General features: G+C 72.6%; 80 protein-coding genes. 42 read left to right on the plus strand and 38 right to left on the minus strand.

Translation table 11 applies throughout. The annotated features are described in order from the left end of the window. Positions 1-363 (plus strand): ATP-binding protein DrrA1-3 family domain-containing protein (locus ACFW3D_RS14915; RefSeq protein WP_500504541.1); only part of this gene is annotated, 363 nt, incomplete at its 5' end. Next, a complete protein-coding gene (locus ACFW3D_RS14920) occupies positions 360-1,154 on the plus strand; it encodes an ABC transporter permease (protein WP_500504542.1) in 795 nt (264 codons plus the stop codon). The genes ACFW3D_RS14915 and ACFW3D_RS14920, both read left to right, overlap by 4 nt. 73 nt (positions 1,155-1,227) lie before the next feature. Here the strand turns inward: ACFW3D_RS14920 and ACFW3D_RS14925 are convergent, their stop codons facing one another. Next, positions 1,228-2,913 carry an alkaline phosphatase D family protein gene (locus tag ACFW3D_RS14925; RefSeq protein ID WP_500504543.1) on the minus strand — a complete coding sequence of 562 codons (1,686 nt, stop codon included), beginning with the start codon at positions 2,911-2,913 and terminating at the stop codon, positions 1,228-1,230. A 114-nt stretch (positions 2,914-3,027) separates the two neighbouring features. Continuing rightward, positions 3,028-3,699, minus strand: coding sequence for an HNH endonuclease family protein (locus tag ACFW3D_RS14930; RefSeq protein WP_500504544.1), 672 nt, complete (start codon positions 3,697-3,699; stop codon positions 3,028-3,030). A 342-nt stretch (positions 3,700-4,041) separates the two neighbouring features. On the opposite strand from ACFW3D_RS14930, the gene ACFW3D_RS14935 reads away from it, so the two are divergent. After that, positions 4,042-4,569: a hypothetical protein gene (locus ACFW3D_RS14935; RefSeq protein ID WP_500504545.1), complete on the plus strand. Its 528-nt coding sequence runs from the start codon at positions 4,042-4,044 to the stop codon at positions 4,567-4,569. Between the two features lie 8 nt (positions 4,570-4,577). Here ACFW3D_RS14935 and ACFW3D_RS14940 read toward each other — a convergent pair whose 3' ends face one another. The 5 genes from ACFW3D_RS14940 to ACFW3D_RS14960 form a co-directional block, all read right to left on the minus strand. Next, the gene (locus ACFW3D_RS14940) at positions 4,578-5,336 is read right to left on the minus strand and encodes a Mut7-C RNAse domain-containing protein (RefSeq protein ID WP_500504669.1); all 759 of its coding nucleotides are present in this window, start codon (positions 5,334-5,336) and stop codon (positions 4,578-4,580) included. 67 nt (positions 5,337-5,403) lie between these two features. Further along, on the minus strand, positions 5,404-5,880 hold the full coding sequence (locus tag ACFW3D_RS14945) for a Rossmann-fold NAD(P)-binding domain-containing protein (protein ID WP_500504546.1): 477 nt from the start codon (positions 5,878-5,880) through the stop codon (positions 5,404-5,406). Positions 5,881-6,608: 728 nt separating this feature from the next. Next, positions 6,609-7,271 (minus strand): HAD-IA family hydrolase, encoded by a 663-nt coding sequence (locus ACFW3D_RS14950; protein ID WP_500504547.1) that lies wholly within the window; start codon positions 7,269-7,271, stop codon positions 6,609-6,611. Positions 7,272-7,416: 145 nt separating this feature from the next. Then, positions 7,417-7,941: a hypothetical protein gene (locus ACFW3D_RS14955; RefSeq protein WP_500504670.1), complete on the minus strand. Its 525-nt coding sequence runs from the start codon at positions 7,939-7,941 to the stop codon at positions 7,417-7,419. Positions 7,942-8,093: 152 nt separating this feature from the next. Further along, the gene (locus ACFW3D_RS14960) at positions 8,094-9,089 is read right to left on the minus strand and encodes a peptidoglycan-binding domain-containing protein (RefSeq protein WP_500504548.1); all 996 of its coding nucleotides are present in this window, start codon (positions 9,087-9,089) and stop codon (positions 8,094-8,096) included. A gap of 188 nt (positions 9,090-9,277) precedes the next feature. On the opposite strand from ACFW3D_RS14960, the gene ACFW3D_RS14965 reads away from it, so the two are divergent. Continuing rightward, on the plus strand, positions 9,278-11,323 hold the full coding sequence (locus tag ACFW3D_RS14965; protein ID WP_500504549.1) for an MDR family MFS transporter: 2,046 nt from the start codon (positions 9,278-9,280) through the stop codon (positions 11,321-11,323). A 42-nt stretch (positions 11,324-11,365) separates the two neighbouring features. Here ACFW3D_RS14965 and ACFW3D_RS14970 read toward each other — a convergent pair whose 3' ends face one another. The 3 genes from ACFW3D_RS14970 to ACFW3D_RS14980 all read right to left on the minus strand — a co-directional run bounded on the left by ACFW3D_RS14970 (position 11,366) and on the right by ACFW3D_RS14980 (position 13,814). Beyond that, entirely contained in the window at positions 11,366-12,739 is a 1,374-nt protein-coding gene (locus ACFW3D_RS14970) for an MFS transporter (RefSeq protein ID WP_500504550.1), read from the minus strand. Continuing rightward, positions 12,736-13,380, minus strand: a complete 645-nt coding sequence (locus tag ACFW3D_RS14975; protein ID WP_500504551.1) for an ArsR/SmtB family transcription factor — start codon at positions 13,378-13,380, stop codon at positions 12,736-12,738. Before ACFW3D_RS14975 ends, ACFW3D_RS14970 begins: the two co-directional genes overlap by 4 nt. A gap of 107 nt (positions 13,381-13,487) precedes the next feature. Continuing rightward, entirely contained in the window at positions 13,488-13,814 is a 327-nt protein-coding gene (locus ACFW3D_RS14980) for an antibiotic biosynthesis monooxygenase family protein (protein WP_500504552.1), read from the minus strand. 97 nt (positions 13,815-13,911) lie between these two features. Between ACFW3D_RS14980 and ACFW3D_RS14985 the strand changes: the two genes are divergently transcribed. Then, positions 13,912-14,178 (plus strand): DUF2087 domain-containing protein, encoded by a 267-nt coding sequence (locus ACFW3D_RS14985; RefSeq protein ID WP_500504553.1) that lies wholly within the window; start codon positions 13,912-13,914, stop codon positions 14,176-14,178. A 48-nt stretch (positions 14,179-14,226) separates the two neighbouring features. On the opposite strand, the gene ACFW3D_RS14990 is transcribed toward ACFW3D_RS14985, so the two are convergent. Further along, entirely contained in the window at positions 14,227-14,904 is a 678-nt protein-coding gene (locus ACFW3D_RS14990; protein ID WP_500504554.1) for a hypothetical protein, read from the minus strand. Between the two features lie 118 nt (positions 14,905-15,022). Beyond that, on the minus strand, positions 15,023-15,697 hold the full coding sequence (locus ACFW3D_RS14995; protein WP_500504555.1) for a DedA family protein: 675 nt from the start codon (positions 15,695-15,697) through the stop codon (positions 15,023-15,025). A 489-nt stretch (positions 15,698-16,186) separates the two neighbouring features. Between ACFW3D_RS14995 and ACFW3D_RS15000 the strand changes: the two genes are divergently transcribed. The 3 genes from ACFW3D_RS15000 (at position 16,187) to ACFW3D_RS15010 (ending at position 20,146) form a co-directional block, all read left to right on the plus strand. Next, a complete protein-coding gene (locus tag ACFW3D_RS15000; RefSeq protein WP_500504556.1) occupies positions 16,187-17,608 on the plus strand; it encodes a family 2B encapsulin nanocompartment shell protein in 1,422 nt (473 codons plus the stop codon). Positions 17,609-18,043: 435 nt separating this feature from the next. After that, the gene (locus ACFW3D_RS15005; protein ID WP_500504557.1) at positions 18,044-18,811 is read left to right on the plus strand and encodes a DUF4097 family beta strand repeat-containing protein; all 768 of its coding nucleotides are present in this window, start codon (positions 18,044-18,046) and stop codon (positions 18,809-18,811) included. 90 nt (positions 18,812-18,901) lie between these two features. Continuing rightward, complete coding sequence (locus tag ACFW3D_RS15010) at positions 18,902-20,146, plus strand: hypothetical protein (RefSeq protein WP_500504558.1); 1,245 nt, start codon at positions 18,902-18,904, stop codon at positions 20,144-20,146. Between the two features lie 677 nt (positions 20,147-20,823). On the opposite strand, the gene ACFW3D_RS15015 is transcribed toward ACFW3D_RS15010, so the two are convergent. Both ACFW3D_RS15015 and ACFW3D_RS15020 read right to left on the minus strand, forming a co-directional pair. Beyond that, positions 20,824-21,048, minus strand: coding sequence for an FmdB family zinc ribbon protein (locus tag ACFW3D_RS15015; protein WP_500504559.1), 225 nt, complete (start codon positions 21,046-21,048; stop codon positions 20,824-20,826). Positions 21,049-21,068: 20 nt separating this feature from the next. Next, positions 21,069-21,728 carry an O-methyltransferase gene (locus ACFW3D_RS15020; protein WP_500504560.1) on the minus strand — a complete coding sequence of 220 codons (660 nt, stop codon included), beginning with the start codon at positions 21,726-21,728 and terminating at the stop codon, positions 21,069-21,071. 22 nt (positions 21,729-21,750) lie between these two features. On the opposite strand from ACFW3D_RS15020, the gene ACFW3D_RS15025 reads away from it, so the two are divergent. Beyond that, positions 21,751-22,395 (plus strand): nucleoside/nucleotide kinase family protein, encoded by a 645-nt coding sequence (locus tag ACFW3D_RS15025; protein ID WP_500504561.1) that lies wholly within the window; start codon positions 21,751-21,753, stop codon positions 22,393-22,395. On the opposite strand, the gene ACFW3D_RS15030 is transcribed toward ACFW3D_RS15025, so the two are convergent. The 3 genes from ACFW3D_RS15030 to ACFW3D_RS15040 are packed head-to-tail and all read right to left on the minus strand — an operon-like array spanning position 22,376 to position 26,819. Further along, positions 22,376-23,203, minus strand: a complete 828-nt coding sequence (locus ACFW3D_RS15030) for an HAD family hydrolase (protein WP_500504562.1) — start codon at positions 23,201-23,203, stop codon at positions 22,376-22,378. The genes ACFW3D_RS15025 and ACFW3D_RS15030 overlap by 20 nt on opposite strands. Then, on the minus strand, positions 23,200-25,620 hold the full coding sequence (locus ACFW3D_RS15035; RefSeq protein WP_500504563.1) for a phosphoribosyltransferase: 2,421 nt from the start codon (positions 25,618-25,620) through the stop codon (positions 23,200-23,202). Before ACFW3D_RS15035 ends, ACFW3D_RS15030 begins: the two co-directional genes overlap by 4 nt. Before the next feature lie 32 nt (positions 25,621-25,652). Beyond that, positions 25,653-26,819: an HpcH/HpaI aldolase/citrate lyase family protein gene (locus tag ACFW3D_RS15040; RefSeq protein WP_500504564.1), complete on the minus strand. Its 1,167-nt coding sequence runs from the start codon at positions 26,817-26,819 to the stop codon at positions 25,653-25,655. Between the two features lie 226 nt (positions 26,820-27,045). Between ACFW3D_RS15040 and ACFW3D_RS15045 the strand changes: the two genes are divergently transcribed. Next, a complete protein-coding gene (locus ACFW3D_RS15045) occupies positions 27,046-27,966 on the plus strand; it encodes a TerD family protein (RefSeq protein ID WP_500504565.1) in 921 nt (306 codons plus the stop codon). A 25-nt stretch (positions 27,967-27,991) separates the two neighbouring features. Here the strand turns inward: ACFW3D_RS15045 and ACFW3D_RS15050 are convergent, their stop codons facing one another. The 6 genes from ACFW3D_RS15050 to ACFW3D_RS15075 all read right to left on the minus strand — a co-directional run bounded on the left by ACFW3D_RS15050 (position 27,992) and on the right by ACFW3D_RS15075 (position 32,290). Continuing rightward, positions 27,992-28,723: a TerD family protein gene (locus ACFW3D_RS15050; RefSeq protein WP_500504566.1), complete on the minus strand. Its 732-nt coding sequence runs from the start codon at positions 28,721-28,723 to the stop codon at positions 27,992-27,994. 83 nt (positions 28,724-28,806) lie between these two features. Then, positions 28,807-29,949: a DUF475 domain-containing protein gene (locus tag ACFW3D_RS15055; protein WP_500504567.1), complete on the minus strand. Its 1,143-nt coding sequence runs from the start codon at positions 29,947-29,949 to the stop codon at positions 28,807-28,809. Between the two features lie 16 nt (positions 29,950-29,965). Continuing rightward, positions 29,966-30,541 (minus strand): TerD family protein, encoded by a 576-nt coding sequence (locus tag ACFW3D_RS15060; RefSeq protein WP_500504568.1) that lies wholly within the window; start codon positions 30,539-30,541, stop codon positions 29,966-29,968. Positions 30,542-30,604: 63 nt separating this feature from the next. Then, a complete protein-coding gene (locus ACFW3D_RS15065) occupies positions 30,605-31,180 on the minus strand; it encodes a TerD family protein (RefSeq protein WP_499598660.1) in 576 nt (191 codons plus the stop codon). Between the two features lie 73 nt (positions 31,181-31,253). Next, positions 31,254-31,712, minus strand: a complete 459-nt coding sequence (locus ACFW3D_RS15070; RefSeq protein WP_500504569.1) for a peroxiredoxin — start codon at positions 31,710-31,712, stop codon at positions 31,254-31,256. A 137-nt stretch (positions 31,713-31,849) separates the two neighbouring features. After that, on the minus strand, positions 31,850-32,290 hold the full coding sequence (locus ACFW3D_RS15075; protein ID WP_026250565.1) for a DUF3052 domain-containing protein: 441 nt from the start codon (positions 32,288-32,290) through the stop codon (positions 31,850-31,852). Positions 32,291-32,696: 406 nt separating this feature from the next. Here ACFW3D_RS15075 and aceE point away from each other — a divergent pair, with 406 nt between their 5' ends. Then, positions 32,697-35,429: a pyruvate dehydrogenase (acetyl-transferring), homodimeric type gene (gene aceE, locus ACFW3D_RS15080; RefSeq protein WP_500504570.1), complete on the plus strand. Its 2,733-nt coding sequence runs from the start codon at positions 32,697-32,699 to the stop codon at positions 35,427-35,429. Positions 35,430-35,509: 80 nt separating this feature from the next. Here the strand turns inward: aceE and ACFW3D_RS15085 are convergent, their stop codons facing one another. Together ACFW3D_RS15085 and ACFW3D_RS15090 are read right to left on the minus strand one after the other, a co-directional pair. Next, on the minus strand, positions 35,510-35,902 hold the full coding sequence (locus tag ACFW3D_RS15085; RefSeq protein WP_500504571.1) for a peptidase inhibitor family I36 protein: 393 nt from the start codon (positions 35,900-35,902) through the stop codon (positions 35,510-35,512). A gap of 104 nt (positions 35,903-36,006) precedes the next feature. Next, positions 36,007-37,608 (minus strand): MFS transporter, encoded by a 1,602-nt coding sequence (locus ACFW3D_RS15090; RefSeq protein ID WP_500504572.1) that lies wholly within the window; start codon positions 37,606-37,608, stop codon positions 36,007-36,009. A gap of 103 nt (positions 37,609-37,711) precedes the next feature. Between ACFW3D_RS15090 and ACFW3D_RS15095 the strand changes: the two genes are divergently transcribed. The 3 genes from ACFW3D_RS15095 to ACFW3D_RS15105 are packed head-to-tail and all read left to right on the plus strand — an operon-like array spanning position 37,712 to position 40,488. Next, positions 37,712-38,395: a TetR/AcrR family transcriptional regulator gene (locus ACFW3D_RS15095; RefSeq protein ID WP_500504573.1), complete on the plus strand. Its 684-nt coding sequence runs from the start codon at positions 37,712-37,714 to the stop codon at positions 38,393-38,395. A 53-nt stretch (positions 38,396-38,448) separates the two neighbouring features. Further along, positions 38,449-39,645 (plus strand): alpha/beta hydrolase, encoded by a 1,197-nt coding sequence (locus ACFW3D_RS15100; RefSeq protein WP_500504574.1) that lies wholly within the window; start codon positions 38,449-38,451, stop codon positions 39,643-39,645. A gap of 54 nt (positions 39,646-39,699) precedes the next feature. Next, positions 39,700-40,488 carry a DUF4429 domain-containing protein gene (locus tag ACFW3D_RS15105; protein WP_500504575.1) on the plus strand — a complete coding sequence of 263 codons (789 nt, stop codon included), beginning with the start codon at positions 39,700-39,702 and terminating at the stop codon, positions 40,486-40,488. Here ACFW3D_RS15105 and ACFW3D_RS15110 read toward each other — a convergent pair. Together ACFW3D_RS15110 and ACFW3D_RS15115 are read right to left on the minus strand one after the other, a co-directional pair. Continuing rightward, complete coding sequence (locus ACFW3D_RS15110; RefSeq protein ID WP_500504576.1) at positions 40,449-41,468, minus strand: aldo/keto reductase; 1,020 nt, start codon at positions 41,466-41,468, stop codon at positions 40,449-40,451. The two genes, ACFW3D_RS15105 and ACFW3D_RS15110, sit on opposite strands and share 40 nt — an antisense overlap. Before the next feature lie 4 nt (positions 41,469-41,472). After that, on the minus strand, positions 41,473-41,934 hold the full coding sequence (locus ACFW3D_RS15115; RefSeq protein WP_500504577.1) for a MerR family transcriptional regulator: 462 nt from the start codon (positions 41,932-41,934) through the stop codon (positions 41,473-41,475). Between the two features lie 61 nt (positions 41,935-41,995). On the opposite strand from ACFW3D_RS15115, the gene ACFW3D_RS15120 reads away from it, so the two are divergent. After that, positions 41,996-42,814 (plus strand): serine hydrolase domain-containing protein, encoded by an 819-nt coding sequence (locus ACFW3D_RS15120; RefSeq protein WP_500504578.1) that lies wholly within the window; start codon positions 41,996-41,998, stop codon positions 42,812-42,814. On the opposite strand, the gene ACFW3D_RS15125 is transcribed toward ACFW3D_RS15120, so the two are convergent. Next, positions 42,786-43,508 carry a cache domain-containing protein gene (locus ACFW3D_RS15125; protein ID WP_500504579.1) on the minus strand — a complete coding sequence of 241 codons (723 nt, stop codon included), beginning with the start codon at positions 43,506-43,508 and terminating at the stop codon, positions 42,786-42,788. The two genes, ACFW3D_RS15120 and ACFW3D_RS15125, sit on opposite strands and share 29 nt — an antisense overlap. A gap of 46 nt (positions 43,509-43,554) precedes the next feature. Beyond that, positions 43,555-44,295, minus strand: coding sequence for a FadR/GntR family transcriptional regulator (locus ACFW3D_RS15130; protein ID WP_500504580.1), 741 nt, complete (start codon positions 44,293-44,295; stop codon positions 43,555-43,557). A gap of 112 nt (positions 44,296-44,407) precedes the next feature. On the opposite strand from ACFW3D_RS15130, the gene ACFW3D_RS15135 reads away from it, so the two are divergent. The 9 genes from ACFW3D_RS15135 to fabF all read left to right on the plus strand — a co-directional run bounded on the left by ACFW3D_RS15135 (position 44,408) and on the right by fabF (position 53,403). Continuing rightward, positions 44,408-45,496 (plus strand): ABC transporter ATP-binding protein, encoded by a 1,089-nt coding sequence (locus tag ACFW3D_RS15135; RefSeq protein WP_500504581.1) that lies wholly within the window; start codon positions 44,408-44,410, stop codon positions 45,494-45,496. Further along, positions 45,487-46,686, plus strand: coding sequence for an ABC transporter substrate-binding protein (locus ACFW3D_RS15140; protein ID WP_500504582.1), 1,200 nt, complete (start codon positions 45,487-45,489; stop codon positions 46,684-46,686). The genes ACFW3D_RS15135 and ACFW3D_RS15140 overlap by 10 nt, the downstream gene beginning before the upstream one ends. A gap of 7 nt (positions 46,687-46,693) precedes the next feature. Beyond that, entirely contained in the window at positions 46,694-47,584 is an 891-nt protein-coding gene (locus tag ACFW3D_RS15145) for an ABC transporter permease (protein WP_500504583.1), read from the plus strand. A gap of 11 nt (positions 47,585-47,595) precedes the next feature. Then, entirely contained in the window at positions 47,596-48,411 is an 816-nt protein-coding gene (locus ACFW3D_RS15150) for an ABC transporter permease (RefSeq protein WP_500504584.1), read from the plus strand. A gap of 66 nt (positions 48,412-48,477) precedes the next feature. Next, positions 48,478-49,677: a PucR family transcriptional regulator gene (locus tag ACFW3D_RS15155; protein WP_500504585.1), complete on the plus strand. Its 1,200-nt coding sequence runs from the start codon at positions 48,478-48,480 to the stop codon at positions 49,675-49,677. A gap of 101 nt (positions 49,678-49,778) precedes the next feature. Continuing rightward, entirely contained in the window at positions 49,779-50,714 is a 936-nt protein-coding gene (locus ACFW3D_RS15160) for an ACP S-malonyltransferase (RefSeq protein ID WP_500504586.1), read from the plus strand. Positions 50,715-50,728: 14 nt separating this feature from the next. Further along, complete coding sequence (locus tag ACFW3D_RS15165; RefSeq protein ID WP_500504587.1) at positions 50,729-51,760, plus strand: ketoacyl-ACP synthase III; 1,032 nt, start codon at positions 50,729-50,731, stop codon at positions 51,758-51,760. Between the two features lie 73 nt (positions 51,761-51,833). Next, on the plus strand, positions 51,834-52,079 hold the full coding sequence (locus tag ACFW3D_RS15170) for an acyl carrier protein (protein ID WP_018556746.1): 246 nt from the start codon (positions 51,834-51,836) through the stop codon (positions 52,077-52,079). A 64-nt stretch (positions 52,080-52,143) separates the two neighbouring features. After that, positions 52,144-53,403 carry a beta-ketoacyl-ACP synthase II gene (fabF, locus tag ACFW3D_RS15175; protein WP_500504588.1) on the plus strand — a complete coding sequence of 420 codons (1,260 nt, stop codon included), beginning with the start codon at positions 52,144-52,146 and terminating at the stop codon, positions 53,401-53,403. Between the two features lie 67 nt (positions 53,404-53,470). On the opposite strand, the gene ACFW3D_RS15180 is transcribed toward fabF, so the two are convergent. Further along, complete coding sequence (locus ACFW3D_RS15180; protein WP_500504589.1) at positions 53,471-54,427, minus strand: beta-ketoacyl-ACP synthase 3; 957 nt, start codon at positions 54,425-54,427, stop codon at positions 53,471-53,473. Positions 54,428-54,489: 62 nt separating this feature from the next. On the opposite strand from ACFW3D_RS15180, the gene ACFW3D_RS15185 reads away from it, so the two are divergent. From ACFW3D_RS15185 to ACFW3D_RS15195, 3 genes are all read left to right on the plus strand, one after another. Further along, positions 54,490-55,092, plus strand: a complete 603-nt coding sequence (locus ACFW3D_RS15185; RefSeq protein ID WP_500504590.1) for a TetR/AcrR family transcriptional regulator — start codon at positions 54,490-54,492, stop codon at positions 55,090-55,092. A 72-nt stretch (positions 55,093-55,164) separates the two neighbouring features. Further along, positions 55,165-55,827, plus strand: a complete 663-nt coding sequence (locus ACFW3D_RS15190) for a hypothetical protein (RefSeq protein WP_500504591.1) — start codon at positions 55,165-55,167, stop codon at positions 55,825-55,827. A gap of 3 nt (positions 55,828-55,830) precedes the next feature. Further along, positions 55,831-56,592, plus strand: coding sequence for a bestrophin-like domain (locus ACFW3D_RS15195; protein WP_500504592.1), 762 nt, complete (start codon positions 55,831-55,833; stop codon positions 56,590-56,592). Here the strand turns inward: ACFW3D_RS15195 and ACFW3D_RS15200 are convergent, their stop codons facing one another. Next, positions 56,593-57,468: an NAD(P)-dependent oxidoreductase gene (locus ACFW3D_RS15200; RefSeq protein ID WP_500504593.1), complete on the minus strand. Its 876-nt coding sequence runs from the start codon at positions 57,466-57,468 to the stop codon at positions 56,593-56,595. 99 nt (positions 57,469-57,567) lie between these two features. Here ACFW3D_RS15200 and ACFW3D_RS15205 point away from each other — a divergent pair, with 99 nt between their 5' ends. The 3 genes from ACFW3D_RS15205 to ACFW3D_RS15215 all read left to right on the plus strand — a co-directional run bounded on the left by ACFW3D_RS15205 (position 57,568) and on the right by ACFW3D_RS15215 (position 60,855). Beyond that, entirely contained in the window at positions 57,568-58,152 is a 585-nt protein-coding gene (locus ACFW3D_RS15205; protein ID WP_500504671.1) for a sigma-70 family RNA polymerase sigma factor, read from the plus strand. After that, complete coding sequence (locus ACFW3D_RS15210; RefSeq protein ID WP_500504594.1) at positions 58,149-58,931, plus strand: anti-sigma factor; 783 nt, start codon at positions 58,149-58,151, stop codon at positions 58,929-58,931. The genes ACFW3D_RS15205 and ACFW3D_RS15210 overlap by 4 nt, the downstream gene beginning before the upstream one ends. A 565-nt stretch (positions 58,932-59,496) precedes the next feature. Beyond that, on the plus strand, positions 59,497-60,855 hold the full coding sequence (locus ACFW3D_RS15215; protein ID WP_500504595.1) for a cryptochrome/photolyase family protein: 1,359 nt from the start codon (positions 59,497-59,499) through the stop codon (positions 60,853-60,855). Positions 60,856-61,332: 477 nt separating this feature from the next. Here the strand turns inward: ACFW3D_RS15215 and ACFW3D_RS15220 are convergent, their stop codons facing one another. The 5 genes from ACFW3D_RS15220 to ACFW3D_RS15240 are packed head-to-tail and all read right to left on the minus strand — an operon-like array spanning position 61,333 to position 66,734. Beyond that, positions 61,333-62,154, minus strand: coding sequence for a DUF1295 domain-containing protein (locus tag ACFW3D_RS15220; protein WP_500504596.1), 822 nt, complete (start codon positions 62,152-62,154; stop codon positions 61,333-61,335). A 5-nt stretch (positions 62,155-62,159) separates the two neighbouring features. Next, positions 62,160-63,446: a class I SAM-dependent methyltransferase gene (locus ACFW3D_RS15225; protein ID WP_500504597.1), complete on the minus strand. Its 1,287-nt coding sequence runs from the start codon at positions 63,444-63,446 to the stop codon at positions 62,160-62,162. Beyond that, positions 63,443-64,717, minus strand: a complete 1,275-nt coding sequence (locus ACFW3D_RS15230) for a class I SAM-dependent methyltransferase (RefSeq protein WP_500504598.1) — start codon at positions 64,715-64,717, stop codon at positions 63,443-63,445. The genes ACFW3D_RS15225 and ACFW3D_RS15230 overlap by 4 nt, the downstream gene beginning before the upstream one ends. Next, positions 64,714-65,469, minus strand: coding sequence for a DUF1365 domain-containing protein (locus ACFW3D_RS15235; RefSeq protein ID WP_500504672.1), 756 nt, complete (start codon positions 65,467-65,469; stop codon positions 64,714-64,716). Before ACFW3D_RS15235 ends, ACFW3D_RS15230 begins: the two co-directional genes overlap by 4 nt. Beyond that, on the minus strand, positions 65,463-66,734 hold the full coding sequence (locus tag ACFW3D_RS15240) for an NAD(P)/FAD-dependent oxidoreductase (RefSeq protein ID WP_500504599.1): 1,272 nt from the start codon (positions 66,732-66,734) through the stop codon (positions 65,463-65,465). Before ACFW3D_RS15240 ends, ACFW3D_RS15235 begins: the two co-directional genes overlap by 7 nt. Positions 66,735-66,897: 163 nt before the next feature. Here ACFW3D_RS15240 and ACFW3D_RS15245 point away from each other — a divergent pair, with 163 nt between their 5' ends. The 3 genes from ACFW3D_RS15245 to ACFW3D_RS15255 are packed head-to-tail and all read left to right on the plus strand — an operon-like array spanning position 66,898 to position 69,331. After that, a complete protein-coding gene (locus tag ACFW3D_RS15245) occupies positions 66,898-67,626 on the plus strand; it encodes a dienelactone hydrolase family protein (protein ID WP_500504600.1) in 729 nt (242 codons plus the stop codon). Beyond that, a complete protein-coding gene (locus tag ACFW3D_RS15250) occupies positions 67,623-67,850 on the plus strand; it encodes a hypothetical protein (protein WP_500504601.1) in 228 nt (75 codons plus the stop codon). Before ACFW3D_RS15245 ends, ACFW3D_RS15250 begins: the two co-directional genes overlap by 4 nt. Beyond that, the gene (locus tag ACFW3D_RS15255; protein WP_500504602.1) at positions 67,847-69,331 is read left to right on the plus strand and encodes an SDR family oxidoreductase; all 1,485 of its coding nucleotides are present in this window, start codon (positions 67,847-67,849) and stop codon (positions 69,329-69,331) included. Before ACFW3D_RS15250 ends, ACFW3D_RS15255 begins: the two co-directional genes overlap by 4 nt. Positions 69,332-69,344: 13 nt before the next feature. Here ACFW3D_RS15255 and ACFW3D_RS15260 read toward each other — a convergent pair whose 3' ends face one another. Further along, positions 69,345-69,761, minus strand: a complete 417-nt coding sequence (locus tag ACFW3D_RS15260; RefSeq protein ID WP_500504673.1) for a MarR family winged helix-turn-helix transcriptional regulator — start codon at positions 69,759-69,761, stop codon at positions 69,345-69,347. 168 nt (positions 69,762-69,929) lie between these two features. Between ACFW3D_RS15260 and ACFW3D_RS15265 the strand changes: the two genes are divergently transcribed. Beyond that, positions 69,930-72,065 (plus strand): MMPL family transporter, encoded by a 2,136-nt coding sequence (locus tag ACFW3D_RS15265; protein WP_500504603.1) that lies wholly within the window; start codon positions 69,930-69,932, stop codon positions 72,063-72,065. Here ACFW3D_RS15265 and ACFW3D_RS15270 read toward each other — a convergent pair. Continuing rightward, positions 72,053-72,547, minus strand: a complete 495-nt coding sequence (locus tag ACFW3D_RS15270) for a DUF3145 domain-containing protein (RefSeq protein WP_500504604.1) — start codon at positions 72,545-72,547, stop codon at positions 72,053-72,055. The genes ACFW3D_RS15265 and ACFW3D_RS15270 overlap by 13 nt on opposite strands. Positions 72,548-72,783: 236 nt before the next feature. Between ACFW3D_RS15270 and ACFW3D_RS15275 the strand changes: the two genes are divergently transcribed. The 8 genes from ACFW3D_RS15275 (at position 72,784) to ACFW3D_RS15310 (ending at position 82,452) form a co-directional block, all read left to right on the plus strand. After that, entirely contained in the window at positions 72,784-73,692 is a 909-nt protein-coding gene (locus ACFW3D_RS15275; protein WP_500504605.1) for an SGNH/GDSL hydrolase family protein, read from the plus strand. Positions 73,693-73,893: 201 nt separating this feature from the next. Beyond that, positions 73,894-75,054, plus strand: a complete 1,161-nt coding sequence (locus ACFW3D_RS15280) for a mandelate racemase/muconate lactonizing enzyme family protein (RefSeq protein ID WP_500504606.1) — start codon at positions 73,894-73,896, stop codon at positions 75,052-75,054. Beyond that, positions 75,051-76,073 (plus strand): zinc-dependent alcohol dehydrogenase, encoded by a 1,023-nt coding sequence (locus ACFW3D_RS15285; protein ID WP_500504607.1) that lies wholly within the window; start codon positions 75,051-75,053, stop codon positions 76,071-76,073. Before ACFW3D_RS15280 ends, ACFW3D_RS15285 begins: the two co-directional genes overlap by 4 nt. A gap of 103 nt (positions 76,074-76,176) precedes the next feature. Further along, positions 76,177-77,223 carry a hypothetical protein gene (locus ACFW3D_RS15290; protein WP_500504608.1) on the plus strand — a complete coding sequence of 349 codons (1,047 nt, stop codon included), beginning with the start codon at positions 76,177-76,179 and terminating at the stop codon, positions 77,221-77,223. Between the two features lie 6 nt (positions 77,224-77,229). Continuing rightward, positions 77,230-78,351 carry a multiple monosaccharide ABC transporter substrate-binding protein gene (chvE, locus tag ACFW3D_RS15295; RefSeq protein WP_500504609.1) on the plus strand — a complete coding sequence of 374 codons (1,122 nt, stop codon included), beginning with the start codon at positions 77,230-77,232 and terminating at the stop codon, positions 78,349-78,351. A 65-nt stretch (positions 78,352-78,416) separates the two neighbouring features. Beyond that, complete coding sequence (gene mmsA, locus ACFW3D_RS15300; protein ID WP_500504610.1) at positions 78,417-79,967, plus strand: multiple monosaccharide ABC transporter ATP-binding protein; 1,551 nt, start codon at positions 78,417-78,419, stop codon at positions 79,965-79,967. Position 79,968: 1 nt separating this feature from the next. After that, positions 79,969-81,228: a multiple monosaccharide ABC transporter permease gene (mmsB, locus tag ACFW3D_RS15305; RefSeq protein ID WP_500504611.1), complete on the plus strand. Its 1,260-nt coding sequence runs from the start codon at positions 79,969-79,971 to the stop codon at positions 81,226-81,228. 42 nt (positions 81,229-81,270) lie between these two features. Beyond that, entirely contained in the window at positions 81,271-82,452 is a 1,182-nt protein-coding gene (locus tag ACFW3D_RS15310; RefSeq protein WP_500504674.1) for an aldose epimerase family protein, read from the plus strand. Positions 82,453-82,575: the final 123 nt, after the last annotated feature.

The following is an 82,575-nucleotide window of genomic DNA, read 5'->3' on the forward strand; positions in this document are numbered from 1 at the left end:
GCCGACGAACTCGCCGACCGCATCGCCGTCCTCGACAACGGCACCATCGCCGCCGAGGGCACCGCGGAGGAACTGAAGCGGCTCATCCCGGGCGGGCACGTGCGGCTCCGCTTCACCGACCCCGCCGCCTACCGGCACGCCGCCGCCGAACTGCGCGAGGTGACCCGGGACGACGAGGCACTGACCCTGCAGATCCCCAGCGACGGCAGCCAGCACGCCCTGCGCACCCTCCTGGACCGGCTCGACGAAGCCGCCGTCCACGCCGACGAACTGACCGTCCACACCCCCGACCTCGACGACGTCTTCTTCGCCCTCACCGGCGACAGCGTCATCCCCCACCAGCCCACGGAGGCCCTGCGATGAGCACCCCCGCCCTCGCCCTGCGCGACTGCGCCACCATGCTGCGCCGCAACCTCCTGCACGCGCGCCGCTACCCCTCCCTGACCCTCAACCTGCTCCTCACCCCGATCATGCTGCTCCTGCTGTTCGTCTACGTCTTCGGCGACACCATGAGCGCCGGCATCGGCGACGGCTCCCCCGACCGCTCCGCCTACATCGCCTACCTCGTCCCGGGCCTGCTCCTGATGACCATCGGCAGCACCACCGTCGGCACCGCCGTCTCCGTCTCCAACGACATGACCGAGGGCATCATCGCCCGCTTCCGCACCATGGCCATCCACCGCGGCTCCGTCATCGTCGGACACGTCATCGGCAGCGTCCTGCAGTCCGTCGTCAGCGTCGTCCTCGTCGGCGCCGTCGCCGTCGCCATCGGCTTCCGCTCCACCGACGCCACGCCCCTGGAATGGCTCGCCGCCCTCGCCCTGCTCGTCATGTTCGCCACCGCACTGACCTGGATCGCCGTCGGCATGGGCCTGGTCAGCCCCAACGCGGAGGCCGCCAGCAACAACGCCACGCCCCTGATCCTCCTGCCGCTCCTGTCGAGCGCCTTCGTCCCCCTCGACGCCATCCCCGGCTGGTTCCGGCCCGTCGCCGAATACCAGCCCTTCACCCCCGCCATCGAAACCCTCCGCGGCCTCCTGCTCGGCACCGGGATCGGCAACAACGCCTGGATCGCCATCGCCTGGTGCGCCGGTCTCACCGTCCTCGGCTACCTCTGGTCGACCGCCAGGTTCAACAGCACCACCAGGTTCTGATCCCGTACGCGCACCACGCAGGAGGGCCCGCGCCGGACGCGGGCCCTCCTGCCGTTGGCCGGTCCGTTGTGGGTCAGTCCGTCGTGAGGTGCGTGTCCATCACCGTCACCAGCGCCGCCCGCCGTGACGTCCCCTTCGGCGCGCGGGTCTGGTCGAGGCGGAGCTCCGCCGCACGGCCGCGCAGGGTCAGGGTCATCAGCTGGTTGCCGAACCAGGGGCCGTCCAGCTTGCGCCAGTTCAGCGCGGGTCCGGCGGCGCGGCCGTGGCGGATCAGGGCGCGGCCGAGGAAGCGGGCGGGGCCGGTCCAGGCGAAGCGGAAGGCGAGCTGCATGTAGCCGGGGATCGTGTTGTGGACCGGGGAGCAGGTGAGCTGCAGCACCCGGGAGCGCAGGGGCCTGCCGGGGCGGTGGGCCTCGGCGGTGTAGGCGTGGTGGACGTCGCCGGACAGCACGCAGATCGTGGCGGGGGCCTGGGGGTCGTCGGCGGCGGCGGTGAGGAGACCGGCGAGGTCGTCGAAGGAGTCCGGGAAGGCCGACCAGTGTTCGAGGTCGCCGGCCTGGCGCAGGCGTTCGCCGCGGTGGGTCCAGCGGTGGCCGCGGCTGCCGCCGCAGAGGGCGGAGCTCCACGCCTCGATGGCGTGGATGGCGTGCGGGAGGAGCCAGGGGAGGGAAGTGCCGATGAGCAGGTGGTCGAAGCTGCCGTCGGGGCGGGTGTTCCGGCGCAGCCAGTCGAGTTCCTCGGGATCGAGCATGGCGCGTTCGTGCTCGTCCAGCACGCGGGCGGCGCGTGAGTCGACCATGAGCAGGCGGGTGCGGCCGAGGTCGCGGCGGTAGCTCCAGCGGGTGTGCGCCGGGTCGGCCTCCACGCGGACGGCGAAGGCGCGCAGGGTCTCGGTGCCGTCGTCGGCGGCGCGTACCGCCGCGAGCAGTTTGTCCGCGGCGAGTTCGGCGGGCGTGAGGTTGCCGAGGTGCTGGTGGACCCAGTACGAGGTGAGGCCGCTGGTGACGCGTTCGTGCCACCAGGCCGTCTCGCGCATGGTGTTGCGCCAGGTGTGGGAGGTGTTCCAGTCGTCTATGACGTCGTGGTCGTCGAAGATCATGCAGCTGGGCACGGTGGACAGCAGCCAGCGGATGTCCGGGTCGAGCCAGGACTCGTAGTAGAGGTGGGTGTATTCCTCGTAGTCGGCGACCTGGTCCCAGGGCGGCTCGTCCAGGTCGCGGCGCCGGGCCAGCCAGCGGCGGGTGGCCGCGGACGTCTCGTCGGCGTAGATCTGATCGCCGAGCAGCAGCAGGAGGTCGGGGCGGGGCGCGTCGCCGGAGGCGATGTGGTGGGCGAGGGTGTCCAGCGCGTCGGGGCCGATGGGGTCGGGTTCGTCCGGGGGCGGCGCGGCCCAGCGGCAGGAGCCGAACGCGACGCGCAGCGGCCGTCCGTCCTCCTCGAGGTCCCCTCCCCCGGCCGCGGACCCGTCGCCCGCGCGCACGGCGGTGCGGATGGTGCTCGGCGGGTACGGGGAGCCGGGCAGCGGCCAGACCTGCTGCCCGTCGAGAACCACGCGGTACGCCGTGGTGGTGCCGGGGCGCAGCCCGTCGACGGTGACGATCGCGTAGTGGTGGCCGGAGATCTGCCAGGTGCGCTCGGTGCCGCCGGCCCCGTCGTCGCAGGCGACGGTCACGGTGGCGGGACGGTCGGCCTCGACCCACACGGTGGCCGTGTCCTCGTCCACGTATCTCAGCAACGGGCCCAGGCGCAGTTCTGCCATGGCGGTCGGCCTTCCCTCCGTCGTCGTGAGTTGTGGACGTCGGAGGGAAGGCGTGAGTTCCCGGCCGCGCCCCGGCCGTGGTCCCGGCGGCCGGGGCGGGGCCGGGACCCGGGGTCAGCAGCCGCTGAGCACGCTGCTGAGCTTGCTCTTCTCGGCGGAGTCGACCGACAGGCCGTAGTAGTACTTCACCTGGACCCAGGCGCGCACGTAGGTGCAGGCGTAGGCGGAGCGCGACGGCATCCAGGTGGCCGGGTCCTGGTCGCCCTTCGCCTGGTTCACGTTGTCGGTGACGGCGATGAGCTGCGGGCGGGTGAGGTCGTTGGCGAAGGACTGGCGCTTGGCGGTGGTCCAGGCGGAGGCGCCGGAGTCCCAGGCCTCCGCGAGCGGCACGAGGTGGTCGATGTCGAGGTCGGAGGCGGCGGTCCAGGTGGCGCCGTCGTAGACGGAGTACCAGCTGCCGCTGGTGGCGGCACAGGAGGAGTCGGTGACCACGCCGCTGCCGTCGCGCTTGAGCACGGTCTCACGGGTGTTGCAGGCACCGCTAATGGTGATCCAGTGGGGGAAGAGGTCGCGGTCGTAGCCGGTGCGGTTCTCGGTGGCGACGTTGAGCGAGGCCAGGTAGGTGCGGGCCGTGGCGGCGCTGACCGGGGTGGGGAGCGCCGCCTGGGCGGCGGGGCCGTTCAGGGTCGCGAAGCCGGCGAACAGGCTGGTGAGAGCCATGAGGAGACCCAGGCGTCGACGCGCGTAGACACTGCGCCGCGCGAAAGCACTGCGTATCCGGGACATAGGGAACTCCCTTTGGTGTGGGGGTGTTTGGCCGCTGAAACCGCTGGCCATCCTTCTGCTGGGACGTTTCTGCGGGACAAGCGGCAGGTAACAGGTTGGCGACATGGACACGTCATGTCTAGGGGTCGGACGGCACCGGATCCACGTCATGGCGTCCCCTCGCGCCGGCCGACTCCCCCGCAGGCCGGGCGCGGTGGGCGTATCCGCCGGAGCGTCGGAAGATCGGCGGCGACGGCGGGGATTCACCGCCGCGGGCGCTCGCCGCCGTCACCCACAGCCGCCGCGCCCCCGCCGTGCCCCGGGATACACTGCTCCGCTCCGCCCCGACTGGAGGTCGCCCGAGTGCTGCCCGCACGGCTGCGTACCGGAGTTCCGACGGCTCTGGTGATTCTCGCCCTGTCCGGCTGCTCCTTCCCCTGGGGCTGCACCGACACGACTGCGGAGCGCGGTGAGGCCGGAGTCAGGGTGCAGGTGGAGGACACGTACGGGCAGCCTCTCGGCGTCACCGCCGAGGTCGTCGACTGGCGCCTCGAGCCCCACCCGCAGGTGCCCGCCGAAGGTGACCGGGTCCACTTCCGCTTCCGCTTCGACGGCGCCGACGGGGCAGCCGGCCCCGTGGTCGACGCATGCGCGGTCGACAAGGAGCGCGTGGCGCTGGGGTGTCAGTCGATCTCCGCGTCCCAGGCGTTCGGGCCGAACGGCGACCCCACGGGAGACGACTGGCTCGCCGTCGAGCACCCCGAGCGGGTTGCCGGAGTGCTGGTGATACCCAACGACCAGTCCTACGACAGACGGACCTGCGACCAGGACATCAAGGACGGTGGCGGGCCGCACCCCCCGGAGCCGCCCCGCATCGGGGACCGCCTGTAAGCCGTCGTTCAGTCGGCGAGCCGGCCAGGCGGAACGGCCTGGGCGGCGCCGAACTCGGTCACCGCGTCACGGACGATGGCCTCCAGGCGGGCGTGGTGCGCGCCACGCCAGTAGGGGCGCTCGCAGTGGGCGCACTGCGCGAACACGTCGTAGCTACGGCGGGTGCCGTGCTCCAGCTTCTCCCAGACCGCGTCCTTGTCGGCCTCCCGCAGCGGCCCGTTGCACGCCGTGCAGCGCGTCCAGGGCTCCAGCACGGGGGCGAACCGGCCCAGCACGTCACGCAGTTGCTCGTCGGGCTGGTCGCTGTAGACGTACGCGCCCGCCCACAGCTCCCGGCGGCGCAGCAGGCCGCGGTCACGTGAGAGCATCACCCGCCGCTCGGCGGCCGACCGTGCGGCCAGCGCGGGGTCGCCGATGTCCTCGCTCTCGTACGCGGCGTCGACCCCCAGCAGGCGCAACCGCCGGGCGAGCGTGCCCAGATGGACGTCCAGCAGGAAGCGCAGCGGCGCGCCCGGCACCGGCTGCGGCCGGGTGACGGGCTCGACCTCCACGTGCTCGCCGGCGGCCGGCACGTACGAGACGGAGACCACCCGGCCGTCGGCCAGCAGCCGGCCGACCTCGGTCAGCGGGACCCCGAGCGACTCCACGACGTGTCCCAGGGTGGACACCCCGTCGGTGACGACGGTCGTCCGTCCCTCCCGTCGCGCGGCCGCGGCGAAGAGCCGCAGCGCGGAGTCGAAGCTGATGCCGATCTCGGGTCCGTTCAGGCCGCTCACCCCGCCAGGATGTCACCCCGGCGGCGCGGCGCACACGCGGTTTTCCCCCCGGGGCGGATCACACCGCGCCGTGCTCGATGAGGCTGCGGGCGCAGTCCAGCACCGCCTGCCGGGCCGGCCGGGGTTCCCAGCCCAGGACGCGGCGCGCCTTCTCGGTGCTGTGGCGGTTGCGGCGGCCGAGCGCAGGGGTGATCTCCCGCAGGGAGGGGTCGGTGAACCGGGCCGCGAACCGGACGGCGAGATCCGGCACCTGCCGGGTGGGCACCTTGCGTCCGTCCGCGCCCAGCCCCTCGCGCAGGGCACGGGCCATGTCCGCCATCCAGATGAACTCACCGGTGGCCAGAAAGCGTTCGCCGGCGGCCTGCGGCGAGGTCATCGCCCTGATGTGGACGTCCACGAGGTCGCGCACGTCCACCACCTCCAGTCCGATCCTGGGGACGCCGCGCATCCCCCCGGTCAGCATGCGCGCGACGATGCCGACGGAGCCGGTGGTGTCGCGCGTGAGGACGGGCCCGAAGACCGCGCCGGGCAGCACGGTGGTCAGTCCGGGTGCGGGTGCGTTGTGGTTGCGGTTTGGTTTTTTCCCCGCCCGCCCTCCCGTTGCCCCGGTGCGGTCAGTGCGGGTCTGCGCTCTGTTCGTCTGTGAGTCGGTGGCGCGCCGGCGCACGTCCTCAGCGCTCGCGGATTTGCCGGGTCATTGCGTCACCGGCATCACCGCTCGTCGCTTCCGGGCGCACCCCGCCACACCCCCTCCCGTCGTATGGGCGACTGACGCCGGTGGAGGGTGAGTAAGGCACTCGTGGCAACCCCGGACCGCCTCCTCGCCCACCCTCCGGCCGTCTCCCGCCCGCCTGCCCCCCGCCCTTGGGCCGGATCGGCCAGTGCGGGTAAGAAGGGCACTCGCGGCAACCCCGAACCGCTTCATCACCCACCACCGGCCGTTGGTCGCGCAACTCGCGGAGGGGGTGGGGTCGGAGGGGTGGGCGTTCTGGACGCTGACGTGTATTTGTTGTGCGGCAGAGCGGTACCGAACCCGGACCGCCCGCCATGCACATAAATATGCGGTACAGAATGCCCACCCCGGAGGCCCCGCCCCCGGCCCACCCACCGAACCGGGCGCAGACCCGCACCAACCGTCCCCGGGATGGGGGTCCCCCCGGCCGAAGGCTGGGGGAGGGCGGGCGGCGGGGAAAACCCCCAACCGCAACCACAAACGACCCGCACACACCGACGGGCCGCAAGGGGCACCCCGGGCCGCAGGCGTTAGCCGATGTGGAGCAGGAGCGTGCCGTCGGCGGCGGCCTCGACGCGGACCTGGGCGAGGGTGTCGACGTGGACCGTGGGCTCGTGGGCCGCCGCGCGGGGGCCGACGCCGACCACGCGCATGCCGGCGGCCTTGGCGGCCGCGATGCCGACCTCGGAGTCCTCGAAGACCACGCAGTCCTCCGGGCCGAAGCCCAGTTCGGCGGCGCCCTTGAGGAAGCCCTCCGGGTCCGGCTTGCTGGCGCTGACGCTCTCCGCGGTGACCATGACGGCGGGCATCGGGAGGCCGGCGGCGCCCATGCGGGCCCGGGCGAGGGCCTCGTCCGCGGAGGTCACCAGGGCGTGCGGGCGGCCCTGCAGCGCGGCCATGAAGGCCGGGGCCCCCTCGACCGGGACGACGCCGTCGACGTCGGCGGTCTCCTCGGCGAGCATGCGGGCGTTGTCGGCGTGGTTCTCCGCCATCGGGCGGTCCGGAAGCAGCACGGCCATCGTGGCGTAGCCCTGGCGGCCGTGGACGACCTTCATCACGGCGTCGCCGTCGAGCCCGTGCGTCGCGGCCCACCGGCGCCAGCAGCGCTCGACCACGGCGTCGGAGTTGACCAGCGTGCCGTCCATGTCCAGCAGCAGAGCGCGGGCGGGAACGACGGTGGACGGCGACAGCATGGAACTCCCTCGGACGTACAAGCAAGTGGCCCGCCCGCCGGTCAGGGGAAACGGGCGGAACCACTTTGTTCCTACACGATACAAAATCGTGCGGCGGTTCCGCCAGTGGGGGTGCCGGGGCGCGGGCGCCGGAGCCCCGCCGGCCTCACGGCGCCCCGTCCACGTACTGCAGCAGTCCGTAGGTGAAGCCCGCGGTACGGCGGCCGGCCCCGGGCGGCGCCTGCGGGTCGGTGAACTCGAGCCGCCAGCGGGTGGGGGCGTCGCCCTCCAGGGGCCGGGCGGGCGGGAAGGCCCGGGCCACCTCGTCGACGGTGCAGGACCAGGGGGCGAGGTCTTCGAGGCCCGACAGTCTCGGCCCCCGCTCCCCCGGGGCGCGCACCAGCCACTCGTTCCAGACCGTTCCGCCGCCCGGTGCGCACAGCACCTCGAACCGCAGGGTCGGCCACAGCGGGACCGGCCACAGCAGCGCCGGGCAGGTCAGGTCGCCCACCTTGCGCCGGAGCACCGTCTCGGGCCGCCCGAGCACCGTCCGGTAGCGGCGCTCGCCGCGCGGGAAGCCCTTGGCGTGCCCCCAGGCCTGCCAGCGGCGGTTCGCCTCCCGCATCTCGGTACGGCTCGCCCCGAGCGTGCGCAGCGCCTCCTCCACCAGTTCCGGCCGGTGGTCGGCCATGCGCCGCAGCAGTACCAGCTGGAAGCCCACGGGGCCGAAGTCGTCGATCGCCACGCCCCCATCCTGCCGGAGCGTCCCGGGGCCGGACACGACGGCGCCCGCCGCGGGGCCGGGTCCCCGGGCGGGCGCCGTGCGCAGGACGCGGCGGCCGGTCAGCCCCAGCCGTTGCCGTCGTCGTCGCCGGAGTCCGGGTCCGGCGTGGCCCCGGTCTTCGCCTCCAGGGCGGCCCGGGTGTTGGGCCCGTAGACGCCCTGCGGGTCGCCCTTGACCCCGTAGAAGAACTGGAAGCGGGCCACGGCGTCACCGACCTTGCGGCTGTAGTCGCCGTCGGCGGGGCCGTAGTAGAGCCGCACCGACTTGAGGCGGTTCTGGAGGTCCACGACGGCCGGACCGGTGTCGCCGCGCTGCAGCGTCGCGGGCGCGGCCGGCGGTGGCGGCGCCGAGCTGGGCGTCTGGGAGACCTGGCCGCCGGCGGAGGCCGTCGGTCCGGAAGCGGTGGCGCTGGGCGTCGGCGCGCCGGTCGTGGCCGTGGCCGAGGCCGAGGCCGAGGCGCTCGCGGACGCGAGCGTGGAAGGGGTGACGCTGGGCGAGGCCGAGCGCGAGGCGGAGGCCGAAGCCCTTGCGGAGGAGGGAAGTTCGACCGCCGGCTCGGAGGCGCCCTGGTCGGGGGCCGCCTCGGTACGGTCCGGTATGCCGGTCAGCTGTGCGCTGACGAAGACCGCGCCGACGGCGAGGCCGACGGCCGCGATGCCCGCGCCGGCGATGAGCGCGCCGCGGCGGCGCCGGTGGGCCCCGGCGCGGCGCCGGCCCTCCGCGCGCGAGGGGTAGGGCACGAGTTCCCGCGACGTGGCGGCCACCGGCACCGGCAGCCGGTCCGAGGAGACCGTGCCGAGGTCGATGAGGTCGGTTTCCTCCTCCTGCCCCGGCGTCCCGGCGGCCCCCTCCGGCGGCACGGGCGGCAGGGGCGCCGTCGGCGGGCCGCCGTCCCCCGGCGGGAAGGCCTCGGCGGCCCCCGCCGCCACGGCGGCCGGGACCGGCTCCTCCGCGTCCGCGTAGTCCTCGGGTCCCGGCACGTACGGCCGCACCCGGAGGGACTCGTATTCCTGCTCCTCCTGCGAAGCCGGTGAGCCCGGCTTGTCAGACGCCACCGGCGCCCCCTCCCCATCCCCTGACAGTCGCAGTGATTATGCAGACCGCGCGGGCCCGGTGCCCAGGCGCCTCCGGCCCCGACGGTCGTACAAACGGAGCCAATCTTGTGGAAACGGTGTGAATATTTATGAGGAAGTGACGTGAACGCGGTACCGGAGCTCCCGGTACCCGAGCGGAACGAGTCCCTATGGCGCAGGACGACACCGCTGCCCCAGGGGGGCGGGCCGCGGCGGACGGCCCGGCGGAGGTGACCGACAAGCGGTCGGTGTACGTCGCGATCGGCGCCCTCGCGCTCGGCCTGCTGCTCGCCGCCCTCGACCAGACGATCGTCTCCACCGCGCTGCCGACGATCGTCAGCGACCTGGGCGGCCTCAAGCACCTCTCCTGGGTGGTCACCGCCTACCTGCTGGCCTCCACCGCCGCCACCCCGCTGTGGGGCAAGCTCGGCGACATGTACGGACGGAAGAAGCTCTTCCAGTCCGTCATCGTGATCTTCCTGATCGGCTCCGCGCTGTGCGGCCTCTCCCGGAGCATGGGCGAGCTCATCGCCTTCCGCGCGCTCCAGGGCCTGGGCGGCGGCGGGCTGATCGTGCTGTCGATGGCGATCGTGGGCGACATCGTGCCGCCCCGCGACCGGGGGCGCTACCAGGGCGTGTTCGGGGCGGTGTTCGGCGCGAGCAGCGTGCTCGGGCCGCTGCTGGGCGGGCTGTTCGTGGACACCCTCAGCTGGCGCTGGGTGTTCTACGTCAACCTGCCGCTGGGCATCGTCGCGCTCGCCGTCATCGCCGCCGTGCTCCACATCCCGGTCCGGCGGACGACGCACCGCATCGACTACTGGGGCATGCTGCTGGTGGCGGCCGCGGCGACCTGCCTGGTGCTGATGACCTCACTGGGCGGTACGACCTGGGCCTGGGGCTCCTGGCAGGTCGTCGGGCTCGCGGTGCTGGGCGTACTGCTGGTCGGGGTCTTCGTCCTCGTCGAGCGGCGGGCGGAGGAAGCGGTGCTGCCGCTGCGGCTGTTCCGCATCCGCACCTTCTGGCTGTGCTCGGTGATCTCGTTCGTCATCGGCTTCGCCATGTTCGGCTCGCTGACCTTCCTGCCCACCTTCCTCCAGGTCGTGCACGGCTACTCGCCGACCTGGTCGGGCGTGCACATGATCCCGATGGTGGTGGGCATGCTGGTGGCCTCCACCGCCTCCGGTCAGATCGTCTCCCGTACCGGCCACTACAAGGTCTTCCCGATCGCCGGGACCGCGGTCACGATCCTCGGGCTGTTCCTGCTGCACCGGCTCGACGAGACCACCGAGGTCTGGGTGCTGAGCTCGTACCTGCTCGTCTTCGGCCTGGGGCTCGGCCTGGTGATGCAGGTGCTGATCCTGGCCGTGCAGAACGCCGTGGGCTACGCCGACCTGGGCGCCGCCACCTCCGGCGCCACGTTCTTCCGCTCCATCGGGGCGGCCTTCGGCGTCTCCATCTTCGGCGCGATCTTCTCGACCAACCTCGCCCGCGGGATCACCTCCGCCCTCGCCGGGCTCACCCTGCCGCCGGGCTTCGACCCTGCCATGGTCCAGTCCGATCCGCGCGGCGTGCGCCAACTTCCGCCGTCCCTGCGCGACCCGGTGCTGCACGCGTACTCCACCGCCATCACCAGCGTCTTCCTGTGGGCGGTGCCGGTCTGCGCGCTCGCCTTCGTCCTGGCCTGGTTCCTGAAGGAGCAGCCGCTGCGGCGCACCGTCACCGTGCCCGACGCGAGCGAGACGATCGGCACCAACCCCGTCGACCGCTCCTCCCTCGACGAGATCGCCCGCGGCCTGAGCGTGCTCGGCAGCCGCGAGGCCCGCCGCGACCTGTACGTACGGATCACCGCGCTGACCGGCCTCGGCCTCCGGCCCGCCTCGAGCTGGCTGCTGCTGTACATCGCCCGCACCGGCTCCGCCGACCCCGTCGACCTCGCCGTGCAGACCACGGTGCCGTACAACGTCATCGAGGGCGCCGCCTTCGAGGTCGAGGAACGCCGCTACGCCGTCCGCCGCGGCAACCCGCTCTACCTCACCGAACGCGGCCAGGAGGTCGTGGCCCTGCTCACCGAGGCCCGCCGCAAGGTGCTGGCCGAACTGCTCGGCGACTGGAACCCGGAACGCCACGCCGACCTGGCGGCCCTGCTGACCCGGCTGACCACCGAGCTCTGCGGCCAGGACCAGGACCGCCCCGGCCCCCACCGCCCGGCGGCGTGAGCCGGGACGGCCGGCGCGCGGCCTCCCCGCTTCACCTTCGTCCTACCGTCCTGCGTCCGACCGATCGGGATCGGGGCCGGCAGCGCTCGGGGAGCGCGACTGGGCGTGCGGCCGTGACGTTGCCGCCGGGGTCCGGGCCGCGATCCCGCGGTGGCGAATCCACACGAGAGCCCCGGCCAGCAGCGCGGCGCCCCCCAACAGCCAGGGCAGTCGGCCCGGCGGAAGGACGCCGATGATCAAGCCGGTGAGCGCTCCCACCAGTTGCAGGCCCAGAGACTGGACGGACAGCGCCGTGGCCCGGGCGGAGCTGGAGACACGGCGGTGCAGAAGGTCGTTCTCGCTCGGCCCCGCCGCACCGAGCCCGAGATAGACCAGGCCGTAGCCGACGGCCCCGAGGAGCATGGAGCCCACTCCCGAGGACGCTGCCGTGGCGGCGAGGAGAAGCAGGCCGCCGGCACCGGCGCCGAGGCTCACCAGGACCGCGCGCTCCCCGCTTCCCGCACGCCGGGCGACCAGCGGCGCGAAGTGACTGCCGACACCGGAGCAGACGAATCCGGCGCAGGCGAGCGCGGCGAAGAGCACCGCCCCCGACTCCGGTGTGCCCGTCAGAGCAGCGGCACGGCCCGGCGTGAGCAGTTCGATCGTGACCAGCGCGCTGCCGGAGGCACCCGCGCTGAGGAGCACCCGGCGGACGACGATGTCGCGTCCCCCCAGCCGCAGTCCGCCCGCGACGGTGACCGGGATGCCTCGGATGACCTCGCGCAGCGCGGCCGCGGGCCGCGACGGCTCGGGCAGCGAGGTCAGGACGTACACCACGAAGATGATCTCGACGGCCGCGCCCAACAGCAGCGGGACGGACAGGGGCAGCACCGACTCCGAGGTCGCCTCGCTCAGTCGGGCGCCGAGATCGGGGCCGAGTCCGAGCAGCCAGGGGAGGGCGCCGCCGAACAGGGTGCCCGTGGCGAGCGCGGCGGAGGTCGCGGAGGAACCTCGGGCCAGGCCGGTGCGCAGCTCGGCGCCGGGCCCGGAGTGGGCATGGACCGTGTCGACGTACCAGGCTTCGGCCGGTCCGCTGGACAGTGCACGGCCCGCGCCCATCAGGACCATGCCCAGACCGAGGATCCAGGGAGCGGAACCCAGGCCCACAAGGGTCAGCGCAGCCAGGTTCAGCAGGCCGGCGGCCGCCAGGACGGTTCGGCGTCCCAGGACGTCGGACAGTCCTCCGGTGGGCAGTTCCAGGACGGCGGCGGTCAGGGAGTGCGCGGCGAACAGGCCCGTGATGGCCACCAGCGGGATGCCGCGTTCGGTGAACAGAAGGATGAGGGGGGCGATGCTCAGCCCCAGCGGCAGCCAGAAGAGAGCGCAGGCCGTGACGTAGCGTCGCCGCGCGGTGCGCGCGCCGGGCCGCCCGGTCACGCCGAGCCCGCACCATCGGTTGTCGCGGCCGAGGAGGCGTCCGGCTCCCCGTCGGGGTCGCCCGGCGCCAGGGGCAGTCCGGCGGTGAGGAGCACAACCCGCGTGGCACGGGGATCCGCCGCGTCGCGGGTGGTCAGTTCCTCCAGTTTCCGGCCGAACACCTCCCAGAGTTCGGTGAGCGACTCGGGGGTCAGGCGGGGCAGCAGGTCGTTGATCCCGGACGGTTCCACCCACTCCGGGCCCAGCCTCCCGTCGGCCATGTCCGTCTCGTACCGGGCGACGGATGCCTCCAGGTGCTCGATCTGGGCCCTGCGTGACAAGCGGACGTAGGCGCGGCTGCCCGGTGCGGCCTCCATCGCCTTGTTGCTCCAGGAGGTCACCGAGTGCACCGCCTGCCAGCGGCGCTCGCGCCCATCGCGGTGCTCGGCCTCGGTGACGAAGGCGTACTTCGCCAGCACCCGCAGGTGGTAGCTGGTGGAGGCAGACGATTCACCGGTCCTGACCGCGAGTTCACTTGCGGTGGCCGGACCGTCCTGGCGCAGTACGCCGAGCAGCCGGATGCGCAGGGGGTGCGTGAGGGCCTTCAGCGCCGCGGCGTCCTGCTCGGGATCGAGTACACGTTCCTGCTCGTCGTCGGCCATGACGGGAGGGTAGGGCGATCCGCGCACTTTCCAAAAGTATTTTTGCAGAATTTATTTGGGAATCGGCCCGCGTGGGCGGCGCCCCGGGAACGGGGCGCCGCGTGGGATCAGGCCTGCTTCGGCGCGGCCTGCTGGACGACCTCGAAGGACCACACGGTGGAGCCGGTGGCGGCCGGCCTGGGGCGCTCGCCGCCCTCGCCGCCCTCGCGGTGCGCGGCCTGCATCGGGCCGGACATCCAGTTGCGGAAGTCCTCCTCGCTGCGCCACCGCGTGTACACGAGGTACTGGTCGGTGCCCTCGACCGGACGCAGCAGCTCGAACCACTCGAAGCCGTCGGAGCTCTCGACGGCGCCCGCCCGCGAGGCGAACCGCTGCTCCAGGACCTCGCGCTGCTCGGCCGGGACGGTGAGTACGTTGATCTTGACGACGCTCATGTCCCCATCGTGCCAGCTGAAAATCGCGTGCCGCGGTCAGCCCCGCGTGTCACGCTGCCCGGCGGAGTGTCCCGTCCCCAACGTGAAGGAGTGCGCTGTGTCCGAGAGCGGTGCGCATGCGGTGTCGGCCCTGTTCTCGCAGGGGAGGCTCACGGTCATCCCGCGCCGGGCGGCGCGGCGCGAGCAGTTGCTGCGGCACCTGACCGGGACCCTCTTCCGGCCGGGGCGGGACTACGACGAGCGTGAGGTCAACGAGGCGCTGCGGACGGTGCACGACGACTGCGCGGCCCTGCGCCGCTACCTGGTCGTGGGCGGCTGGCTCGAGCGGTCCGCGGACGGCTCCGTGTACCGCAGGAAGCGCTGAACCGCGCTCCGCGGGGGCGCCGGAGGACGCCGCAAGCGCGTCGGCGCCTCAGCGGGTGGCGCCGTTCCGCGACCGACCGGGGCCGTCGGGACCGTCGGCGCCGGGACCGTCCGGGGCGGGCTGCCGCTGCCCCGGTGCGAGCAGCAGCACGCACACGGCGATGACCCAGAGCCCGGCGAGCCCGAGGCCGATGAAGCCCGCGAACGGGATGAACATCAGCACGCCCAGGACGAAGCCCACCCAGCCCAGCCAGTGCGGCAGCGGCCCGCCTTCACTGCGGGAGACGGCCAGTCCCGCCCCGAGGAGCATGACGCCGATCCCGGCCAGGATGGGCATGAACAGGTCGCTGCCGAGTGCGTTGAGGGCCTGCAGGGCGCCGCCGCCGACCAGGGCCCGGTCGCTGGCCTCGACGAGGCTGAGGGTGAGCCCGGCGCTGATCCAGAAGCCGAGGGCGGCCAGGATGCCGCCGGCGAAGGCGACCTGGGGCAGCCAGCCGGTGCGGTCGGATCCGGCCAGGACGTGCCGCAGGTAGCCGGCGAAGAAGGCCAGGAAGAGTCCGGCGACGAGCAGCAGGTACAGGCCGACGCCCTGCCTGGTGTCGTGGGTGAGGTAGAACGCCCTGACCGCGACCCCGGAACTGCCGATCCCCGGGGTGTCCCCCTGGAGGGCGTAGGAGACGGCGGCCAGGATCACGGCCGCCAGGCCGGTGAGCGGTCCGAGTCGCATCGGGGGTCTCCGATCCGTCCGTTGGCCCCCCAGACCGGTGGATGTCCGTACCGATGCTGTCACGGCTGGTGGCGGGCCGCCCATCGGCGGCACCCGGCCGGGGCGGGTCCGGTACGGCTCAGCGGGCCTCGGCGACGGCGGCCCGCTCGGGCGAGGCCGCGGCCTGCGCCGGCAGCGTCACCGGGACGACCGTCTGGGCGCGGCGCTCCCGGCGGAAGACGTACGCGGCGAGGGAGCCGGAGCCGAGCAGCGCGACGGCGGAGGTGGCGGTACCGAGCCAGCCGGCGCCGAGCCACTGGCCGCCCGCGTAGCCCAGGCCGACGCTGTACGCGGCCCAGGCCAGGCCGGCCAGCGCCGACCAGGGCAGGAACTCTCGGATGCGGCGGTGCGCGGCGCCCGCGCTGATGCTGACGACGGAGCGGCCGGCCGGGGCGAAGCGGGCGAGCACGACGAGTGCGCCGCCGCCGCGGGCCAGGACCGCGCCGAGGATCTCCTGGGCGGTGGAGAGCCGGCGGGAGTGCGCCACGTGCTGGTCGATCCAGTCGCCGCCGCGCCAGGCCAGGCGGTACGCGGCGAGGTCGCCGAGGGTGGAGGCGACGGCCGCGCAGAGCAGCAGGGCGAGGACGTCGATGAGGTCGTTGCCGCTGCCGCCGGCGGCGGTGCCCGCCGTGGCGGCCGAGATCAGCAGGACGCCGCTCGGCATCACCGGCAGGAAGACGTCGAGCACGATGGAGGCGGCTACCAGGGCGTAGATCCACGGTGAATCGAACAGGGAACCTGCTCCGATGAACACCGCGTCCTCCTCTCCTGGCGAGTGCGCGGCGCCTCCGGGGTGTGAAGCGGTGTCGCGCAGAAGCGGTTCTTCTGCGATCCGCTCACAGCCGTACAGCGTACGCCAGCCATGCTCCTGCGATCCCCTCGGGGACGCGTGACGTTTTCCTCATCTTCGACGGCGGCCATCGGGAATAGCACGCGATTAACCGGTTGGGACGACAGAACGTCCCCGGAACGAGATGTTCCGCTCGGGTTCCGGTGCGCATCATGGACATGCCACGCATTCGGCACTCCGCCACCCGGCGCCGGAGGTCGCACATGCGTACGCCAGGGCGCCCTCACCCGAATGAGTGAGTGCAGGGTGCTCCACCCGGTGGGTAGCTTCCGAGAGGAAAGCGGCCGAAGGCAGGGGGACCACCGCACAACAAACCTCGTTTCACCGTGAATTGTTTGCCTTAACCACGCCTTTGTGCGCGTGGGCCATCAGGCCGCAAGGGAAGGACCATCCATGACGGTTGAGCCGGGTGTCGCGTCGGAGGCGGCGACGGGGAACGGCCAGTCTCAGCGGAGTCTGAGCACCGCTGCGGCGCGGAATTTGGCGACGACCACCAAATCCACGCCGCAGATGCAGGGAATCACGTCACGGTGGCTGCTGCGGGTGCTGCCGTGGGTCGAGGCCGCCGGCGGCGCCTACCGGGTCAACCGCAGGCTCAGCTACTCGGTGGGCGACGGGAGGGTGGACTTCGTCCAGACCGGTTCCGAGGTCCGGGTGATCCCGGCGGAGCTCGGCGAGCTGCCGCTGCTGCGCGGCTTCACCGAAGAGGGCGTGCTTGCCGCGCTCGCCGGGCAGTTCGAGCAACGGGAGTACGCGCCCGGCGAGACGATCGTGGCCGCCGGGCAGCCGGCCGACCACGTCTTCCTCGTCGCCCACGGCAGGATCGACAAACTGGCCCCGGCCAAGTGGGACGGCCAGGGCGTGATCGGCAGCATCGCCGACGGCGACCACTTCGGCTCGGAGGGCCTGGCCGGCCCCGACAGCACCTGGGAGTACACCGCCAGGGCGGCCACCCCGGTCACCACGCTCGCCCTGCCGCGCCAGGCCTTCCAGTCCGTCATGCAGCAGGCCGACGGGCTGCGCGAGCACGTCGCGGGCTTCGTCACCGGCACCCAGCAGGCGCAGAACAAGTACGGCGAGAAGGCCATCGAACTGGCCGCCGGCCACATCGGCGAACCGGACCTGCCCGGCACCTTCGTGGACTACGACCTCTCCCCGCGCGAGTACGAGCTGAGCGTCGCCCAGACCGTGCTGAAGGTGCACACCCGCGTCGCCGACCTCTACAACCAGCCCTACAACCAAGTCGAGCAGCAGGTGAAGCTCACCATCGAGGCATTGCGCGAACGGCAGGAGCACGAACTCGTCAACAACCGGGAGTTCGGGCTGCTGCACAACGCGGACTACCGGCAGCGCATCACCACGCACTCCGGCCCGCCCACCCCGGACGACCTCGACGAGCTGATCAGCCGGCGCCGCAACGCCCAGTACCTGCTGGCCCATCCGCGGGCCATCGCGGCCATCGGAAGGGAATTCAACAGCCGCGGCCTGGTGCCGCACAGCATCGATTTCCACGGCCACCACATTCCGTCGTGGCGCGGAATCCCGATCCTCCCGTGCAACAAGATCCCGATTTCCCGCGAGAACACCACCTCGATCCTGGTGATGCGCACCGGCGAGGACAACCAGGGTGTGATCGGCCTGCACCAGACGGGAATTCCGGACGAGTTCGAGCCCGGACTCTCCGTGCGTTTCATGGGGATCGACGAGAAGGCGATCATCTCCTACCTCGTCAGCACCTACTATTCGGCGGCCGTCCTCGTGCCCGACGCCCTCGGCGTCCTGGAGAACGTGGAGATCGCGCGTCCCGGAGCCTAGGCCGTGTCGTCAAAGTAGCTCCGGCCGCCCGGAGGGCGGGCCCCGCGGCTCCCCCGGCTTGCGCTGGGAGGTGCCCCCAGTGCGGTGCATCGCAAGGCGGAGAGTCGTCCTCGTAGTGGGCTACTCGGACGATTCGACAACGCAGCGTGGGGGCACCTCCCAGCGGAGCTGGGGGAGCGGCGCGGGGCAGGAGGGACTTTGACGACAGGGCCCAGGGCGACACGGCCTGCGGCCGGTCGGCCCGGACGCTCACGCGGACTCGGGGAGCGGCGGCGCGTGCTCGTGGCGTGGCGGACGGTGCGGCCGGCCGCACCGTCCGCCACGAGCACGGCCGTCGGCCCGCGGAACCCCCGGACGGGGCGGGGGTTTTCCCCACCCCGCTTCCGGTGGGCGCCCTGATTCCGGGCACAACGGGCGCTCCGTAGCGTCCTGGGTATGACGAAGAGCACCCGCACGTTGAGGACGATCACCGCCGCCGCGGGCCTCGTGGCGCTGATCGGTACGGCGTCCGCCTGCGCGAACGCCTCCGACGACACCGAGCCGGAGCGCAAGAGCTTCGCGCTCGACGGCAACGAACTGACCATCGAATCCTCCGACAGCAAGGTCGTGGTGAAGCCGGCCGACGTGGACGAGGTCCAGGTCACCCGGTGGTTCGACGGCTGGGCCGTGCTCGGCGACACGCCGAAGGCCACCTGGTCGATGCACGGGCACACCCTGACCTTCGGCGCCAAGTGCCAGGGCGTGGTGCAGGACTGCTCGGTGCGCCACGAGGTCCTGGTGCCCCGCGAGGTCCGCCTGACGGTGGTCAACGGCGACGGCAGCGTGGAGGCCAGCGGCTTCAGCACCCCGCTGAAGCTCACCACCCGCGACGGCTCGGTCGTCGTCCGGGACGTGACCGGCCCGCTCCGGCTCTCCAGCGGCGACGGCCGGATCGACGCCGGCGGCATCGGCTCCCGCGAGGTCAGCGCCCACACCTCGGACGGATCGGTGAAGCTGGCCTTCGACGAGGTGCCCGACCTCGTCGAGGCGACGAGCGGCGACGGCCGGGTCAGCGTCGCGCTGCCGCACCAGAGCTACAAGGTCTCCGCGCGCTCCGGCGACGGGCACGTCAGCGTCGACGTGCCCCGCGACGAGGCCAGCGGCCACGTCGTGACGGTCCGTACGGGCGACGGCTCGGTGAGCGTCACGGAAGCCGGCCGCTGACCGCAACCGCCCGGCCCGTGTATTCGTCCCAGCCAGGTGGGAGACTGGAGCGGACAACCACCGGCGGCGGACCTGCGGGAGAGGGCGACTGTGACGACGGCACGCTCGTGGTGGCGGCGCGGGGACAATCTGCGCGCCGACGCCCAGGCCGCGAAGGACGCCGCCGCCGAGGCGTTCTACGAGCTGGACACGGCGCAGCGCGACCTGGTGATCTCGATAGAGACCATCACCGCGGTCGACAGTTCCCCCGCCGCGCGACGCGCGAGCGAGGACTTCCGGGCGCTGGGCGAGCGCATCGACCAGGTCAGCGCCGCCTACATCGCGGCGGTGGACGCCTACGACCTGGACCGCGACGAGTTGGAGGCCGCCACCGCGGCCCGCGCCCGCACCGAGCTCACCAAGGCGAAGGACGACCTGGTCCGCGCGAAGAAGGACCTGGACGCCTTCGCCCGGGGACTCGGCCCGCTGCTGGACAAGGCCGAGACCCAGCTCGCCCGTCTCGCCCCCGCCGTCGAACGGGCCCGGCAGGCCCTGCTCGCCGCGTCCAACGCGCTGGACGCCGTACGGGCCTCGGGCCTTCGCGCGGACGACCTCGCGGCCCGGCTGGCCGCCCTCGGCCCGGAACTGACCAAGCTCAACCAGGGCGCCGGAACGCACGGCGTCCAGGAGACCATCCGACGCGGCGACGAGGTGCTGCGCACGGCCGAGGCCATCCGCGCGGAGGCCGAACGGCTGCCCGAGCGGGCCCGTGAGATCGACAGGCGGATCGTCTCGCTGCGCACCCGCACCCAGGCCCTGGCCACTCGCACGGAGGGTGTCGACCCGGTCCTCAGCGAGCTGCGCCGCCGCTTCAGCATGGCGTGCTGGCAGGACCTGCAGCACGTGCCGGAGCGGGCGACGGAGGCCGTGGGCCGCGCGGAGCAGAAGCTCTCGGATGCGGCGAAGGCCCGGGACGAACAGCGCTGGCCGGACGCGACGGCCCTGCTCGGCACCGTGCGGGCGCTGCTCGACGACGCCGACGCGGCGGTGTCCGCGGCCGGCGACCGGCTGCGGCGGCTCAACGAGGTCAGCAAGGACCCGCAGGGCGAGATCGAACGCACCAGGTTCGCCGTCCGGGACGCCCAGCGGCTCGCCATGCAGGGCCGCACGACACCGGAACAGCGGCACGCCCGCCCCCTCGACGAGGCCGTCGCCCGCCTCGACCGCGCCGTCGATGGGCTCCAGGGCCGGCACCCCGACTGGTGGCACTTCCTCACGGAGACGGCGGCGGTGCGCGACGCGGCGGCCCGGGTCGTCACCGCGATCCGCGAGGACCGCGCCTCGGGGCGGGCCTAGGCATACCCGGCCGTGCGTAGCCGGCCGTGCGGCTTTCCCGCCGTCTCGCGCCCTTCGGGCGCAAAGCGGCGGGCTGCGGATGGGAAGTGGGGGCCTGGAGCGGGTCGACGGTGTGCGGGTGGGTTCCTGGTGAGGGTTCAGGCTCCTAAGCGGGGCCGGTTGTTCGCGGGGTGCCGGTCTCGTCGCCGTCCGCGGGTACAGATGGCCGGTGGCCACGCCCACCCTTCGCGGGTGGCGCGCCCGCCGTAACCTGCGTCTGCGGGTGATTCCCGGGCAGGCGGCGGGCTCAGCGGATGGTCTGCCGAGATCGGGCTCTGTTCCGCCGAGTATGTCGGCGAAAGCGGGCCCGGTCTCCCGCACACCCCCGCCGGCACCCCGAAGCACCCGCAGACGCCGGTCACGGCAGGCGCGCCCACCACCGGCAGCAGGCGTGGAAGCAGCCATCTGCACCCGCGGACGGCAACGAGACCCAAGGCAGCGGAAGGCCCACCCGCTCCGGAGCCCGAACCCCAGCCGGCCACCGGCCCGCACAGCGGCGACGGCCCGACGCCGCCCGCCCTCCCGTCCGCAGCCCGCCGCTTTGCGCCCGAAGGGCGTGAGACGGCGGGACAGCAGAACCACCACCGGCACCACCACCCGCGCCGCCCAGCGGCGTCATCCGGTACCGCCGCGGCCCGTCAGCCGCAGCAACCCCCGCCGCAGCAACCCCCGCCGCCCGCGGACGGGCGCGGGGCGGCCGCCGCGGAGGCGGCGGCGGTGCCGCCGACCGCGACCGTCGACAGGAGCTTGACGGTGTCGTCGTGCCCGGCGGGGCACTCGGCCGGCGCGGAGGACTCGGCCATCGGCCGGCTCAGCTCGAACGTGGTGCCGCAGGAGCGGCAGCGGTACTCGTAACGGGGCATGGGCACAGATTAACCACGGCTCACAGCTTGCGCGCCAGGGTCAGTCCGTCCGCCACCGTCAGCAGCAGCGCCTCGACGCGCCCGTCGGACGTGACGCGGTCGTTGAAGGCCCGGATCCCCGCCGTGTCCCCGGTGGCGCGCGGGTCCGCGACCCGCCCGTGGAAGAGCGTGTTGTCGGCGGCGATGATCCCGCCGGGCCGCATCCGCGGCACCAGTTCCTCCCAGTAGTTGACGTAGTTGCCCTTGTCGGCGTCGAGGTAGACGAGGTCGATCCACGGATCGCGCGGCAGCGCCCGCAGCGTGTCCAGCGCGGGAGCGATCCGCAGGTCCACACGGTCGGCCACACCGGCCTTGGCCCAGGCCTCGCGGGCGACCGCGGTCCACTCCTCGGAGACGTCGCAGGCGATGAGCCGTCCGTCCGCGGACAGCGCCTGCGCCATGGACAGCGCGGAGAAGCCGGTGAAGGTGCCGACCTCCACGACCTGCCGCGCGCCGGTCAGCCGCACCAGGAAGGCCAGCAGCGGGCCCTGCTCGCGCGCCGACTGCATGGCCGCCGCGTCACCGAAGCGGGCGCGCGTGATCTCCACCAGCTCCTCCTGGACCGGGTCCAGGGGCGGGTTGTGCTCGAGGACATACGCGTACAGTTCGGGCGTGAGCTGCGGGTTCTTGGTCTCGTGCACGGCTGCTCCTTAAGGTGGCGGCATGTACGTGGATGACGTCCTCGCCCTGGTGCCCAGCATGCCAGGCAGGCGGGTGCTGCTGGGGCTGGCGGGCGCGCCCGCGGCCGGCAAGTCGACCCTGGCCCGTTCGCTGGTGGAGGGGGTCGACGCCCGGCTCGGCGCGGGCACCGCGGCGTACGTGCCGATGGACGGCTTCCACCTCTCCAACGCCCAGCTGGACCGGCTCGGGCTGCGCGGCCGCAAGGGCGCGCCGGAGACCTTCGACGTGGACGGCTACGTCCAGCTGCTGCAGCGGCTGCGCTCGTGGCGGGGCCGCACCGTCTACGCACCGGACTTCGACCGGGCCCTGGACGAGCCGGTCGCGGCCGGGATCGCCGTGCCGCCGGAGGCCCGGCTGGTGGTGACGGAGGGGAACTACCTGGCCGACGACGCCGCCGGCTGGCACGAGGTCAGGGACCTGCTGGACGAACTGTGGTTCGTCGAGGCCGATCCCGCGGTCCGCGAGGAGCGGCTGCTGGCACGGCACCTGACGGGCGGTCGTACGGACGCGGAGGCCCGGGCCTTCATCGAGGCCAGCGAGCGGCCGAACGCGCTGCGCGTCGAGGCGACGCGCAGCGCGTGCACGCGGGTGGTGCGGCCGGACGGGGTCAGCGGCGCGCCACGCTGAGCATCCGGCGCAGGATCTCCTCCCCCGCCGCGATGCCGGGCAGGGTCAGCGCGTCGACGTGCGGCGCGCCCCAGCCGGTGTCGGCGAGTTCGCCGTGGCCGGGACGCCAGGCGGTGTGCGCGGCGAGCAGCAGTTCGGCGTCCAGGAGGGAGTCGCCCGCGGCGAGCACGTGGTCGGCGCCGGTGCGGCGGACGACCTCGGCGAGGGCCGCTGACTTGGTGAGCGGCTTGGGCACGGCGTAGATCTTGCGGCCCTGCAGCGAGACCGTCCAGCCGCGCTCGTCCGCCCATTCGGCGAGGTCCTTCACCCAGCGCTCGGGCAGCAGCGACCGCTCCACGACCAGGTAGACGAACAGCTCCTCGGCGACGCGCTCCTTGCGCAGCCAGGACTCGTCCGCGGTGCGGGCCATGTACGCGCGGACCTCGGCCAGCGGCGCGCAGCCCTCGGCGAGGCGGCGGCGCATCTCGGCGTTCCAGTCGTGGTCGGTGTGGCCCTTGACCAGGATGTGCCCGCCGTTGGCGCAGATCGCGTACCGCGGCACCGGGCCGGGCAGGTTGATGCGCCGGTACTGCTTGCGGGTGCGGGTCGTCGCCGGGACGAACTCGGCTGCGGCCGCGAGCCGCTGGAGCAGCGCCGCGGCGTTCTCCGTCATGAAGGACAGCGGCCGGCCCTCGTGCACCTCCACGCACAGCAGCCGCGGCGCCTCCTCGTCCGCCATGGACAGCGCCAGGGCCGACGGCGAGTAGATGAGGGTGCGGTCCAGGTCGCTGGCGACGAGGGACTTCACGATCTCCGGGCGCTGCTTCACTTGGCCTCCACCGCCTTGCCGTCCGTTCCGGTCGCGCCCCGGGTGAAGCGCGGGTGGATCAGCCCGACGCAGGAGTACGGCAGGTCGTCCACCTCCTCCACCGGGACGCCGCGCTGCTCGGCGAGCAGCCGGATGTGCGCCAGGTCGCCTCCCGCGCCGCGCCGGGCGAGGACCCGCCAGGGCACGCGGCGCAGCAGCACCCGGGTGGTCTCGCCGACGCCGGGCTTGACCAGGTTGACGTCCCCGATCCCGTACTCCTCGCTGATCCGCTCGACCGCGGCCCAGCCCTCCCAGGTGGGCGTGCGGTCGCCGGACCGGAGCTCCTTGACGTCCCGGGCGACCTCGTCGGCGACGGCGGCGAAGCGGGCCGAGACCTCGTCGAGGAAGAGGCCGGAGACGTCCGAACCCGCCAGCTCCCGGTAGAACTTGGCGCCGTGGAACTCGTCGGGACCGATCAGGTCGGCGCGCAGCACGGTGCGCGAGACCAGGCCGGAGACGGTGGAGTTCAGGCACGCGGACGGGATGAGGAAGTCGTCGCGGGTGCCGAAGGTGCGGACGCACGACCCGGGGTCGGCGAGCACCGCGATCTCCGGGTCGAAGCCCCCGAACGGGGCCACGGCGTCGGCCAGTTCGCGGGTGATGGCGCCCTTGCCGGTCCAGCCGTCGACGAACACCGCCCGTGCGGGGTCGTGGTGTTCGGCCAGCCAGCGCAGGGCGGTGGTGTCGATGCCCCGGCCGCGGACGATGGACACGGCGTAGTGCGGCAGGTCCAGGCCGTGCGCGTGCCGGGCCCAGCGGCGCATCAGCACGCCGACCGGGGTGCCCGCGCGGGCCAGCGACACCAGGACGGCGTCCGGGCCGCGTTCGGCGAGCACCAGCTCGGTCACGGCGCCGACGGCACGGGCGATCCGGCCGGCGGAGTCCGCCAGCGCGGACCGGAACAGCTCCTGGTACTCCGCGCTGGGCTGGTACTCCACGGGCAGCGACTCCGCGTAGTGTGCCCCGCCGCTCTGGATGGCCTCCTCGCGCTCCTCGGTGGGCGCCTCCAGCTCGACGTCGGAGAGGTCCTTGAGCAGCCAGCCGACCTCGTCGGGGGCGTACGAGGAGAACGCGGGCCCGCGCAGCGGCTCCGGGAGCGTCGGGGCGGGCGGGCGGGGGTCGTACGAGGGCACCACGGCCAGCAGGAGCCTTTCGGTGTGGGCGGCGAGCTGCGCGAGCAGCCCTCCGGGGGCGTGCAGGGCGGGCGTGTCGCCCGCGCTGTCCACTACGGCGACGACGGCGTCGAAGCCCGCGCCCGCCACGTTGTACGCGTAGCGCTCGCCGGGGCCGTCGGCCGGGTCGTCGTGGTCGGGGAAGGCGATCCGGGTGCGTATCGCGTACCCCGGGTCGTCCACGGCCAGGACCGGCGAGCGGGTGGTCGTGGAGAACCGCACCTCCGCGGCGGGCACGGCGTCCTGCAGGGCCCGCGCCAGCCGCAGCGGGGCGTACATCAGTTCCTCGTTGCCGAGGACGAGGACCCGGGGTGCCGGGCCGCCGCCGAGGACGCGCAGGCCCTCCGCCAGGCGCGCCGCCATCGCGGGCAGCGCGGCCTCCAGTCGCGTGCGGTGCGCGGGCGTGAAGCCGTGCCGGCCGCCGTCGGGCAGCCCGGCGGGCCAGTCCAGGTGCACCCGGTGGGGTGCCGCGGCCGCGGCCGGACGGGCGGGCCCCGCGGCGCCGTGCGCGGCGACCAGCGCCTGGCCCCGCTCCAGCACCCCGTCCGGGAGGACGACGGTGCCCGAGGCCAGGGCGAGGACGTCGACGCCCGCGCCCAGGTCGGCCGCGAACCGGGCGAGCAGCCCGCGGTCGGCCTCCGAGCGCATGTCGACCAGGGCGACCACCACGTACCGGCGGCGCGGGTAGCGGGCGTGCAGCGCCCGCACCGTGTTGAGCACCGTCCGGCCGGTGGAGAACTCGTCGTCGACCAGTACCAGCGGCCCGTCCCCGGCCAGCAGGCCGGCGTCCTCGGGCAGCAGCAGGTGCGAGGTCGCGTGGCTGTGCTCCTCCTCGAAGCCGCCGACCGGCTCGACCCCGGCGACCGGGCGCCGCGTGGAGTGCAGGTACGGGGCCGTGCCGACGCCGTCGGCCACGGCGTGCCCGAGGCCGGTCGCGGTCTCGGCGTAGCCGAGCACCACGGCCCGGGCCGCCTCCTCCTCGCCCAGCAGCTCCCGCACGCGCACGCCGAGCCCGTACCCGGCGTCGTAGACGACCTGCGGGCGCTGCGGCACGTGCTTGCCCAGCACGTTGGAGACGAGCAGGTGCGCCCGCTTGGGGTTGCGGCGCAGGGCGAGGCCGAGCAGACCGCTCAGGCCGTCTCCCCGCAGGGTGACCCCGAGCCGGTCGGCGACCCACTGCCCGGACCAGACGTGCTCGACTGCCATGCGCTGGGCACTCTCCTTCTCGCTGCGGGTGGTCACGACGGCACGCACGCGGAGAGCAGCTCGACGAAGCCGATCTCCTCCCGCGCCACGCCGAAGACCTCGGCGCGCCGCACGGTGCGCTCGGCCCAGGCGCGGTGCGGCTTCACCTCGTTCATCTTGTTCGTGTAGGCCGACCGCAGCACGCCCCCGCCGCTGCGGTCCTCGTGGAGTATGTCGACGGCGTCGCTCCACTCCTCGTGGGAGACGACGCTGAGCGCGTGCACGGGCTGGACGTGCGAGGGGTGAATGCAGGTCTTGCCCTGCAGGCCGTTCGTCCGGTCCAGTTCGATCTCGCGCAGCAGCCCGTCCATGTCCCGCTGGATGAGGGCATCGCGCAGGTCGACGGCCTCGGGGACGAAGGGGCTCTGCCGCAGCAGTGGCTTGAACATGCGCTCGGAGTGCTTGAAGTACTCCCAGACCGGTCCGGTGATGGTGAAGCCGGTGCCGTCGGCGCGCCCGAGGACGTTGACCACGTCGGCGATGATCGAGGCGACGATGCGGACGTCGTAGGCGGTCATGTCGGGCGAGCGGCGCAGCCCGTAGGCGGAGCAGAAGTCGGTGACGCCGAGCCGCAGCGCCAGGACCCGGTCCCGGTACTTGTCGACGGTGCGGGAGATGCCGTACAGCGTCTCGGTGCGGGTCTCCAGGTGGAGCAGCTGCGGGGACTCCAGGACCGGCATCGCGAACAGCCGCCGCCCGCAGTCCGCCTCGGCGGCGGCGAGGGCCTCCAGGAAGGGGACCCCGGACTCCTCGGTGAACTTGGGGAGCACGAACCCGGAGAGCAGGGACACGTCGTCGCCGAGCCGGCCAACGAGGTCGGTGATCTGGCCGGGGGTGCGGACGCGTATGAAGAGCAGCGGGGGGTCGCCGTTCCCGATCCGGGCGGCCAGCTCGCCGAACTGGCGGATCAGGTTCTCCTCCGCGGCCTCGACCTCCCGGTCGTCGATGGAGTCCTCCAGGCACAGCACCATCGAGACGACCCCGCGCGCGGCCTGCTTGAGCACGTCGTCGGCGAGCCGTGACCGGGTGGCCGGGCAGTAGAGGGTGGCGCCGAGGGCGACGGCGAGCGTGGCGGCCGGTGAGGCCGCGGTGAACTCGGCGGGCTCCCGGTGGAAGAGCTCGTTCCGTACGTCCGGTGCGAGGTGCCCGAAGTGGCGCATGCGTTCCCCCGTGGCAGGTGGTGGTTGAAAAGGTGGGAAGCGTCCCCCGACGCCGTGGCCGATTATCGTACGTGCGAGCCCCCAGCGGACGTTCCCGGCGTACGTGAAAATCAGGTAACCCCCTCGGGTCCGGTACATGTCGTCCTGTCCGCATCTCTCCCCCGCGGCGCACCCGTCACACGCCCCGCGTTGTGGGCACGGCCCCCGGGAGGGCAGGATTACGCGCATGACGCAGGCGATGGTGAAGGGCTCCAACATCCCGGTGACGGCCTCGGGGGTGCGGGCGGTGCTCCGCTGGAGCCCGGGGGCGGGTGTGCCGGACGTCGACGCCTCGGCACTGCTGCTGGGGGCGGACGGCAAGGTACGCTCGGACGAGGACTTCATCTTCTACAACCAGCCACGGCATCCGGGGGGCGCCGCCCGGCACCTGCCCAAGCGCAGCGAGCCGGCCGGGCTGACGGACGCCGTCGAGGTGGACCTGACGGCCCTCGACGAGGCCGTGGACCGCGTGGTCGTCGCGGCCTCCTCGGACGGCGGCCCCTTCGCCCTGGTCTCCGACCTGACGGTGCTGCTCTACGACACGGCCGGGGGTGCCGACGCCGAGCCGCTGGCGCTGTTCGACGTCGTCCCGGACACCGGCGACGAGTCGGCGCTGATCTGCGGCGAGCTGTACCGCAGGGCGGGCGGCTGGAAGTTCCGCGCGCTGGGGCAGGGCTACGCCTCGGGGCTGGAGGCGCTGGCCACCGAGTTCGGCATCACCGTGGAGGAGGGCGACCTCGACGAGGCGCCGCCGCCGCGGCCGGAGGGCGAGGTCTCGGTGCCGCAGCCCGTGCCGCCGACCGTCGCGGTGACCGGCGAGCCGGACGCGTACACCCTGCAGGCCCCGGCCCCGGCGGTGGTGCCGCCGCAGCCCACCGCGCCTCCCGCCTACGGCTACCCGCAGGAGCCGCAGCCGACGGTGGCCGCCCCGGCCTACGGCTACCCCCAGGAGCCCCAGCCGACCGTGGCCGCCGCCCCCGGCTACGGCTACCCGCCGCAGCAGCCCGCCCCGACCGCGGCGGCCCCCGGTCCCGCGTACGGCTATCCGCAGCCGGTCCAGGGGTTCCGGCTGCCGCCGATGGGCCCGCAGTTCCAGGAACGCCGCTGAGCGCGCCCGGCACGGGGCCGCGCGCTCAGACCTTGGTCTTGTAGCCGCGGCCCCACTGCAGGCCCCAGCCGTAGAGCCGGTCGAGCTCGGCCTGGAAGCCGTAGACGTACTTCACCTCGCGGCGCACGGTCAGGTCGCCCTTCCGGTTCTCGATGAGCACCACGGCGCAGGAGCGGGCCTGCGGCTCGCGCTCGTCCAGCAGGATCTCGATCCGCGGGCCCGAACTGGGGAAGATCTCCACCTTGGCGTGGGTGCGGTCGAAGGCCGGCGTGCCGTCGTAGATGTAGACGAAGACGAGCATGCGCTTGAACTCGTCGTGCTTGTCGAGGTTGATGTAGAGCGTCTCGCCGGACGAACCGCCGAAGCGGTCGTCACCGGTCATCTGGATGTACGGCGGGGCGTCGAGGTCGCCGAGGAAGTTGCCGAGCGGCTGGACGACGCCCTTGGTGCCGTCGGCCAGTTCGTACATGCACGCCAGGTCGAGGTCGACGTTGACCATCGCGGGGCCCGCGGCCTGCACGGGCTCCGGCTTGAACAGGTGCATCTGGCGGCTCAGCCAGGAGCCGCTGCGCTGGTTCCAGCCGCCGGTGTCCGAGGTACGCATCTGCCAGGACAGGTTGATGCGCAGGTTGCCGACAGCCGCGCCCTGCTTGGACAGCGAGACGACCTGGTGTCGCTTGGTGAGCTCGATGGTGTGCGCGTTCGCCATGTCGAACTGCGCGTTGAATCCGCCGCTCGGCCGCAGGAAGTTCCACATGTCCGTCCGTCCCCTGCACGCAGGCCGCCCCCCGCCTGGTCGGCGGGGGGCGGCGTGACCCGATTGTCGTGACGAGACGGGGGTCAGACCCCGCTCGTCACCTCCGCTTTGTCGTCCCGCTGCTCGGAGCTTTCCCCGAGACGGCGGTTCCGCACCACCGACGACCAGTACGAGGCGCCGATCAGGACGACGCCGATGAGGCCGGTGATGACCTCGTTGATCTCGAACTTGATGGTGACCAGGAGGATGACCGCCAGCGCGCCGATCGCGTAGTGCGCGCCGTGCTCCAGGTACACGTAGTCGTCCAGCGTGCCCTTGCGGACCAGGAAGACGGTGAGCGACCGGATGTACATCGCACCGATGCCGAGACCGAGGGCGATGATGAAGATGTCGTTGGAGATCGCGAACGCGCCGATGACGCCGTCGAAGGAGAACGACGCGTCGATGACCTCGAGGTAGAGGAAGAGGAAGAACGCCGCCTTGCCCGCCAGGCCCACGGCCGAGGCACCGCTGCCGGCCGGCTTGCCGCCCGAGCTCATCTCCTCCAGCTCCTCGTCGGCCTCCTCGGCCTCGTCCTCCAGCCTGTCCTCGAAGTAGCTCGAGATGCCGCCGACGACGAGGTAGGTGATGAGGCCGCCGATGCCGGAGAGCAGCACCGTGGAGGACTTGTCGCCGCCGCCGTGCGAGACGTCGGTGGCGAGGGTGGTGGCGGTGATCAGCAGCGCGACCAGGGCGACGACCACGGAGAGCGTGTCCAGCTTGCCGAGCTTGGAGAGCGGCTTCTCCAGCCAGGCGAGCCACTTGTGCTCACGCTCCTCGAAGATGAAGTCGAGGAAGATCATCAGCAGGAACATCCCGCCGAACGCGGCGATCGCCGGGTGCGCGGAGGTGACCAGGTGCTCGTACTGTTCCTTGTTGTTGATCGCCAGGTCGATGGCCTCGATGGGACCGAGCTTCGCCGTGATCGACACGATGATGATCGGGAAGACGAGACGCATGCCGAAGACGGCGATCAGAATGCCGATGGTGAGGAAGATCTTCTGCCAGAAGGCATTCATCTTCCGCAGGATGCCGGCGTTGATCACCGCGTTGTCGAAGGAGAGCGAGATCTCCAGCACCGACAGGATGGCGACGAGGGCAAGCCCCTCCGCACCCCACAGATAACCGGCGAGGGCGAGGCCGGCGGCGGTGACACCGAACGACCAGCCGAAAGTTCGGAGGAGCACTGGATATCCAATCCCTTTACGAAACGTTGACCCCAAAGTCTAGGGCGATGCCCCGGAGGCCTGATGCATACCCCTGGCCAACGGCTCGGAACTTCCATTCGCCGCCGTACCGGTACAGCTCTCCGAAGATCATCGCCGTTTCGCTGGAGGCGTCCTCGGAGAGGTCGTAGCGCGCCAGTTCGCTCTGGTCGGTCTGGTTGACCACCCGGATGAAGGCATTGCTGACCTGGCCGAAGGTCTGGCCGCGGGTGTCGGCGTCGTAGATGGAGACCGGGAAGACGATCTTGTCGACCCGCTCGGGCACGGCGGACAGGTCCACCAGCAGGACCTCGTCGTCGCCGTCGCCGTCACCGGTCAGGTTGTCGCCGGTGTGCTCGACCGAGCCCTCCGGGCTCTTGAGGTTGTTGTAGAAGACGAAGTACTCGTCGCCGAGCACCCGGCCCGAGGCGCACAGCAGCGCGCTGGCGTCCAGGTCGAAGGGCGCCCCGGTGGTGGAGCGCGCGTCCCAGCCGAGCCCGATCAGCACGTTGGTCAGATTGGGTGCGGCCTTGGTGAGGGAGACATTGCCCCCCTTGGCGAGCGTCACGCCCATGCTGTTCTCCTCCCCCGCGGGGGCTCGCGGCCCGCCGGACGCGGACCGCGAGACCCCGGCGAATCAGACGTTGACGCCGAAGTCCTGCGCGATGCCGCGCAGGCCGGACGCGTAACCCTGGCCGATGGCCCGGAACTTCCACTCCGCACCGTGCCGGTACAGCTCGCCGAAGACCATCGCCGTCTCGGTCGAGGCGTCCTCGGTGAGGTCGTAACGGGCCAGTTCCTTGTCGTCGGCCTGGTTCACGACGCGGATGAACGCGTTGCGGACCTGGCCGAACGACTGCTGACGGGTCTCGGCGTCGTAGATCGACACCGGGAAGACGATCTTGGCGACCTCGGCCGGCACCCCGGCCAGGTTCACCTTGATCTGCTCGTCGTCCCCTTCTCCCTCGCCGGTGATGTTGTCACCGGTGTGCTCCACGGAGCCGTCGGGGCTCCTGAGGTTGTTGAAGAAGACGAAGTGCTGGTCGGAGAGGACCTTCCCCTCGGTGCCCGTGAGCAGGGCGCTGGCGTCGAGGTCGAAGTCCGCGCCCGTGGTGGTGCGGGCGTCCCAGCCGAGGCCGACGATGACGGCCGTGAGGTTGGGGGCCTCCTTCGTCAGCGATACGTTGCCACCCTTGCTGAGGCTGACTCCCACGAGTCCTCCCATGTCATCGCGTGCTGCTCGTATCAGGATCAACGCCCTGAGGTTAGTACCCGGTTCCCCAGGACTACAGGGCTTCGAGCGCCTTGACGTACTCGTTCAGGTCACGGGCGTCCGGCAGACCGTTGACGACGGTCCAGCGGATCACGCCCTGCTTGTCGATGACGAAGGTGCCGCGCACCGCGCACCCTTTGTCCTCGGCGAAGACGCCGTAGGCCCGGGAGACCTCGCCGTGCGGCCAGAAGTCGGAGAGCAGCGGGTACTCCAGGCCCTCCTGGTCGGAGAAGACGCGCTGGGTGTGCATCGAGTCGTTGGAGACCGCGAGCAGCTGGACCTCGTCGTTCTGGAAGGCCGGCAGCTCGTCGCGGAGCGCGCACAGCTCGCCCGTGCAGACCCCGGTGAAGGCGAAGGGGAAGAAGAGCAGCACGACGTTCCTGGAACCCTTGAAGTCGGACAGCCGCACGGTCCGGCCGTGCTGGTCCCGCAGCTCGAAGTCGGGGGCCTGGTCGCCTACGGCGAGCGCCATGGTGGACACACCTCTCCGGTGGACGGTGACGGGCCCCGCGGCCGGGACCCGCCGTCAGTCTCGCACCGCCCCGGGCCCGCAATGCGAGGCGCCCCCGCGACGCTCGGTCACGGGGGCGCGGTTGCCGGTCGCAGCGCTCAGCGCTTGCCGGCCTTCGCCGTCTTGGGGGTCACCAGTCGACTGGCGGTCCAGTCCTTGGAGACGTTGACACTGCTGGTCTGAGCCAGGCCGGCGGTCTGTGCGGCTTCTCCGATGTCACTCGGCTCGACGTGCCCGTCACGGCCGGTCTTCGGGGTCATGAGCCAGATCTGGGCGCCCTCGTCGATGGCGGACGTGGCGTCGACCAGGGCGTCGGTCAGATCGCCGTCATCATCACGGAACCAGAGGATGACGCCGTCGGCGACGTCGTCGTACTCCTCGTCCGCGAGCTCTTCGCCCGTGATCCCCTCAATACCCTCACGGAGCTCGTGGTCGACGTCGTCGTCGTAGCCGAGCTCCTGGACCACCTGTCCGGGCTCAAAACCAAGCCGGCTCGCCGGGTTGGTCTGCTCCTCCGCGTGGCCCGCGGTCGCGCTCACGCTCTGCCTCCTGTCATGGGGGTTGTCTTCCCGCTCCTGTGCGGGGTTATGGGCGGTAGTCCACACGGGCGCGGCGGATCGCGCAAGTACCCAGCCGCCCATCCCGCCCAAACGTTGACGTGTCACCGCAACCCGAACCGTGAGGGGTGACGTGGCTCACTCCACTATGCCAGGGTTTCTCCCGAATCGGGTCTGCGGTCGGTCGTACGTCCGAGTGGGCGTAGAGTTGCGGTTTGGTCGAACGGCCACCGGACAGCCATGCGAGAGCCTCAAGAGGGTCTGTAAGAGGGGTCTGTCTCACTTAGTGATGGTTACCACTCAGTAGAGATGACGTATCCCGAACGCGCGGTACACGATGGAGGCGGCGCGACCCAGCAGAGCAAGACCCTAGAAGCGAAGGAATAGCGTGGCTTCCGGATCAGATCGCAACCCGATCATCATTGGCGGCCTTCCCAGCCAGGTCCCGGATTTCGATCCCGAGGAGACGGCGGAATGGCTCGACTCGCTTGACGCCGCCATCGACGAGCGCGGACGCGAGCGCGCCCGCTACCTCATGCTCCGCCTGATCGAGCGAGCCCGCGAGCGGCGGGTTGCCGTGCCCGAGATGCGCAGCACGGATTACGTCAACACCATCGCGACCAAGGACGAGCCGTTCTTCCCCGGCAACGAGGACATCGAGCGGCGCATCCTGAACGCGACCCGCTGGAACGCGGCGGTCATGGTGTCCCGGGCGCAGCGGCCGGGTATCGGCGTCGGCGGGCACATCGCCACCTTCGCGTCCTCCGCCTCCCTGTACGACGTGGGCTTCAACCACTTCTTCCGGGGCAAGGACGACGGCAAGGGGGGCGACCAGATCTTCTTCCAGGGCCACGCCTCCCCCGGCGTGTACGCCCGCGCCTTCCTGCTGGACCGGCTCTCCGAGACCCAGCTCGACGCGTTCCGCCAGGAGAAGTCCAAGGCGCCGTACGGCCTTTCGAGCTACCCGCACCCGCGGCTCATGCCGGACTTCTGGGAGTTCCCGACCGTCTCCATGGGCCTCGGCCCGCTGGGCGCGATCTACCAGGCCCGGATGAACCGCTACCTGCAGGCGCGCGGCATCGCCGACACCGAGCAGTCGCACGTGTGGGCGTTCCTCGGCGACGGCGAGATGGACGAGCCCGAGTCGCTCGGCCAGCTCTCCCTGGCCGCCCGCGAGGGTCTGGACAACCTCACCTTCGTCGTCAACTGCAACCTGCAGCGGCTCGACGGCCCGGTGCGCGGCAACGGCAAGATCATCCAGGAGCTGGAGTCGCAGTTCCGCGGCGCCGGCTGGAACGTCATCAAGCTGATCTGGGACCGCACCTGGGACCCGCTGCTCGCCCAGGACCGCGACGGCGTGCTGGTGAACAAGCTCAACACCACGCCCGACGGCCAGTTCCAGACCTACGCCACCGAGACCGGCTCGTACATCCGCGACCACTTCTTCGGCGACGACCACCGGCTGCGCAAGATGGTCGACGGCCTCAGCGACGACCAGATCCTGCACCTGGGCCGCGGCGGTCACGACCACCGCAAGATCTACGCGGCGTACAAGGCGGCCCGCGAGCACAAGGGCCAGCCGACGGTGATCCTGGCCCAGACCGTCAAGGGCTGGACGCTCGGCCCGAACTTCGAGGGCCGCAACGCGACCCACCAGATGAAGAAGCTGACGGTCGACGACCTCAAGCGCTTCCGCGACCGGCTGCACCTGCCGATCGCCGACAAGGAGCTGGAGTCCGGCGCCCCGCCGTACTTCCACCCGGGCCGGAACTCCGAGGAGATCCAGTACATGCACGACCGGCGCAAGGGCCTGGGCGGTTACGTCCCGACCCGCGTCGTGCGCGCGAAGCCGCTGGCGCTGCCGGACGACAAGGCCTACGCCGGCACCCGCAAGGGCTCCGGCCAGCAGACGATCGCCACCACGATGGCCTTCGTCCGGCTGCTGAAGGACCTCATGCGGGACAAGGAGATCGGCAAGCGCTTCGTGCCGATCGCCCCGGACGAGTACCGCACCTTCGGCATGGACTCGCTCTTCCCGTCGGCCAAGATCTACAACCCGCTGGGCCAGACGTACGAGTCGGTCGACCGCGAGCTGCTGCTGGCGTACAAGGAGTCCCCGACCGGCCAGATGCTGCACGACGGCATCTCGGAGGCGGGCTGCACCGCGTCGCTGATCGCCGCCGGGTCGTCCTACGCGACCCACGGCGAGCCGCTGATCCCGGTCTACGTGTTCTACTCGATGTTCGGCTTCCAGCGGACCGGCGACCAGTTCTGGCAGATGGCCGACCAGCTGGCGCGCGGCTTCGTGCTGGGCGCCACGGCGGGCCGCACCACCCTCACCGGTGAGGGCCTGCAGCACGCCGACGGCCACTCGCACCTGCTGGCCTCGACCAACCCGGCCGTCGTCGCGTACGACCCCGCGTTCGGCTTCGAGATCGCCCACATCGTCAGGGACGGTCTGCGCCGTATGTACGGCGAGGCGAACGAGGACGTCTTCTACTACCTCACCGTCTACAACGAGCCGATCGTCCAGCCGGCCGAGCCGCAGGACGTGGACGTCGAGGGCATCCTCAGGGGCCTGTACAAGTACCGGGCCGGCGAGACGGGCGCGATCCCGGCGCAGATCCTGGCCTCCGGCGTGGGTGTGCCGTGGGCGCTGGAGGCGCAGCGGATCCTGGCCGAGGAGTGGAACGTTCGGGCCGACGTGTGGTCCGCGACCTCCTGGAACGAGCTGCGGCGCGACGCCGTGGAGGCCGAGGAGCACAATCTGCTCCACCCGGAGGAGGAGCAGCGCGTCCCCTACGTGACGCGGAAGCTCAGCGGCTCCGAGGGCCCGTTCGTGGCCGTCTCGGACTGGATGCGGGCCGTCCCGGACCAGATCTCCCGCTGGGTGCCGGGCACCTGGCAGTCGCTCGGTGCCGACGGCTTCGGCTTCGCCGACACCCGTGGCGCGGCGCGCCGGTTCTTCCACATCGACGCCCAGTCGGTGGTCCTCGGCGTGCTCACCGAGCTCGCCAGGGAGGGGAAGATCGACCGCTCCGTGCTGAAGCAGGCGATCGACCGCTACCAGCTGCTCGACGTCGCCGCGGCCGACCCCGGCGCCGCGGGCGGCGACGCGTAACACCGCTGTTCCGACCGGGCCCCCGTCGCGCATCCGCGCGGCGGGGGCCCCGGCCTTTCCCGGCTCCCCGCGGGCTCGTGTCACTGGTCGACGATCTGGAAGGCGCGGACCGTGTGCCGGGACTCCGGGACCCACGTACCGGACGGGAACGTGACGAAGTCGCCCTCGGTGGAGCACTCGGCGCTCTGGTAGGTCGTCACGAGCTTGCGGGTCCGGTTGACGAACGACTTCGCGGACGTCCCCGGCGGCAGCGGCACACAGGAGTCGACGTCGGTGTCGGCGAGCTCGTGCACCAGGCGTGAGCCGTGGAATCCCGGCTTGCTCCACAGGCACAGCTCCCCGGGGTCGCAGCGGCCGGCGGGACCGGCTGCCGCAGGACCGGCTGCCGCGGGCGCGGCCGCCACGGGCGGGGCCGGGACGGCCAGGGCCGCGGCTGCCGCGGTGAGGGCAAGGGTCAGGGCCGCACTGCGCATGTGGATCACTCCCCCGTGATGGTCGGAGCTCCACGGTGAACGGCGAGGCCCGGGGCCGCCAAGGGCCCCGGGCCTCGTTCACCCGGATAGGGAATCCTCCGGCGTCAGATGTGCACCCCGCCGCCCGCGGCGTCGGCGTTGACGCCGCGCTTGGTCAGGAACGCGATGCCCGCCGCGAAGGCGGCCACGACGCCGGCCACGGTGAAGGCCAGGCCCATCCCCGAGAGGAAGGTCTCGTTGCTGACCTTCGTGATCAGCGCGACGACCTGGGCCGGGGTGTCCTTGGCCACCGGCGGCACGCCGACCACGACCGCGTCGGCCGCCTGCGCCGCCTGCTCGCCCTTCAGCGGAGGCAGCCCGGCGGCGGCCCACTTCTCGGGCAGCACGCTGTCCACCCGCGAAGCCATGATCGTGCCCAGGACCGCGGTGCCGAGGCTGCCGCCGACCTGCATCGCGGAGCCCTGGAGGCCGCCGGCCACACCGGACAGCTCCAGCGGGGCGTTGCCGACGATGACGTCGGTGGCGCCGACCATCACGGGGGCGAGGCCGAGGCCCAGCAGCGCGAACCAGAGGGACATGACGGCGGTGCCGGAGTCGGCCTCCAGCCCGGTCATGCCGAACATGGCGACCGCCGTGCACACCATGCCGCCGACCAGCGGCACCCGGGGACCGAACTTGGTGATCAGCGCGCCGGCGACGGGCGAGCTGACGATCATCATCGCGGTGAGCGGCAGCAGGTGGACGCCGCACTCCACCGCCGACATGCCGTGGACGTTCTGCAGGTAGAAGGTGACGAAGAACAGACCGCCCAGGAAGGCGAAGGCCATCAGCACCATCAGCGCGGTGCCCGCGGACAGCGGCACCGAACGGAACATCCGCAGCGGGATCAGCGGCTCGGAGGCCTTGGTCTCCCAGAACGCGAACAGGACGAAGAGCACCACCGAGCCGACCAGGAAGCCCAGGGTCAGCGGGTCGCCCCAGCCCCACTCCGGAGCCTTGATCAGGCCCCACACCAGGCCGAACATCGCGCCGGACAGCAGCACGATGCCGGGGACGTCGAAGGACCGCGGGGCGTTCTCGGCGCGCACGTCCTTGAGGATGACCAGGCCCATCACCAGCGCGACCAGACCCACGGGCACATTGATGAAGAAGACCGACTCCCAGTTGACGTGCTCGACGAGCAGACCGCCCGCGATCGGCCCGGCAGCGGTCGAGGCACCGATGACCATGCCCCAGATGCCGATGGCCATGTTGAGCTTCTCGGCCGGGAAGGTGGCGCGCAGCAGGCCGAGCGCGGCCGGCTGCAGCAGCGCGCCGAACACGCCCTGCAGGACGCGGAGCGCGATCACCATGCCGACGCCGCTGGACACGCCGATCAGGCCGGAGGTGAGGGCGAAGCCCGCGAGGCCGACGAGGAAGGTCTGGCGGTGCCCGAACCGGTCGCCGAGCTTGCCCGCGGTGATCAGCGAGACCGCCAGGGCCAGCATGTAGCCGGTGGTGATCCACTGGATCTGCTCGCGGGAGGCACCCAGGTCGGCCTGGATGGCCGGGTTGGCGACGGCGACGATCGTGCCGTCCAGGGCCACCACCATGACGCCGATGGCGACCGAGAACAGCGTCAGCCAGGGGTGGCCGCGGAGGGGTTTCTTGGAAGGCGCCGGTATCGAGTCCGGGGCCTTGTCGGTGACGACGGAGCCTTGGGTCATGGGCAAGAGATTATGTCAGTGCCTGACATTTGACCAAAGCAGTCATCCGTCGGTAACTGTCAAGCACGGAAGTATCGTGGGGGCCCCTGGAGGTGGACGGCAGATGAAGCACGCGATGCGCGCGACGCCCGTGTGCGGACTGCGCGAGCGGAAGAAGCGGCGCACACGGGACGCGCTCATACGGGCCGCGATCGAGTTGTTCGTCGTCAAGGGCTACGAGCGCACGACCGTCGACGAGATCGCCGCCGAGGTGGAGGTCTCGCAGCGCACCTTCTTCCGCTACTTCGCGGGGAAGGAGGAGGTCGCGCTCGCGCTGGAGGACAGCGTCGAGGAGGCCTTCGTCACCGCGGTGGCCGAGCGCCCGGCCGGCGAACCGCCCTTCGAGGCGTTGCGCGCGGCGCTGGACGAGTCCTGGCACAGCATCAGCGCCGTCATCGCCGCCGTCGTGCCGCTGTCCACGTACATGGCGATGTACCGGGTGATCGAGTCCACGCCGACGCTGCTCGCCGCCCAGATGCGCCACTCGGCACTCGTCGAGGAACGGCTCGCCTCGGTCATCGCCGCCCGTGAGGGCCTGGACCCGGCCGACCCGCGGCCACGGGTGCTCGTGGCGGCCGTCGGCGGGGTCATCCGGGTGGCCCAGCGTCTGTGGGGCGACGGCGACGAGACCAGTGTGGAGTCGATCCGCCGGATCACCGAGGAACACCTGGACCTGCTGGTCCCGGTCCTCGCACAACCGTGGGACGAACACCAGGGTGTGTCCGGAATCTCCTTGTTCCAAACGTGACTTGGCTCACGGCGCGCCCAGGCGATCTCCGGCGTCTCCTAGGGTGTCCCCCAGTGAACCTCGTCGACGAGCGCTTCAGCTCCCCCTCCCTGCGCGCCCTCCTGGCCCTCGCCGTGGTCTTCGTCATGCTGGCGACCACCGGCTGGACCGCGCTGCGCCACCACAAGGGCGGCGGGGACGCGCTGGCGGTGGCCACCGCCGCGTGGCGGCACGGCTCGGTGGGCGGACGCGCGCTCCCAGACCCGCAGGCGGCCCCCGGGGTCATCGCCCGTTTCTTCGCCTCGGTCGGACCGGACGGCGCCAAGCGGCTCGCCGACCGCTACCCGCTCGTCGTCGGCAACCTCAACGGCGCCCCGATCGCCCTGCGTTACCAGGCCAACCGGCGCTCGCTGGGCACGGCCCGCGCCCAGGAGACCGCCCGCTCGCGCAGCTCCCTGCTGACCGCCGAGGGGCGCCAGGACGCCGCCCAACGCGCCGACCGCTACGCCTCCCTGCTCGACGGCGGACGGCAGATCCTCTCCTTCGACCCCACCGGCCGCGGCCGTGCCGCCGAGGTCTTCGGCGACCTCGGCTCCGCCGAACGGGTGTCGCTCGTCGTGCCCGGGGTCGACACCGACGTGCTCTCCTTCGAACGCGAGGACGATCCGACCCGCGCCCCCGTCGGCATGGCCCGCTCCCTGTACGCGGCCGAGCGCGCCGCCGCCCCGCGCACACGCACGGCGGTCATCGCCTGGGCCGACTACACGACCCCGCAGGGCGTCGGCCTGGACGCCTCCACCGGGGAACTGGCCGAGCAGGGCGCCGTCCGGCTGACCGCGCTGGTGCGGGCCCTGCCGGCACGCGGCCACGTCTCGCTGTTCTGCCACTCCTACGGCTCGGTGCTGTGCGGCGTCGCCGCCCCTGACCTGCCGACCGACCGGGTCTCCGACATCGCCGTCTTCGGCAGCCCCGGCATGCGGGTGGACAAGGCGGCCGATCTGGGCACGGCCGCCCGGGTGTGGGCCACACGGGACAGCACCGACTGGATCGGCGACGTGCCGCACATGGAGTTCGCCGGGCTCGGCCACGGCGCCGACCCCGTCTCCCGGGCCTTCGGCGCCCGCGTGGTGAGCTCCGAAGCCGCCGAGGGGCACGCGGGCTACTTCCGCTCCGGCACCGACAGCCTCGCCAACTTCACCAGCATCGCGCTCGGCCGCTACCCGGACGTCCGGTGCGCCGCCGGCAGCGACTGCACGGAGGGTGTGACCTAGTCCGGCCGTGCCCGGCCGGTTCCCGAAACGGCGACGCGGCCTACGATGACCCGTATGGGTGACGTATTGGCCGGATCCAACGCCGTATGGGAGTTCGATGCCGATGCGGTGCTCATCCGTTACGAGCGGGGGATGCGCAACTCGAAACTGCTGCAGGCCCTGGGCCGGCGGCGCATCCCGTACGAAGCCCTCGCGGGGGTCGAGCTGGCCCCGTGGCGGCGCGGCACGATCGTGCTGCGCGCGCTCCCGCGGCGGGGCGCCGACCCGCTGATGGAGGCCGCGAAGGGCCAGCTCAAGGAGACCGCCGACCCCTACCGGCTGGTGCTGCCCGCCGAACGGGAGCTGCTCGCCGAGCACTACGCCGACGAACTGCTGTCCGCGATCGTCGCGGCCGGGGGCGGCGCGGACGCGGAACCCGCCCAACGCCATCTGGTGGAAGTGCCGTCCGCGCCCCAGTCGTTCAAGGCGTACGACGGCAAGGCCTCCTTCGACGGCGAGACGGTGTCCTTCCGCTGGTTCTGGACGGGCGCCTCGACTGCCAAGTGGAAGGCCGGTGACCAGCACTTCCCGGTGGCCGAGCTGTCCGGGGTCGACTGGCGCTCCCCCGAGATGCTCGGGGGTCACCTGCGGCTGCTGCCGCGGGACGCCGACAGCCACCGCACCGGCAACCCCGACGACGACCCGGCGACCGTGGTGTTCGGCCTGGGCTACGGCCTCGTCCACGAGTCGCTGCCGCTGGCGGCGGCGGTCGTGGCGGCGGTCCAGCGGGCCGCGCGGACGCGGCCCGGCCTGGACCTGGACGCCTACTCGCGCGCCGCCGACGTGGACGACATGTCCGGGTAGCGGTCACCCGCGACCTGCCCGGCGATCGGTTCCAGCCGGCCCAGCTCGGCCTCGTCGAGCACGATCCGGGTGGCGGCGGTGTTCTCCCGCAGACGCCCGGCCTTGCGGGTGCCCGGGATCGGCACCACGGTCAGCCCGTGCACCTGCGCCCGCTGCTGCACCCACGCCAGGGCGATCTGGGCGGGCGTGGCGCCGTGCGCCTTCGCGACCTCGCGCAACGGCTCCAGCAGGTCGAGGTTGCGCTTGGCGTTCTCCCCGGAGAAGCGGGGCTGGGACTGGCGGAAGTCGTCCGCCGACAGCTGGGAGGCGTCCTGGAAGGAGCCGGTCAGGAAGCCCCGGCCCAGCGGGGAGTACGGCACGAGTGCCACCCCGAGTTCGGCGGCTGCACCGGTCAGCGAGATCTCCACGTCCCGGCTGAACAGCGACCACTCGGACTGCACGGCCGCGATCGGGTGCACGGCGTGCGCCTCGCGCAGCTCGGCCCCGGTCACCTCCGACAGGCCCAGGTGCTTCACCTTGCCCGCCCGCACCAGCTCGGCCATCGCGCCGACGGACTCGGCCAGCGGCACGGCGGGGTCGCGGCGGTGCATGTAGTACAGGTCGATGACGTCCACGCCGAGCCGGCGCAGGCTGCCGTCGACGGCCCGGCGGATGTACTCCGGGTCGTTGCGCACGCCCCGGTAGCGCACGTCGTCGGCCTTGCGCGCTATGCCGAACTTGGTGGCGAGGGTGATCCCGTCCCGGTGCTCGCGCACGAAGGGGGCGATGAACTCCTCGTTGGCGCCCAGGCCGTACACGTCGGCGGTGTCGAAGAGCGTGACCCCGAGGTCCAGGGCCGCGTCGAGGGTGGCGCGGGCGGCGGCCTCGTCGGTGGGGCCGTAGAACTCGCTCATGCCCATGCAGCCCAGGCCCTGCACGCCGACCGGGGGACCGCCCGTGCCGAGCGTGACCTTGGCGATCGGCTCGTTGTTCTCGCTCATGCGCTCATGCCCTCTCCGACGCCCGGCGGGCGTCAGCGTAGGTGTCGATCTTGTGGTCGAGGACCGCGAGGGTGTCCTGCAGCTCGGCGATCCGGCGCAGCACGTCGCGCCGGGTCGACTCCAGCAGCTCCTGCCGTTCGGGGAAGGTGTGCTGCCCCAGCCGCACCAGCTCGGCGTAGCGGACCATGTCCGCGACCGGCATCCCGGTCAGCCGCAGCTTGCCGACGAAGCCCAGCCAGTCGAGGTCGCGGTTGGTGAAGCGGCGCTGGCCGGTGTGGGAGCGGTCGACGTGCGGCATCAGTCCGATGCGCTCGTACCAGCGCAGCGTGTGCGCGCTCAGCCCGGTGAAGGCCACCACCTCGCTGATCGTGTAGCGGTCCCGGCCGTCCGGGAGGGGGTGCCGCGCCTCGTCGGCGCAGTCGCGTACGCTGCCGGGCTTGTTCTTGGCCACCTGCGTCACGGTCATGGGCTCCACGCTAAAACCCTGGAGTGCACTCCAGGCAAGGCCATTCGTTAGGCTCACGGTCATGCGGAGCCTGAGCAGCCTGAACGCGATCGAGAACTGGCCTGTCCCGACGGCCGCGGCGGCGGTCGTCCGCCGTGACGGCACGGTCCTGGGGACGTACGGCGAGACCGGACGGCGCTTCCGGCTGGCCTCGGTGACCAAGCCGCTGTCCGCCTACGCGGCACTGGTCGCGGTCGAGGAGGGCGCGGTCGAGCTGGACGAGCCGGCCGGCCCCGAGGGCTCGACCGTACGGCACCTGCTCGCCCACACCTCCGGCCTCGCCTTCGACGAGCACCGGGTGATGGCGGCACCCGGCACGCGGCGGATCTACTCCAACGCCGGCTTCGACGCCCTGGCCGACCACATCGCCAAGGCCAGCGGGATCCCCTTCGCCGAGTACCTGCGGCAGGCGGTGCTGGAGCCGCTCGGCATGCTCGCCACCGACTGCCCGGGCTCGGCGGGCGCCGGCGCGGTCTCCACCGTCGACGACCTGGTCCGCTTCGCCGCCGAGCTCCAGGCACCGCGGCTGCTCGCCCGGGAGACGGTCGCCGAGGCGACCTCGGTCGCCTTCCCCGGCCTCAAGGGCGTGCTGCCGGGCTACGGCGGCCAGAACCCCAACGACTGGGGGCTGGGCTTCGAGATCCGGGACCACAAGTCCCCGCACTGGACGGGCGCCTCGTCCTCGCCGCGCACCTTCGGCCACTTCGGCCAGTCCGGCACCTTCCTGTGGGTCGACCCCGGCGCCGGCGCCGCCTGCATCGTCCTGACCGACCGTAACTTCGGCGAGTGGGCCCTGCCGTTGTGGCCGGCGCTCACGGACGCAGTGCTGACGGAGCTGTGACCAGCGTCAGCGGGATCGGTCCGCAGGACCGGCCGCTGACACTGCGCAGGAGGGAACCGGCCAGGTGGCGGGGGTCGGTGGAGGCGGCGACCCGGCCGCGGGCGTTGACCAGGGCGGCCGGCGCCGGCAGGCGGCGCAGCAGGGGCAGCACTGCGGCCTCGAAGTGCCGCAGGTAGACATCGGCCGCGGCGACCCCGAGGAAGCGCCCGCCGTGCTGGACCGGCACGGACAGGGTGAGGCTGTACTCGTCGGAGCACAGGTAGTCCACGTACGGTCCGGCCACCGCGCGTTCGCCGGTGGCGCGGGGCAGGGCGAACCAGTCCCAGTGGGTGTAGTCGGAGTAGGCCGAGGTGCCCGGATCGAGGTCGGGCAGCAGCGGCCGCAGGCCGTCCTCGCCGTGGTTCTGCCACCACTCCAGCCACGCCGGTACGTCGCCGAGCAGCCCGGGTTCGGCGATAAAGCCGATGCCGGAGACCAGGTCGTGCCGGCGGCGCAGCCGCTCGTGCAGCAGGGGGCGCAGGGCGGCGAGGTCGGCTGTGGTGGGGGCCCGGCCGGCGGCGCGGACGGCCGCGATGGCGGTGGTGCGCTCGGCGACCCGGGCGACGTCGGTGAAGACGTCCTCCAGGGTGCCGCGGACCCGGTCCACGACGTCGGCGACGACCTCGTCGACGAGGGTGGTTGAGCTGACGGCCACGGCGGCTGCCTCCGGTGCGGGAGGACGGGAGGTGCGGACGCCCGGGTCAGCCGGTGACGGTCAGACGCAGTCCGATCAGGCGCTCCATCGCGTCCTGCACCCGCCGTTCGGCCAGGGACCGGGCCAGCTCCGGGTCGCCGTCGCGCACGGCGCGGAGCAGCGCACGGTGCAGCGCGACGACCTCCGCGCGGGCGTCGTCCTCCCCGAGTGCGAGACAGATTAGCGCTCCGATCTCCGCCTGGATACGGATCTCCTCCTTGGTGAGACGGGCCGACTGGGCGGCCGCGGCGAGTTCCACGTGCAGCCTGCCGTAGACGCGGCCGCGGGCGGCGAGTTCACCGGCGGCCTCGAACTCCTCCAGGGAGCGTTCCAGCGGGGCGAGGTCCTCCGGCCCGGTGCGCTCGGCGGCCAGCCGGGCGGCGGTGCCGGCGACGGCGGCCCAGTGGTCGGCGAGGTCGCGCAGTTCCTCGGTGCCCCAGTCGGCCAGCCGGTGGCCGAGCCGGGTGGTGCGCGGCTGGTCGGGGGCGGTGACGAAGCTGCCGCCGCCGCGGCCGCGGCGGGTGGTGACCAGTCCCTGCTGGCGCAGGGCCATAAGGGCCTCGCGCAGGGTCACCGTGGAGACGCCGAGACGGGTGGCGAGCTCGCTCTCGCCGGGGAGCTGCTCGCCGTCGGCGAGCAGGCCCAGCTCGATGGCGTCCGCGAGGCGCCGTACGACCGCGTCGACCCGGGCGAGGTTGCCGACCGGCGCGAAGACGGCGTGCAGCGCGCCATTCGAAAGTTTGCTCACCCGCCCACCTTCTCACTTGGTGAAAGTTTTACCCCGGCCAGGCCTTGTCCTCTGAAATATAACTTCATAGGTTTCCGGTCAATGCTCCGGCGAAGAGAAAGGTTCCCCGCCGATGGAGGGAACGGCCAAGGCAACGGACACCGGGACCCCCGCCGTACGCCTGAGGGACCTGCACAAGTCCTTCGGCCGGGTGCACGCGGTCGCCGGGGTGGACCTGGAGATCGCCGACGGCGAGTTCTTCTCGATGCTGGGCCCCTCCGGTTCCGGCAAGACCACGGTGCTGCGGATGGTCGCGGGCTTCGAGACCCCCAGCGCAGGCACCGTGGAGCTGGCCGGCCGGGACGTCACCCGGCTCGCCCCCTTCGAGCGGGACGTCAACACCGTCTTCCAGGACTACGCGCTCTTCCCGCACATGACGGTGGAGCAGAACGTCGCCTACGGGCTGAAGGTCCGCAAGGTGCCCAAGGCGGAACGGGTCGAGCGGACCCGCGCGGCGCTGGCCTCGGTCCGCCTGGAGGGGTTCGGCGGGCGCCGCCCGGCGCAGCTGTCCGGCGGCCAGCGGCAGCGGGTCGCGCTGGCCCGCGCCCTGGTGGGGCGTCCCCGGGTGCTGCTGCTCGACGAGCCGCTGGGGGCGCTCGACCTCAAGCTGCGCGAGCAGATGCAGGTCGAACTGAAGGCGATCCAGCGCGAGGTGGGCATCACCTTCGTCCTCGTCACCCACGACCAGGAGGAGGCGCTGACCCTCAGCGACCGGATCGCGGTCTTCAACGGCGGCCGGATCGAGCAGGTCGGCAGCCCCGCCGAGGTGTACGAGCGACCGGCGACGCCCTTCGTCGCCGGCTTCGTCGGCACGTCCAACCTGCTCAGCGACGACGGCGGGACCTACAGCGTCCGCCCGGAGAAGATCCGCCTGCTGGGTCCCGGCGGCCCCTCGGACGTCCCGGAATCCCCGGACGCCTCCGACGACGGGCTGCGCACCGTCTCCGGCACCGTCGCCGAGGTCGTCTACCTCGGCGACGTCACCCGCTTCCTGGTCGACCTCGACGAGGGCGGCCGGCTGACCGCCCTGCAGCAGAACCAGGAGACCTCCTCGGCCGACGTCGCCGCCTACCGGGGAACCCGCGTCCGCCTCCAGTGGCACCGCCGGCACAACGTCACCGTCCAGTCCCCCCACCCGGAAACGGAGTCCACGTGCGTCTGACCCGTACCCTCGCAGCCTGTACCCTCCTGGCCCTGGCCACCGCCTGCGGCGGGTCGTCCCCCTCCGAAAAGGGCGCCGGCTCCTCCGGCGGCGCCTTCACCCCGCCCAAGCTCAGCGCGCCGAAGGCCCTGGGCAAGACCGAGGGCGCGGTCAACCTGATCGCCTGGGCCGGCTACGCCGAGGACGGCTCGAACGACAAGTCCGTCGACTGGGTCACCCCGTTCGAGAAGGAGACCGGCTGCCAGGTCAACACCAAGGTGGCCGGCACCTCCGACGAGATGGTCAGCCTGATGAAGACCGGCCAGTACGACGCCGTGTCGGCCTCCGGCGACGCCTCGCTGCGCCTCATCGCCTCGGGCGACGCGGCGCCGGTCAACACCGACCTGGTCCCGAACTACAAGGACGTCTTCGCCAGCCTGAAGATGCAGAAGTGGAACTCTGTGGACGGGGTCGCCTACGGCATCCCGCACGGCCGCGGCGCCAACCTGCTGATGTACCGCACCGACAAGGTCTCCCCCGCCCCCACCTCCTGGTCGGCGGTCTTCGACAAGGCCTCCCCGTACAAGGGCCACGTCACCGCGTACGACTCCGCCATCTACATCGCGGACGCCGCGCTCTACCTGATGAAGACCAAGCCGGACCTGGGCATCAAGGACCCGTACGCACTGGACCAGAAGCAGTTCGACGCCTCCGTCGCCCTGCTGAAGGAGCAGAACGCCGGCGTCGGCGAGTACTGGAGCGACTACCTCAAGGAGATCTCCTCCTTCAAGAGCGGCGACTCCGTGATCGGCACCAGCTGGCAGGTCATCGCCAACCTCGCCAAGGCCGAGAAGGCACCGGTCGAGGCGGTCCTGCCGAGCGAGGGCTCCACCGGCTGGTCCGACACCTGGATGGTCTCGGCCAAGGCCCAGCACCCCAACTGCGCCTACAAGTGGCTGGACTGGATCGTCTCGCCGAAGGTGAACGCCCAGGTCGCCGAATGGTTCGGCGAGGCCCCGGCGAACGAGAAGTCCTGCGCCCTGACCTCGGACAAGAACCACTGCACCGTCTTCCACGCGGCCGACGAGCCGTACTGGAAGCAGGTGCACTTCTGGAACACGCCCATCCCGCAGTGCCTGGACGGCCGCACCGGCGTCCGTTGCGTGCCCTACGCCAAGTGGGTTCAGGCCTGGACCGAGATCAAGGGCTGAGACGTCCGTGACCACCACGTCCACCACGACGGGCGGCACCCCCGGGCGGCGGCTGGCAGGTTCCCTGCACCGCCGCCCGCGGCTGCGGCTGTCGCTGCTGCTGTCCGCCCCGCTGCTCTGGCTGGTGCTGGCCTACCTGGGCTCGCTGGCCGCGCTCTTCCTCTCCGCGTTCTGGACGACCGACCCCTTCACCTCCGACGTGGTCAAGGTCTGGAGCACCGACAACTTCCGCACCGTCCTCACCACCGGCGTCTACCGTGACGTCGCCCTGCGCAGCATCGGCGTCGCGGTCGCGGTGACGGCGATCGACGTCGTCATCGCCTTCCCCATCGCCTTCTACACCGCCCGGGTGGCCGCTCCGAGGTACCGGCACCTGCTGGTCGTCGCCGTGCTCACCCCGCTGTGGGCGAGCTACCTGGTCAAGGCGTACGCCTGGCGGATCATGCTCTCCGAGGGCGGGCCGCTGGACTGGGCGCTCGAGCCCTTCGGTCTGAGCGGTCCCGGCTACGGCCTGCCCGCGGTGATCATGGTGCTGGCCTACCTGTGGCTGCCGTACATGATCCTGCCGATCCACGCCGGGCTGGAACGGCTGCCGGCGGGCCTGCTGGACGCCTCCGCCGACCTCGGGGCCCGTACCTGGCGCACCTTCCGGTCCGTGGTGCTGCCGATGGTGCTGCCCTCGGTCGCGGCCGGCTCGGTCTTCACCTTCTCGCTCAGCCTCGGCGACTACATCGCCGTGCAGATCGTCGGCGGCAAGACCCAGCTGATCGGCAACGTCGTCTACTCCAACATCACCCTCGACCTGCCGCTCGCCGCGGCGCTGGGCACCGTGCCGGTCGCGGTGATCGTCGTCTACCTGCTGGCCATGCGGCGCACCGGCGCGCTCCGGAGTCTGTGAGGGCCGTCACCGTGCAACTCTCCCGTCCCGCCCGCATCGGCCTGCGCGTCGCGGCCGCGCTGGGCTTCGCCGTCATCTACCTGCCGCTGCTGCTCGTCCTGCTCAACTCCTTCAACGCCGCCCGCGGCTTCGGCTGGCCCCCCTCGGGCCTGACCCTGCACTGGTGGGCCGACGCCTGGCACAGTTCCGGCGCCCGCTCCGCACTGTGGACCTCGGTCAAGGCGGGCCTGGGTGCGACGGCGGTCTCCCTGGTCCTCGGCACCCTGATCGCCTTCGCCGTCTCCCGGTACCGCTTCTTCGGGCGGGAGGCGCTCTCCTTCGTCGTCGTACTGCCGATCGCGCTGCCCGGCATCGTCACGGGCATCGCCCTCAACACCGCGTTCCGCACGGTGCTGGAGCCGCTCGGCGTGGGGCTCGGGCTGTTCACGGTCGTCGTCGGCCACGCCACCTTCTGCGTCGTGGTGGTCTTCAACAACGTCGCGGCCCGGCTGCGGCGCACCGCCGGCTCCTACGAGGAGGCGGCGATGGACCTGGGGGCCGACACCTTCCAGGTCTTCCGCGACATCACCTTCCCGCTGGTGCGCACCGCTCTGCTGGCGGGCGGCCTGCTCGCCTTCGCCCTCTCCTTCGACGAGATCGTCGTCACCACCTTCACCGCGGGTCCCGGCGTCCAGACCCTCCCCGTGTGGATCTTCAGCAACATGGCGAGGCCGCAGCAGGCGCCCGTCGTCAACGTCGTGGCCGCGGTGCTGGTCGTCGCCTCGGTGATCCCCGTCTACCTCGCGCAGCGGCTGTCGGCGGACTCCGCGTCGGGCGGCCGCCTCTGAGCCACCGATGCCCGGAGGTGAGGGGTCCGTGCCATGCATCCGCCCGGATAAGGCAGGCTTGTACCCGTGCCAGAACCCGCGCTGAACGCATTCGACCCCGCCCGCGACCACTCCCACTCCGCCACGCTGAAGAGGCTGGAGAAGTCCTCGGGACGCCTGGCGGCGGCCGCGATCGCGCGGATGGACGCGCAGCTGCCCTGGTACCGGGCCATGCCCCCGGAGAACCGCTCGTGGATCGGGCTGGTGGCGCAGGCGGGCATCGCCGCCTTCACGGAGTGGTTCCGCCACCCGGAGACCCCGCAGGCGATCAGCACCGATGTCTTCGGCACCGCCCCGCGGGAGCTGACCAGGGCGATCTCGCTGCGCCAGACGGTGGAGATGGTGCGCACCACCATCGAGGTCATGGAGACGGCGATCGACGAGGTCGCGGCCCCCGGCGACGAGTCGGTGCTGCGCGAGGCGCTGCTGGTGTACGCACGGGAGATCGCCTTCGCGACGGCCCAGGTCTACGCCCAGGCCGCCGAGGCGCGCGGCGCCTGGGACGCCCGGCTGGAGTCCCTGGTGGTCAACGCGGTGCTCTCCGGCGAGGCCGACGAGGGCGTGCTGTCGCGGGCGGCGGCGCTCGGCTGGAGCTCCCCCGACAAGATCGCGGTGGTGCTGGGCACGGCACCCAACGGCGACAGCGAGCTCACCGTCGAGGCGATCCGGCGGGCGGCGCGGCACGCCAAGCTGCAGGTGCTCACCGGAGTGCTCGGCGACCGGCTGATCGTGGTCGCGGGCGGCGACGGGGACCCGTTGCGCGTCGCCAAGGCGCTGATCGGGCCGTTCGCGGCCGGACCGGTGGTGGCCGGGCCCCTGGTGGGCGACCTGCTGGCGGCCGCGAAGTCCGCGCAGGCCGCGGCCGCGGGCCTGCGGGCGTGCGCGGCCTGGCCCGACGCGCCTCGCCCGGTGCTCGCCGACGACCTGCTCCCGGAGCGCGCGATGGCGGGCGACCGACACGCCCGCGATCAGCTGGTGGAGGAGATCTACAGGCCGTTGGAGGAAGCTGGTTCGGCACTGCTTGAGACTCTGTCCGTCTACCTCGAACAGGCCTCGTCGCTGGAAGGAGCCGCCCGGATGTTGTTCGTTCACCCCAACACCGTTCGTTACCGGCTCCGACGTGTGACGGACGTCACCGGCTGGTCGCCCTCGGACGTACGCTCCGCATTCACCCTACGTATCGCGCTCATCCTGGGCCGACTCTCCGAGTCGGGGCACACACCCTAGATACACTCAGGGCGTTTGTGGGACACCAACAAATCGCCCGTCGGTTCTTGGTCCCTGTCCCCACGGGCGGGGATCACCCCGGTCAAGAGAGAGTTGAAAGCGTGCTCGTACTCGTCGCTCCCGGCCAGGGTGCCCAGGCCCCCGGCTTCCTGAACCCGTGGCTCGAACTCCCCGGCGTCGCCGACCGCCTCGCCGGTCTGTCCTCGACCGCCGGACTCGACCTCGCCCACTTCGGCACCAAGGCCGGTGCCGAGGAGATCCGTGACACCGCCGTCGCCCAGCCGCTGCTGGTCGCGGCCGGTCTGATCGCGGCGGAGCAGCTGTTCGGGGACCCGGCCGCCGCGCGTTCCGCGCTGGGTGCCGTGGCCGGTCACAGCGTCGGCGAGATCACGGCGGCGGCCGTGGGCGGCGTACTGAGCGCCGAGGCGGCGATGACCTTCGTCCGCACCCGCAGCACCGCGATGGCCCAGGCCGCGGCCGTCACCGAGACGGGCATGTCGGCCGTGCTCGGCGGCGACCCCGACGCGGTCGTCGCCCACCTGGCGAACCTCGGCCTCACCCCGGCGAACATCAACGGCGCCGGCCAGATCGTGGCGGCCGGCACGGCGAAGCAGCTCGCGGAGCTGACCTCGGACAAGCCGGAGAAGGCCCGGGTCATCCCGCTGAAGGTGGCCGGCGCGTTCCACACCCACCACATGACCCCGGCCGTGGCCGTGCTGGAGGAGCTGGCGCAGTCGCTGGCGGTCTCCGACCCCGCGCTGCCCTACGTGTCCAACGCCGACGGCGCGGTCGTGTCCTCCGGCGCCGAGATCGTCTCCCGCCTGGTGTCGCAGGTGTCCAACCCGGTGCGCTGGGACCTGTGCATGGAGACCTTCAAGGAGCTCGGCGTCACCGCGATCATCGAGCTGGTGCCGGGTGGCACCCTGGTGGGCCTGGCCAAGCGCGCGCTGCCCGGCGTCGCGACCCTGGCCCTGAAGACCCCGGACGACCTCGAGGCCGCCCGCGCGATCGTGGCCGAGCACGGCACCCAGGAATAGGAGTCCTCCCAGACATGGCGAAGATCAAGCCCAGCAAGGGCTCCCCGTACGCCCGCATCATGGGCGTCGGCGGCTACCGGCCGACCCGTGTGGTGCCCAACGAGGTGATCCTGGAGAACATCGACTCCAGCGACGAGTGGATCCGCTCCCGCTCCGGCATCGCCTCCCGGCACTGGGCCGGCCCGGACGAGACGGTCGCCGAGATGTCGGTCGTCGCCGCGGGCAAGGCCATCGCCGACGCGGGGATCTCGGCCGAGGACATCGGGGGCGTCATCGTCGCCACCGTCTCGCACTTCAAGCAGACCCCGGCCGTCGCGACCGAGATCGCGCACCGGATCGGCGCGGGCAAGCCGGCCGCCTTCGACATCTCGGCGGGCTGCGCGGGCTTCACGTACGCCGTGACCCTCGCCAAGGGCATGGTCACCGAGGGCAGCGCGAAGCACGTCCTGGTGATCGGCGTCGAGCGGCTGAGCGACCTGACGGACAAGACGGACCGCGCCACCGCCTTCCTCTTCGGCGACGGCGCCGGCGCCGTGATCATCGGCCCGGCCGACGAGCCCGAGATCGGCCCCACCGTCTGGGGCTCGGAGGGCGACAAGTCCAACACCATCACCCAGACCGTCGCGTGGGACCGCTTCCGCGTGGGCGACGTCTCGCAGCTGCCGGTGGGCGAGGACGGGGAGCTGAAGTTCCCCGCGATCACCCAGGAGGGCCAGACCGTCTTCCGCTGGGCGGTGTTCGAGATGGCCAAGGTGGCCCAGGAGGCGCTGGACGCCGCCGGGATCACCGCGGACGACCTGGACGTCTTCATCCCGCACCAGGCGAACATGCGCATCATCGACTCGATGATCAAGGCGCTCAAGCTGCCGGAGCACGTCGCGGTCGCCCGCGACATCGAGACCACAGGCAACACCTCCGCCGCGTCGATCCCGCTCGCGATGGAGCGCCTGCTCGCCACCGGACAGGCCAAAAGCGGCGACACGGCACTGATCATCGGTTTCGGGGCAGGGCTCGTATACGCCGCCACTGTCGTTACCCTCCCCTAGGCAACACCCACGCGGCGCGCACTCCCGCCCGCCGCAGCCCGTAGTAACCAGCACGAAGAAGGAGAGCGCCGCCATGGCCACCCAGGAAGAGATCGTCGAGGGTCTCGCGGAGATCGTGAACGAGATCGCCGGCATCCCGACCGAGGACGTCCAGCTGGACAAGTCCTTCACCGACGACCTGGACGTCGACTCGCTGTCCATGGTCGAGGTCGTCGTCGCCGCCGAGGAGCGCTTCGAGGTCAAGATCCCGGACGACGACGTCAAGCAGCTGAAGACCGTCGGCGACGCCGTCGACTACATCCTCAAGGCTCAGGCCTGAGCCTGAACCACCCCTGGACGACGTGTCTGTCGCCCGCCCTTCTAGACGTGGAGAGACAATCCCTGTGAGCCCGACCAATCACACCGTGGTCGTCACCGGTATCGGCGCAACCACTCCGCTGGGCGGGGACAGCGCGTCGACCTGGGAGGCGCTGATCGCCGGACGTTCCGGCGTCACCCCCCTGAAGCAGGACTGGGCCGCCGAGCTGTCGGTGCGCATCGCCGCGCAGATCGCCGTGGAGCCGCTGGAGGTCCTGCCCCGTCCGCTGGCCCGCAAGCTGGACCGCTCGGCGCAGTTCGCGCTGATCGCCACCCGCGAGGCCTGGGCCGACGCGGGCTTCACCGCCAAGGCCGGCGAGGACAGCTCGGTCGACCCCGACCGCCTGGGCACCGTCATCGCCTCCGGCATCGGCGGCGTCACCACGCTGCTCGACCAGTACGACAACCTCAAGAACTCCGGCCCGCGCAAGGTGTCCCCGCACACCGTGCCGATGCTGATGCCCAACAGCCCCTCGGCCAACGTCGGCCTGGAGGTCAACGCCCGCGCCGGTGTGCACACCCCGGTCAGCGCCTGCGCCTCCGGCGCCGAGGCCGTCGGCTACGCGTACGAGATGATCCGCTCCGGCCGTGCCGACGTGGTCGTCGCCGGCGGCACCGAGGCGGCCATCCACCCGCTGCCGATCGCGGCCTTCGCCAACATGATGGCGATGTCGAAGAACAACGACGACCCCGAGGGCGCCTCCCGCCCGTACGACAAGGGCCGTGACGGCTTCGTCCTCGGTGAGGGCGCGGGCGTCGTGATCCTGGAGTCGGCCGAGCACGCCGCCAAGCGCGGTGCCCGGGTCTACGCCGAGGTGCTGGGCCAGGGCCTGTCGTCCGACGCCCACCACATCGCGCAGCCGGAGCCCACCGGCCGCGGCATCGCCGCCGCGCTGGAGCAGCTGATCGCCGCGACCGGCCTGGACCTCGCGCAGATCGCGCACCTGAACGCGCACGCGACCTCCACCCCGCAGGGTGACGTCGCCGAGGTCAAGGCGCTCCGCAAGGTGCTCGGCGACCACCTCGACCACGTGGCCATCTCCGCCACCAAGTCGATGACCGGCCACCTGCTGGGTGGCGCCGGCGGCATCGAGACGGTCGCCACCGTCCTCGCCCTGCACCACCGGATCGCCCCGCCGACGATCAACATCGCCGAGCTGGACGAGGAGATCGACCCCGGTCTGGTCTCCACCGAGGCGCGGAAGCTGCCCGAGGGCCCGATCGTGGCCATCAACAACTCCTTCGGCTTCGGCGGCCACAACGTGGTCATGGCCTTCAAGGCCTGAGCCGTACGGCACCCCTGAGGGCCGGTCAGCCGCTCGCGCGGCCGACCGGCCCTCGGTCGTTCCCGGGTCAGGGGCAGCCGACGACCTGCCCGGCCCAGGACAGCCCACCGCCGAAGCCGAGCAGCAGGACGGGAGCGCCCGCGGTGAGCTCGCCGCGCTCGACGAGCTTGGAGAAGGCGAGCGGCACGGAGGCCGCCGAAGTGTTCCCGGAGTCGACGACGTCACGGGCCACGACCGCCTGCGGGGCACCCAGTTGGCGTACGACGGCCTCGATGATCCGCAGGTTCGCCTGGTGCGTCACGATGCCGCCGAGGTCGCCGACGGCGACGCCCGCACGCCGGCAGGCCTCCTCGGCGATCGGGGCCAGGGTCGTGGTGGCCCAGCGGAAGACCGCCTGGCCGTCCTGGGCGAAGCGGGGCTGCCAGGCGCCGGCCAGCCGTACGGCGTCGGCACGGGTGGGGTCCGAGCCCCACACGACCGGGCCGATGCCGGGGAGCGTGCCCGGGGCGGCGTCCACGGCGCTGACGACGGCCGCGCCGGCCCCGTCGCCCAGCAGGACGCAGGTGCTGCGGTCGCTCCAGTCGGTGAGGTCGGACATCTTCTCGGCGCCGATGACCAGGGCGTGCCGGGCCGCGCCGGCCCGTACGGAGTGGTCGGCGGCGGCGAGCGCGGTGGTGAAGCCCGCGCAGGCGTTGTTGAGGTCGTAGGAGGCGGGGGCCGTCATGCCGAGCCGGGCCGCGACCCGGGCGGCGGTGCTGGGGGAGCGGTCGACGGCGCTGGAGGTGGCGACGACGACCAGGTCGACCTCGGAGGGGTCCAGGCCGGCCGCGGCGAGGGCCTTGCCGGCGGCGGCGACGGCCAGGTCGGCGACCGTCTCGTCCTCGTCGGCGATGTGCCGGGTCGCGATGCCGGTGCGCTGCCGGATCCAGGCGTCGCTGGTGTCGACCATGGTGGCCAAGTCGTCGTTCGTGAGGACACGTTGCGGCTGGTGGTGACCGAGGGCGGCGATGCGGGATGCAGTCATGACGGAACTATAGCGACCGATCGGTCGGACTCTAAATGGGGAGAGGTGGCTACGATGGCCGCATGAGCCCACGCAAGTCCGCCGCCGAGGCGCGCCACACCCGCGAGCGGATCATCGAGCGCAGCGTCGCGGTCGCCTCCGTGGAGGGCCTGGAGGGCCTCACGATAGGCCGGCTCGCGACCGACCTCGGGATCAGCAAGTCGGGGCTGCTGGGGCACTTCGGCACCAAGGAGGCCCTGCAGATCGCGGCCCTGCGGCGGGCCTCGGAGATCTTCACCCGCGCCGTGTGGGTGCCCGCCGCGGGGGCCGCCCCCGGCCTCGCCCGGCTCACCGCGATCTGCGAGGCCTGGGTGACCTATCTGGACCGCGAACGCGAGGCCTTCCCCGGCGGCTGCCTGTTCACCGCCTCCGCCGTGGAGTTCGACGGCCGCGAGGGACCGGTCCGGGACGCGGTCGCCCGGCTCTACAGCGTCTGGCGCCGCCGGCTGACCCGCGACATCCGGGCCGCCGTGGAGCACGGCGAGCTGCCGCCCGGCACCGACCCGGAGCAGCTCGTCTTCGAGCTGAACGGGATCTACTTCTCCCTCAACCACGCCGTCCAGCTCTTCGGCGACCGGAGCGCCCCCGACCGCGCCCGGCGTGCGCTGCAGCGCGTCCTGAGCTGACGAATCAGCCCTTCGGGGGGATTGGCCGGGTCCCCCGGATGGGCGCGCGCGGCGCCGCGCAGGATCTTGTCCATGAGCATCTGGCTGAGGGGGGCCGGCCTCACGGCGGCCGCGGCGCTGACGGTGCTGGTGCCGGGGGCGGCCGGGGGGACGGCGTACGCGCACGATCCACCCGGGCCACCGGGCCCGCCCGTGGTCCGGTTCCTGCCCGACGGCACCGTGCGGGTCGAGACCGGCGGCGGCGCCGTCCGGGTGGAGACCCGTAACGGGGAGACGCGGGCCCGGATCACGCACGGCGGGGACACCGTGGACGCGCGCACGGGCAAGGGCGGATCGTCCGCGACCGTCCGGCGGCGGCACTGCCCCGCCTACGAGTCGACGGTGAACGCCCGTACGGACAGCGGCGGTTCACGGGGTTCGGTGTCCTGGCGGCACCCCTGCGGTCCGCCGCCCCGCCCCACTCCGGCGCGTCCCGTGCGCCGCGCACCGGCTCCCGCGCCCACGCCGACCCCGACCCCGACTCCCACGCCGACACCCACGCCGAGCCCGACCCCCACCCCGACGCCGACCCCGACGCACCGCGCGGAGCTCCCGCCGGTCGCCTACCGCAAGGCGAGCGCGCCGCCCCCGCCCGAGGGGCCGAGCATCGTCCAGCTCATGCTGCTCGTCACCGCCCCGGCGGTGCTGTCCGCCGCCGCGCTCAAGCCCCGCTCCCAAGCCCGCTCACGGAGGTGATCGATGTCGGACTGGCTCGTCCTGGGCATCGCGATGGCCGCGGCCTGCGCCGTGGTGCTGACCATCGTGCTCATCAACCACCGCCGCCTCGGAGATGACGACGACCCGTCGGAGACCCCCGACGTCATCGAGTACATGACGATGATGATCGGCGTGGTGTACGCCATCGTCCTCGGCCTCGCCATCGCCGGCGTGTGGGAGGCCCGCGGCGGCGCCGAGGACACCGTCCACCGCGAGACCCAGGCCCTGCACGAGGTGCGGCAGCGCGTCCAGGTCTACCCGGCCGCCGTCCGCGACCAGGTGCGCGCCGACGTGGACTCGTACGTCTCCTACGTCGCGCACACCGAACTGCCCTACATGATCGAGCACGGGGAGAACACCCGGCGCGGCTCGGAACTCCTCGACAAGGTGCGGCGCGACGTGACCGGCTTCGAACCGCGCACCGCGCTGGCCAACCAGGCGTACCAGCCGGTCGTCGACCAGGTCGCGGCCGCCGACGACGCACGTACCGCACGCGGCGAGAACGCCGGACCGACCATGCCGGGGGTGGTGTGGTTCGGCCTGATCACCGGCGCCCTCGTCGCGGTGGGGCTGATCTTCAGCCTGCAGATCAGACGCTCCCGGCGGGAACTCGTCCTCGCCGGGCTCTACAGCGCCCTGATCGCCTTCCTGCTCTTCCTCATCTGGGACCTGGACGCCCCCTTCGGCCGGGACGCCGCCGAGGCGGCGGCGTCCTTCACCAGCCTCTTCCCGCACATCGGGTGATCACTTCTCGAAGCTCGCGAAGTACGAGGCCGCCATGTCCTCCTCGCCGTGGCCGAGTTCGGCCGCACGGCGGAAGCGCTCGGCGCCTGCCGCGGCCACGTCGAGCCGGACCCCCACGGACTCCCCCGCCTCCACGATCAGCCGGGCGTCCTTCTCGGCGGTGTGCACGGCGAAGCTGGGGGTGAAGTCGCCGGCCAGGATCGACGCCGCCTTCGCCTGCAGGTAGCCCATGTCGAGGGGGCCGCCGGAGACGGCCCGGAGGAAGTCGGCCGCTTCCACGCCGAGGCCCTTCGCGAGCGCGAGGGCCTCGGCGGTGCCGTGGGTGACGGTCAGCACCCAGCTGTTGATCACCAGCTTCAGACGGCTGGCCGCGCCCTCGGCCGCGTCCTCCCCCACCCACACGGTGCGGCTGCCGATCGCGTCGAAGACCGGCGCCACCGCCTGCCGGGCCTCCTGCGGCCCTGCGGCCAGCACCAGGAGCTGCCCGTTCTCCGCGGGCTGCCGGGTGCCCAGCACGGGCGAGTCCAGGAAGACGACGCCGTGCTCGCGCGCGAACTGCGCGAACGCCCCGAGGGCGCCCACGCCCGCGGTGGTGGACTGCGCCCACACCGCGCCCTTCCGCAGCGCCGGCGCCGCCTGCCGCATCGTCTCGAGGGCGGAGTCCGCGTCGTGCAGGATGGTCAGCACCACGTCGGCGCCGTCCACCGCCTCCGCGGGGGTGGCGGCGACGTGTGCGCCGTCCTTGCCGAGCGGCTCGGCCTTCTCCTTCGTACGGTTCCACACGCGGACGTCGAGGCCGGCCCTGACGAGGTTGCGGGCCATCGCGGCACCCATGATCCCGGTGCCCAGAACTGCTGCTGAGGTGGTGTCGGACATGACTGCCACGGTACGACGGACCAATCCGAAACGCTCGCGGCGCCGAATGCCGGACGCGAGACTTGTCCGCGACACACGGAATCGAACGCTGGAGGTGTGGTGAGGGAACCGCTGCGGTTCGGCAGGCCCAAACGGCAGGGTCCGGACCTCTCGGAGCTGCTGCTCGCCGTCGCGCGCGGCAACCAGGAGGCCTTCGCCCGGCTGTACGACGCCGTGAGCGGGCCGGTGCTCGGGCTGGTGCGCGGAGTGCTCAGGGACCCCGCCCAGTCGGAGGAGGTGACGCAGGAGGTGCTGGTGGAGGTGTGGCGCACCGCCGCCCGCTTCCGTCCGGAGAAGGGCAGCGCGATGACGTGGGTGATGACCCTGGCCCACCGCAGGGCCGTGGACCGCGTGCGGTCCGCGAACGCGGCGGCGGACCGCGAGCACAAGGCTGCGCTGCTGGAGCGCACCCCCGCCTACGACGAGGTCACCGAGCAGGTCGAGGCCCGGCTGGAGGCCGAACAGGTGCGGCGCTGCATGCGCACCCTCACCGAGGTGCAGCACCAGTCCGTGACCCTCGCCTACTACCGGGGGCTCACGTACCGGGAGGTCGCCGAGTTGCTGTCGCTGCCGCTGGGCACCGTCAAGACCCGGCTGCGGGACGGCCTGATCCGGCTGCGCGACTGCCTGGGGGTGACCGCGTGAGCACCGAGGCGGAACTGCACACCCTCACCGGCGCCTACTCCGTCGACGCGCTGACGCGGCACGAGCGCGCGGAGTTCGAACGCCACCTCGCGGAGTGCGAGGCCTGCGCGCTGGAGGTGCGCGAGCTGGCCGCGACCGCCGCCCGCCTCGGCCTGGCCGCGGCCGAGCCCGTGCCGCCCCGCATGAAGGACGACGTCATGCGGCTGATCGTCAACGTGCGGCAGGAGCCGCCGTCGGTGCCCGAGCCGCCGCGCGCCGCGACGCGCGCGATGCGCCGCCGCGCACCGCGGCCCGCCCGGCGCCGGGTCCGCTTCGCCCTGGCGGCCTGCATCGCCGCGGCCGCGGCGCTGGGCGGGGTCGCGGTCTGGCAGCAGCAACAGCTCGGCGACCTGCGCCAGGAGAACCGGCAGACCCAGGCCCAGGCTGAGCAGATCTCCCGGGTCCTGGCCGCCCCCGACGCCGTCACGACCTCCGCGAAGCTCGCGGGCGGCGCCAGCGGCACGGTCGTCGTCTCCCGCAGCCAGGACCGCGCGGTCTTCTTCGCCCACGGCATGCCCGCGCTGAGCGGCGACCGGGTCTACCAGCTCTGGTACGCCGACGGCGACACGATGCGCTCCGCGGGCCTCATGCCGAAGCCGTCCGGCGGCGACACCACCCAGGCGGTCCTCCTCCAGGGCACCGTCGACGGCGCCTCCGGCATGGGCATCACCGTCGAGCCCCCCGGCGGCTCCCCCCGCCCCACCTCCGACCCGCTGGCCCTGATGAACTTCCCGGCGTGACGCCGCCGCGCCGCGCACCACGCCGCACCCCGTCCGGTGCGGTGCGCGGGGGCGGGCCGCCCGGCCGGAGGCACGGCGTCGCCCGCGACACGGCACCCCGGCCGGACCCCGGGCAGCGCCCGCCCCCGAGGACAGCGCCACGCGAGCACCCGCACGACCACTCCGTGACGGCAGGGCTCCGCCCATCGAAGCTCGGGGAGCCCCCGTCCCCGAGGGCAGCCGGGCGAGCCCCGCCCACGGGACACAGCCGTGCCCGAGCGCCCGGGGACGCCCCATACCGGCCACCCGGCCCGACGCAGGGTCACGCAGCCTCGCCTGCGGCTGCCCTGCGGCGCGGCCCGCCGCCCGAGGACCGGAAGGCCTGGAGCCCCAGGAGAGCCCGGCCCCCGTGGGGCGAGGGCCCCGCGCGGGGGACACAACGCCGCCGTGGGGGCGCTCGCGAGGACATGGCTCCCCGGGTTACGCCCCGCGCTCGCGGGGCGCGGCGGGGCGCCTCACGCCGCCGGGAGGGGCGGCGCCATAGGCTCGCCGGGCGCGAACACCGGCCAGGAGGAGTGCACCGGACGTGACGACGACGTCGATCTGCCTGTTCACCGCCGATCTGCGGCTGCACGACAACCCCGTCCTGCGCGCCGCCCTCGACTCCGCGGAACAGGTCGTCCCCCTGTTCGTGCTCGACGAGGCCATCGAGGCCGCGGGCTTCGCCGCCCCGAACCGCGCCGCGTTCCTCGCGGACTGCCTCGCCGACCTGGACGCGGGGCTGCGCAAGCGCGGCGGGCGGCTGGTGCTGCGCCGCGGGGACGTGGCGCGCGAGACGTGCCGGCTCGCTGAGGAGACCGGTGCCGGACAGGTGCACATCGCCGCCGGGGTGAGCCGCTACGCCGCGCGGCGCGAGGAGCGGCTGCGGGAGGCGCTGTCCGGGGCGGGGCGCGAACTCCGTGTGCACGACGCCGTGCTGACCGCGGTGCCGCCCGGTGCGGTGACCCCTGCCGGCAAGGACAGCTTCGGGGTGTTCACCCCGTACTTCCGGCGCTGGGACACCGTGGACCTGCGCGAATCTCTGGGCGCGCCCCGCGTGGTCCGCGTCCCGGACGGTGTGGCGTCCCGGCCGCTCCCGGAGGCACCGAAGGACACGTCGCCGGGGCTGCCCGGGGGCGGGGAGACCGAGGCCCGCGAACGCTGGCGGGCCTGGCGGACGTCGGGGCTCGCCGCGTACGAGGACCGCCACGACGACCTCGCGGGCGACGCCACCTCGCGCCTCTCGCCGTACCTGCACTTCGGGTGCCTGTCGGCCACCGAGCTGGTACGACGCGCCCGCGACGCCGGCGGGCCCGGCGCGGACGCGTTCGTACGGCAGTTGGCCTGGCGGGAGTTCCACCACCAGGTGCTCGCCGCCCGCCCCGACGCCGCCTCCCGGGACCTGCGGACGCGCGGCGACCGCTGGCGCGGCGACGGACCCGAGGCGGACGCGTGGCGCGAGGGCCGCACCGGCTACCCGGTGATCGACGCCGCGATGCGGCAGTTGCGGCACGAGGGCTGGATGCACAACCGTGCCCGGCTGCTGGCCGCGAGCTTCCTCACGAAGACGCTGTACGTGGACTGGCGGATCGGCGCCGCGCACTTCCTGGGGCTGCTGGTGGACGGCGACGTCGCCAACAACCAGCTGAACTGGCAGTGGGTGGCCGGCACCGGCACCGACACCCGCCCGAACCGGGTGCTCAACCCCCTGGTGCAGGCCCGCCGTTTCGACCCTGACGGCGCCTACGTGCGCCGCTGGGTGCCGGAACTGGCGGAACTGCGGGGCGGCGCCGTGCACCGCCCCTGGCAGCTCCCCGAGGCCGAGCGGGCCGCCCTGGACTACCCCGCCCCCCTCGTGGACCTCGACGAGGCCCTCGCCCGCTTCCGCGCCGCCCGCGGCAAGTAGCCGCCCCCGGCGCGGCGTCCGACCGCCCCTCGCGTCGTCCACCCCGGCACCGCGCTCGACGCGCTTCCGTAGGCCCCGCGGCAAGCGGCCACGCCCCGCCCGCACCACCGCCCACCCACCCGCCCGCCCGCGGAGAGCGGCACCCGGGCCGACCGCCCCGACGCGCCCTCAACTCCCGCCCGCCGGAGGGCGCCCCCCGGCCCCACCCCGGCGCGGCGTTCTCTGCCGCCGTGAACACGCGCAGCGGGCAGCCGGCGCCACCCGGCTCCCCCGCCTCCGGCGCAGCCGCGGCTCCCGGCCGCCCCGAAGCGCTGCGCCCAGGCCTGCAGCGCACCCGCCCGCTGCCGCAGCGCCCAGGGCACACAACCGCTTCGCACGGACGTCCCTCGCGCCGGCCGGGACCGGGCACTCGGCTCCACGCCGCAGCCGCCCCCACCCGCCCGGACCCGCACTCGGCCCGCGGCCGTCGGCAACCCCTCACCCCGGCGCGGCACCGCCCCGCCTGCGTGGGGGACGGGGGAAGAACCCGCTGGTGCGGGAGGCGTAGTCGGCCCAGCCGGAGCGGTCCGCCATGTGGCGTTCGAGCAGGGCCTTGCCGCTGCCCCGGGTGAGCAGGTACGACATCAGCAGGGGCGAGACCGCCGACACCGCCGCGGCCTGCCAGGCGTCGCAGGTGAGCGCGAACAGGCCCCACCAGACGCAGAAGTCGCCGAAGTAGTTGGGGTGCCGGGTCCAGCTCCACAGGCCGCGGTCCATGAGGCGGCCCCGGTTGGCCGGGTCGGCCTTGAAGCGGGCCAGCTGGTGGTCGCCGACGGCTTCGAAGAGCAGGCCCGTGAGCCAGAGCAGCCCGCCGACCGCGGCCGCCGGGCCGACCGGGCCGGGGATGTAGGAGGCTGCCTGGACGGGCAGCGAGACGACCAGGACGAGCGCCCCCTGCAGCAGGTACACCGCGCGGAAGGCGTAGGCGGCCCGGTTGCCGCGGGCCTTGGCCAGGAAGGCCTCGTAGCGGGGGTCCTCGCCGTGGCCGCGGCCGCGGCGGGCGATGTGGACGGCGAGCCGCAGGCCCCAGACGGCGGTCAGCGCGAGCACCAGCGCGCGCCGCACCGGGTCGCCGTGCCCGGCGGACATGCCGTACGCGGAGGCGGCGACCGCGGTGAAGGCCACGCCCCAGGCGACGTCCACGTAGCGGTGCCTGCCACGGGACAGCGCGAAGGCGAAGGTGGCGAGCATGACGGCGAGCGCGGCCCCGGCCGCCACCGGCACGCCCGCCCCGAACGCGCCCCAGGGGAAGCCGTCCATGGCCCTCACCACCCCGTGTACCAGGCGGCGGGCGTGCCGGCCGTACCGCCGGTGCCGTCGGCGGTGGGCCGTACGGCGAGGATCTGGTCGACGCCCATGCGGCGTTCGGCGAAGGCCAGCGCCCCTCCGGCCAGGTAGAGCCGCCACACGCGGGCGGTCTCCTCGCCGGCCAGGAGGACGACGTCGGACCAGCGCCGCTCCAGGGTGGCCAGCCAGGCCCGCACGGTGCGCACGTAGTGCTCGCGCAGCGATTCCACGGCGCGCACCTCCAGGCCCGCGTTCTCCAGCAGCGCCACCGTCCGGCCGAGCGGCCGCATGTGCATGTCGGGGGCGATGTAGGTCTCGATGAAGGCACCGCCTCCGGGGGCGACCCGCCCGCGGGACATCTGCTGCACCAGCGCCCTGCCCCGGGGGCGCAGCATGCGGTGGATGGCGCCCGCGAACCGTGGGTAGTGCTCGTCGCCGACGTGCTCGCCCATCTCGATCGCGGTGACCGCCTCGTAGCCGCCGCTGCCCTCCAGGTCGCGGTAGTCGCGCAGTTCGACGGTGACGTACTCCTCCAGGCCGCGTTCGCGGACCCGGTCGGTCACGAAGTCCCGCTGGGCGCGGGAGAGGGTGACCGCGTGGACCTGCGCGCGGTGGGTCTGCGCGGCGTACAGGGCGAGCGCGCCCCAGCCGCAGCCGATGTCGAGCAGCCGCATGCCGGGCCGCAGGTCCAGCTTGCGGCAGACGAGTTCGAGCTTGTCGCGCTGGGCGTCGGCGAGGCCGTACGCGGGGTCGTCGTCGCGGGTCCAGTAGCCGCAGGAGTAGGCCATGGACGGGTCGAGGAGGAGTTCGTAGAAGTCGTTGGAAAGGTCGTAGTGGTGGCTGACGGCGGCCCGGTCGCGGCTCCTGGTGTGCGGGGTGCCGTTGAGCCTGGCGCGGCCGCGCGGGGCGGGCGGCCGGGGCCCGACCGCGCCGAGCCGTACGGCGGCGCCGGCGGCGCGGAGCCGGTCGGCCGCGGTGAGCCGGGGAGGGCGCAGCCCGCCGTCGCGCGAGGCGTGCCACACGGCGCGCAGGCCTTCGGTGAGGTCGCCGCGCACGTCGATGTCGCCGGTGATGTAGGCCTCGGCGAGGCCGAGTTCGCCGGGCTGCCACAGGAGTCTTCGCAGCGCGCGCCGGGAGCGCAGGACGACCACGGGGGCGTCGCGCGGCCCGGCGGTGCTGCCGTCCCAGGCCCGCAGCCGCACGGGCAGCGGGCCGCCCGTGAACCGCTCCAGCAGCGGGCCGAGGGTGTCCGCGGCGCCCTTCACCCGGTGGCCTCCCCACGCGTCAGGCGCAGTTGGCACACGTCGAGGTAGCCGGAGCGGAAGCCTGCCTCGGAGTAGGCGAGGTAGAGGGTCCACATACGGCGGAAGGTCTCGTCGAAGCCGAGGGCGGCGACGTCGGCGGCGCGTTCGGTGAAGCGCTCCCGCCACAGCCGCAGCGTCTCGGCGTAGTGCGGGCCGAAGCCGTCACAGGAGGTGACGCGCAGCGCGGTGTGCTCGTCGAGGGTCCGGTCGATCGCCTCCAGGGAGGGGATGAGGCCGCCGGGGAAGATGTACTTCTGCATCCAGGTGTGGGTGTCGCGGGTGGCCAGCATGCGCTCGTCGGGCATGGTGATCGCCTGGAGGGCGACCGTGCCGCCGGGGGCGAGCAGCCGGTCCAGGGCGGCGAAGTACACCGGCCAGTACTCGGCGCCGACCGCCTCGATCATCTCGACGCTGACGATGGCGTCGTAGCTCCCGGTGACCTGCCGGTAGTCGCGCAGCTGCACGGTGGCCCGGTCCTGCTGCCCCGCTGCGGCGATCCGGGCGGTGGCGAGCCGGCGCTGTTCCTCGGAGAGGGTGACGGAGACGACCTCGGCGCCGCGGCGGGCGGCGCGGACGGCGAGTTCGCCCCAGCCGGTGCCGATCTCCAGCAGCCGGGTGCCCTCTCCGACGGCCGCCAGGTCCAGCAGCCGGTCGATCTTGCGGTGCTGTGCGGCGGCCAGTTGGGCGCGCTGCGCGGGGAAGCCGCGGAAGACGGCGGAGGAGTAGGTGAGGGTCTCGTCGAGGAAGAGGGCGAAGAGCTCGTTGGACAGGTCGTAGTGGTCGTGGATGTTGCCGCGGGCGCCGTCGAGGGTGTTGCGCCGCTCGGCCGGCTGCCGGTGCGCCCACAGCGCGCGCAGCCGCTGCAGCGGCCGGGGGACGAGTTCGGTGACGTGCGAGGCGAGCACGGTGAGGACGGCCGTGAGGTCGGGCGCGTCCCACTCGCCGGCCATGTAGGACTCGCCGAAGCCGATGAGGCCGCCGGCGCCGACGCGGCGGTGGAAGGCCCCGGGGTCGGCGATCAGCACGGCGGGGCCGCCCGTGCCGAGGACCGGGCCGCCTTCGCCGAGGCGGCAGTGGAGCGGGAGCCCGTTCAGGGCGCGGCGTACGACGGCACCGGCGACGGCGGCCCGCAGGCGTGAGCAGCGCGGCGGTGCGGCGACGTCCGGCCAGCGGCGCGGGTCCACGCCGGAGGCGGAGGCGGAGAGGGGGACGGACGTGGTGGACATGGTCACTCGAAACCCTCCTGGGGCGCGTGGACGGGACGCTGCTGCACGGGCAGTCCGCGCAGCAGCAGCCGGATGCCGTGCCGGCGGATGCCGGCCGACACCGCGGCCGTGGACCAGGGGTGGCGGGCGGCGGCGCGCAGCAGGCCCGGCGCGGTGGCCGGGCGCCGCTCGCCGCGCACGGTGGCGGTGAACGGGGCGCCGCCGCCGGGCCGTTCCAGGTGGACGGTGAGGTGGAGCCGGTCGTGCGGCTCGGGCAGCCGCATGCGGTAGCCGCCGTCGACGGGGAAGAACGGGGAGACGTAGAAGTCCTTGGCGACGTGGGCGGTGTCGCGTTCGTCGGTGCGCAGCAGGTAGGCGTGCCGCTCCCCGTAGGTGTTGTGGACCTCGGCGACGACGCAGACGAGGGTGCCGGCCGGGTCGTGGCACCAGTACAGGGTCAGCGGGTTGAAGACGTGGCCGAGGACCCGGGCGTGGCAGAGCATCCGGACCGGGCCGCCCCGCAGGTCGACGCCCTGCGCGGCGAGGTAGGCGTCGAGGGCGGCCCGTACGGAGGGGTGCCGGCCCCCGAAGTGGTCGCGGGGGTCGAACCGGGCGAGCGGGCGCAGCGCGGCGGGGAACCGGGGCGGCCGGGCGGGGTCGGTCAGCCACATGTAGGTGCGGTGGGTGAAGGCGTATCGCTGCGGGCGGGTGCGGACGTGGGTGATCGTGCACTCGTACAGGGCGGGCGCCTGGGCCGGCAGGCCTGCGGGGGTCACCAGCGCACCCCCAGCCGGCGGGCGGCCTCGGCGCCGGAGCGGCAGCCGTCCTCGTGGAAGCCCCAGCCGTGGTAGGCACCGGCGTAGGCGGTGACGGGGGTGGTGAGGGCGGGCAGCCGCCGTCGCGCGGCCAGCGACGCGGGGGTGTAGACGGGGTGCTCGTACACCATGCGGGCGAGCACCCGGGCGGGGTCGACACGGTCGTCGTCGCCGAGGGTGACGATGTGGCGCTCGGGGGTGTCCAGCCGCTGGAGCCGGTTCATGTCGTAGCTGACGCGGACCCCGCCGGGGTCGGGGGCGCAGGTGGGCATGAGGTAGTTCCAGGAGGCGAGCGCGGCGCGGCTGCGGGGCAGCACCGAGGTGTCGGTGTGCAGCAGCGTCGGGTTGCGGGAGTACGGGATGGCGCCGAGCACCTCGCGCTCGTCCGCGGTGGGGTCGGCGAGCAGCCGCAGTGCCTGGTCGGGATGGGTGGCGACGACGACCGCGTCGTACGTCTCGGTCTCCCCGTCGTCGGTGAGGAGGTCGGCGCCGTCGGCGTGCCGCCGCAAGGCGCGCACGGGGGTGGCGGTGCAGATCGCGGTGAGCCGTTTGACGATGCGCTCGACGTAGACGCGTGATCCGCCGGTGACGGTCCGCCAGGTGGGTGAGCCGCCCACCGAGAGCATCCCGTGGTGGTCCAGGAACCGGAAGAGGTAGACCGCCGGGTAGTGCACCGCCGTCCGCGGCGAGCAGGACCAGACGCAGGCCACCAGGGGCGTCATGAAATGGGCCGTGAAGTACGCCGAGAACTGCCCCGCGCCGAGGAACCGCCCCAGCGTGGTGGTGTCGTCGGAACCGCCCTCCGCGAGCAGCCGCCGGGCCAGGCGGTGGAATCGGGGCACTTCGGCCAGCATACGCAGGTATGCGGGGCGCAGCGCGTTGCGCGGCTGGGCGAAGATCCCCGACGGGCCGCGCGCGCCCGCGTACTCCAGTCCGCAGCCCTCGCAGCGAACGGACATGCTCATCTCGGACTCCTGCGTGGGGACGCCGAGTTCGGCGAAGATCCGCAGCAGGGTGGGGTAGGTGCGCTCGTTGTGGACGATGAAGCCGCTGTCGACGGCGGTCACCCGGCCGTCGGAGGAGGGTACGTCGTGCGTGTGGGCGTGCCCGCCGAGCCGGTCGTCGGCCTCGAACAGCGTTACGTCGCAGTGCCGTTGCAGCAGGTAGGCGGCGGTGAGCCCGGCGACGCCGCTGCCCACGACGGCCACCCTTCGCCTTCTGTCGGTCACGTCCCGTCCCTTCGTCGTGGTCCTCTCCCTGCTGGTGGTTCGGAGCCCGCGGCACGGCGGATTGGTCCGCACGGCAATCCGCCGTGCCCGCGGTGGCGAATCCATGGGTGGAGGCACGTGACGGGCGTGGCCGCGGAGGGCGGCCGATACTGACGGAGAGCACATGAGAGAGGCGGATCCGATGACGTACGGTGACGAATCGGGCGGCGGTACGCCGCGCCCGGCGCTGGTCCCGTACGTGCTGCCCCGGCGGCCGTGCGCCGCCGTGCTGGTGCTGCACGGCGGCCGCGCGGAAGGCCTGGAGCCGCCCCCGCCGTGGAACCTTCCGGGGGCCCGGATGCGTCCGTTCGTCCGCGCGATCGGCCGGGCCACCGCCGGGCACGGGGTGGCGCTGGCCGGGGTCCGCTACCGGCACCGCGGCTGGAACGGCGCGCGGCAGGACGCCGCCCGGGACGCCCTGCGCGCGCTGGAGGCCCTGCGGCAACGCGCCGGGGAGGTGCCCGTGGTGCTGGTGGGGCACTCGATGGGCGGCCGGGCCGCGCTGCGGGTGGCCGGGCATCCGCTGGTGGGCGCGGTCGTGGGGCTGGCGCCGTGGTGCCCCGAGGACGAGCCGGTGGGGCATCTGGCCGGGCGCCGTCTGGTGCTGCTGCACGGCGACCGGGACCGGGTCACCGATCCGGCCGGCTCGCTCACCCTCGCGGACCGGGCGCGGGCCGCGGGCGCCCAGACCTGCCACCTGGTGGTACCGGGCGGCGACCACGCGATGCTGCGCGGCGCCGGCACCTGGCACGCCCTGACAGCGCGCCTGGTCGCCGGCCTGCTGCGGCTGCGCCCGCTGCCACCGGAAGTGGCCGGCGCACTGACCACCCCGGGAACGGAGGGAGCACGATGAACCCCCGCCCGCGAACCGACGCCCGCCCTGCCCCGGGACCGCCCGGCCCCACCCCGGCCGCACACGCCGCCCGGACCCGGCTCGTCCCGCTCCACCTCACCCTCGCCCTGACAGCCCTGACAGCCCTGACAGTCCTGACGGCACTGGCAGCCCTGCTGCGCACCCTGGTCCCGCCCGAGCCGGCGGTCGGCCCCTTCGCCCGCGACGCGGGGAGCGCGCGATGAGCCTCACCTGCCTGGTGACGGGCGCCACCGGCTACATCGGCGGCCGGCTCGTCCCGGAACTGCTGGAGGCCGGGCACCGGGTGCGCTGCCTGGCCCGTACGCCCGGCAAGCTGCGCGACCACCCGTGGGCGGGCGAGGTGGAGGTCGTCAAGGGCGACGTCACCGACCCGGACTCGGTGGCGGCGGCGATGGCGGGCGTGGACGTCGCGTACTACCTCGTCCACGCCCTGGGCAGCGGGCGGGACTTCGAGCGGACCGACCGGGAGGCCGCGGAGGTCTTCGGGTCCCGCGCGCGGGCCGCGGGTGTGCGGCGGATCGTCTACCTGGGCGGTCTGACCCCCGCCGGGGTGCCCGAGCGGGAGCTGTCGCCGCATCTGCGCTCGCGCGCCGAGGTGGGCCGGGTGCTGCTCGCCTCCGGCGTGCCGACGGCGGCCCTGCGGGCGGCGGTGATCATCGGCTCCGGCTCGGCCTCCTTCGAGATGCTGCGCTACCTCACCGAACGGCTGCCGGTGATGGTCACCCCGCGCTGGGTGGGCACCCGGATCCAGCCGATCGCCGTACGGGACGTGCTGCGCTACCTCGTGGGTTGCGCCACGTTGCCGCCGGAGGTGAACCGCGCCTTCGACATCGGCGGCCCGGACGTGCTCACGTACCGCGCCATGATGCTCAAGTACGCCGGGGTGGCGGGGCTGCCGCCACGGCTGATCGTGCCGGTGCCGGTGCTGACGCCCGGGCTCTCCAGCCACTGGGTGGGGCTGGTGACCCCGGTGCCGGCGGGCATCGCGCGGCCGCTGACGGAGTCGCTGCGCCACGAGGTGGTCTGCCACGACCACGACATCGCGCGCTGGGTGCCGGACCCGCCCGAGGGCCTGATCGGCGTCGAGGCGGCGCTGCGCCTGGCGCTGCAGCGCATCCGGGAGGCGAACGTGATCACCCGCTGGTCGTCCGCCGCCGTGCCCGGCGCGCCGAGCGACCCCCTGCCGACGGACCCGGACTGGGCGGGCGGCTCCCTGTACACCGACCGCCGGACGCGGGTCGTGGACGCCTCGCCCGAGGCGCTGTGGCGGGTCATCGAGGGCATCGGCGGCGACAACGGCTGGTACTCCTTCCCGCTGGCCTGGGCCGTGCGCGGCTGGCTCGACCGCTTCGTGGGCGGGGTCGGGCTGCGCCGGGGGCGGCGGGACGCGGCGCACCTGCGGGCGGGCGACTCGCTGGACTTCTGGCGGGTGGAGGAGATCGTCCCGGGCCGGCTGCTGAGGTTGCGCGCCGAGATGCGGCTGCCGGGTCTGGCCTGGCTGGAGCTGACGGCCGGCCGGGACGGTGCCGGGCGCACCGTCTACGGGCAGCGGGCGCTGTTCCACCCGCGGGGGCTGGCGGGGCACGCGTACTGGTGGAGCGTGTCGCCGTTCCACTCGGTGGTGTTCGGCGGCATGGCGCGCAACATAGCCGCAGCGGCCCGGGAGGGCGCGGCGGGGCCGTAGCGATACGGCCCGGTCAGTCCGTGACGGGGGCGCGCAGGGCGGTCAGCTCGTCGTTCATCGCGGCGAGGAAGCGCATCACGACGGCGAGTTCGTCCTCGGTGAAGCGGGCGCGCGCCGCGTCGGTGCCGCGGGCGAGCGGGCGGAAGAACTCCCGCGCCACCGCCATCCCCCGCGGGGCGTAGTGCAGATGGACCACGCGGCGGTCGGCGGCGTCGCGGGTGCGGCGGATGTGGCCGGCGCGTTCGAGCCGGTCCAGGCAGGCGGTGACGGCACCGGAGGTCAGGTTGAGGCGTTCGCGGAGCAGACCGGGGGTCATGGCGCCGCCCTGGCCGTCGCCGTCCAGGATCGCGACCAGCGCCTGCACGTCGGTGTGGTGCAGCTTCTGGCTCTGCGCGAAGTCCTGCGCGATCCGGTTGAACTCGCTGTTCATCCGGCGCAGCTGCACGGCGAAGGCGTGCAGCCCGGTCGGGGACTCGTCCTGGAGGTTGTCGGGCACCCCCCCATCGTAAATAATCTCGATTATTAAGATACTCAATCGCTGAGATATATCCTTCCTCGCGGGGAGATCCCCCGGTTCCGCATCCCACGGGAGAGAGCGATGACATCCCTGCCGCGTGCCGTCCGATGGCTGCTGCCAGTGGTGCTGCTGGTCGCCTGGCTGGGCATCGGGGGCACCCTCGGCCCGTACGCGGGCAAGCTGGGCGAGGTCTCCACCAACGACCAGGCGGCCTTCCTGCCGCGCAGCGCCGAGTCCACCAAGGCCGTCGCCGAGCGCACGGCCTTCAGCCGGAACGGGACCGTACCGGCGGTCGTCGTCTGGACCGCCGACCGCGGCCCGGTGACCGACGCCCAGCAGCAGGCCGCCACGGCCGCGCTGGCCTCGCTCGCCGGCACCGAGGGGGTGACCGGGCGCCCCTCCCCCGCGCTGCGCTCGGACGACGGCCGGGCCCTGCAGGGCGTCGTGCAGCTCCGCCCCGACCTGGGCCGGGACGTCGGGGACGCCGTCGGCCGGATCGAGGACACCGCGGCCCGGGTCGCGGGGACCACCGCCCACGTCGCCGGGCCCGCGGCCTCGCAGGCCGACCTGGGCGACGCCTTCGCGGGCATCGACGGGCTGCTGCTGTTCACCGCGCTCGGCGTGGTGCTGGCGATCCTGCTGCTGGTCTACCGCGCCCTGCTGCTGCCCCTGGTCATCATCGTCGGCTCGGTCTTCTCGCTCGGCCTGGCCTGCGGGGTGGTGTACGTGCTGGCGGACCACGGCGTCGTCCGGGTCGACGGCCAGGTCCAGGGCATCCTGTCGATCCTCGTCATCGGCGCGGCCACCGACTACGCCCTGCTGCTCGCCGCCCGTTTCCGGGAGGAACTCGCGGCCCGCGGCGACCGGTTCACGGCGATGCGCGCCGCGCTGCGCCGCTCGGCCGGGGCGATCGTGGCGAGCGCGGCCACCGTGGCCCTCGGCCTGCTCGCCCTGCTGGCCAGTGACCTCACCAACAACCGCGCCCTCGGCCCGGTCGGCGCCGTGGGGATCGTCTGCGCCGTCGCGAGCAGCCTGACCTTCCTGCCGGCGGCGCTGCTGCTGCTCGGCCGGGCCGCCTACTGGCCCGCCCGGCCGCGGGAGAGGCGTCCGGAGGGCGAGGGCGTGTGGCGGCGGATCGCGGCCCTCGTGGACCGCGCGCCGCGCCGGGTCTGGGCCGTGAGCCTGGTGGTGCTGGTGGGCTGTGCGGCCTTCTCCCCGGCGCTGACCGCCCGGGGCGTGCCGCTGGACGAGATCTTCGTCCACCAGGCCCCCTCGGTGACCGCCCAGCGCGTCCTCGGCGAGCACTTCCCCGGCGGTGCGGGCAATCCCGCCGTGGTCATCGCGCAGGCGGACCGGCTCGACCCGGTGACCCGGGCCGCGGCCGGCACCGACGGCGTGGACTCCGTCGCCCCGCGCACCGCCTCGGGCCGTCCCGGTACGGGCGGGCCGCTCGTCGCCGGCGGCCGGGTTCTGCTGGAGGTGACGCTGAAGGACGCCGCCGACAGCGACGCCGCCAAGGCCACGGTGCAGCGGCTGCGCACGGCCGTGCACGCGGTGCCCGGCGCGGAAGCGGTGGTCGGCGGATACACGGCGCAGCAACTGGACACCCAGCGGACCGCCGAGCGCGACCGCACGCTGGTCGTCCCCGTCGTCCTCGCGATCATCCTGGTGATCCTGGCGGCGCTGCTGCGCAGTCTGCTGCTGCCGCTGCTCATGGTCGCCACGGTGGCCCTCAACTTCGCCGCCACCCTGGGGGTGTCGGCGCTGGTCTTCCGCCATGTGTTCGGCTTCTCGGCGACGGACGCCTCGGTGCCCCTGTACGGCTTCGTCTTCCTGGTCGCCCTCGGTGTGGACTACAACATCTTCCTGATGACCCGGGTCCGCGAGGAGACGCTGCGCCACGGCACGCGGCAGGGCGTCCTGCGCGGGCTGACCGCCACCGGAGGGGTGATCACCTCGGCGGGCGTGGTGCTCGCGGCGACCTTCGCGGCGCTCGGCGTGATCCCGCTGGCCTTCCTGCTGCAGATCGCCTTCATCGTGGCCTTCGGGGTGCTGCTGGACACCCTGCTGGTGCGCTCGTTCCTGCTGCCCGCGCTGGTACGGGACATCGGCCCGAAGGTGTGGTGGCCGGGCGCCGCGGCACGCCGGGGCGACGGGCCGCCGGCGCCGGAAGGCGCCGCGGCACCGCCGCGGGTGGCGGAGCGTCAGACGACCTGATGCAGCCAGCGGACGGGGGCGCCCTCACCCGCGTAGCGGAAGGGCTCCAGTTCGTCGTCCCAGGGCTTGCCGAGCAGCTTGGCGACTTCCGTCTCCAGGTCGGCCTCGCCCTTGCGGGCGCGGGCGAGCGCGGCGCGCAGCCGGTCCTCGGGGATGAGGATGTCCCCGTGGATGCCGGTGACGGCGTGGAAGATGCCGAGTTCGGGGGTGCTGCTGTAGCGCTCCCCCTCGGCTCCGGCGCACGGCTCCGCCGTGACCTCGAAGCGCAGCAGGTGCCAGCCGCGCAGTGCGGACGCCAGCTTGGAGGCGGTGCCGGGTTCCCCCTGCCAGGAGAACTCGGCCCGCCAGGTGCCCGGAGAGGCGGGCTGGCGGATCCAGTCCAGGTTCACGCGCACGCCGAGCACGCCCGCGACGGCCCACTCGACGTGCGGGCACAGCGCGCGTGGCGCGGAGTGCACGTACAGAACTCCACGTGTCGTCACCGGGACCTCCAGTGTGGGACGAGGTACGCCTTCCCCAGCGGCCTCATGCCCATAACCGAGCCATCCGGGACAGCAGTGGACATTCTGCACTAATCATAACGAATGAGACAAGATCTGACCTCTGATCACCTCTTTCGCACCACCTGTCAGGGAAAAAGCTACCGTGCGGCGTCAGGCGAGGAGTGACGTACTGTCGGGATCAGCGAGAAGTCACCCACTCGTCCGAGGGAGAACGGATGCGCCAGTCGCTCCCGCGCGGGGTCATCGGCGCCCTGATCGCGCTGGTCACCCTGCTCACGACGGCACTTGCGGCCGGCTGCTCGGCCGCGAACGGCCCGGGCAGCACCGAGGCCGGCGCCGCGGGGCGGGCGGGCACGGCGAAGCGCCCCGCACAGGTGTGGGACACCACCCCCGCCTCACTGGCCGCGCTCGGGGACTCCATCACCCGCGCCTTCGACGCCTGCGGGATCCTGACGGACTGTCCGGACCTGTCCTGGGCGACCGGCAGCCGCCGCTCCGTGGAGAGCGTGGCCTCCCGGCTGCTGGACAAGCCGGCCACCAAGAGCTGGAACCTGGCGGCCAGCGGCGCCAAGATGCACGACCTGCCGGCGCAGGCGCACAAGGCGGCCGAACGGCGCCCACAGCAGGTGACGATCCTGATGGGGGCCAACGACGCGTGTGCGCGCAGCACCGACCGCATGACCCCGGTGGCCGAATACCGCCAGGATTTCTCCGCCGCCCTGCAGACCCTCGACCGCGAACTGCCGAAGGCCCAGGTCTTCGTGGCGAGCGTGCCCGACCTGATGCGGCTGTGGGACATCGGCCGGCAGAACGTGCTGGGGCGGCAGATCTGGAAGCTGGGCCTGTGCCCGTCGATGCTCTCCGACGCGGAGTCGATGAGCACGGCCGCCCGCGAACGGCGGCTGACCGTGCGCGAGAGGGTCATGGCCTACAACGACGTCCTGCGGCAGGAGTGCGCGCGCCACGAACGCTGCCGCTACGACGGCGGCATGGTCTTCGACTACCGGTTCACCCAGAAGGAGCTGAGCCCCTGGGACTGGTTCCACCCGAGCGCCGAGGGCCAGGCCAAGCTGGCGGGACTGGTCTACGCGGCGGCCTTCGGGCCGGGCGCGGCCGGCCGATAGCCGGACCGATCCCGTCCCCTCGTTCGGGGTTTCGGACACGGCGCGGTACGCGCCACGGGCGAACGGACTCACTTCGGCAACATCGCCGTCACCTCCCCGGCACACCCATTGACACCGCCGGGAGCCCGTAACTACGTTCCCTTCAACATTTCGAACGTGTGACGAAATCTCGAACGACACACCCTGTAAGGGGCGGCTTCCGTGCGCATCACCGGCATCAGCACCCATGTGGTCGGCACTCCCTGGCGGAATCTCACCTATGTGCTCGTCCACACCGACGAGGGGCTCACGGGCGTCGGCGAGACCCGCATGCTCGGCCACACCGACGCGTTGCTCGGCTACCTCCGCGAGGCGGAGGTCAACCACATAGCCGGCTCCGACCCCTTCGCGGTCGAGGACCTGGTCCGCCGGATGAAGTACGGCGACTACGGGCGCGCCGGGGAGATCGTCATGTCCGGCATCGCCGTCATCGAGATGGCCTGCTGGGACATCAAGGGCAAGGCGCTCGGCGTCCCCGTCTGGCAGCTGCTCGGCGGCAAGGTGAACGAGAAGGTCAAGGCGTACGCCAACGGCTGGTACACCACCGAGCGCACCCCGGAGGCCTACCACAAGGCCGCGAGCGCCGTGGTGGAGCGGGGCTACCGCGCGCTGAAGATCGACCCCTTCGGCACCGGCCACTTCGAGCTGGACCACGCCGCGACGACCTACTCCATCTCCCTCATCGAGGCCGTGCGCGACGCCATCGGTCCCGAGGCCGAGCTGCTGGTGGAGATGCACGGCCGGTTCAGCCCGGCGACCGCGATCCGCGTCGCCAAGGAGCTGGCACCCTTCAAGCCCAGCTGGATCGAGGAGCCGGTGCCGCCGGAGAACCTCAAGGCCCTGGCGAAGGTGGCCGCCCACACCGATCTGCCGATCGCGACCGGCGAGCGCATCCACGACCGCTACGAGTTCCGCGAGCTGTTCGAGCTGCAGGCCGCCGACGTCATCCAGCCCGACCTCGGGCACATCGGCGGCATCAACGAGGTCCGCAAGCTGGCCGCCACCGCGGAGACCCACTACGTGCTGGTCGCCCCGCACAACGTCGGCGGCTCCGTGCTCACCGCCGCGAGCCTCCAGCTCGCCGGGTGCACCCCCAACTTCAAGATCCTCGAGCACTTCAACGACTTCGCGGACTCCGAGATCAAGAAGGTCGTCAAGGGCGCCCCCGTGGTCGGCGAGGACGGGTACTTCACCCTCTCGGACGCGCCGGGCCTCGGTGTCGAGCTCGACGTCGACGCCGCCGCCGAGTTCCCCCAGCAGCAGGCCCGTTTCGACCTGTGGGCCGAGGGCTGGGAGCGCCGCAAGCCGAAGGGCGCGCAGTGACCGTCCACACCCCCCGCGCCGTCGTGCTCGACGGGCCCGGCCGGCACCGGATCGCGCCGGCCGGACCGGTGCCGCCCGGTCCGGGCGAGGCCCTGGTCCGGGTGCACGCCGCGGGCATCTGCGGCAGCGACCGGGAGATGTACGCGGGCACCCGCCCCGAGGGCTACGTCCGCTACCCCGTCACCCCCGGCCACGAGTGGTCCGGCACGGTGGAGGCGGTCGGCGCCGGCGTGACGCCCGGCCTGGTGGGCCGGAAGGTCGTCGGCGAAGGCTTCCGCAACTGCCAGGTCTGCGAGCGCTGCCACGCCGGGGAGACCACGCTGTGCAGCGCGCCGTACGAGGAGACCGGATTCACGCAGCCCGGCGCGATGGCGGACACCCTGACGCTGCCCGCCCGGCTGCTGCACGTCCTGGACGACGCGGCCGACCTGCGCACCGCCGCGCTCCTGGAGCCGGCGGCGTGCGTGGCGGCGGCGCTGCTGAAGGCCCCGGCGACGCCGGGCGAGCGGGTGGCGGTCGTCGGCACCGGCACGCTCGGCATGCTGGCCGTGCAGTTCCTGGCCGCGGTGTCCCCGGCGGAACTGCTGGTGGTGGGCACCGGCCGGGTCCGGGAGGAGCTGGCCGCCTCGTTCGGCGCCACGCGGTTCCGCACGGCCGCCGAACTGGGCGACGCCGAAGGGGAGTACGGCCTGGTGGTCGAGGCCGCGGGATCCGCCTCGGCGGCCCGGGTGTCGGCGGGGCTGCTGCGCCGCGGCGGCCGGATGGCGCTGACCGGCATCCCCGCGCCGGGGGCGCTCGGACTCGACCCGACCGACCTGGTGGTGCGCCAGCTGACCGTGCACACGGTCTTCGGGGCGCCGCCCGCCGCCTGGGCCCACACCGTACGGGCCTTCGACGCCGGGATACTGGACCCCGCTCCGCTGATCACGCACGACCTGCCCCTGGAGGAGTACGCCGACGCCCTGGAGCTGCTGGGGAGCCGGGACCCCAAGGTGGGGAAGGTGCTGCTGCGTCCGTGACCGCTCCGTGCACGGCGGACACACGATGTCCCATCCGTGTCCTCCCATACCCAATGAACCGAACGTCGTCCGATATCTCGTACGGCGAGAACGAAGGAGCACCGTGACCGACGCACCCACCCCGAGCCCCGGAACGGGCGGCACCGCCTCCGGTCCCCGTCACCCGGGCCAGTACGCGCTCACCCTCCTCGGTCACGGCGCGCCGGCGGACGACCCGGCCGACTCCTCCCCGCACTCCTTCCCCGACGGCGGCACCTGGCGCACCGAGATCCCCTCCGTGGAGGGCCCGGAGGCGCTGGCCACCGTGCTGGAGGAGAGCGAGCGCCTGGAGGTGCCGGTGCACCGGATCAGCCAGGGCAGCGGCATCTGGATGCTGACGGACGCGGAGATCACCGAGATGGTCACCGCCTGCGCCGAACGCGACGTCGAGCTCTGCCTGTTCACCGGTCCCCGCGGCACCTGGGACATCGGCGCCGCCACCCGCACCGACTCCCGCGGCGGGGGCCTGCGCGCCCGCGGCCACGACCAGGTGGCCGGCTGCGTCGAGGACGCGCTGCGGGCGGCCGCCCTGGGCGTGCGCTGCCTGCTCGTCGCCGACGAGGGCGTGCTGTGGCTGCTGCACCAGCTGCGCGAGCAGGGGCTGCTGCCGGCCGACACCACCTTCAAGGTCTCGGCGCTGGTCGGCCCGGTCAACCCGGCCGCCTACGCGGTGTGGGAGCGGCTGGGCGCCGACTCCATCAACATCCCCTCCGACCTGACCCTCCAGCAGATCACCGAGATCCGCCGGGTCAGCCGGGCGCCGATGGACTTCTACATCGAGGCCCCGGACGACCTCGGCGGCTTCGTGCGGCTCTACGACGCGGCGGAGCTGATCCGCCGCGGCGCACCGATCTACCTCAAGTTCGGGCTGAGCAAGGCTCCCGGCATCTACCCGTACGGACGCCAGCTGCGGGAGGTCGCCCTGTCGACCGCCCGCGAGCGGGTCCGGCGCGGCCGCCTTGTGCTCGACCTGCTCTCCCGGCTGGGCGCGGACGGCGGGCACTCCCCGCTGGGCGCGCGGCTGCCGGGCCCGCTCCACCGCTTCCCCCAGGACATCGCGACCGACCCGGACCAGGCGACCGACCCCCGCCTGGCCGCCGAAAGGATCTGATCAGCCATGCGCATCGCCAGAGCCGCACGTCTGCGCACCACAGCCGCGCTGATAGCCACCCTCGCCCTCGGGGCCACCGCGACCGCCTGCGGGCAGAGCGACAACACCGGCGGCGGCGACAAGGACGGTGGGAAGGGCGGCACCATCGGCATCGCCATGCCCACCAAGTCGTCGGAGCGCTGGATCGCCGACGGCGACAACATGGTCAAGCAGTTCAAGGCCCAGGGCTACAAGACCGACCTGCAGTACGGCGACGACAAGGTCGAGAACCAGGTCGCCCAGATCCAGAACATGATCACCAAGGGCGACAAGCTGCTGGTCATCGCCGCCATCGACGGCTCGGCCCTCAGCGACGTGCTGCAGCAGGCCCACGACGCGGGCATCAAGGTGATCTCCTACGACCGCCTCATCCTGGGCTCGGAGAACGTCGACTACTACGCGACCTTCGACAACTACAAGGTCGGCCAGCTCCAGGCCGGTTACATCCTCGACAAGCTGGGCCTGAAGGACGGCAGCAAGAAGGGCCCCTTCAACATCGAGCTCTTCGCCGGCTCGCCCGACGACAACAACACCAAGTACTTCTTCAACGGCGCGATGGACACCCTCAAGCCGTACATCGAGAAGAAGCAGCTGGTGGTCAAGAGCGGCCAGACCGAGCTCAACCAGGTCACCACCCTGCGCTGGGACGGCGCCACCGCCCAGGCCCGCATGGACGACCTGCTCAGCAAGTCGTACACCTCCGACGACGTGGACGCGGTGCTGTCCCCGTACGACGGCATCTCCCGCGGCATCATCTCGGCGCTGAAGAGCGTGAGCTACGGCACCGCCAAGAAGCCGCTGCCGATCGTCACCGGCCAGGACGCCGAGGTCGCCTCGATCAAGTCGATCATCGCGGGCGAGCAGTCCCAGACCGTCTACAAGGACACCCGCGAACTGGCCAAGGTCGCTGTCCAGATGGGCAACGCGGTGCTGACCGGCGGCAAGCCGGAGACCAACGACTCCAAGACCTACGACAACGGCAAGAAGGTCGTCCCGACCTACCTGCTGCCGCCGGTGAGCGTCGACAAGTCGAACTACAAGGAGACCGTCGTCGACTCCGGCTACATCAAGGAGTCCGAGCTCCAGTAGTCCCGGAGCCGGAACACGACCGACGATCTTCCCCTTCCACCACCCGAGGAGAACGGAAAGCAGGAATGGCCGGACCCGTCCTCGAAATGCGCTCCATCACCAAGACCTTCCCAGGGGTCAAGGCGCTCTCCGACGTCACCCTGACTGTCGCCGAGGGCGAGGTCCACGCCATCTGCGGTGAGAACGGTGCGGGCAAGTCGACCCTGATGAAGGTGCTCAGCGGGGTCTATCCGCACGGCAGTTACGAAGGGGAGATCCTCTTCCGCGGTGAGGCCTGCGAGTTCCGCGACATCCGCGCGAGCGAGCAGCGCGGCATCGTCATCATCCACCAGGAGCTCGCCCTGGTGCCGTACCTGTCCATCGCCGAGAACATCTTCCTCGGCAACGAGCACTCCACCCGCGGTGTCATCAGCTGGAACGAGACGATGCGGCACGCGGGCCGGCTGCTGAAGCGGGTCGGGCTGACCGACCCGCCCACCACCCGCGTCGCCGACATCGGTGTCGGGAAGCAGCAGCTCGTCGAGATCGCCAAGGCGCTGTCCAAGGAGGTCAAGCTCCTCATCCTGGACGAGCCGACCGCCGCCCTGAACGACGAGGACAGCCGCAAACTCCTGGACCTCATCCTGGAGTTCAAGGAGCACGGCATCTCCTGCATCATCATCTCGCACAAGCTCAACGAGATCGCCAGGGTCGCCGACTCCATCACCATCCTGCGGGACGGGCGGACCATCGAGACGCTCGACATGAAGGCCACCGACGAGGACGGCGCGAGTACCGTCACCGAGGAGCGGATCATCCGCGGCATGGTCGGCCGCGACCTCGACCACCGCTTCCCCGAGCGGGAGCCGGAGATCGGCGAGGTGGCCTTCGCCGTCGAGGACTGGACCGTGCACCACCCGATCGACCAGCAGCGCAAGGTCGTCGACGGGGTCTCCCTCAACGTCCGGCGCGGCGAGATCGTGGGCATCGCCGGGCTGATGGGGGCCGGCCGCACCGAACTGGCCATGAGCGTCTTCGGCCGCTCCTACGGCCGTGGCATCAGCGGCCGGGTCTACCTGCACGGCGAGGAGATCCGCACCCGCAGCGTCCCGGAGGCGGTGGGCCACGGCATCGCCTACGTCACCGAGGACCGCAAGCACTACGGGCTGAACCTCATCGACGACATCAGCCGCAACATCTCCCTCAGCGCCCTGTCCAAGGTCGCCCGGCGCGGCGTCGTCAACCAGCACGAGGAGGCCCGGGTCGCCGAGTCCTTCCGCTCGACGATGAACATCAAGACCCCGACGGTCTTCGAGACCACGGGCAAGCTCAGCGGCGGCAACCAGCAGAAGGTCGTCCTCAGCAAGTGGATCTTCGCCGGGCCCGAGATCCTCATCCTCGACGAACCCACCCGGGGCATCGACGTCGGGGCCAAGTACGAGATCTACACGGTCATCAACGACCTGGCGGCCCAGGGCAAGGCCGTCGTCTTCATCTCCTCCGAACTGCCGGAACTGCTCGGCATGTGCGACCGCATCTACACGATGTCGGCCGGCCGGCTGACCGGGGAGATCCCGCGCGAGAGCGCGACGCAGGAAGTGCTGATGCGCCACATGACCATGGACCGAGGTAACTGAGATGGGCAGCCCGGTGAAGACCGACAAGACTCCTCCGCCGCCCGCCGGGGGCGCGGCCGCGGCCGCCGCGGACGGCGGCGCGCGGGCCGGAGCCGCCGGCCTCCTGCTGCAGGCGGCACGGCGCAACATGCGCCAGTACGGCATGATCATCGCCCTGGTGCTGATCGCGGCGCTGTTCCAGATCTGGTCCGGCGGCATCCTGCTCAAACCGCAGAACGTCACCAACCTGATCGGCCAGAACAGCTACATCCTGATCCTGGCGATCGGCATGATGGTCGTGATCATCGCCGGACACATCGACCTGTCCGTCGGCTCGCTCGCGGCCTTCGTCAGCGCGGCCGCCGCCGTGATGATCATCCATCACCACGTCTCGTGGCCGCTGGCCCTGGTCGCCTGCCTGCTCATCGGCGCGGTCGCCGGCGCCTGGCAGGGCTACTTCATCGCGTACGTCGGGATCCCGTCGTTCATCGTGACCCTGGCCGGGATGCTGCTCTTCCGCGGCGGTACGCAGATCTTCCTCGAGGGCCAGTCCATCTCGCCCTTCCCGAGCGGCTTCCAGAAGATCGGCAACGGCTTCCTGCCCGAGGTCGGGCCGCACACGAACTACCACAACCTGACGCTGCTCATCGGTCTCGTGGTGATCGCCATCACCGTCGTCCAGGAGATCCGCGACCGGCGCCAGCAGCTCGCGTACGACCTGGACGTGCTGCCGCGCAACTTCTTCCTGCTGAAGCTGCTCGCCATCGTCGCCTGCGTCGTGGCCTTCACCATGACCCTGGCCAGCTACCACGGCGTGCCGATCGTGCTGCTGATCCTCGCCGGGCTGCTCATCGTCTTCGGCTTCGTGATGCGCAACGCCGTGGTCGGCCGCCACGTGTACGCGCTCGGCGGCAACCAGGCGGCGGCCAAGCTCTCCGGCGTCAAGGACAAGCGGGTCGTCTTCCTGGTCTTCGTGAACATGGGCGTGCTCGCCGCGCTCGCCGGCGTCGTCTACGCGGCCCGGCTGAACGCCGGTGTGCCGCAGGCCGGCATCAACTTCGAGCTCGAGGCCATCGCGGCCGCCTTCATCGGCGGTGCCTCCGCCACCGGCGGCGTCGGCACGGTGCTGGGCGCCATCATCGGCGGCCTGGTGCTCGGGGTGCTCAACAACGGGATGTCGCTGGTCGGCATCGGCACGGACTACCAGCAGGTCATCAAGGGTCTGGTGCTCCTGGCCGCGGTCGGCTTCGACGTCTGGAACAAGCGCAAGGTCGGTTCGTAAAGCAGCTACCTATCGAAGGAGCCGCAAGTGAACAGACGTACATTGATCGCGGGCGCGGCGCTCGGGGCGGTCGCGCCCGCGATCGGCGGGACGAACGCCTGGGCGGCCGGCAAGGCCGCCACGGCGCGGCAGACCGCCGACGCCAGGCACAGGCCCGCGGGCAGGAGCAAGGTGAGCAAGGAACACTTCGGGACCCTCGAGGACGGCACCAAGGTCGACATCTGGACGGTCAGCAACGGCGGGATCACCCTCAAGGTGCTCTCGTACGGCGGCGTCGTCCAGACCCTGGAGCTGCCCGACCGGCGCGGCCGCCGCGTCAACGTGTCCCTCGGATTCGACGACCTGGCCGGCTACGTGGCGAGCAGCCCGTACTTCGGCGCGCTGATCGGGCGCTACGGCAACCGCATCGCGGGCGGGAAGTTCACCCTGGACGGCCACACCTACCAGCTGCCCGTCAACGACGGCCCGAACAGCCTGCACGGCGGCGACCGGGGCTTCGACAAGCGGGTCTGGGCGGTCGAGGGCTTCAAGGCGGGCTCGGACGCCGGTCTCGTGCTGCGCTACACCAGCGCGGACGGCGAGATGGGCTACCCGGGCACGCTGAAGGTCAAGGTCGTCTACACCCTGACCGCCGACGCCCGGTGGCGGATCGACTACACCGCCACCACGGACAAGGCGACGGTCGTCAACCTCACCAACCACACGTACTTCAACCTGCGCGGCGAGGGCGACGGCGGCATCTACGACCACGAGGTCCAGATCGCCGCCCGGCGCTACACCCCGGTCGGCTCCACCCTGATCCCCACAGGTGAGCTGGCGCCCGTCGCGGGCACCCCGTTCGACTTCCGCTCGGCGAAGACGATCGGCCGCGACATCCGCTCCGCCCACCAGCAGATCCTGTACGGGCAGGGCATCGACCACAACTTCGTGCTCGACAAGGGCCGTACGGCCGCGCCCGAGCACATCGTGACGGTCACCGAGCCGGTCTCCGGCCGGGTCATGCGGATCGCCACCACGGAGCCCGGTGTGCAGTTCTACACGGGCAACTTCCTGACCGGGGCGTTCGCCGGCTCCTCGGGCCGGGTCTACCGGCAGGGCGACGGCTTCTGCCTGGAGACCCAGCACTTCCCGGACTCCCCCAACCAGCCCTCGTTCCCGTCGACGGTCCTGCGGCCGGGGCAGACCTACCGCTCCACCACCGTGCACTCCTTCGGCACCCACTGAGCGGCTCCACCCTCCCCGCGGGCGGGGGGGGCCCGGGGTGGATGCCCCGCGCCCCCCCCCCGGGGGGGGGGGGGGGGCGGCGGGGGGGGAAGTTATAAAAAAAATAGCAGCCCGCCAAAAGAA

This window comes from Streptomyces sp. NPDC058864, from assembly GCF_042742985.1.
In the GTDB taxonomy this organism is placed as follows: Bacteria; Actinomycetota; Actinomycetes; order Streptomycetales; family Streptomycetaceae; genus Actinacidiphila.

Coding starts and splice junctions, on each gene's coding strand:
- ACFW3D_RS15035 (WP_500504563.1), bottom strand. CDS start 25,620: ATGGCAGTCGAGCACGTCTGGTCCGGGCAGTGGGTCGCCGACCGGCTC.
- ACFW3D_RS15245 (WP_500504600.1), top strand. CDS start 66,898: ATGAGAGAGGCGGATCCGATGACGTACGGTGACGAATCGGGCGGCGGT.
- ACFW3D_RS14980 (WP_500504552.1), bottom strand. CDS start 13,814: ATGAGCGTCGTCAAGATCAACGTACTCACCGTCCCGGCCGAGCAGCGC.
- ACFW3D_RS15260 (WP_500504673.1), bottom strand. CDS start 69,761: ATGAACAGCGAGTTCAACCGGATCGCGCAGGACTTCGCGCAGAGCCAG.
- ACFW3D_RS15000 (WP_500504556.1), top strand. CDS start 16,187: ATGACGGTTGAGCCGGGTGTCGCGTCGGAGGCGGCGACGGGGAACGGC.
- ACFW3D_RS15265 (WP_500504603.1), top strand. CDS start 69,930: ATGACATCCCTGCCGCGTGCCGTCCGATGGCTGCTGCCAGTGGTGCTG.
- ACFW3D_RS15165 (WP_500504587.1), top strand. CDS start 50,729: ATGGCGAAGATCAAGCCCAGCAAGGGCTCCCCGTACGCCCGCATCATG.
- ACFW3D_RS15250 (WP_500504601.1), top strand. CDS start 67,623: ATGAACCCCCGCCCGCGAACCGACGCCCGCCCTGCCCCGGGACCGCCC.
- ACFW3D_RS15105 (WP_500504575.1), top strand. CDS start 39,700: ATGGGTGACGTATTGGCCGGATCCAACGCCGTATGGGAGTTCGATGCC.
- ACFW3D_RS15040 (WP_500504564.1), bottom strand. CDS start 26,819: ATGCGCCACTTCGGGCACCTCGCACCGGACGTACGGAACGAGCTCTTC.
- ACFW3D_RS15070 (WP_500504569.1), bottom strand. CDS start 31,712: ATGGCGCTCGCCGTAGGCGACCAGGCCCCCGACTTCGAGCTGCGGGAC.
- ACFW3D_RS14990 (WP_500504554.1), bottom strand. CDS start 14,904: ATGCGACTCGGACCGCTCACCGGCCTGGCGGCCGTGATCCTGGCCGCC.
- ACFW3D_RS15180 (WP_500504589.1), bottom strand. CDS start 54,427: ATGACTGCATCCCGCATCGCCGCCCTCGGTCACCACCAGCCGCAACGT.
- ACFW3D_RS15120 (WP_500504578.1), top strand. CDS start 41,996: ATGCGGAGCCTGAGCAGCCTGAACGCGATCGAGAACTGGCCTGTCCCG.
- ACFW3D_RS15060 (WP_500504568.1), bottom strand. CDS start 30,541: ATGGGCGTGACGCTCGCCAAGGGGGGCAATGTCTCCCTCACCAAGGCC.
- ACFW3D_RS15135 (WP_500504581.1), top strand. CDS start 44,408: ATGGAGGGAACGGCCAAGGCAACGGACACCGGGACCCCCGCCGTACGC.
- ACFW3D_RS14965 (WP_500504549.1), top strand. CDS start 9,278: ATGGCGCAGGACGACACCGCTGCCCCAGGGGGGCGGGCCGCGGCGGAC.
- mmsB (WP_500504611.1), top strand. CDS start 79,969: ATGGGCAGCCCGGTGAAGACCGACAAGACTCCTCCGCCGCCCGCCGGG.
- ACFW3D_RS15255 (WP_500504602.1), top strand. CDS start 67,847: ATGAGCCTCACCTGCCTGGTGACGGGCGCCACCGGCTACATCGGCGGC.
- ACFW3D_RS15275 (WP_500504605.1), top strand. CDS start 72,784: ATGCGCCAGTCGCTCCCGCGCGGGGTCATCGGCGCCCTGATCGCGCTG.
- ACFW3D_RS15015 (WP_500504559.1), bottom strand. CDS start 21,048: ATGCCCCGTTACGAGTACCGCTGCCGCTCCTGCGGCACCACGTTCGAG.
- ACFW3D_RS15085 (WP_500504571.1), bottom strand. CDS start 35,902: ATGCGCAGTGCGGCCCTGACCCTTGCCCTCACCGCGGCAGCCGCGGCC.
- ACFW3D_RS14925 (WP_500504543.1), bottom strand. CDS start 2,913: ATGGCAGAACTGCGCCTGGGCCCGTTGCTGAGATACGTGGACGAGGAC.
- mmsA (WP_500504610.1), top strand. CDS start 78,417: ATGGCCGGACCCGTCCTCGAAATGCGCTCCATCACCAAGACCTTCCCA.
- ACFW3D_RS15005 (WP_500504557.1), top strand. CDS start 18,044: ATGACGAAGAGCACCCGCACGTTGAGGACGATCACCGCCGCCGCGGGC.
- ACFW3D_RS15220 (WP_500504596.1), bottom strand. CDS start 62,154: ATGGACGGCTTCCCCTGGGGCGCGTTCGGGGCGGGCGTGCCGGTGGCG.
- ACFW3D_RS15200 (WP_500504593.1), bottom strand. CDS start 57,468: ATGTCCGACACCACCTCAGCAGCAGTTCTGGGCACCGGGATCATGGGT.
- ACFW3D_RS15095 (WP_500504573.1), top strand. CDS start 37,712: ATGAAGCACGCGATGCGCGCGACGCCCGTGTGCGGACTGCGCGAGCGG.
- ACFW3D_RS14950 (WP_500504547.1), bottom strand. CDS start 7,271: ATGCTGTCGCCGTCCACCGTCGTTCCCGCCCGCGCTCTGCTGCTGGAC.
- ACFW3D_RS15045 (WP_500504565.1), top strand. CDS start 27,046: ATGACGCAGGCGATGGTGAAGGGCTCCAACATCCCGGTGACGGCCTCG.
- ACFW3D_RS14930 (WP_500504544.1), bottom strand. CDS start 3,699: ATGTCCCGGATACGCAGTGCTTTCGCGCGGCGCAGTGTCTACGCGCGT.
- chvE (WP_500504609.1), top strand. CDS start 77,230: ATGCGCATCGCCAGAGCCGCACGTCTGCGCACCACAGCCGCGCTGATA.
- ACFW3D_RS14955 (WP_500504670.1), bottom strand. CDS start 7,941: ATGGCCGACCACCGGCCGGAACTGGTGGAGGAGGCGCTGCGCACGCTC.
- ACFW3D_RS15170 (WP_018556746.1), top strand. CDS start 51,834: ATGGCCACCCAGGAAGAGATCGTCGAGGGTCTCGCGGAGATCGTGAAC.
- ACFW3D_RS15025 (WP_500504561.1), top strand. CDS start 21,751: ATGTACGTGGATGACGTCCTCGCCCTGGTGCCCAGCATGCCAGGCAGG.
- ACFW3D_RS14975 (WP_500504551.1), bottom strand. CDS start 13,380: ATGGCCGACGACGAGCAGGAACGTGTACTCGATCCCGAGCAGGACGCC.
- ACFW3D_RS15110 (WP_500504576.1), bottom strand. CDS start 41,468: ATGAGCGAGAACAACGAGCCGATCGCCAAGGTCACGCTCGGCACGGGC.
- ACFW3D_RS15190 (WP_500504591.1), top strand. CDS start 55,165: ATGAGCATCTGGCTGAGGGGGGCCGGCCTCACGGCGGCCGCGGCGCTG.
- ACFW3D_RS15115 (WP_500504577.1), bottom strand. CDS start 41,934: ATGACCGTGACGCAGGTGGCCAAGAACAAGCCCGGCAGCGTACGCGAC.
- ACFW3D_RS14920 (WP_500504542.1), top strand. CDS start 360: ATGAGCACCCCCGCCCTCGCCCTGCGCGACTGCGCCACCATGCTGCGC.
- ACFW3D_RS15050 (WP_500504566.1), bottom strand. CDS start 28,723: ATGTGGAACTTCCTGCGGCCGAGCGGCGGATTCAACGCGCAGTTCGAC.
- ACFW3D_RS15195 (WP_500504592.1), top strand. CDS start 55,831: ATGTCGGACTGGCTCGTCCTGGGCATCGCGATGGCCGCGGCCTGCGCC.
- ACFW3D_RS15090 (WP_500504572.1), bottom strand. CDS start 37,608: ATGACCCAAGGCTCCGTCGTCACCGACAAGGCCCCGGACTCGATACCG.
- ACFW3D_RS15185 (WP_500504590.1), top strand. CDS start 54,490: ATGAGCCCACGCAAGTCCGCCGCCGAGGCGCGCCACACCCGCGAGCGG.